The organism is Mucilaginibacter sp. NFR10 (assembly GCF_900100445.1).
Lineage (GTDB): Bacteria > Bacteroidota > Bacteroidia > Sphingobacteriales > Sphingobacteriaceae > Mucilaginibacter > Mucilaginibacter rubeus.
Genome location: NZ_FMTV01000003.1, coordinates 632,399 through 734,900, shown reverse-complemented (window position 1 = coordinate 734,900; position 102,502 = coordinate 632,399). Strand labels below are relative to the sequence as shown.

Below are 102,502 nucleotides of genomic sequence, written 5' to 3'. Positions count from 1 at the left end.
TAACCATAGCTGGTACCGTAGCCGGTTACCCGCTGAAAGGAGGGACTATTAACGGGTGGACCTATTACGAGCACCAGGTTACCGGGCAGACGACAGTTGCCGTATCAGGTACAGGTAATATTGATGAACTCAGGTTATATCCGAAGGGCGCTCAGATGACCACCTATACTTATTCGCCGCTGATCGGCGTGACCGGTTCGATAGATCCGAAGAACAATGCCTCGTACTACGAATATGACGGCCTCGGACGTTTGCAAAACATCAGGGATAAAGACGGCAACATCGTTAAACATACAGATTACCATTACCAGGGACAATAACAAATTAGAACCAATCACATGAAAAAATTAACCTTAATCACGATTTTGTTCGTTTTTATCTCGAACTATCTTTTTGCGCAATGGACAACCAGCGGCACCAATATATATACCAATAATGCGGGCAGTGTGGTTATCGGGGCGACAACCCCAACAGTAGTCAATGCTTCAGCGGCTTTATTTCCATCTGTTACGTCCAAATTCAATGTAGTAACAGGGACCGGACCGGCAACCTTTGCTGATCTGGTAGTTCTGAATCATCCAGGCGTGAACGTAGATGCTGTTCAGCGGCAGATCGGCCTTGTTTTTAAATTATCAAGCGAAAGCACCACAGGTGAATCTGACAAAATGGGTGGGATGCTATTGGAAAGCAGTAATGGATATGCCAATCTCCCTTCTTTTAGCCTGGTAACAGGCAACATCCGTAGGCTTACCATTGATGCCTCTGGAAATGTAGGTATTGGTAAAACGGACCCGCAAAACAAACTGGATGTCAATGGCACCATACATTCTAAATCCGTGCTGATCGACCTGAATGGCTGGAGTGATTATGTGTTCAAAAAAGATTATCGCTTGGCACCGTTATCGGAGGTCGAAGCATATATCGATCAAAACCAGCATTTACCGGAAATCCCTTCAGAACAGGAAATGACCAAAAAGGGGCTTAATGTCAGCGAGATGAACAAGTTACTGATGAAGAAAGTGGAGGAGTTGACCTTGTACGCGATAGAGAACGAGCAGAAGGATAAGGAAAAAGACAAGCTTTTGGTTTCGCTCCAGGAACAGATCAATCTGTTGAAGCAACAGCTCAAGCCTGCTTCAAGGCAAGCAAAGAAATAACCGGGCCTATATTACACCTAAATACTTAAAGCATGAAGAAAAATGCTGATCACAAAAGCCGCAAGACGGTTTATCTGCTTTTACTGTTGCTGCTTACGCTTTGTATACGGGCATCAGCGCAGATCTACCTGGCGCCGCCGGTGTCGCTGACAACGGCGCCAGCTCCAGGTTCATATTACAACAATACGGGCATTACGCTGAACCCGAACTTTAGTTTTACGGCAGCGGCGGGGAGCAGCCTGAAGTTTTATATAGTAGCTCCGGACTGCGTGCCACAAACGATATCGTTGAGCGCAAACCAGAACTATATCCTGACCTCGGTATCACTGACCAAAGGTTTGACAAACAATGCCATGCTTGCGGGCCGAATGACCTGCGAGCTGATGCAGTCAGTACAATATTTTGACGGCCTAGGCAGACCCCTGCAAACAGTACAGATCAAAGGCTCACCATTGAAAAAAGATATAGTGCAGCCATTCGCCTATGATCAATATGGCAGGGAAGCCATGAAATACCTGCCCTATGCGGCTACAAGCACCGACGGCAGCTACAAGAGCGATGCGCTGACAGGAGCGCTGACCAATTTCTATAACCCCGGCAACACCTCGGCAACACAGCAAACGAGCGGTGTGCCGAATACTTCGTTCCCTTTTGCGCAAACGGGCTTTGAGCCTTCACCGCTTAACCGGGTGATTGAGCAGGGTGCACCGGGAACGTCATGGCAACTGGGCACTAACCCCGATGCAGGCAGCAACAGCCATTCGGTAAGGGTGGTGTACACTACCAATGACCAGACCAGTACTTTTAGTATGGCTGTAACAGGGAATAACGGGAGCAGGATCGCAGCTTTGTATACGGCAGCTATCAGTGCGACCGGCAATCAAAGCCGTATCTTAAGCAGGGCAAACAACAATGTCACCTATGCGCCTAACCAGTTATCGGTGACGATCACCCGTAACGAAAACTGGAAGTCGCAGCCGTCCTCAGACGGCTGTTTCAATACCACGGAGGAGTATAAAGACAAGGAAGGGCATGTGGTGCTGAAACGCACCTACAACATCAAGGGAGCGGCAGCAGAGATGCTCTCGACCTATTATGTGTATGATGACCTGGGCAATCTGTGCTTTGTATTGCCGCCGGGTGCAAACCCGGATGCACAAGGCACAGCAATTTCCCAGGCAACACTTGATAACCGCTGTTACCAGTACCGCTATGATGCGAGGAACAGGCTGGTACAAAAGAAGGTCCCGGGGAAAGGCTGGGAATACATGATTTATAATAAACTCGACCAGCTGGTAGCCACGCAGGATTCTGTACAAAGGATGAAAGCTACCCAGGAGTGGATGATCACCAAGTATGACGCGATGGGCAGGGCGGTACTAACGGGTATTTATCAGCATACCGGAAGCACACCGGGAACAGACAATCACGTGGTGCTGCAGGCGGTAGCGGACACCACCAGCGCGCAATGGGAAACGCCGGTAACAACAGGTAATGGCTATACGGCATACACCTGGCCCAAAGCATGGACAACGACGTTAAGCGTAAACTATTATGACAGCTATACGGGTATCCCGAGCTTTCCGGCTGCTTATGACCAAACGGCCAACACCGCGTACAGCAAGCAGACAACCGGCCTACTGACAGCTTCGAAAACATTGGTACTGAATACTACAGGCGATTACCTGTGGAGCGTGCCGTACTATGATAATGAGGGAGAGGTGATCCGGACATTCAGCCAGCATTATGTTGGGGGGAACGCCTCGCTCAGTTTGTACAATTATGATGATATCCAGACCAAATACAATTTTACCAAACAGCCTACGGAAGTATACCGGTACCATTACCTGAAAAATGCGGCAGGCAGTGCCGGGGTACGTACGCTGACCGAACGGAACAGCTATGCCTATGACCACATGGGGCGTAAGCTAAGAACTGTTCACCAGTTACAGGATGGCGGCAGTACAACGCCGCAGGATTCGGTGATATTGACCCGAAGTGATTATAACGAGGTAGCGCAGTTAAAAACCAAAAGGCTGCATTCCAAAAACAGCGGGACGAACTACCTGCAGACCATCGATTACCGGTACAACCCGAGGGGCTGGCTGAGCAGCATCAACAATGCGAACCTGAACAGCGACGGCGGGCTGACCAACAATGATACCAACGACAAGTTTGGCGAAGAGCTGAGCTATGACGGTGCAACCACGGCAGCCAAACAATACGGCGGCAATATAGCCACCGTGGCATGGAAGTCGGCGCCTATTGTCATCGGCGGAACAACGGTAACGCCGGTAAAACAAACCTATGATTACGGGTATGATAACCTGAACAGGCTGCTTTCAGCAGTATCAACAACGAACACAAGTAATCCAAAGGACAACCTGTACGGAGAGAACGTGACCTATGACAATATGGGTAATATTAGCAGCTTGGGCAGGTATGATAACATTCCATCCCAGGGCAGAAAGCAGATCGACACGTTAACATATACCTATAACCATTACCAGGTAACCCAGGTAGACGATGCTTCAACCTATTCCGGGTTATTTGGTTTCCAGGATCCGGTAAAAGTAGCGAATGAGTATACCTATGACGGTAACGGCAATGAACTGAAAGATTTGAACAAGGGCATCAGCAGCATCAGCTACAATCTGCTGAACCTCCCGCAAACCATCGCCAAAACCGATGGAAGTACCGTAACCTACATCTACAGTGCATCGGGCAATAAGCTGAGGAAAATACTGGTTGCTGGTGGCATTACCACGACCACAGAATATGAAAACGGGATCGAATATGACAACAGTACCAACACCATCGCTTTCATCCAGACAGAAGAAGGACGTGCAAGGAAAAGCGGAAGCAATTATGTATATGAGTATGACCTGAAAGACCACCTGGGCAACACGAGAGTGACCCTGACACCTGATCCGAATGACAGCAGCCAGCAAACAGCAAAACTGTTCCAGGAGAATGATTACTATGCATTTGGGTATGGCATCCAGTCAACACAGCAAACCATATCTCCTAAAAATGAGTATCTTTATAACCATAAGGAGTTGCAGGAAGAGACGGGGTTATACGATTATGGCGCGAGGTTCTATGATCCTATCGCTGGGAGGTGGACGAGTGTAGATCCGTTGGCAGAGAAGTTCCAGGCAATATCACCATATGATTATGTTGCGGACAATCCACTTAAGTTTATTGACGAGGATGGACGTGATATAGTTGCACCAAATGTTAGCCAACGAAAGCAAATTCTGAGTTATATAAATTCACAAAGTTCAGGAAAATTTGATTTTAACTCAAAAGGGCAGCTGTATTTAAAAAGCAAAGGTAATGGTGACGAAAAAGGGAAATCAAAATATTATACTTCAAGGTTAGTTGCTGCAATAGGGGACCACAAGGACGTCATAACATTACAGATAGGCGACAGCTATAAGGACAATTCCGGTAATATTAAAGATACGCAGAAAGATGGAGGAGGTGGAGCTACTACTAAGGAAACGAAAATATTAAGAGAACCATTCCGGATAGAAAAGGAAGTAGATATTACTTTGTCAGGAAAAGAAAGCGTGGAAATACAGGATGTTGATGGGAATAAATATAAAAGTAGTGCGGCAGAAGTTTTGATGCACGAGTTATTGGGACATGGACTTCCTTATATTTTAGGGAAAGATACGGGAGATGCTATAAAGGATGAAAATAAGGGGAGAAAAGAACAAGGAAAGAAGCTTAGGAAGGAGGAAAAGAACCATGTTGAATAAAGATATTTCTAAATCATTAATTGGCATTTTGTCATTGTTATTATTTCATTGCACCCATAAAAAGGAACAACATGATGATTACAACGTCGGAACAGGAAAGATCAGAGTATGGGCAATATCAAATGATAGTTTGATATACGTCAGGCTACAAAATATTAGTCATAACAGCTATTATGTTCCGGCGAGGCTTACAATACAATTATCAGATTCTGAGGATACCGCTTACTTTAGTGGTATCAATAAATCAAAAATCAGTGTTAAGAGTTATTATTACTATAGCAAATTTTCGGACCCAATCGTTACTAATAAGAAGTTAACAAACTTGCCATATGACTCTGTTGAGACCACGAAAACTGAAGCAAATTATTTTCAGTTTCAACCACCTTCTCTCATTGAATTAAAGCCTGGAGATGTGAGGAAATATAAAATATCATTCCCGTTATCAAGAAATACCCAATTCGGTGCATTTAGAATATATAAAATAAAATATATCGAACCTTCTGATGGCAACTATGAGGAGTATCACTCATTCGAAAATTTTATCAGGTTCGAGGACACTAATACTTTTTTCGTTTTTTCGAAAATCTTACCAGCAATCGTCAATTCAAAGAGGCACTAAATGTGGTTTATTGAATCCTATATTTACAAAATGGCATTTGGTGAGTTCAAAGAAATAACATCTCCCAACTGGCGCGTATGCAGCGCGGGCAAAAGGGTAGCGTACTCGTGACATTTTAGCACTTTTGGTAGACAAAGCCAATAAATCAATCCTGGATGAACCTACATCCGGGATTTTTTGTAACGGGTAAAGAAAACGTACGATTACGGGTATGGCAACCTGAACAGGCTCCGTGCGGCCGTATCGACGAGCAGCGCAGCCAAATACAACCTGTACGGCGAGAATGTAACCTATGACGGTAATGGTAATGAGCTGAAAGATCTGAACAAAGGTGTCAGCAGCATCCCCCGGATATATTAACACATCAGGGGGTATACTATTAACGCAGGAGTAATGCTGCTGCGTTTCCATTGAGAAATGAACATTGAAGTATCAAAGAGTCATTGTCGTGTTTTATTATAAAAATAAAAAACACCCCTATTCGGGGTGTTGTGGTTGGCGATACAGCAATTCATTCCATGCAGAATGAATACGCCTTTTGTAGCCATCGTTTGCCCCCGCTGCCACAAGCCAGAGGCTTGTGGCCCGTTTGCAAAGTATTGCACATGCAAATCCCGGATGTTGATTTCATCCGGGATTTTGTTGTAAATAAGTAAGTCAATATTCTATTATGATTATGATAATCTGAACCGGCTACACCCGGCAGAATCGCATTCCCATTCAGGCGCGGGTATGTAGCGGTGGGATTGTGGGCTGGATACTCGTGGCTTTTAAGATTGCCTCATAATCCAGCCACTGAACTGACAACATCTTGTCAGTGTTCAATTTTTTAAAAAGCAGCTGTTCAACTTTTGGAAATGCTATTTTGTAATAGCTTGATTATCAATGATAATTTGTTCAAAGCACGGTTTGGTGTATTTTAACACAGATGTAAGTTGTTGATTATTAGCACTATTTTTTGGCGAAAAATACAAAGTGTTCACACTTTTAAAAATTGAACACCTGTGAAATGGGTAATCATCCTTATGTTTTCGAGCGCTCAATACAGGCCGTTAATACTTGTTCCAGCACCGGTCGTGAAACCGGTTTGCTAAAAAAGCCGGTGACATAGCTATAGCTAAGCGCCCGCTCACGGTCTGTCGGATCGATGGATGAGGAAAATACATAGAGTAGTGGTTTAACCGGCAATGCAGGGTACAAGTCCCTAAAGCCTTCAAGGAAATCCCAGCCATCAAACCTGGGCATTCTAATGTCCAGAAAAATAACATCCGGGCAATCCGCCGGGTTATCTATCAATGATTTTAACGCATCTTCACCATCGTAACTATGTGATACGGGGTTAAAATCTTCAATTCCTGCAATAAGCTTATCCAGTATAATATGGTCAAGTTTACTGTCATCTATAAAGAGTAATCGGAACATAATTGGTAATTATGATATTGTTGCATAAGTTAAGATATATTATCCGCTTTTAAAAAAAATGGATAGTATTACTACGCTCAATCTGCAATTAGGGAAAGTTATTGTAGTATTGATTAATTTATTTATAAATTATCTATGGGGCTATTTTTGAAAGTAATAGCTAAAAGGGCACGTATTTCGCTTTTGCGCATACATACCCTTTTTAGTTTTAATGAACCAGAAATATCACCGGTACCGGAGAAGCAAGCTTATAATTTGGTTAAAGCTATAACGTAGCGCTTTTTTCAACAATTACATTCCTTGCGCGCATATAAGTGGTTCCGGTAGGACCGGGTGATCCTGACGACCCTTCCATTTGGTAATCAATAATAATGTTCAGGTTTTTCCCGACAAAGTTAGCGCCCGTTTGGGTGCTTTTTAAAACACCATCTATCCAGTATTCGATGGACACGTCGGTCGCATTCGTCTTGGTCATATAAACCGAATAAGTGTGCCAGTTTCCGGGGCTGGAAATAGTTGTACCCACACTCGACCAGCCTCCGCTTGCATTTTTGTAGGTATTTGTCCAGCAGGTTGCACTTCCTTTAAATTCCATAAAATCGCTTTCTGGTGGCCATGAGTCAGCTCCTGTAACCCAAAAGGCAGGCCATGTGCCAGTTTGTGATTCGCACTGAAATTCACCTTTAAAATGCCACTTAGGCCAGGAGTCGGTTACTACAGGTACGGTCTTGGCATAAACTGTCCCTGAATAATAATGGATCGGTAAATATGGATCTTTATTGCTGTTGCCAACGCTGCCGCTGGGCGCACTGGTTAGTGTAAGCACACCTCCGGAAACTGAAATATTTTGAGAGCGCATACGGGCAGATCCATTATGATCAGATCCCCAGGGATACAGGTCATTCCAATAAGTGCTGTACGAGCTAAAGGAGATAGAAGGAATAACATTTACCCATGATACCGTATTGGTTGCAAGATGACTGGCTGAAGTATTTGCGGCGGAGTTGGCGGTAGCTGCATTATCTTTTCTACATGCAAAAAACGATGTAATCACAATAAATGCAATTAAAACAAAAGTTAAATTTTTCATAATAAAGATTTTTTAGGTTAATAGGTGTGCTTCTCTCGATAGTTAATGAGAGTACTGGTTAATTGGTGACACAAATTAACATACTTAAAATCCCATGGATAGGGGGCAAAACTGGAATTTATGGGGGTTATTATATATTAATATTATAATATAACGATACGATAAAGCGATTGGAGAGAGTGCCCCGAAATGCCCGGAAATGAAAAAGGTTGCTTTCGGGATGAAAACAACCTTTCAGAGCTTACTGTCGCCGGTTATTTCCAGATAGATTTCAACCCGGAAATGCTGATATTATTAATGGCTAATTTTCCGGTGGTTTTAACTGCAAGGTTGTTGAAATCTTCGGTTGGGAAATAGATTGCAGTCATGGTGGTTAAGCCTCCGTCGGCAAATAACTCTACTGATGATTTGTCGACTACTAAAATGAGATCTGAATTTTTAGCAGCGCTTTGCCGCGGTGCGGTAAAACGGCCGGAGAAATTCTTTTGGAAATCCATTTTTCCGGCTTTGGTACGATCTATATAGTATTCATCTTTGGCAGGGTCGTAACCAATAAGCAGTTCTTCACCTTTAGTGTTTGATAGCCTGATGCTATAATCTTTTAAGGTAGCAAAACTCAATTTTAAAACGTACCGGCTTTTGAGCTTATTAATTTTTGAACTAAGATCAAGAAGTGACCTGTTAAACACGGGCTGCTTTAACGAAATTGTTTTTTCTTCAATGTTTTTTAGTTCAGCCACAGGTTTGGATACCAGTAAAATTTGGCCTTTGCTTTGTTTCAGGCTAAGCTCACGTGGAATGGTTACGGCATTACGCCAGGCCTTTGTGGGCACCTGATTAGCATATTGCCAGTTACTCATCCACCCTAAAAATATTTTACGGCTGCCGGTATTGCTCCAGGTAATGCCTGCATATTCGTCGGGACCGTAGTCAAGCCACCTGGTATTTGAATCAAGCGGGCTATACTTATTCCCGTCAAAATTTCCTACAAAATATTGCGTTGCTGAACCGCCGTTAGGCCCGCCGGGGTTAAGGTTTACGATCAGGATCCAGTAGGTTTTTCCGTTCATTTTTAGTGGGAACAGATCAGGGCATTCCCATACGCCACCGTGTGCACCTGCCTTGATGCCGAACTCGCTTTCTTTTTTCCAGTTTTTCAGGTCAGGGGCCGAATAGAAGGAGATATGATCTTGCGTTGCAAGGGTCATTACCCATTTTTTCTCCGGGGCATACCACATCACTTTGGGGTCGCGGAAATCCCGGACTCCGGGGTTTTTCAAAACCGGGTTGCCGCTGTATTTAGTCCATGTGCTGCCGCCATCCAGGCTATAGGCAAGGCTTTGGTTTTGAAATTTATCGGTACCCTCTTTTTCTCCTTTAGGGTCATGATGGGTGAATATGGCCACCAGGGGTATTTTGCCATTTTTACCAAAACCGGTTGTATTATTGGAATCGACAACAGCACTACCAGAAAAGATATAACCAAGGCTATCCGGATACAATGCGATAGGTAACTGTTTCCAGTGGATTAGGTCTTTACTTTCCGCATGCCCCCAGTGCATTGGTCCCCATACAATGTCTTTAGGATAATACTGGAAAAATAAATGATAAGTATGGTTATAATAAACCATACCGTTTGGATCATTCATCCAATGTTGGGCTGGTGAAAAGTGTGCCTGGGGACGATGTTCATCCGCATAAGGTTTTGGGGAGGAATCCTGGGCCTTACAAATACAATTTAAGGCAATAAGGAGGGGCAATATAAATGCGCCGCATTTTGTTTTCATAATTTAAGCTTTTAATAGGTTATATATTTGGCAGGGTATGCAAAAACTTACGGTACTTCTGGTATAAAAAAGGGAATCCCGGCCTAATAATTCAGGCCAGGTTTCCGTTGGTTAATTATAGTTTAATAGCCAGGGTTTTGTTTATATAAACCGTTGGTGAACGTAATCTCCGATTGCGGAATCGGGAGGTATTCATCTCTTCCAGCGGTAAATTTAGCCGTTGCTAAAAATGGCCTCCTAACTTTTTCTACATTAATGTAGTCGTTTAAAGTTTTTTCTGCAATCCCCCATCTAACTAAATCAAAGAAACGTGCCCCTTCGGTAGCAAATTCCAATCGCCTTTCCCATTGTAAAGCCTTGCGGGCATAGTCCTGTGTCCAGTTTGCCGGGCCATAGGGTTTTATATTGTAGGATGAAGGGAAAGTTCCATCCAGCTTTTTAAGTCGCCCTGTACTGGCTGCTGCCCTGTTTCTTATTTGATTAATTAATGGCAGTGCACTTGCCTGTTGCCCTAACTCAATATAAGCTTCGGCCTGCATTAATAAAACGTCATCATACCTGATGATATCATAATTTTTTGCCGAGCCCATAAATGGTCCCAGTTTAAAATAAGATGCGCTTGTAGCTAACTGCTGGTTACGCATAGTATGAAAGTTGCCATAAACTCCCGGGTCGCGCACCCAGCTATTGCTGAATGGTTTGGTGTTATCATATTTGTACGGATGCCCGTCAATGCCAACAGTATGGTCTAACCTAGTGTCGACAGTAACTTTCGACAGATCGGCTATGCTGTTATTGAACGTATCAAAGTTAGGTAAACCATTGGCATCAGTTGTATAGGCATTAACTAAATTCTGACTTGCAGCATGGAACCCGCAACAGCCGTATTGAGGTGCCCCGTGCGGATAGTTTAAGCCGTCTTCAAAATTTAAACGCCCGGAGGTAGTACCATCATTGATAGTAAATTGTATGGCGAATACTGATTCGGGCCCGTTCTCTGTTTCGGGTAAAAAGTTATCGGCAATATCCGGGCTTAGCGAGTATTTGCCAGATGCTATCACCGCTTGTGTAAGCGTAACAACTTCCTGTAGCCTTGTTTTATTGATATTGATCACATGGTGTTTATCATCCTGCTCATAGGCCTGGTATAATCTTAATTTAGCTAAATAAGCCTGTGCATTTACTTTATTGGCCCTCGCTAATTCAGATTGTTTAGCCGGCAAATTATCAACTGCATATTGAAAATCATCGGCAATTTTATTCCATGAATCTTCGTTTGATAAAGTGTTTGAAACCTTCAGAATGTCGGCAGGAGTTGCGGTTTCATCAAAAATAGGGATGTTTTTGTATAGCAATTTCATGGTAAAATAGCTATGTGCCCGCAAAAACCTCAATTCGGCCAAACGGATCTTTTTGTTTGGGAATTCAGCATCCGAAAGGGAGTTAACTGCCCTAATTGCCACATTTGCCCTTGAGATAGATTTAAACAAATTTTTCCAGGTGCGTGACACAAACGAATCCATCGAGGGCGTTACCAGGTTGTAATGTTCCAAAGCGTCAACTTCGCCAACATCTCCTGTGCCGCCGCCACCTTTATAAGCATCATCTGAACGGACGCTGCCATAAGCCCAGTCACTATATATTGGCCCTATCATATCGCCATTCCCGATAGCTGCATAAGCTGCGGTTACCAAACCTTCAACGGCGGCCGGTGATTTTAAATCTGAAGGAGATAATACACCCTTTGGAGTATAATCTAATGCTTTTTTACAGGAACTAAAAATTATTAGCCCCGATAAAATAGTTGTTACTAATATTTTCGATTTCATATTGAATGATTTTTTTCGTTAAAATGATGCATTGACGCCAAAGCTGAAGATCCGTGGAATTGGGATAGGGTTGAGGTCAATCCGCTCAGGATCGGGGCTCAGGTACTTGCTGCTTTTTACAGTAAAGATGTTTTCGGCCATGGCAAACACCCTTAACCTGGTAAATACAGCTTTAGGTAAAATGGTATATCCAAGTTGAAGGTTCCTTAATTTGAAATAAGAGGTGTTTACAATGAAGTAATCGGAAGTACGGCCTTCGTTGTTATTGTCTTTTAACGTTAATGCCGGTACATTGGTGTTGGTATGCTGCGGTGTCCAGCCATCAAATACGCCGGGGCCAACGTTTTCGCGGCTGTGCATCAAATTGTTAAACAGAGTATATACGTCAAACCCCTTTCGGCCGGCAACACCTGATCCGAATATGGAGAGGTCGAATTTTTTATAGGTGAGATCAATTCTTGCGCCGTACTCTAAAGCCGGTAAAGTAGTACCTATCCATGTTTGATCGTTGGCATCAATTTTTCCATCGTGATTGATGTCTACATAGCGGATCCTGCCAGGACCGGCGCCGATTTGCGTTGGGGCAGCATCAACTTCGGCCTGTGATTGGAAAAGTCCATTGGTTTTATAACCAAATATATCAAACTGTGAATGCCCTATGATGGTATTGTCTATATTGCCCGGGTAAGCTGGTCTAACGTTCTCCGGTAAATCGGTGATCTTATCCCTGAAATGAGAGAAGTTTAAAGTCACATTGTAATTAAAATCTCCTGACCGTTGGCCGTGGTAGGTTACTAAAAACTCCCAGCCTCTATTGGTTTTTGATGCACCGTTAACGGTTTTAGATTGTCCTTCACCAAGTGCGGATGCAACCGGAGGAGTGATCAGGATACCAGTGGTTTTCCTGGTAAAATAATCAAATGAACCGGAGATTTTGCCGTTTAATATAGCGAAGTCCAGCCCGGTATTTAATTCGTCGGTTGTTTCCCATTTAAGAGCAGGGTTTTCTGCTTGGGTTTGAACAAAGCCCGATGGCAACGAACCTGTGTTAGCGCCGGATAATGAATATGCAGTGCCCACATTCATATATTGCTCCCAAAAGCCTGGCGTAAGTTGGTTTTGGGTAGTGCCATAGCGTGTATTGTAAAGCGCATAACGTGACAGGTCACCGATTTCCTGGTTACCTACGCGGCCTATGCCTGCCCTTAATTTCAGTTCAGAAAAAAGGGTGCCGTTTTTCATGAAATTTTCCTGGTCTATTTTCCAGCCGAGAGATGCAGATGGGAAGATACCATATTGGTTATTAGTACCAAACCTTGATGAACCGTCGCGCCGAACGGTAGCCGACACTAAATATTTGCCTGCATAATTGTAATCAAAACGACCGAATTGCGAAAATAAGCTATTACCTATTGATCTGCCGGTAACAATAGTATTTCCTGTGCCGGCATCTAAGGTAAAGTAGTCTTCCGTTTGGATAGCGTATCCTTGTTTCAGGGTAGTTTGAAAATCAGTAAAGGTTTTAATATACTCTGTACCAACTAATATTTTAAAATGATGCTTGCTATTTAAATCATAGCTGTACCTCAAAGTGTTAGAAAGCGTGGTGCTTAGGTAATGGTTCTGATCAAAAAATAAGCTGTTGGTAGTGCGGTTTAAAGCGCCCTCCGAAAAAGTTGGTGTAATTACCTTGCTCAGGTAGTCTGCATTATCTGCACCATAATTTGACCGGAAGTATAAATTCTTAATGGGCTGTACTTCTAAAAATACGTTGCCGAATGTGTTTAACCTGTTGGCGTTATTCCATTTGGCAAGGTCCTGCATGTGCAGTGGGTTGTTCCTGTCAGAATAACCAGCCCCTGATTCCCCGGCGTAGGTTACACCATCTTTTTGATAAACGGGGATAGTGGGCGCCAGCGTAACTGCCAGAAATGGGGTCGAGGCACCACCCAGATCGTTAGTGGTAAGGGTTTCGTTTGAGTTGGTGATTTTTATATTGACGCCGAAGGTAACTTTGCCATCAAAAGGCCGCGTTATGGCATTAATGCTACCGGTGGTACGTCCGTATTTGGTAAAGCGCACAAGGCCGGTGTTTTTGATGTTTCCAAAATTTATTTGGATAGAAGAGTTTTTGTTGCCTACCGAAGCCGTAAAATCATTATTGTAAACAAAGGCTGTTTTATATAATACGCTTTGCCAGTCGGTATCGCCGGCGGGCGTGTTGGGGTCGCCGCCTACAAACGGTTTAGGCGTAACGCTGTTTAAAACCGGGTTTCCAAAATTATTGTTCCAATCAAAGTTATAGATCTCGCCATAACCTGCAGCGGGGTCCTGACCGTCATTAACCGAGGCTTGCCACAATGCCCTGCCTCTGTCAACCGAGTTCAGCATTTTAAACCTTAACGATTTTTCGGACTGGATTGAAGTACTGTTATTAAACTGAAACTGTACCTTACCCTCTGTGTTGCCGCCATTTTTTGTGGTAACGATAACAACACCGTTAGACGCGCGTGAACCATAAATTGATTCGGACGAAGCATCTTTTAGCACCTGAACCGATGCAATATTTGAAGGCGAAAGGTTTTGAAATACTTCCGGCCGGGTAGTCGGGATTCCATCAATAATATACAGCGGGTTATTGTTGCCCAAAGTATTGGCCCCCCTGATTAGGATCCTGCTGGTTGCACCATTGGCCGAGCCATCTTTTTCAATATATAAACCCGCAACCCGGCCCTGTAATGCCTGCATGGTATTTCCCGAACTATTGTTTTTTACCGGCGCTAAATCAACAACCGCAACCGCGCCTGTTAAATCTTTCTTTCTTTCAGAAGTGTAACCGGTTACAACTACTTCATTCAGCTTGTTTTCCGCGTCTTTAAATACTACGTCAAGTGTTTTGGTATCCGCAGTGATAGTAACCAGTATTGGTTTGGCACCTACATAAGAAAACCGCACCGACTGACCGTTTTTTACGGCGATACTGAACTTTCCGTTTGCATCTGATAGTGTTGATTTTTGGGTTTCAACAACCACTATAGTAACTCCGTCTATAGGTTTCGAGGAGTTATCTAACACAGTCCCGGTAATGGTACGGGATTGCGCATATCCTTCACTTATGAGCAGTATAAGGAAAGAACAAATAAGTAATAATTTTCTCATTGATTTTTGTTTAAGAGTAATTGGTTTGATTAAAACATCTTGTTTATAAAGTCTTGGTATTCTTTGATTTTATAATCCGGACAACCTCCTTTCTTTGTTGCAATAAAACCGCCCATCGCTATTGCATTTTTTAATAAAATTTCTGGTGATTCGCCACGGTAATGGTTGGCTATGAATGCCGCTAAAAAGGAATCGCCGCTGCCTATGGTATCCCTTACTTTCACCTCACGCCCGGCAATGTGATAGGCTTTATCTTCTTTATAATAAGAAGCGCCGAATTCGCCTTTGGTAACTATGATCTCAGGGACGTTAAAATGATCCTGGATAAATTTGATCTGTTCCGATTCCTTCCAGAATGAACCTCTGAACAGGCCCTGCACCATCTCAAGCTCGGCCTGGTTAAATTTTACGATGTTGGCTTTGTGCAGCAGATCGGCCAGCAGGTCACGGCTTATAAAGGGCGGCCTCAAATTAATGTCGAATACTTTGATAGCATCGCTTTCCAGCAGCTCAAACAAGGTGTTGCGCGATACGTTGTTCCTTGACGCAAGGCTACCGAAAACGAAATAGGTTGAAGGCCTGATCTGTGTTTTGATGTGCTCGCTGTCATTAATAAAATCCCAGGCTACAGGAAAAATAATCTCGTAGGATACCTCGTTGCCATTATTCATTTTGGCTATCACCTGGCTGGTTGGGTGTTCGGTATCTGTTTGCAGCAGGTGTTTTTTTATGCCCCAGTTATCGAGCAGGTTTTCAAGTTTCTGGCCATCGGCATCATTACCTATTTTGCTTACCAGGCTGGCAGGCATGCCCAGTTTATTAAGATGGTATGATACATTGAGCAATGCTCCGCCGGGTTGAGGGCCATCCGGCAAAACATCCCAAAGTATTTCGCCATAGCAAACGGCCGGTGTCAAGGTATTTGTATGTAAGTTCATCATAGCTGATCCTGATTAATGCATTACCATGTTAGTTTCAATTTGCTCCAGCGATCTGCCTTTGGTTTCGGGCATCAACCTCCACACAAAAATTAACTGGCATATCATCATGGTGCCGAAAAAGGAAAATGTTATTGTGCCGCCAAGCTTTTCGGCGAAATACGGAAAGGAGAAAGCGATCAATGCAGCCATGATCCAGTGGGTTGAGCTGCCCAATGTTTGGCCCTTGGCACGTACCTGGTTTGGAAATATTTCCGAAATAAATACCCAGATAACGGCACCCTGCGAAAACGCAAAGAATGCAATGAACAGCATCATATAAGCGGGAACGGCAAAGCCACTCATGTGCCCCGAGTAAAAGGTATAGGCTACCAGGAACAGGGAAATGATAAGGCCAACCGAGCCAATAAGCATCAGGATCCGGCGGCCTACTTTATCAATAATATTAATAGCAGCAAGGGTGAACACAAAGTTGATTGCCCCAAGGCCCACTGTTGACAATAACGATGAATGGGCTCCAAGGCCTGCCATTTCAAATATGCGGGGTGCATAATAAATAATAGCATTGATACCCGAAACCTGGTTGAAAAAGGCGAACAGCACAGCTAATATTATAGGTGTTTTATATTGACCCGAGAAGAGGTTGCCGCCGGAAGCAATATCATTTAAAGTTGAGTGTTTGATAGATGCCAGCTCCTGTTCACAGTTAAGCGGATTAATGATCCGTAAGATCCCGAGGGCCTTTTCCATTTCGCCCTTTTTAAGAATAAGCCAGCGCGGGCTTTCAGGTATAAAGTAGATCAGTATTAAAAACAGAGCCGAAGGGAAAGCCTGTACGCCAAGCATCCATCGCCATGAAGTTTCGCCAACCTGGCTGATAAGGTAGTTGGACAGATATGATATCAGAATGCCCAGCACCACGTTAAACTGAAACAGGCCCACCAGCCTGCCCCGGCGGTCAGCAGGTGAAACTTCTGAAATATAGATAGGTGCTGTAACTGATGAGATACCAACACCAAGACCGCCCAGTAACCTGAAAACCAGAAATACATACCAGCTATCGGCCAGTGCAGTGCCCAATGATGATAGTAAATACGCCGCAGCTACAAAGTAAAGCGTGTTTTTACGGCCAAACAGATCTGAAGGCCGGGCTCCTAACAATGACCCGATGACTGTTCCTATTAGTGCGATAGAAATCGTGAACCCATGCTCCACTACGGATAGGTGCCAGAATTGCTGGATAGATTTTTCAGCGCCCGATATTACAGCGGTATCAAACCCGAAAAGGAAGCCACCAAGGGCCACGACCATGGACCAGGCCAGGACGGAGTGTTTTCTCATAATAATTATAAAAGGTGTTATATTGGATTTATTGAGGCCAAAGTAGGGTAATGGGCCATGTGAGGGTTATTGATTTTGTATCAATAAAGTATAAAAATCAATCTTGTTTTATCTTGTTGGTTTTCAGTTAGATAAAATAAAAAATTCGAAATTTGAAATTGAAATATTCGTTTATGTTACCTGTTACTTTCAATTTGGTTACATCACTCCGGTTGTGAGGTAGGTTGCCCGGCCCTATAAATTTGTTTTTCAGGAACGTTTATAGATATCTTTACTTTGTTTAATCCTAAAAGGGAAAAAATAAACCAATAATTAACCCTGTTTTATTACCTTTTTCTTCCAAATAATCTGAGCTTATGACCTTGCTTAATAAGTGGCATGCAAAAAACATACGGACCGGTATCCTACTGATCGGTTTTATGATGCTTATTGCTGCCGGTTGCAAGCGGGCCGATAAAACATCACAGTATACTATAGGGTTTTCGCAATGTATTGGTTCTGATCTCTGGCGTCGCACGATGCTTGATGAAATGAGGATGGAGCTTTCATTACACCCCGACGCCCGGTTTATTTATGCCGATGCGGACGGTAACAGCAGCAAGCAGGTTGAACAGGTGAAAAAAATGCTGGATGATGGTGTCGATCTGCTGATTATATCACCCAATGAAGCGCAACCCCTCACCGGAATAGTGGAACAAACGTACAATAAAGGTATCCCGGTAATTGTGATCGACCGTAAAACATCATCAGCTTTATATACAGCTTATGTTGGTGCGGATAATTACCAGATAGGTAAAATGGCGGGTGAATATACAGGTGCTCTTTTAAAGGGAAGGGGGAACGTTGTAGAAGTTATGGGGCTGCCCGGCTCGTCTCCGGCTATTGAAAGAGACCGCGGCTTTTCTGACGGTTTAAGGAGATACGCTGATATTAATATAACCGACAGGATATATGGCGATTGGTTAAAGGATAGCGCTAAAAAGCAATTGACCAGGATTGCGCCTGTTATAAAAAATGCAGATGTAATATTTGCACATAACGACGTAATGGCCCTCGGGACGAGAGAGGTGCTTGACAAATTTAAAATTCATGGCACCAAAGTATTGGGAGTTGATGCCTTGCCCGGACATGGAGGTGGCCTGCAAATGGTTGCTTCAAAAACTATCAATGCCAGTATGCTATATCCTACCGGGGGTAAAGAAGCAATTATGACCGCTTTCAGTATCCTGAATAAAGAGTCGTTCGCAAGGGAAAACCTGTTACAGTCGGTTGTTATTGACTCTGCCAATGTACAGCTAATGAAAATGCAATGGAGCAAGATCAGCAGTCAGCAGAAAGATATTGAACGGCAACGATCATTACTGACGGAGCAGCGTGAGGTGTACAACAGCCAGCAATTGGTTTTAAACGTAATTGTAATGTCGCTGGTGTTAGCTATCGTTTTTGGCGGTCTTGCATTTTACTGGCTCATGGAAAACCGGAAGATCAACAAAAGCCTGGAGGTTAAAAATAATGAAATTCTGCAGCAGCGTAACCAGTTGATCGAGATGTCGGCAAAGGCTGAAGTAGCTACGGAGGCTAAATTGCAATTTTTCACTAATATTTCTCACGAATTCCGTACGCCGCTCACACTTATCCTCTCGCCAGTAGAAGATATGATGAGTAATGAAAAGCTAAACCTGGTTGCAGGGAAAAGTCTGAAACTGATCCATAAAAACGTATACCGTTTGCTGCGCCTGGTTAACCAATTAATCGAGTACCGTAAAATAGAATATGATAAACAACAGATCAATGTATCACCCAATAATATTGTTGAATTTGCCAGGGAGATCATCACCAGCTTTCAGGAAAATGCCCAGAAGCGTAACATCAGTCTGAGCCTGGTAAGCGATGAGCAACAGATAATTGTTTGGTATGATGTTAACCTGTTAGATAAGGTGTTTTTTAACATCATAGCTAACGCGCTGAAATTTACCAACGACAATGGCCGTATCCAGGTTAGTTTCAAAAATAGAGATGACAATTCTGTTGATATTGCCATCCAGGATAACGGGATCGGTATGGAGCCGCAGGACACTACCCATGTATTTGAGCAGTTTTACCAGGCGGAAAACAGCTCTTCAGGAGGATCTGGATTAGGGCTCGCGCTGTCAAAAGAAATTGTGTCCCTGCATCATGGCAGTATAGAAGTAAGGAGTAAAAAATGGGAAGGAACTACTTTTACCATTAACCTGCTGTTAGGAAATAGTCATTTTGACCAAACTGCACAGGAGCACGCTAATGCAAAACAAACAGGTATTGAAGAGCGGGCAAAAATTTATGTTACAGACCTGGCAGCACCTGTTACATTAACGGATGAAGGGCAAATATTCGGCACGCCCAGGGAGCAATCCATATTAATCATCGAAGATAATAAAGACCTGCTGAGCTACCTGAGTGAAAAACTGGGAGCTACTTATGAGATATTTACAGCCGATAATGGCACAGGCGGATTAAATGAAACCTTTGAGCGTGTCCCGGACCTGATCATATCTGATGTGGTATTACCGGGGATGTCTGGCAAAACTTTAACAGTAAAACTGAAAACTGATGTCCGTACTTCGCACATTCCTATTATTCTTTTAACGGCACAAGGCAGTGTTGAACAACAGATAGATGGGATTACCTGCATGGCCGATGCCTACATTGTTAAGCCGTTTAACTTTGATTATTTACTCGCTACCGTGAAGAATTTGATCAAAAGCCGGGCAACACTTAAAGAACATTTTACCAGTGATGTAAGTAAATCAACTGTGCCTGTATCAAAAGCCCTTGACAAAAAATTCCTGAATGATTTTGCGGGTATTGTAGAACAGAATTTAGCGAATGAGAACTTTAGCGTTGATGAGATCTGTAAACTGATAGGAGTTTCAAGGATCCAGCTTTACCGAAAGGTTAAAGCGTTGCTTGGCTGCAGCATCTCTGATTACATATTAAACCGCCGGTTAAAAAAAGCGAAATATTTGTTAATGAATGAAGGGTATCCGATATCTGAAATAACTTATATGGTGGGTTTCTCTACACCAAACTATTTCTCCACGGTTTTTAAAACAAAATATGGCTGCACGCCAAGTGAATACAAACGCAAGCAACAGCATTCATAGGTTTTATTTTCTGATCATTAACGAAGGAATAAACGTTAGCTATTGTATAACAAAGTAACATAGCATGCACGGTGCTTAAAACTTTTTTTGCCAATCCCTGTTACTCCTGCATCGAAACAGCCTGTTGAGTTTTCAATGATTGGATAAGATGTATAAACCACACATCTTAATAAAACCGGATATTTACTAACAGGGCAAAAGAAGATAGCTTTTCATGAAAAATAACTTATTACCTGACCTCTTCACCTTAACCGCCATTTTTGAAGGAATGGAAGATGCGGTATTGAGCCATGATCTTGACTATATTATTTTAAACTGCAATCCGGCTGCTGAAAAAATGTTTGGCTGCCCGGCCCCGGTGTTATTAGGGCAGAACATCCTTACCCTGATCCCCGAAAGCGTCCGTCAGGAACAACTGGCTATTCTTGAACGTGTATGGTCTGGTGAAAGAATAAATCACTTATATACTGTCCGCAGCAGTAAGCTACAGATTGATTTTCCGGTGTCACTTACTATTTCGCCAATAAGGGATGAACAGGGGGAGGTAATTGGAGCATCTCACATTATGCGCGATGTGACCCACGAAAGAGAGACAGAAGAGAAACGAGGCATGCTGGCTGCAATTGTTGAAAATTCTGATGATGCCATTATTAGCAAAACCCTTAACGGGATCATCACTACCTGGAACGGTGGTGCCGAAAAGATTTTTGGTTACCAGGAAAGAGAGACTATCGGTAAACATATATCTATTCTTATTCCTCGCGACAGGCTGTCCGAAGAAGATGTTATCATTGAAAACATCAGGAACGGTAACAAAGTTGATCATTTCCAAACCGTTAGGCTGCACAAAAATGGAAGCGCCATTGATATATCCCTTACTGTTTCACCGGTAAAGGACCGGCATGGGACCATTATTGGTGCATCAAAGATTGCCAGGGATATTACAGCCGCAAAGAAAGCCGAAACGGCCATCCGACACCAGGCGGCAAAACTGAAGATCCTGAATACTATAGGGAAAGCCATTTCAGAGAAACTTGATACCGAATCTATCCTGCAAAAAGTAACGGATGCCACTACACAGATTACCGGTGCCGCTTTTGGCGCATTTTTTTATAATACCATCAATCAGGACGGCGAAGCCTATATGTTGTACTCTTTGTCGGGCGCGCCAAAAGAGGCATTTGAAAATTTCGGAATGCCCCGGAATACGGCAGTTTTCCATCGCACATTTAGCGGGGAAGGCGTACTAAGGGTAGATGATATAACGAAAGACCCCAGGTATGGACAAAATGCACCGCATTTTGGAATGCCCGAGGGGCATCTGCCGGTAGTAAGCTACCTGGCAGTGCCAGTTATAAGCAGTTCAGGCAATGTTATTGGCGGCTTATTCTTTGGTCACCCGAAAGCCGGTGTTTTCCTGCAAGAGCATGAAGACTTTGTGGTTAGCTTGGCCTCCCAGGCGGCAGTGGCGCTCGATAATTCCAGGCTGTTTACAGAAGTAAAGGAGTTGAGTCAAAAAAAAGATGAATTTATCGCTTTGGCCTCCCATGAATTGAAAACGCCCCTCACTTCTATGAGCGGTTTTTTACAACTTCTGGAACGAAAGGTAATTGATGTAAACCGGCCTTTTGTTGCAAAAGCAATAACTCAGTTAAAAAAGCTGAATGCGCTGATCAACGACTTGTTTGATATCTCAAAAATACAATCCGGAAAATTGCAGTTTTATTTTGAAGAATTTGATTTTACAGCGCTTATCAAAGAAAACCTTGAAGCTATTCGGGAAGCCTATACATCACATGAAATTTATTTTGACGAAAACGTAGAAATGATTTTAGAAGGGGATAAAATGAGGCTGGAGCAGGTATTGACCAACCTGGTCACCAACGCGATCAAATATTCGCCGGAATCTGATAGAATTGAAGTATCAGCAAAAAGGTCAGAAACGGAAATTCAGGTATCTGTTAAAGATTATGGTATGGGCATCAATGAGGAAAATATCAGCCACATATTCAGCCAGTTTTATCGTGCAAAAGATGTAAACAGGAGCATTACTGGCCTGGGCCTGGGGTTATACATTACCAAAGAGATCATTGAACGGCATGGGGGCCGCATCTGGGTAGAAAGTGAGCCCCGGATGGGATCGACTTTTTCCTTCGTGTTACCGCTAAAAAAACTAAGCAGTATTAATGCCCGCCTCCATAAAAACGGAGAAGAAAGATACTGAAGTTAAAGTTTTTCCGTTCCGGCATCAGACTTTGCGCACAATATACACCAGCCGGCTACACCAGCGATTTCTTAAGCCATTTGTATATGCCAGTAGATGCCCGAGCTTTATAAGCGTTCTATAATAGATAATTCGAATTTGTATTTTTTCACATCATTACGCTATAGTTAAATTACAGCCGGAGGGCTTGCCTGTTCGCGGAAATTCCGGGTGAGCCTGGTGAGTTGTCTTTTAAGCACGGTGGCCTGTTTCTTTAGTCCTTTGAGTGTCTCTTTGCTGTTCGGGGTATCCGCAGTGGTTAAAAGAAGTGCGATGGCCAGTTCATTGTCATGCCAGTCGCCGATGGCTGCTTGTACCTGGTCAAGATAAGGTTCATTAAAAGGGAGGTCCAGTTCCGGGCGGGCCAGAGGGTAATTATAAAGCAGTACCTTCAGTTGTTTACGGCAGGTATGCAATTCCTCATTAAAACGGGGAGGGTTTTATGGTTGTAGCAATGATTTCCAGTTGTTGCCTGTAATACAAGGAGAGATGATGTTTACTGATCGGCCTGATCCGCTTCAGCAGGCTGCGGCGTGTTTTTCGGAGCCAGGCGCTGTGCTGATCCTTATCGGCGTTAAATCTCCGGGTGGTGATTTTCATAATCTGCTGTTGCTCCCGGATAAAATCGGTGTTTTCACCAACTGCCTTGCCCAGTTCCTGGTTTATATAAGCATTCCTGATTTCGCCGGCCTGTTTAAATATCTTACGAACAGGTTTGAAGCGTTTCTCCAGCGTAACGTCCTCTGCCGCGCTGTCTCCCAAGATCAAAAGCGCCCGTAGTTTTTTTACCCCGGTGCGAAAACGATGCAAATCTTCCTGTTCGTCGTTTTTGACAAAAGAGCGGAGATGGCGTTTCATGGTTCGCCATGTTTTAATTATATACTTCTTTTCCGTTTTCTTTTTCATACCGGTTGGCATATTGTTGTTGAAGCCTTGCGATATCCTCAAAAAAGGGTGCCGCATATTCAAAAATACGGCTAAAGCGACAAATCTGGTCCAAAAAAAGGATCTAATTACCCCAATATTATTACATACAAATCGCCGGCTACACAACACCCATGGAGAGGCAATGAGAAAATAGCATATCCTTGCTCACCTGCTATGTTTTGCATTGCCCACGCCTGATGTCTGGATAGTTTTACCCGGAGCTTTATCATACTGAGCCAGGCAACTGTCCAGTGGTTTGCCCAGATTGTGTACACAGTCGCAAAAAACTTTACAAGCCTCCGGCTTGGCATTTCCAGCACACCCATTATTGCATTCCATTAATGAATTGCCCGGTCGGATATCATATACGAACTGGTTAATTACTATTACTGCGGCTATTGTTGCAAAAACGCCTCCAAAAAACACGAACGGAAACTTGTTATTTCGTATTTCAGGTTGCGTTGTATGGCTGTTTTTTTGCTTGAATGGCAAAATGAATTTTAAACGGTCATAATCCCACCCCAGCAAATATAAGTTGGCAAGTACCATTAAGGTGGTGATGCGGGTGCCTTCAAACCTGACGGCGTAGGCCAGTATGCAGATGTTCAGTATAATCGGAAAATAGATTAACGCCCCGAGGAGCCGGGTACGGGGAATCAATAACAGGATAGCTGCTGCAACCTGCAGAACACCAATAAAAGTGTAATAATAACCTGTATGGTGCAACGCTTCTAAATAATGGCCCATCGGTTGATTGGTCGACAAACCGCTGGCGAACCGCTCCCCCATAATTTTAACACTACCGGCAATAAAAAAACCAGCCGCCAGCATTATCCTGTTAAAAGTAGCAAAAAGCTGCATCCATTTATTTCCTTTTGCCTGGTAATGCAATTGGTCGAGTGTGGTAGAAATCGGCATGTTTACCTGTAATTTATGTTCATAAAAGCACTTTGAAATACAAAGTTATTGAAAATAGATTGATATTTGCAAGAAGCAAAAAATCCTCTTAGCGTTAACTTAGAGGATTTCTTTTTCTGTGGTACCAACAGGGAGTGAGCCAGCGCCACAAGGTTAAATAAAGAATTTTTATTTGACTCGCTTGTAGATTTCTATAGATTGGCCATTTGTGGCACTATTAATCACCTGGGTATATTCGTCATGGCCATTCATCGTAACTTTAACGGTAAATTTATTACCCTGAAGAAGCCGGTAGTTTGATATTTGCTCTTCTTCCCTAAGCGTATCATTACTAAAAGTAAATACCCCGGTGCCAAACCCATTTTTAAAGATGGTTTTTTCCTTATTTTGAGCAAGCCTGTGGACGAAAATAAAATGCCCTTCCCAGAATATTTTATACTGCGTTACGTCAGTTGAGATTGTGTCTTTGCCTTTTATTGTATAGGTTCTTTCCATTTTCCACAAGCCGTCAAGCACTGAGCTATCCGCTGACGGGAATTTTTTATATTCTTCCTTCAATGCATATTTTACACCTTTTACCGTGGCAAAGTCGGGGATGACTTGGGTATAACCATCCGGTTTTTTTGTAACCTCAAGATTATACGTTAGGGATGAGTCGAGCGCTCTGCTGGTGTAAATACTATGTTCCTTAAGTCGGTTAGCAGAGTCGAGTGTATAAGTGCCCACACCAAACCCAACAGATGAATCAGGAACGATACTGGCGTATAAATAGTTATGATCTGTGTAGATTTTAATTTGCGTTCGTTTAATAACAGAGTCTTTGCCTCCTCGATCAAGCACTTGTTTTTCAAGTTCATATACACCCGAAAGGCCTGCCTCGGACGACTTCTCTTTTTTCTTGCATCCAAAGATCAAGAAGCTAAATAAAGCTGCGAAAACTAAAATCTTATTCATAATGCTTAAGGTTTAATATGATATAAGGCTTTATTTCGTCTGGCAGTGGTTTTTATTTGGCGGGCGACAACTTCTTGGTAAAAGAGCCAGGTAAAGACAAAATAATGCCTAAAATTTTATCACCATAAATAATGCAATTGGTTACATAAACTTACAAATAATATATATCATAAACAATTTGTCAGTGAATTATTAAAAGCTTGTTAATGAATTTTTTAAAAAGAAGTATGGCCGTTTAATTAAATACGGAACAATGAGAATGTGAATCAATATTTAGCCGGAGAGAAAAAGATGCCTTTAAATGCAAAAAAAGGTCATTTCCTTATCTCAAGTTGTGGCTATTACAGTATATTTGATAGTAATGCTCTTTCAAATACTTGCTTTAAAAGGTAGATTTCTCAAATCATTTGCAAATGATTTACATTCTGTACCTTTTAAGACAAGTAGTCGAACCTCAAATCTGCAAAAGGCACTTTCTAATATTAAGCATTAGCCCATTGCTTCAGAGTCACTAAATCCGATTTTCTGTCTGTCTTCCACAAATGGACTTCATAAAAGTCTTCTCCCTCTAAGCCGTTTTTACTTAAGTTGTCAAGGTTTCCATAGTAGATCCTTGCTCTATAAATTCCATTTGAAAGCTCAATCCTTTTGGCTTCTTCGAAATATTCCGTACACCCTGCAATAACAATCTTCCCAGAAGTAACTTCTAAATCACATTCATTTATTTGATCAATGATATTCGACTCATTTAATAACACTTCAGGCTCTGCTTCGAATATCTTAATGTTGACAGGCACTGTCATGTTTCTAACGGTGCCTACTACAAATGCACCCTCAGTAATAGCAAGTAGCATTTTAAAAGCTTGTTCTGTCCATGCGTTACTCAAATCACCTGGCATCTCTTCGTCTTGAAGATAAAACTGGAAGTAATCTGCAAAGAGATTCAAGTTATATTCTGTCATTTCCTTTTTAAGGGCAAAGCTAACAAACTGTTTGGAGTGTATCGGCAAAGATTAGCCCATACTCAAATAATACCGTCCCCCTATAACCCATTTCTTGGCATACAATATTTTGACTTTGTGTTGCGCGGATTCCTGTCGGTTGAAATTAGCCCCTCTCCAGTGGCCGAGTGGAAAGTCATTTGTTTTCACTCTTGAGCGCAAGGACAGCGCTTCCAAATCAAGAAAATCCGGGTCCTGCAAACGGCTGCTTTCAGCATCCTGCTTTAGTCCATATATCCTGCCTTGGGATTTGCTGTCAACCTTACTCTCAAGCGAAAACAACTCAATTACTCACCTCAAATCAATCCGCAGAACATGAAACGAACAACAACAAACACCTACACACCAAAACCAAGATGGGAAAAAGCACTATCCCTCAATTACGTTGATCCTCAAACACTGGAATCAAACAAGGAAACACTTGAACTTTATAACAGTGCACTTCTATTAGTTAATACAGAACTTATGCTGGCATTTCCTGAATTATCTTACGAAAGGGATTATCGGCAATACCCTGTTCAAGATATTCCTGGTGCCGTACATTGCTTTATGACCAAAACCTTTTATTGGTATCTCGCCTGCGATGAGTGCGATTTTTTTATCATCCATTACAACTTTTCGGATTGCCCCTTTGAAGCAGAAATCCGAAAATTGCTTCAACCATTCTCAAACAGCCCATTTACAACCCAATTCAAATTACAACCTAATCTTGTTACAGCCTTCAAACGGATTTCGAGGCTTGAAGACAGCAAATTCTTTAAGGCTTGGTGATTAATCACCAAGCCTATCCTTTATCACTTATCTCATGGAAAAGTATAACAAACCCCCAGAACCACCTAAACCGCCTATTAAACTGCCCTATCGCTTAAGCAAGCGTTGGAAAAAGGTAAGCGACTTATCACATCCGAACAAACTTAAAACAATGAACGGAACCATCATGATCCAGTATTATGACGCGCTTAAATTCATTAAGGCTGAATGTCTGGCGGTCGGCACCCGCTATTTTGAGCGGGACTATAAGGATGATCCTAATGATCCGTTTATGCTGCACAGCTTTGTTTCGCCTCGGCTTTCGTTTCATCTCGAATGTGGCTTTGACTATTTCATGAAGATCGAATATGACTTTGCAGATTTCCCACGCATCGATGATCTGCTTTGGCGGGTTGGATATGTCAGGGAACAAGGCATGCTCATTTACAAAGCATGTTTACCCAACCTTCCAACTTTCTTTAATAACGTGGTTGCCTATCAGGATCCACAATACATTCACACCTTTCAATCACAATAACTCATGAGCAACAACCCTTATCAATTTAGTGCTGCCACATCCGTAGATGAACTTTACGTTTTGGTCAAATGGCCATTCGTTCAGGATTTAATGGAAGCAGATTGGTTCCGTTCTGAATGCGTTCTCTATTAAGCTTTCGATGACCAGGAGCATTTAGATTCAGCTTACTTCGTTCCTTTAAATCGCCTTTACGAATTCCGATCTGCGGAATAGCGCTGTACTTAAAAGGCACACGTGGCAAATTCCCACTTAAATAACATCTTCAAAACAATCTCAAAGCCTTGGTTTAGTTTTAATTGAGTTCACTTTATAAACCCTTTTAACCAATTCTTATGAAACAGAAACGACCAGCCATTGAGATTCTGTCACCTTATAATAACAGTGTCCGACAGGCTTATAATGCTATCTACAGACACGCTAAACAGCTTTTATCTCTTGAAAATGAGGAACTCCGATTTGGTTTGGAGCGTGAAGAGCGAGGCCAGCCGATAGTCGGCACCATAATTCACGAATTCGTTAACCCATTGCTTTATCTCCGGCTTGAATATCACCCAACGAATAGCTTCGCTATTCATTATGGATTCGAGGAGTCGAAATCATTCAACCAGTTCGCGAAGATTACGGCCTCATTTGTTCGGAATATCTATAAGATAACCGCTAAGGAAAGCACAGAAATCAACATTGAGGACAGTGTCCGTACTGATTATTGCATTTATTTATGTTCGGAACTTTATGAATATGCTGAGGAGCGGAATAAACATCATCAGTTTAAACAGATTAAATACCGGCCAACGGCAGCTAAACGAAAACAAATGCAAGCAGTTGCTTAAAGAATGGAGGCTTAACCGCCTCTATTTAAAAGGCTTCTCAGGTATAAAATCCTTTATAGAACAGTCGAATATTATTGCCAGTTGGTTAAGATGGTTCAGATTGTATTTAGTTGGCGATCTCGAACTTTCCGCTTGACCAATGAAACCATTTGACACATCTAAGCGTACCGCAAGTTCTGATTGCGAGAGGTTGTGTTGTTCTCTCATCTCCTTTACCTTACTGATAACGTAAGCTTCAATATCTGACTTTAGGTTGGCTGCCATCAGATACGAAAGAATAAAAACAACACGCAAGCTTTGCTTAGTTATTGCTAAGTAAATTTGTATTTTTGTGTTGCAGCATGTCGACTGTGACGTTAACAAACCTGCCGATTAAGGACTGCTCGGCCCTTATCTAAAAAGAAATGCCAACAATTAAATTTAACTGCCCTTCTTGTGGTAAGCAATGGACAGCCTATGTAGATAAATCAAAGATTCGCACATTTTTATTTTAGGCCTTACTCTATATACTACGCGCAACAAAAATGTGCAGATCTTAATGGCCTTTAATGATGCTGCCTGTCATGCTATTTGAGGGCGCAAAGTCGTTCATCACATGAGCTTTCTCTGTCTTCATCAACCTTTCACTTATGCTGCGCTTTCACTTGGTCTGTCGACCAGGTGAGCTTGCAACGCTTAAGATTAATTCAGCCAGTCGCTCATATTGTTTGGCTCGCCCGCGCCATCGCAAAAGGCTTCAGCTTTGTCACAGCTTTTGATAGGCCAATACACAACCCAGGTAGTCAAAATCAGCGCTAAGGCTTTGTGAAGCATTCTGTAAAGTCGCTGCTTTGCATCTTTCTCTTCACAGACCTTTTGCTCAACTCGCAGCGGCTCGAAGATCAGCTACAAAGCATCAGTAGCCGATAATACATTTACGAAAATCCCGGATGCTGATTTCATCCAGCATTTCCTATACCTCGCAAGCAGGATGCTTGCTTTGTTTTTGGTCGAAGTTACGCTTTCGCTAAACTTCGACCAGTGAGGGGGTATATAAACATTACCGCCTCAATACATTTTATATTTTATCATCTGCAGCCAGCTTTTGCCTAAATGCATCCGCGGCTAATCGTTTCACTGTATTAGCATTTAATATACTTTTCTCGTCAATAATAACTTTTTCTGCTGCTTTAAACCAATCGGCTGGAATATCATCGATTGGCTTCGATGGACAAAATCTTAAAGTATAATAACCATCATCATTTACTTTGATTCGATTAATCACCTTTTTAGATAAATTGAATAGTTCCTGGATATCTCGACTAGATTCTATTTTTTCAAAAAGATTTTCTTGCGATAAAAATCTAATTTCTGTTATTTTCAAAGTATTTAAAAAATCTACTATACCATTTTCATCTGCTTTCCACCATCCATCCACAATCCCGGGTAAGCAAAATCTATCATCTAGTAGCCGTCTTCTTTCTTCTATATTTAAAAACTTGCTAATTCGCTCATAAGATTCGCATGGAATGTCCCCCCATAAAGCCCCCCAAATGGTTATTTTCGACAAATAGAAGGAAGCTGTGAACATTTCTGGATAGTTTTTAGAGATAGTCAGCCCTAACATTACAAAATATTTATCATTAACCTGTTTTAGAAACAATCCTTGAGCTCCCGTTAGTGAGTCTTTTATAAATTTATAACCCAGTGTTCTCAATTGTTCTTTGGTCAATCGAATTAATTTATCTTTTGTCATCTTTATTTCGGTCCTATATACGTTGGCGATCCCGGTTTATATGCTGGATTGGTAGGATCATAAAAAATAGATTGGTTCTTTACCCCATTTTTATTTAAAAGGTTCTCCCTTCTTTTTGCAGATTGTCGCCCTGTTGGTGTATCCGGTTTAATTATAATTGCAGTTCCATCTGGCATAATCGCATCTTTACGAACAACAGTTCCGTCTTGTAATGCAATTGTTTGCTCGGTCAAAGCTCCCTGTAATTCTAATTTCCTGCCTTCTTGCCGATGTGCTTCTTGACCTATAACACGAGCATTATTTGAAGTTTTATTGTTTACGCCTTTTTGCGTTTTGCTAGAATTTTGACTTCCATTGGCATTGATTATATTAGGCGTAATTTTCGGTACGCTATTAGTAATTCTTGTATTGTCATTTGTAAATATTGGCCTATCAAAAGTTGATGTATTGGATGAATGATCAATGATCTTACTAGTGACATAAGTCCCTCCTGCGGTAAATATCAACCCACCTACAACCTGCTCAGTTGTTAACGCTTCCAAAACCTCAACTGCAACAATCAAGCAAATTGGACAGTTTCCATCCGGATCATTTTTTAAAATTGGATTATTACCAACATATGCATAAGGCGACAAATGAATCTGCTCTGGATGTTCAGCAAGTTTGTCTACACTTCCCCATCTGCCAATCACAGGATCGTAAAACCGCGCGCCATAATCATACTGCCCTAATTCTTCCTGCAGCTCCTTCTTATTGTAAAGATACTCATTCTTAGGGCTTGCTGTAGTGCCCCGGGATAATTCCATCCCAAACGGATAATAATCATCCTGCTGCCTGATCACCGTAGCGGAGTTCTGATCAAAACTTAAGCGATTGTTACCCAGGTGATCTGTCAGGCTGTATTCATAGATATAGTTGCCCCCGTTATTGATGGCCCGGCCTTCTTCGGTCTGGATAAAAATGATGTTCCCGTTTTCATATTGGATCCCGTCAATATAATCGGTTATGGTCGCCCCGTTGTTTTTGCGTAACTTTTTACCTGCTGCATCATAGGTATAGCTCAGGTTAAACCCAGTTGCGGTTACACTCTGCGGTAAGTTCAGCAGATTATACGCGATGGTCTTCTGATTACGGGCATCAAATTTGACGTTGCCATTCGGGTCGTATTGATATGTACCCGTCGTCAGCCCGCTTACCGACTGCAACTGGTTGCCTGTATAATTATAAGTATAGGCTGAGCTTTGACGGGTAAGGTGCTGGATATTCCCTGCCAAATCATAATCAATGCCCTGTTCATTATAGTTCTCGGTAGTGGGACTGTAGATCCCTGCAGTCAGCCTGTTCAGCGCGTCATAGGTATAATTATAACTTTTGCTTGCGCCACCCTGTACCTGCCAGCTCTGTTTACTGATGTTGCCGTTGAAGGGGGCGGTATTACCATTATTATAGGTTAATTGCATGGCAAACAAGGGTGAAGTACTGCTTTTTAACCATCCACGTTCATTGTAGGCATACGCGATATTCTGCAGGAACGGTGCTGCTCCTGTAGCCCCGTGCAGGTGTTTGGTTTGCACCTGGCCAATCTCGTTATAATCCGTCTGGCTCAACAATATGTTCGCACCACTATTGATCTGCTCCTTGGTCTGCACCTTGCGCCCCATGTGATCATAGGCATAGCTGTTCAGTATCGTTACCGATTTAACCTTATCCGTATTGGCTGTGTTTTTGACATAATGTTCACGCTTACTGGTGGTCAGTTCGCTGGTAATGTTATTATACGTATTGGTGATCTGGTCATAATTATACTGGCTTACCGTGCCGCCTAAATAGTGCTGTTTAAACAGCTGTGTTTCCCTGCCCTTATCGTCATAGTAATGTACTGTCCATAAATAATCTGAGGGGTTGTTCAGCACCGCTGTCTTACTGGCTGTTATTAATCCTGTGGTCATTTGGCTGTTCCCCGATACGGTAAAATTGGTCGGGTAACCCGGGTAGCCCGCCAGGTTATTATAACTATCATAATAGTTTACCATCAATGCTACTGCCCCTGGGCCGCTCGGGAATGAAGTATTGGTATAACCATGAGTACCGGCAGCACTGGGGATTTCCCATCCCGTAACTCCTGACGATGCGTTCTTTAGTGTTGTGGTTATATAATCCTGCAGGCCTTGCCTGGTTTCGGTATGCCCGCCTTCTGTACCGGTCATAATTACCCTGCCCAAAGCATCATATTTGATAAAGCTCCATTCCTGGGGCGATTTTGCATGCTGACTGGCATCCTGAGTAAAGATTACCTGGTCCAACAGGTTATACACCATATATTCCCAATCTTTGCCCGGCACTCTTTTTTGAACCAGCCGGTTCCGCTCATCATACTGGTACTGGTAGCACAGGTTATCCAGTGTAGCTTGATTGGCAGCGCTGGTGATACCTGCATCGGCATTGCTGTTCGGAGGCAGTACAAAGGCCAGGTTCCCCAGATCGTCATACACATAATAGGTTGATAATACCTGTACGGTTGTGCCCACCTGGTTAAATGTCCGTTTCAGTATCACATGTCCCTCTTTGTCTTTATACTCTTCCGTAGTGCCAGGCTTTCCGCTTACCCAGTTCTCATCTTTACTTATTGTTACGTATAGCTGACCGGCAGCATAGTTGGCACCGTTTGCGTGGTTGAGTGTCCGGCTTTGGTTGCTGTTGATCGTAACGGTATACAGCACAGCGAGGTAACTGTTCGGATCGCCCAATGCCGTGGTATTATTGGTGGTATAATCCGTTTTATTGGTATGTCCGGCAGCACTATTGGCTACCGGCTGCCAAACCGCTCCGGGAGCTCCTTGTTCCAGTACCCGGTTCAGCGGTGAAGGTTCAAAATTAGTAACCGAAAAAGGGCTCGCTACTGCTGAAACGCCCGATCCGGACGGCGGAGAGCTATAGAATGCTGTTTGGTCGCTGACTGCCGTACTTTTATAGCTCCCGTCTGCTGCACCCTGTGCTGCGTAAGGCAGGTACTTTTGTACTTCCCGTCCGAACTGGTCATACGCAAATGGCTGGACCACATCTTTACCCGCTGTCGACCCTTTTACCTGTACCGTTTGCAAGGGCCTGCCCAACCCGTCAAAGTATTGTACTGTTTGCATCAGGTCACAGGCCGTTTTACCGCTCGTGCTGAACGAGCTCATCGCCGTACGCGGCGTACTGGTAACAATATAGTTCTGGTTCTGGCTAAAACTGTTTGTTAGCAGCTGGCAGTCAGGATTGGCGATATACAACCTTACACTCTGGCCCGCCGCGGGTGTAATTGAGGTAACGGGCCCAAGTACTATGCTGCTGTAATTATAGTATTGCCCGGGCGCTATCGCTGTGCCGCTGAGCTGATTCGTTGTTACATATTGGGCTACTGAACTGATAGCCGAAAGCATCAGGCCCAGGGCTGTTAGCAGGCTTTTGATATTTTTCATCGTGATAATGGCGCTATAGTTTGTTCTTCAGTTTATTGCCCCTGGTAATGATAGTCCATGTGTTTTACAATATTCCCGTCTTTATCCTTCACATTCATCAGGCGCTGCAATCCATCATATTCGTATGTCGTCGTCATCCGTTTACCATCCGTCATGCTTGTTATACCTATTAAAGGTGTGTAGGTATAGATAGTCAGTTCAGTTTTTGGAAGAGCGGAACGCAGTGGAGCTAATACACTTCTCACGTTACTATCCGAGCCTGGATTTGTATTCAGTAAATCTAACTGAGGTTGTCCTAATGCATTCACGACATCCTGGTAAGTCGCATTCTTCACTGCAGCTATTGGATACTGCCTGTTGTATCCCCACAAATAGGTGACATGGGGACCATTTAACGAAGATTGCTCCAATAAGTTTCCATAATTATCGTACGCGTAATTACGGATACGGGTTTCAGCATTGTTGCTTAATACCTTCGTTTCAATAGTTCTGGGAACTATCATACTTGCTGTATTGTCGCCCCAAGAACCGTTTTTCCAGTAATCGTAGGTATTTGTTATCGACTGTAAAAAAACGTCATTCTCATAGGCTGATTGTTCTATTAAGGGGTTGTGCATATTACGATTAGACATCGTGTTATATACATTGGGTGTACCTGCTGATTTTAAATCATCAGCGTATTTCATTTGCGTCGTTAAAAGTTTTCCGGAAGACGACTGTTCTTCTTTTTTAGTCAGTTGTCTATGAACAGCATTTTGATAATAAAAATTCCTTACAGTAACTACTGAGTCAACACCGATATAGTCAGCTACCGATTCTTTTTTTTGAGTAATCCAGTAGGAGGCATTGGTATATGTATTGGTATAAAAGCCTGTGGAAGTGAATGGAACAGTCAGGAGCTTGATAGCCGGTAGTAGGGGATTGGCGCTTCCCCAATCCAAAGCATATTGATTTTCGACTTTCTTTAATAGCTTATTAGTATTATCATAATATTTTACCGCCAGCATCCTACCATTTAGCGGATCTGCATCTACCGGCACAGATGGTGTCACCAGGCCCTGAATTGCTTTGTTGGAAAAATAGTATTCTGTTTTACCATTCTCACCTTGCTCTCCTGACAGTTCAGTTACTTTACTGTAACCTATCAGGCCACCTTTTGTGAAGCCCAAACTGTTGATGGTATTGGAGTATCTTACAAAATACACGGAACTCATATTTTCGCCGCAGGCATCTGTACCACCAACTATTGTAATGAAATCATATTTAACTGGAAGGAGCAACAGCCCACTGGAGAAACCATCCCTATCATATAAATATTTCTTTACAATCTGGTTTCCGAGGCCATCCATGTTAACAATCCTTTGCACTCTTAAACCACCGCCTTTCCTTTTCGTCAGTGGCGTACGTGCAGTCCATGTAGCACTAAAAGCCGAGTTATAATTTGGCAACGAACTGAGTCGCATTGTGTAATGGCCAGGAGACAGTAACAGTGTTTCATCTGTAACATCAGTGCCGTTCGGAGCATTATGAAATGTATGGTAAGGCTGATTATCTTTACTTAAATAAGCGTAATCAGCAACAAATTCATCTCTGTGACTTAAGTCATTGGGATCGTAATAATTGAAAAAGAACTTCACTTCAGTTACGTTTTCAGTCAAGGTGAAATTGCCTGTTTTGTCCGGTGAATTGGGAGTTATTGTTCCCAAAGACAAGGTAGTGTCTTTAGAGTTGTACTGGTCTTCATCATATAAGTTGGTATATTCATTTAGCTCATATGTAAAGTCGGTCCGTCCTCCCGTCGGGTAAACGATTGAGGATAGCACCCCATTTTGTACTGAAGCAAGATTCGTGTCCGATTGGCGGTTGGCCCCGGTAAATGATTTATAATAAGGGGTTAATGTAACGGTACTTGGCAGTAAGCTTGCATTTCCTGTTTGATTATTGAAATACCCCCAATGGTCTATGGCCTTTGTATATTTTGGTGGCAGAGTATTCGGATTGAAGTAGGAAAACTTATATGGCGGCATTGGTTGCGTGGGAGACGTTACATCTTTAATCGAATCCAGCTTTAGCCGCTTGTTTACTACGTCCGGATCATTGGCATTATAGTAAGAATGATAGAGATCTATTCTCTTTATAACGACGCCGGCCTTGTCCTTTTCTACAATATAAGCCAGTCGAGACGAGGTGTACGCGCCATTGGCATCTTTTACGTCAGATCTACTGCTTTTATGAAACTCAATTGAGCCATTAGTAAATAAAATCTGATCGGGCTGCTTACTTTCCAGTAATTGTCTTGAGGCACTATAGGTATCTAGTTCTGCCGGAGAGCATGTACTAGGATTACTAAGCCGGGTAAATCGCTGCTCTGATTTACTAAGCAGGCTGACATTTTGTTCATTTGTATAACTAAAGATTATCTTCTGAGAAGTAGCAGTTACAATCGAATCAAGATACCAGGCTGTTACAATTCCGTGTCGGTTTAGGTTTTCATCTGTCAAATCATTAATTCCAGCATCATAGGTGATTTCATGATCAGTTGACAATGAATAATCTGTGGCTGTCTCCTGCGCGTTGAAATAGTAATTATTACCGTCACCATCTATAATTTTCCAGCCTGGATTTAAGTAAGTTATTTTTGCGTTCGTGCTTTCCAATTGCAAGACACCGGACCCGCTTACCGTTTTGTCAAAAACAAACTTGCCATTGTTGTCACCAAAACTGTAGGTGAAAATATCCGGCTCGGTATCCATCAGCCCGTTACGCACGCTCATGAGATAGGCTCTGAGAGAGCCATCCGTATCAGAGAAGCCGTTTGAGTTATAAAAATTTTGAAGTTGAGTATCCGTAGGCAACGCCTGGGTAAAATGATAACCACCCGAATAAAGATCATCTAATCCTCTTACAGTCCTCGTGATAACACCTCCGCCAAAAGCTAACGACCAGCCAAGCCCTACCCAGCTTGCATCCTGCGCAGCCCTTGTTCCTGATGCATCGTAGCTCAACGCAATATTTATTTTTTGACCACCTGCTCGTGTGTTTAAAATCGGGATCGTAATTTCAGGTACGCCATTATACGTTCCTTTTGAATTATTTCCAAAATTACCAAGTGATGCTGATGTAGGCGAAGGCGGAATGACCTTCGATAAATCTGCAGTATATTGGGCACGGCTACTACTACTCCAAATGAGTAAGCAGAATATTAAAAAGATAGGGTTATAGGGTTTCATATGCGACAAGGTTCTAAATGAACTTTTACGATTTAAGATGGAGAATTCAGGCTCGTTTGTTTTTCTTTAATATTTTGATCTCTTTTTGTACTGTTTCTAATTGCTTTTCCTGTTTAATAAGATACAAAGTCAGCTCTTCCACTTTCTTTAGCAGCAGTTTATTCATTTCTCCCACATTCAAGCCGTTTTTTGCGATTTCCTGCTCGGAGGGTATTTCTGGCAGGTGCTGGTTTTGATCGATGTATTCCTTGACGTCTGTTAAAGATAGCAGCTGATAAGCTGGCTTGAAAACATAGTCAGGCCAGTTGGCAGTCTCTACTTTTATCTGTTTGGAGCGGATATTACCGTTAACCGAGAGCGCCTCCCTTGGTGTATTGGTTCCAATACCTACATTCCCACTGATATATAGTTTATCCGCAGATGACCAGGCAGGCGGATCGTACCCGATTCCTACACCTGTTCCGTTAACCTGCAGTACCTTTCCGTTTTCCGTACTGCTCAGATCGATGAATCGAAAATTACTGGCATAGGCCGGGGTGCCCCAAGTTCCCTGATAAAACATTTTCAGTGCGGTCGTCTGATTTACGTCGTACTGGTTGAAAATATGCAATCTGGCACCGGGCGAAGTAACGCCGACACCGATGGCCCCCGCAAAATACCCCTGACCGTCGGCCCTGACGCTAAAGTTTGTGATCCCGTTGGCAATGCCATCGAAATAGTAATTGGCTGCATTATTGTTATTGTCAGTTATGGCACGGAATATGCCTCCTGAATAATAATACCCCGTTCCCAACTAATGGCCAACAAAAAATGACTGCCCGATTGAGGTCTGGGCGACGATCTTGGTATTATTGTTCAATGCGTCATTCGCATCTACCGTAACAGTTTTCGTTTGTGCAAATCCGGTATGGATTCCCGCCAAACCAGTTATGGCCAGTAATAAAATTCTTTTCATCGTTTATTCAATTTGTTTTTTAGCTGTTTAACCTCTTTTTTCAATGCTGTTATTTCTTCTGTTGCTTTAATCATGTACAGCGTCATTTCTTCCATCTTTTTTAGCAAAAGCTTGTTAGCCTCGCTGACATCAAGACCGGTTTTGATCATCTCGGCTTCCGATGGAACTCCGGGGAGATGCTTATTTTCCCGGATATAGCTTTTAACCTCTTTCAGGGCCGGTAGTCTGTAATCCTTTTTGAAAACATAGTCAGACCATCCATTCAGATCGATCACTACAGACTTGGCATGAACGGTGCCATTGACAGACAGCTTCTGGTCGGGGGTTAGGGTGCCAACGCCAATATTCCCGGTTCCGTCAATAATAAGGTCATTCCCATAATACCATTGGGCACCAGTCCCCAGTTTATCAAAACTTCGTCTGGTCCCTAAGATCATTTTCCCCGTGGCGTTACTGTTGCTTGTATTTCCTGCTACGGTTATTATTCTTGCCTGCCCCCAGGCGTTAGTACCATCCGTATTAGCGGGAATGATGAATTCCAACTGAGCTCCTAAAGTTGTTGACCTGCCACCCGTGTTGGCCTGGATAGCCAAATCATTATTATTGATGCTAATGCTGTTACCGCCGTCTATGGAAACACCGCTTCCAATTAAATGTAAACGTGCAATAGGACCTGTCGTGCCAACACCCACATTACCATTGTAAGTCCAAGTCATGGCATGCTGATCGGGGATGTCATTTTGATTATTGCCACTATTGATAAATAAATCTAACTGTGATCCCCAAAAACTGGGACCGCCGTGCCCAATTCTGAATTCCGCACTTTCGTTATAGGAATAACCGGACGTACCTGATCTGGAAAGTTTAAAAACCGATTTGGTTGGTGCTAAGACGCCTCCCGGTTTACTTGTTGTTGGCTCTACAACCTGTAGGTTACTTACAGGTGTTGCTGTGCCGATGCCTATAGCATTTGAAGTTGATGTAACAGTATTTGCTCCATTAGTTATCCATTGAGCAAAAAGATAGTTCGATATGCAAACGAACAGACTGGTGATTAAGGTTAGTTTTTTCATGAGTTAGTTAGAATTATTGTATTATCCGTGGTAATTGAAAATCAGTTATAGGTGACAAGCCTAAACTTTGGCTTGCCCGAGTGGGGCTAAAAGTTGTTTCTCGTGGTGTTTAAAGGGTGCCGCTGTAGCTTATTTATGAGATTCAGCGACCGTTATAACTGGTAGTTTGTAAATGCTGTTGCGCAACTGTACTGGATGCTCTTTTTTTAAGAAAAGACACCCTTAAATCATTGAACCGGATTGGACGGAAATTAGGATTGCGAAGAAAGATTGATATGGATTTCATGTGATAAGTAATAAGGTTGTTTCTGAATTTTACACAATGATATTTAATAATATTTATCAATCAAAGTTCTTATTGAAAAACTTTACTGTTTTCAGGCTCGCTTTTATATTGGCCTGATAGGTTTTGTTTCGATTGCCAAGGCAGTCATTCGAATGATCATTAGTCAAGTTATCGGATTCAGTGACCTTTTAAGTCGAGTGATGGAAAAGGCAACCCAAAATAATCAAGCCAAACTCAACATTGAGCGTCTATCTGCTCATTCTACTTTTCTAATTTATTTACCAATCTTACTTTATAAAGGCGATTACAAAATCATAGAAAAAATTAGAAAACCCCAATAAGTATAGACCATCAATAACTATGAATCTAAACCTCATTATCGAAAACCTGGCCTTTTTTACGGTTACCGCTATGAATGTTGCTGTTGTAAATTATGTTGCCAACAATAGCAAAAACAGCGTTATGATAGATTTTATTACCCTAATTCTTTCAGGAGCACTGACAATCATATTTAAAGATATTGTTTGCTTAATATATTCCTCACCTTTTCTGCTAATCAAAGAAAGCTCGATCGATTGACAAATTCGTTTTCAGACGAGCATATAGAGCAAACTAAACAGGTCTTATACTCCATTTTAATTTTCAATCTGATGCTATATGTTTATTTGAAATATTCAGAGTATTTGAAAAAAAGAACACAAAGATTGATAGAGCAAGGAAAGAAAAAAAGACTTGAACGTACAAATCCTTAAAGCATTCAAAAGATAGCCATAAATGCCACTGCAAGGCTTACCTTTTAAGTGAAACTGGTTGAATAGCGAACTTTAACGCTATACTCAATTCTAACTTTTCTTATTTTTATTGAAATGTTACTTTTATAAGGGTAATTACAAGATTCTATAAAAAATTAGAAATGGAAAGGAGAGCAGGAAATGAATTATTAGGCAAAGTTACGCTTATAGCTGCTGGAGCGTTGCAAGGAACTACGGCATAAACACAACCCGATTCACAGCCCCTCATTTATTCCGTTCCTCCTTGCACTTGATTGCTATAAGAGTGCATGGGCATCACAATTCATTTATTCACTTAAAAAGTGCGCCAAAAGTGCGCCAAATAACCTTAAAAAGCATAGCAAAATACGAAACAGACAGAAAAGACACAGAACCGCTAAACCAACGAGTAATTAACAAGATTTTATTAAAAACCGCATTTATAGCTTCCAATAGCAGTTTTAAGGCATCAAAAAGCCCCTTAGAATTAACTAAGAAGCTTTAACCTGTGGTACCAACTGGGATCGAACCAGTGACACAAGGATTTTCAGTCCTTTGCTCTACCATCTGAGCTATGGTACCAAACCGTTCCCGTGTTTGGGGAGTGCAAATGTAGCCTTTTTTTTATGTTTGAAAACTTTTTTTTGAAAAAAGTTTCTGCTCGCCTGCTGGTTTTAAATAATTGTGCAGGTAATCAGCTAATTAATTTTCAAATATTTTTTCAATCCCAAAACATTTCGCCCTTTAAACAATTCATTTAACTTTGAGAAAAATACTATGCACGCATAATGATTGCTCAGCTTATATTTATTATCATCCTGGCGGTTGCCGTTTACTTCTTCGGCAAGAACGTGTCTAAAATCAGGCGCAATATTTTGCTGGGTAAAGACACGGATCGTAACGACCAGCCGGCCCTGCGCTGGAAAGTGATGGCCAAAATTGCCCTTGGCCAAACCAAAATGGTTAAACGCCCTGTAGCAGCGGTAATGCACTTTTTTATTTATATTGGGTTTATTATCATCAATCTTGAAGTGCTGGAGATCATGATTGATGGGGTCTTTGGCTCGCACCGTATCTTTGCGCATCCGCTTGGTGGCTTGTATAGTTTTTTAATAGGCGGTTTCGAGATGCTTGCAGTATTGGTACTTACGGCATGTATCGTTTTCCTGTGCAGGCGCAATGTTGTACATCTAAAACGCTTTACAGGTACAGAAATGACTCAATGGCCAAAATCTGATGCGAATTACATCCTTATTACTGAGATCTTGCTCATGACAGCTTTCCTGACCATGAACGCTGCGGATTATAAATTACAGTTATTGCATTTTGGTCACTATGTTACTGCGGGGAGTTTTCCGGTAAGCTCATTACTGGCGCCGCTATTGCCCGATAGCGCTTCGGCATTGGTAATTACCGAGCGTGTTTGCTGGTGGTTTCATATTGTTGGAATCTTGTGTTTCTTAAATTACCTGCCATATTCAAAGCATTTTCATATCCTGTTGGCTTTCCCCAATACGTACTATTCAAACTTGAACCCTAAAGGGAAATTTACCAATATGGCATCGGTTACTAATGAGGTCAAAGCCATGCTCGATCCATCATTCGTTCCCGAAAATAATGGCGATCCCGCCCGTTTTGGTGCAAAGGATGTAACCGACCTTACCTGGAAAAACCTGATGGAGGCATATACCTGCACCGAATGCGGCAGGTGCACCTCGGTTTGCCCGGCTAACATTACCGGCAAACTGCTGTCGCCGCGCAAGATCATGATGGATACCCGCGACCGGATTACGGAAGTCGGCAATAACATTGATAAGCACGGTAAAGACCATCAGGATGATAAATCATTGCTTGACAATTACATTACCCGCGAAGAGCTCTGGGCTTGTACCAGTTGCAATGCCTGTGTGGAAGCTTGCCCGGTGAACATCAATCCGCTGGAGATCATAACAGAAATGCGCCGTTATATTGTAATGGAAGAATCGCAGGCCCCGGCAAGTTTAAATAATATGTTCGGTAACGTAGAAAACAACGGCGCCCCATGGAAGTACAGCCAGGCCGACAGATTTAACTGGGCGGAGGAATAGTTTTACAGATCATAGTTAATGGTTTATAGATCATGGCTGTGAAGGGAAATAAAAATAATTAACAATGGTCCATGGACTATCGACCATAAATAAAACCATGAGCTATGAACAATGAACCATTGGCCATCCCAACCATGGCCGAAATGGCTGCACAGGGTAAGGAGCCTGAAATTTTGTTTTGGGTAGGATGTGCCGGTAGCTTTGATGAGCGTGCCCGGAAAATTACCCGCGATATCTGTAAGATATTGCAGCATGTGGGTATTAGCTATGCAGTGTTAGGTACAGAAGAAAATTGCACCGGCGACCCTGCCAAACGTGCGGGAAATGAATTCCTGTTTCAGATGCAGGCCATAATGAATATCCAGGTGCTTGACGGTTATAATATCAAAAAAATAGTCACCGGTTGCCCGCATTGTTTTAATACCATAAAAAATGAGTATCCCGGCCTGGGCGGCAATTATGAGGTGATCCATCACACGCAACTTATTCAACAGTTGATTGATGCCGGTAAGCTGAAAGCCGAAGGTGGCGAAAGTTTTAAGGGGAAAAGGATCACTTATCATGACCCCTGTTATTTGGGACGGGGAAATGATGTTTACGAGGCTCCGCGCGCGGCGTTAGAGATCCTGGATACCGAATTGGTGGAAATGAAACGCTGCAAATCAAACGGGCTGTGCTGTGGTGCGGGCGGCGCGCAAATGTTTAAGGAACCTGAACCAGGCAAAAAGGATATCAATATAGAGCGGATTGCCGATGTTATAGAAGTCAAAGCACAGGTGGTAGCCGCCGCCTGTCCGTTTTGTATGACAATGCTTACTGATGGCGTAAAAAATCAGGATAAGGAACAGGAGATAAAGGTGCTGGATATTGCCGAGATCACGGTTAGGGCTAATGGTTTATAAACCTTTTGTCCTGAAATAATGCAACGCGCTCTTCAGACTGTCAAATTTGGTGGAGCTCATGTTATGTACCGGTAAATCAAATGTAGTGGCCATTGAGTCGATATTGCCATTGGGATCCTCATAGGTTTGCACAATGATATCATCGGTTTGGGTATTGAATTTTACTGTGCCTGTAGTGTCGCTGCCCACGTAATCAACATTGGTTAAACGGTGCAAGTTGAAAGAAAAATATTCCTGCTTGCCCTGTTGATAAGTTTTCCTTAAACGTAAAAAATAGTCGTTGGTAAGGGCAATCTCCCACTTTTTAAGGTTGATATCAGGCGCGGGGTTAAACGAGGTGCTAAGGCACTTATTACTCCAGTTTAACCATTCCTGTTCGCTCATTCCGGCTTTAAAACCGTAATTTAGCGCACTAAGGGCTAAAATTGATGTAATGAGCGCGGTTTTTCCAATTGATGGCAGAATTGATATTTTCATGACAACAAAATGTAACCCGAAGTTAATAAATTGATATTTTTGGAAATGAAATTTTCTCCACAGTCAAGAGTTTGGATCTATCAGTCGGACAGGAAATTAACCGATCTGGAAGTGCAGCAGATACAGCCCGAGCTGAACAAGTTTACCACCAACTGGACAGCCCACAACAACCAGCTGAAAGCCAAAGGTGAGGTTAGGTACAACCGTTTTTTTATTTTGATAGTTGATGAAAGCCAGGCAGGCGCCAGCGGCTGTTCTATTGATAAATCGGTTCATTTTATGCAGCAGGTGCAGCAACATTTAGGCATCAATCTTTTCGACAGGTTCAATTTGGCTTATCGCGAAGGAGAGGAAGTGCTCTCACTGCCACGCCATGATTTTGAGGCTAAGCTGAAAGATGGTAGCATCAATAAGGAAACGGTTGTTTACAACAACCTGGTGCAAAATTTAACCGAGCTTGAAACTAAATGGGAGGTGCCGTTTAAAGATAGCTGGCATATTCAGCTGTTTCGTGACCTCGTAGCTAATTGATTGCCACGCAATTCAATTTTTTTAAATTTACTGTGCTTAAGCCGTGCAAATGTTTACCTTTGGCACAAAATTTAGATATAAATCATTTTACTGATACTTTATAAATAAGCTAAAAATGAAAGGCTTCATCTCAACAAAAACTTACGGATTTTTAAACTACGTTGTAGCCCTGTTAATGATTTCATCATTATGGACGTTTGATACACTTCATGTTGGCGGTGCTGCTTTGTTCCTGCCTTTGATCATTGGTTGGTTACAGTTGATCATGGCTATCTTCGCTAAAAACGAAATGGGCTTTATTAAGCAATTTCCGATGGTTATGCATAATGTTGGTGATGTAATTATGGGATCATTTTTATTTTGTTCACCATGGGTTTATGCTTTTTCTGATAAATTGGTAGCTCCGCAATTGATTTTTGGTGCTTACCTTTTAATTGTAGGTTGCTTTACCAAAGGTTCACCATTCATTAACCCACAGGTAGAAGAAGATCACGGTGTAAGCTATAATGCTTAATCCTTTTTCCTGAAAAGATATAATACAAAAGAGGTGCTCAAATGAGCACCTCTTTTGTATTATATGCCAAGCTCTTTTGATCGCTGTTCTTCCCGTTGATTACGCATGATTTTAGTGAAACCACGATGATTGTGCTGTTCATCAAACAGCGGGAAAACCAGCCCGCTGCCCCAAAAGCGTGTGCCGTCCTTGCGTACATGATAACGCTCATCGATAGCTCTGCCCCGGCTCAGCGCTTTTTTTAATTCGGCTTCGGGTTTACCTTCGGCAATATCTTCGGGAGTAAAAAAAATCCGGGCGCTTAGGCCTAATACTTCCTGTTCGGTGTAGCCAAGCACTTTTTGGGCACCGGTATTCCAGCTGTTAACGTCACCATTTTTATCTGTAGTGATCACCGCGTAATCTTCCAGGCTGTCCAACACCTGCCTGAAAAATTCCTCGCTCATCCTAAAATAAGTGTCGTCGAAAAGGTCCTGGCTGGTTATAGTGTCACCAAAGGTTTGATATTCGATGAAAATACTGGTATTGTCGACACCACAAACCAGTTGCATGGGCTCGCGGGTGATGCGGTAAAAAGTTTCAAAGCCTGTTGGTAATTTATTTAATTCCGGTTTTTCTTTTATTGGTACAAGTGTTATGTCGACAGCCTCATCTTGCTGTTGGTTCAGGTTGATCTTTACCAATACATATTCGTAGCCTTTTTCAATCAGGTCGCCGAGTAGTTGTGAGGTTAACGGAGTGCGCATTTATGGTAGATTGCTTGTTCAGGCAATTTCAGCACAAAAATGACACCAATTATAACGGTATAACCATCATCGTAGCCTGCTTATAGTTAAAATACCTCGTTAAGTCCCAAAAAGAACCCACTTGAACCATAAGTTCCCCTGGCATAATCAATACATAGATTAGAGCGCGTGTATTTATTAAACAACAGTCGCAAGCCCACTCCGCCACCGGGCTCCCAATACCTGAATAGTTTTATGCGTTGCTGGTTGTTAGCCGTTTCGGCATTGACAAAGGCAACACCGCTGAGCAACTTATTGCTTGTTAGCGGAAAGCGGTATTCGGCCTCATTGTATACAAACGACATGCCTTTAAACCTACCTATAATAAATGCTCTGCCAATGCGGCCATAAGCATCGCTGCCGGTGCCGGGCAGTTCAAGGTAGGGCAGTGCCCCGCTTAATAAATAGTTTGACCAGTGCCACAACGCAAAAACATGTTCGGGGTGAGTTGATGACAGGCTCCAGTACTTCCTGAACTCAAACTTTACCTGCATGGCATTGCGGTTGCTTCCCAGCCAGGTTTGGTTGCTCCGAAAAACTATATCGGCATAAATACCCCTGAACGGGCGGTTAGGCTGGTCGCGGTTATTGAACTGGAAATTGAACAACAAGCCATTAGCCTGGTACGAGTTAACAGGAAAGCCGTTACGGATACTATAGCGGTAGTTATGAGTTTTTGATATGGGGATATCCTTGCGGTCATCATCTATATGGCTGTAATAATTAAAGCTTAGCCCGGCACCTACATATATATGATGTGCCAGTTTACGGTAGATGCGCTCATTGGCTTTGATGTATACATAACGGATAGGGAAGGCATCCGGATTGTTTTCAAAGTGGGTATTGTTCATGAAAAAGCTGCCTTCGCCAAAGCTGCGCCTGCCGGTGCCGAGGCCGTTGTCCATGGCAACGGTTTTCCCTATTTGTACAGTGCCCTGCAGGTTCCACTTGTTTTGAGCCGAAAAAGCGTTTTGTTTAAACTCAAAAGTAGAGAGCCCGCTTGTTGACAGGTAAAAGCCGGCATTAATTACCGAAAGTGTTGTAGTTGAAGGATCACCAAAGTATTTTCCTCCTGATGAGATAACCCCAACGGCAAAACCCACGCTTGGGTTGTAAGCTGCCGATGGTAATACAGACCAATAGGTGCGATTTCGTAGCTGTTCGGTAGCTGCGGCAGGTTTGCTGCTTTTGCCGCTGAATATGGAAGCTAAGATTCCATTGGCGTCTACCTGTGTTTGTAACGAATCAACCGGATCGGCCAGGGTTTGGGCAAACAACTTGCAGGTACTTAAAAGTACAATCAAGGTTAAGGTGAGCCGGTAAGCAGCGGGAGCCAATTATTCAGGAATTAATTAGTGTTCCTGCTAATATATTTATATCATCTGAATGTAAAAAACTTATTACAAAATAAAAATTCCATAAGTGCCGGCCGTCTGACGAATGACTAATTACAAGCAATTAAGAAGCTGCTTGCAACCAATTTGCTATTTTGTGCATCATGTTTGATATGAAGCTGCCTTTACTCTTATTACTAATAATGGTGTTGCCTGTTGTTGGCTTATCTGCAAAAAAACAGGATACTCTTGCTACAGAAAAACACTACTCAAAACATCAGTTAGCCGAAGATGTAAAATACCTGGTTGCCACGGTTGCCGACGTGCATCCTGATATGTATCACAGCATAAGTAAGGCTTCCTATTCGCGGCTCACTGATAGGGTGCTTGCCAGCCTGCACGATGGTATGACAGCGAAAGAGGCGTGGCCAATTATGGCAGGGCTGATAGGCGCATTGAATGAAGGGCATAGTGTGTTTAACTATCCCGAATCGTTAGTTGACGAATTGAAGGCTGGGGGAAATCTTTTATTTCCTGTACTGATAAGAGAGTTTAACGGTACAGGGTTTATTGTGAGGCTTGATGCTTCCTTGGAAGATAAACTAAAGCCGGGCGATGCCATCATCAGCATCAATGGAATTGCTACAGAGAAATTGATGGGTAAGCTGGGTGGTTATGCGGGCGGTCTGCCGCAATATAAAGCTCTTGATATCTGTCGTAACCTCATCGTGTATTTGCATCTGTATGGAGTAAACGGGCCATGGCATATCCGTTACCTGCGCAACAACCAGGTAGATAGTGCAGTAGTAAACCCGGTTTCATGGGCAGATTTCAGAAGCAATATTGCTGCAAGAGCGAAAGACCTGCCTAAGATTAAACCAATTGCAGATCATCAATTTGATTTTTTGAATACGGATAAAGCCTATTTGGCATTGAATACACTTACAGCTGAACCGGCTGTATTTAAACGGTTTTTAGATTCGTGCTTTACTTCCATTAAAAACAAACAAGCCAAGGTGCTGATCATCGATTTGCGAAAAAATGGGGGAGGTAATTCGGCATTAGCCGAAATGTTATTAGGCTATATTACCGATAAGCCTTTCCGGATGGCAGGAGGTGTAAAGTGGAAAGTAAGCCAGGAGTACAAAGATCAGCTTAATGAAAAGTTAAAAGGAGAAGGGCCACAAACGATGGCTTATTATTTTAATGCCATTAATGGTACTACTATATCAAATAGCGGTGATAAACCTGCCCGGTCAACATTTAATGATTTGTTATTCAAAGGGAACGTTTTGGTGCTGATTGGCCCGCATACTTTTTCAAGTGCCAACATGCTGGCCAATACCATTCAGGATTATAAGCTGGCTACATTGGTCGGTGAACCATCAGGCGAACCGGCCAATGATTATGGTGAACTGATTTTTTTGAAACTGCCTAACACCGGGTTTACGTTTACTACTTCAACCAAGCAATTTATCAGGGCCAATGGTAATACTAATGATCAACACCCGGTAATGCCAGACTTTATGGTAAAGGATAACCCGCTAACACATGCTGATGAGGTATTGGATTTTGCTTTAGCTAAGTAATTGGAGAACTGATTTAGTAGATTTAAGAAGGTAAAGCATCATACTCATATAGCATTCCGGATGTGTTTTCTGTGTTAGGGATAGAAGTGGATACCGGCCATGCGCGTAATGCCTGCAGGCGTATGAACGTATAGCCCGGGCCGCAGGCAACACCATTATTTTGATTTGAGATTTCGGATGTTGGATGTCGGATTTTTTTATTGGGATTACACCGATTGATTTTTGATTACACAGATTTTTTCTGAACCGGGTTTATCGGATTCTGGTAGTTGTCTGAACTCGAATTAAACGAATTATTGAATTTTTTCGAATTCCTAAAATTTTGACTATTCCGAAAATTCAACAAGTTCGGGTTCAGACAAAATAAAATCCTGACAATCTTCGCCCCCCCCCTTAAATTCCGGTTCAGACACTCCATCAGTCCAGTCGCAATCTTTTCCTTAAAATCTATTTGCTAATAAGATAATTAACCCTATCTTTGCAGTCCCGAAAATACGGGGTATAATAAACGTTTAAACAATTTAATTTAAAGCAAGTGAATACGTTAAGTTACAAAACTGTCTCAGCCAACAAAAAAACCGTTAACAAACAATGGGTTGTTGTTGACGCCGAAGGCGAGATTTTGGGGCGCTTGTCTACGAAGATCGCAATGATCATCCGTGGTAAAACCAAGCCTGATTTCACCCCAAACGTAGACTGTGGTGATAATGTGATCGTTATCAACGCAGACAAGGTAAAACTGACCGGCAACAAACTAAGCGACAAAGTTTATGTTCGTTACACTGGATATCCAGGTGGTCAGCGTTTTATTTCTCCTAAGGAGTTATTGGCGAAACATCCAACCCGCATCATCGAGAAAGCGGTACGTGGTATGTTACCTAAAAATCGTTTGGGTAAAGCATTATTCGGCAATTTGCATGTATATGCAGGTGCTGAGCATCCTCATGCAGCGCAAAACCCAACAGCCATTTAATTTTTAATTTTTAAGGAGAAAAAAAATGCCAACAACTAACACTTCAGGCAGAAGAAAAACAGCCGTTGCCCGCATCTACCTTACAGAAGGAAATGGTGCGATCATCGTTAACGGTAAAGATTACAAAGAGTATTTCCCTACTTTGCCATTGCAATATATCGTAACTCAGAGCACTGAGGTTTCTGGTAGCACCGGAAAATACGATGTTAAAGCAAACGTTGCAGGTGGTGGTGTAAAAGGACAGGCAGAAGCCGTTCGTTTAGCTATCGCTAAAGCTATTGTTGAACTTGATGCTGAAAAGAAACCGGCATTACGTGCTAAAGGCTTAATGACCCGCGATGACCGTATGGTTGAGCGTAAAAAACCAGGTCGCAGGAAAGCACGTAAGAGATTCCAATTCAGTAAACGTTAATCAAAGGAGGACAACAAAATGGCAAGAACAACTTATCAGGATTTACTGGACGCTGGTGTACACTTTGGTCACCTTACCCGCAAATGGGATCCGAAAATGTCACAGTACATTTTCATGGAGCGTAACGGTATCCACATTATCGATTTAAATAAAACCTTAACTAAGGTTGAAGAAGCTGCTGCAGCTATAAAACAAATTGTAAAATCAGGCCGTAAGGTATTATTCGTAGCTACAAAGAAACAAGCGAAAGATATCGTTGCTGATTATGCAAAAAGTGTAAACATGCCATACATCACCGAGCGTTGGTTAGGTGGTATGTTAACTAACTTTGCTACTGTACGTAAGTCAATCAAAAAGATGTCAAACATCGATAAATTGACTAAAGACGGTACTTACAGCAACCTTTCTAAAAAAGAGCGTCTGATGATTCAGCGTGAGCGTATCAAATTAGAAACCCTTTTAGGTGGTATCTCTGATCTGAACCGTTTACCGGCTGCTTTATTCCTGATCGACGTTAAGAAAGAGCATATCGCGGTTTCAGAAGCATTAAAGTTGAACATCCCTACATTTGCTATGGTTGATACCAACTCTGACCCTTCAAACATCGACTTCCCGATCCCTGCGAATGACGACGCTACAAAATCAATCTCTTTGATCACCAGCATCATCATCAAAGCTATCGAAGAAGGTTTAGATGAGCGCAAACGCGAGAAAGAAGACGAAGCTGAAAAAGAAGCAGTAGCTGCAAAAGCTAAAGCTGATGCTCCTGAAGTTAACGAAGGCGGTAAAAGAACCCGTAAAGTTGCTGAAGTAGCTGCTGAAGGCGAAGCTGAAGCTCCGGCTGCTGAAACAGAAGAATAATCTTCCTTGTTAACCCTTTAAGGGAACAACAAAAAATATATTAATTCTCTCACCTCAGCAAGGGGTGGGAGATTTTTAATATTAAAAATAGTTGCAGGTTACAATGGCATAATACCATTACGGTAACTTGTAACCCGATATAAAAAATCTTAAAACTCAAAAAAACATGTCTACAGTACAAATTTCTGCAGCCGACGTAAACAAACTGCGCCAGCAAACCGGTGCCGGTATGATGGATTGCAAAAAAGCATTAACCGAAACTAACGGTGATTTTGAAGCAGCTATCGATTTTTTAAGGAAAAAAGGTGCTAAAGTTGCAGCAAGCCGTCAGGACAGGGAATCAAACGAAGGTGTTGTTATTGCACGTACTTCTGAAGATTTTAAAACCGGTGTTATCATCGAGCTTAACTGCGAAACTGACTTCGTAGCTAAAAACGCTGAGTTCATCGCTTTTGCAAATGAAATTGCTAACAAAGCTGTTGAAGCAAAACCAGCTTCAATTGAAGAGCTTTACGCCCTTGAAATCGACGTTGAAACTGCCCGCGTTAAAATCGGTGACGCGATCATCGAAAAAACCGGCAAAATCGGCGAAAAAATCGGTGTATCTAAATATGAAGTTGTTAACGGCGAAAAGGTTGTTGCTTACATCCACGGTAACTTCCGTTTAGGTGTATTGGTAGCTTTAAGCGCTGATGGTGCAGGTGCAGAAGATGCAGGTAAAGACGTAGCTATGCAAATTGCTGCTATGAACCCTATCGCTTTGGATAAAGATGGCGTTGACGCTTCAGTAATTGAGCGTGAGCTTGAAATTGCTAAAGAGCAGATCCGTGCAGAAGGTAAACCAGAAGCAATGGTTGAAAAAATTGCTGCAGGTAAATTGAATAAATTCTACAAAGACTCAACCCTGTTAAACCAGGAGTTTGTGAAAGATTCGTCTAAGAGCATTTCACAATTCCTTGACTCGGTTGAAAAAGGCCTTACAGTAACCGCCTTCAAGCGGGTAGCTTTGGGAGCTTAATCATATTATCCCCCGATGAAAATCGGGGGATTTTTTTTGCCCTGTTGTTTTTAATCAACCCCGTCATTGCGAGGTACGAAGCAATCCCCGATATGCAGAGCCGCTCTGTGGAGTTCGCGATTGCTTCGTACCTCGCAATGACGTAAAACGAAGAAACATGCCTATCGTCCTCCACAACCTTAAACTCATCTCTGCCGGCACCATCGCCGAAGGCAAAGCCGTTTTGATCTCAAACGGAACTATCATTGATGTTATTGACGAAAGCGCTATCCCAACGGAGAGTGAAAAGAAAGACCTGAACGGCGCATTCCTTGCCCCGGGATTTATCGATCTGCAGATCTACGGCAGCGGCGGTAAGCTTTTTGCCGGTACACCTACCGTTGAGGCGCTTGAACAATTGGAGAATGACCTGCTGAACCAGGGAACTATAGGCGTGTTTGCCACTATCGGCACCAATACCAATGAAATTGTGGAAACCGGTATTGAAGCGGCTAAGATCTATCGCGAAAAAAGCAGGGGGGCTTTCTGGGGATTGCACCTGGAAGGGCCGTATTTAAATCCTGCCAAAAAAGGCGCTCACCCCGAAAAGTTTATCAAAAAGGCTACTTTGATTGAGGTTAAAGGCTGGCTTGAAAAAGCTGATGGTGTTATCAAGATGATCACCATTGCGCCCGAACTGCAGGATCAGGAGGTAATTGATTATTTATATGAGCAGGGTGTTATCATATCATCCGGCCATAGCAACGCTACCTATGCCGAAGGCAAATCATTTTTAAAGAAACCGGTGCAGGCAGTAACCCACCTGTTTAATGCTATGCCATCCATGCACCATCGTGAGCCTGGTTATATTCCCGCTATTTTTGAAGAGCGGCCATATACCAGCATCGTAGCTGATGGTATCCATGTTGATTTTGCTATGATCCGCCTCGCCAAACGTGAGCTTGGCGACAAGCTTTTCCTGATCACTGATGCCGTTACTTCAACCAAAGAAGGAGCTTATCAACATGAACTAAGGGGCGACAGGTATACCATGCCCGATGGTACTTTATCAGGTTCAAACCTTACCATGCTTAAAGCAGTTGAAAATTGCGTTAAATTGGCCGGTATTGACCTGGCTGAGGCCGTAAATATGGCTTCATTATATCCCGCCGAGTTAGCATCGCAAACAAAAAAGGGTAAAATAGAGAAAGGCTTTGATGCCGACCTTGTTATTTTTAACGCTGATTTTGAAGTGCTTGGGACTATACTAAAAGGTGATTTTTTAACAAAGACAACATAAAATTTTAACACTGAAATTTATTCGCTATTTTTGGCGAACTACTCCCGTATGAACAGAGCTTTATCAATTCTTGATATAAACAAAAGCAGGTTTCATCTTTTTCTATTATTAGCAAATCACACCAAATGAAATACAAAAGAATATTACTGAAACTTTCGGGCGAATCGCTGATGGGCGCAAGGCAATATGGTATTGATAACAACCAGGTTTTGCAGTATGCTCATGACATTAAAAACGTTTATGATGCCGGTATCGAGATTGCGGTAGTTGTTGGAGGCGGTAATATTTTCAGGGGATTAAGTGCTGAAAAATCGGGTATGGAACGTGCGCAGGCCGATTATATGGGTATGCTTGCAACAGTGATTAACTGTATGGCGCTGCAAAATGCTTTAGAAAGCATTGGTGTGGAAACCCGTCTGCAATCGGCCATTAAAATGGAACAGATCTGTGAGCCTTATATCCGTCGCCGCGCTATGCACCACCTGGAAATGGGCAAGATCGTGATCTTTGGTGCCGGTACTGGTAACCCTTACTTTACTACTGATACTGCCGCTTCATTACGCGCCATTGAAATTAAAGCTGATGTGGTATTAAAAGGTACCCGTGTTGACGGCATCTACACTGCCGACCCGGAGAAAGACCCAAGTGCAACCCGTTACGACGAGATTACCTTCCAGGAAGTATATGATAAAGGCCTGAATGTAATGGATATGACCGCCATAACCCTTTGCCAGGAAAACAAGCTACCTATCATTGTATTTGATATGAACAAGGAAGGTAACTTTATGAAAATTGCCAAAGGCGAAGATATTGGTACGCTGGTAAAGTAATTTAAGCTAAAAGCAGAAGGCTTAAAGCCGAACTCAAAAAGCTCAAAGCTAATAACGCTAACACTCAAAACGCTTTTAGCTTTAGGCCTTAAGCTCAACCACATCGCTTTACGCTAAATACAAAAGGCCGCTCTTAACAAAGGCGGCCTTTTGTATTCAGGGTGAATGCACAAAGCTATAAAGCTTTTAGCTTTAAGCCTTTAGCTTTCTGCTTATTTGGCATCATTCACAGCCTTGATAGCATCGTCAGCAGCTTTTGCCGATGCATCGTCTTTCATAGTAGCACGCGAGGTTTTGATACCTTCCAGTTGGGTTACTATAAATGGTGCTGCTCCGTAAACCTTAAATTTAATGCCGGCATTTTTAAGCTCTTCAATACCTTGTTGAGCGTACTCGGGCTTATTCACTTTGGCCGTCATGTCAGCAAAGTTTTTAAGGGAATTGAACTTTTCCTGAATCCCAGCCTCGGTAAACGCATGGTAAACAAATGGCCATTCAGCATCATTACCATTAGTTGTATATAAAGTCATGATAGCGGCAGTTAACGCGCCTTTGTTGTCTTTTTCAAGACCTTTGGCTAAGCTTAATGCCTTGGCCGGGTCAAGTTGTGCTATGGCGTTTAAGGCAGCGCCCTGTACAGCGTATGATTCGCTCGATATGGATTGGGTAAACAAAGTCATATTACCGCTTGCTTTCAATTTGCCTAATGCTGTAATAGCAGCTGCTTTTACAAGCGTGTTATTATCGGCTTGAGCTAATGCGATCAATATTGGCTGGGCTGCATTGCGCACATCATCTTTAGTGAGGTTTAATGCCCTGATGGTTTTAATGCGCAGTCCATAATACTTATCCTTTAAAGCAGCAATCAAAATCTTTTGTGCTTGCGGACGGGTTTGATCTGATGCAGCAGCTTCTATCGCTTCGTAACGATCAAGGTAATTAGGGGCGTTGAAATACTGGAATGAAAACTCGTCAATTGTTTTATTGTCAGTTTTCTTGGTTAACAGGATTTTATCGGCATCAACATTCACCAAATCAGGTTTGCCGGTCAGTTGGTAGCTGATAGAATCTACCTTGTCATTCATCCACTCTTTACGGCGCACTTTTTTACCGCCCTGGTAAATATCAATAGCCATTGGCAGTTTAAAGGTTTGGCCATCCTGTGTTTGTTTCAGGTAAACGGTTTCGGTTTTAGTTGCCTCGTCCCATTTGTAGCTGATATTCAGTATCGGGTGACCGGCGCCATAATACCATTGGTTAAAATACCAGTTAAGGTCCTGGCCGCTGGCCTCCTCAAATGCTAAACGTAACTGTTGTGCTTCGCCGTTTTTGAAGGCGTTAGTTTTAAGGTAGATATTAAGGCCTTTATAAAATGCGGCATCGCCTAAATAATTGCGGAGCATGTTCAGGATGCGGCCGCCTTTTTGGTAGGTTACGGCGTCAAAAACGTCCTCTTTATCTGCGTAATAAAAGCGTACCAGGTTTTTGGTACTGGCTCCCTGCGATCTTAAATATGATTGCATATCCGCATAGTTATGCGCATCGGCTTCGTCTTTGCCGTATTTATGTTCGGCCCAAATGGTTTCGCTAAAGTTGGCAAATGATTCGTTTACGGTAAGGTTGCTCCAGCTTTCGGCAGTAACATAATCGCCAAACCATTGATGAAACAGTTCGTGAACAATGGTGCTGCGGCCGTTGTTGAAATTAGCATCTATCAACTCACGGTGGGTAGCCTGTACGTAATCGCCATGAAGGGTAGCCGATGTATTTTCCATAGCACCGCTTACGTAGTCGCGTACTACAATTTGTGAGTATTTAACCCATGGAAAATCAACACCTAAAGTTTTCGAATAAAAGTCGATAGCTTCGGGCGTGAAACCAAAGATCTCTTTGGCATAAGGCGCATATTTAGGCTCCAGGTAGTAGCTTACTTCTTTATCTTTCCACTTGTCTTTATAGATCTTGAAATCGCCAACGGCCATCATAAACAGATATGGCGAGTGCGGCAACTCCTGTTTCCAGGTATCGGTACGGGTTCCATCGGCATTAGTTTTTTGAGCAGTCAGTTTACCGTTTGATAGGGTTACATATTTTGCCGGAACGGTCATCGTGATCTCTTCGGTAGTTTTTTGGCTTGGCTTATCAATGGTAGGAAACCACGCCGATGAGCTCTCGGTTTCGCCCTGGGTCCAGATCTGGGTTGGCTTATCTTTTTCCGTACCGTCGGGATTGATGAAATATAAGCCTTTAGCGTCATTGATAGCTGCACTGCCTTTTGCTTTCAGCTCATTGGGCTTGGCGGTATAATCAATGTAAATGGTATAACTTTCGTTGTTGTGATATACTTTATCCAGTTTAATAGCTACTGAAAGGCTGTCCTGGTAAGTAAATTTAAGCGGGACGTTTTTTCCATTTTTTACCACCGAGATGTTTTTAAGGTCCATGCCTTTAGCGTCGAGCCTTAAGCTGTCAGTTGGATAAAAGTGAGGTTTCAAAGTAACCCATTCCTTACCGTACAGGTAACGTTTTTTGTAATCGAAACGAACATCAAGTTTGGTGTGGATAAGATCGTTGATTTTGGTTGGTACGGCCCGGTAGATTTTTAATGCCGGGTTTTCTGGCGGAGGGGTTTGCTGCCCGTAAGCGGTTGCCATAGCTGTGGTAAGCACACACGACAGCATGAGTTTTGTAATTAATTTGCGATCAGTCATATGTAGTACAAAAAGTTTGCTTTTTACAAGCTGTTAAGGATAGTTAATTTTCAAATATACACCCTGCCAGCCAAAATGTTTTGTGCGTAAATCACCTATGACGCACGGGATAGGATTATGTTACGGGAGAGTAGAGAAATTGTGAGTTTAAACCGGATGGCTTGGGAGTTAACAGGGTTAACACAATTCGTATTTTTATTGAATAAATAATTGAAAATAAGCTTTTTAATTAAAGAGGGGGTAACACCAAAGATTGGTTAAAGCTGTTCAGTTGTGGCTGGTGTTATCATGCCTGCTCAGGCTAAGGAATGACTCTGCTTAAAACCGGACACCAGATGTACGCTATCGTACAGTAATAACGGGTGTTTTTGTATAAATATTTGATATACAGATTTTTGTATAAATGGCACATGTTTTATTCGAAAATAACAGTTGTGCACTGCCTTTGATAAACTAACGCCCGTTTGAGAGATGAACTTGGATGACCACATTTGGAGCCTTGCTTCAAAGAAATTGGCTAATGAAGCTTCGGAAAAGGAGTTGCAGGAGCTAAACGCTTTGCTGGCCGAAAACCCGGAGCTGCATAGCCAGCTAAGGTTAATGTCGAAATGGTGGGATGATGGAGAGGAAAAGCCAAAGAGTGACGGTTCGGTTTTGTTTGGTAAGATCCAGGCAAAGATCAAAGATATGGAGGGTACAGGACAACCAGCGGTTGCAGTTGAAACACCCTCTCGGGTTAAACCTGAGAAAACCATGCAGGCTAATTATAACAGTACTGAAAAATTAAAACAACATAGTCCGTTTTTAAATAGCACCGCCATGATCAAAAATTATTTAAAGGTCGCTTTAAGACAGTTACGCAAGCAAAAAATGTATGCCGTTATTAAAATTGGCGGCTTTGCGTTTAGTATTGCGGCCTGCCTGCTAATTGCTCTGTACATTCGCGATGAGTTGAGTTTTGATAGAAGCTACCCTAATGCAGCTAATGTTTACCGTTTGCTTGGGCATTACCACGATGGCTCGGTAGATGAAAAAGGTGTTGATTGGCCTTCGGTGATGGCCAAAGTGATTAAACAGGACTATCCGGAAGTAGAGAAATCAGGTCGTTTAATGCCAAATTCACTTTTTTGGGGTGCCGGCGCCAATGAGTTAAAGCGTGCAGACCAGGCTGATAATACCCACGAAGAAGGTTTTGCCTATGCAGATCAGGGCCTGATAGATATTTTGAACCTGCCCATGGTTTACGGCGATTCAAAACATGCCTTGAGCGAGCCATTGAGTATGGTGATTTCAAAAAGCAAGGCAGATAAATACTTCCCCGGTCAAAACCCGGTAGGTAAGGTAATGTACCTAAACAATAACAAAACTAAACCTTTTAAAATAGCCGCGGTAATGCAGGATATCCCCGGTAATTCGCATCTGCACGATTTTAAGTTCTTTATCACCCTTGCCGGTGTTGAGTTCTGGAATGGCGAACAGGCAACCTGGGATGCCAATAATTATCATATATACATGGCGCTGAAACCCGGCACCAACATAGCACAGTTTAATAAAAAGGTAAATGATGGCATCCTGAAAAATTATTACATCCCCAGCATGACACATAATGGCGATAAACGCGCCAGCAGGGTAATGAGCATTTTTAATTTAGTGGTTCAAAATGTACAGGATATCAATTTACGCTCGTACGATATTCATGATGGCATGTCGCACGGGGATATCCGTTTCGTGTGGTTGTTTGGCGCGGTGGCCGGTTTTATTTTGGTGATTGCCTGTATCAATTTTATTAACCTTTCTACAGCCAAATCGGCTAACAGGGCCAAAGAGGTTGGGTTACGTAAAGTAGTTGGCTCGCAGCGAAGTGGTTTGATAAGGCAGTTTTTGGCCGAATCATTATTGTATAGCTTTTTCTCGTTTGTATTAGGCCTGATCCTGGCCTGGGTACTACTGCCATATTTTAATACGCTGGCGTCCAAATCGCTTACTATGCCGTGGGCGGTTTGGTGGTTAGTGCCGGTAGTGCTGGCGGCGGCATTCTTAATTGGCATTTTGGCGGGCATTTATCCTGCGTTTTACCTCTCGGGCTTTAAACCAGCCGAAGTGCTTAAAGGCAATTTAAGTACCGGAAGTAAAAGTTCGGTATTGCGTAATGTGCTGGTGGTTTTCCAGTTTGCTACATCTATTATCCTCATCATCAGTACGGTGGTTATTTATAACCAGATGCAATACCTGCTTAACAAAAAAGTAGGTTTTGAGAAAGATCAGGTGGTGATGATACAAGGTACCAATACGCTTGATAATCAGGTGAAACCATTTAAAAGCGAATTGCTGAAACTATCCACAGTTAAAAGTGCATCAATCAGCGATTTTTTACCGGTTTCGGGCACTAAGCGTAATGGCAACCAATTTTTTATTGAGGGAAGAGAAAAAATAGATCCTACTGTAGGTGGTCAGTTTTGGGATGTGGATCATGATTATCTCAAAACACTGGGCATTAAACTGGTGGCTGGCCGCGACTTTATTCCCGATATGAAAGCCGACTCGCAGGCGGTGATCATTAACCAAATGATGGCCAACAAACTCGGACTTAAAAATCCGATAGGGAAAAAGATAGTTAACTATGGCCCGGGTAAAACAATTATCGGCGTGGTGCAGGATTTTAATTTTAACTCGATGCGCGACGGTATCGAGCCATTGGTGATGCATTTAAGCTCAAGCGAATCGATAGTATCGGTAAAAATAAAAGCCGGTGATGTAAAAAAAGCGCTCGACCAAATCACTGCAACCTGGAAACAGTTTGCACCAAACCAGCCCATTAGATACACTTTTATGGACGAGCGTTTTGCCAGCATGTATGCCGATGTACAGCGTATGGGGCGTATTTTCACAAGTTTTGCGGTACTGGCTATCATGATTGCTTGTCTCGGTCTGTTTGCCCTGGCTGCTTTCATGGCCGAGCAGCGCAGCAAGGAAATAGGGATCCGCAAGGTATTAGGCGCTACTATTGGCAATATCACTGCAATGTTATCCATGAATTTTGTAAAACTGGTATTTATTGCCATTGTGATAGCAACGCCTATAGCCTATTATGCAATGACCCAATGGCTGCAGGATTTTACCTATCGCGTACAGCTTAGCTGGTGGATGTTTGCGCTGGCGGGGGTGGCCGCAATTATGATAGCCCTTGCTACGGTAAGCTATCAAAGCATTAAAGCCGCGTTAATGAACCCGGTAAAGAGCTTGAAAGCGGAGTAGAGCGGTTAGAGGTTGGAGATTAGAGGTTAGGTTGATTTTGGAATATAAAATATGTCATTGCGAGGAGGGACGACGAAGCAATCGCACGTTATACAGAGCGGCGATGCTTCCGTGCGATTGCCACGCTACGCTCGCAATGACATGTTTGAAAGCACTATAATGAACCATTGAACAAATGAACTAATAAAATGATTAAAAGTTATTTAAAAACGGCATGGCGGTTTTTGTTGAAAAACAAAACCTTTAGTTTAATTAATATAGTGGGATTGGCTACAGGTACACTGTGTTGCCTTTATATTTTGCTTTATGTGCAGGATCAGTACAGTTATGATAAGCAACACAAAGATGTTAAAGACCTGTACCGTATTACCACAACGCTTGAGCTCACGGGTGATAAGCATGATGGCGCGGCAAGCTCGCCGCCAATAGCGCCGGCCATGAAAAATGATTTTGGCGAGGTTTTGCAGTTTACCCGGTTAGTTACTACCGAAGGTTTTGGGGCAAAGCAGCACCTTTTGCGCTACAAAGAAAAATCATTTTATCAGCAGGATGCGGCTTATGTCGATTCTACTTTTTTTGATGTGTTCAACTTTCATTTTGTTAGCGGTAATGCTAATAAGGTACTCTCCGAACCTTATAGTATTGTATTGTTGAAACCGGTTGCTGATAAGCTTTTCGGGGGAGAAAATGCTATAGGCAAAATGATCTCTATCGACAATTCATTCGGTAAGCATGATTTTAAGGTTATGGGGGTTGTTGACGAAAGTGCCGGCCGGTCGCACCTTCATGCCAGTATGTTTATGGCCATGAACAGCGGCGGTTTGGGCGAGTATGTAAGGAGGAATACCGCCTGGGCCGGGAATAACTTTTTATACGCTTATGTAAAACTACGTCCCAATGCCAGCGCTGCCGCGCTGGAAAAAAAGCTTCCGGACTTTTTAAATAAATACGGTGCCGACCAACTGAAGGCCATCGGCATGAAAAAGGCGCTGCACCTGCAGCCTGTAACTACCATTCATACAACGCCAGGACATGAGCATGAGCTAACCAAAACACTTGATCCTGCATTCCTGTACATTATGATACTGGTAGCTGTACTGATACAAGTAGTGGCTTGTATCAACTTCATGAACCTATCAACAGCGCGGGCATCCAAACGTGCCAAAGAGGTTGGCGTACGCAAGGTAATAGGAGCGGGCCAGGGCGATTTGATGAAGCAGTTTTTAGGCGAATCGTTTATGCTGACCCTCATGGGCGTAGCCATAGCGTTACCATTACTCGTATTGCTGCTACCATATTTAAATCAGGTAACCCATACAGATATTCATTTATCGTTTTTTAGCAATTATAGGCTTTGGCTAATGCTGATGGGCATAGTTGTGGTTACTGGTTTTGTGGCCGGAAGCTATCCTGCATTTTACCTGTCGGCGTTTAAGGCTATCAAGGTGATCAAAGGGAATTTTACCAGTCATATTTCGGCGGCAGGGATCCGTAAATCATTGGTAGTATTTCAGTTTGTGCTGTCGATTGTGCTTATAACAGGCATTATTGTGATCTACAGCCAGCTCAATTTCGTAAAGAATAAAGATCTTGGCTTCGACCAAAATCAAAAGCTCATCTTTAATTTTTATACCAATACCACGCAGGGCAAAATGAAAAATTTTGCAAATGATTTAAGGCAACTGGCCGAAGTTAAGACCGTTAGCAATGCTGATAATTACCTGAGCCAGTTTGTACCGCATGATCACGGAGTTTACACGGCAGGGGGCAATATGACCACCGCCATCGATGCACAAAATATTAATACCGATGAGTTTTTTGCCAAAGCCAATGGTATTAAAATAATTGCCGGCCGGGACTTCCGGATAGGGGATACTACCCGGGTACTCATTAATGAAACCTTATGTAAGCGCCTGGGACTAAACCCGCAGACTGCTCCGGGTACACGATTGTATACCCAATATGATCCGGACCCGGTAACCTTTGTTGAAGTGGCCGGGGTAATGAAGGACTTTAATTACAACTCCCTGCATATGGAAGTAAAGCCGTTTATGCTGGTTTACCGTAATGATCCGAGGCAGTTTAATGTGATGGTGGTATCAACAGATAGCAAAAACTATAAATCGCTGCTGGGCAAAATGGAAGCGCTGTGGCGTAAAGACATAGCCGACGCACCATTTGAATATTCTTTCTTAGATACCGAGGTGCAAAAGCAGTATGAAACTGAAGTTACCTTGTCGCAAATTATTAATGCCTTTACGCTGATGGCGATAGTGATATCCTGCCTTGGCCTGTTTGGCCTGGCAGCTTTCAGTGCCGAACAGCGCAGTAAGGAAATAGGTGTACGTAAGGTGCTCGGCGCCAGTGTAACGGGTATTGTGCAGTTATTGTCGAAAGATTTTGTACAACTGGTGCTGATAGCCCTTGTAATATCCACGCCGATAGCATGGTGGGGCATGAGCAAATGGCTGCAGGCATTTGAATACCGGGTAACTATAAGCTGGTGGATGTTTGCCCTGGCCGGTGTGCTGGCTATGGTAATAGCCCTGCTAACGGTAAGCACACAAGCCATAAAAGCTGCAAGAATGAACCCTGTGAAGAGCTTGAAGGCGGAGTGACGAAAGTCATTCCGTCATTTGCTTCGCGTCATCAGGTCATTGAGTTAAAAATGACTTAATGGCTGATGACCCAATGATATAAAGTAAATGAACTAAGCATATGATAAAAAACTATTTAAAAGTAGCCTGGCGTAACTTGCTGCGTAATAAAACGCATGCATTTATTAATGCTGCGGGGCTTTCGGTAGGTTTGGTGTGCAGCCTGCTGATCATGCTTTGGGTGCAGAATGAACTGGATATGGATTCGTGGTTTAAAAATGGGTCGCGGATCTATGCAGTTTATGAGTTACAAAAATACGATCATAAGCTGCATGGTAGTTACAATACTCCGGGCCGTACTACCGAAGAGATGAAAAAAGTATTCCCGGAAGTACAGTACGGTGCAAATATGGGTTTCGACCAATGGAATACCTTCCAGGTAGGCGATAAAATATTAAAGATTGGCGGTACCTCCGCCGGCGAAGATTATTTTAACATCTTTAGTTATAAACTGCTTCAGGGTTCGGCCAAAACTGCATTAAATACCCCAAAGAGCTTGTCCATCTCACGTAAAATGGCTAACCGGTTTTTTGGCAGCGCAGAGGCAGCCATTGGTAAAACAATCCGCTATGAAAACGCTAAAGATTTTACAGTTACTGCTGTATATGAGGACATGCCGAATAACAGCTCGCAAAAGTTTGATTTTGTGATGAACTGGTATAACTTTTTGGATGAAAACACCTGGGCGCGCGACTGGGGTAACCAGGGGCCAGCCGCTGTTATTATGCTTCGCCCTGATGCCGACCCGGTGAAGTTTGCCAAAAAGATCCCTCATTTTTTAGATTCTTATAATGGTACAAACCGTAAAACATCAACTTTTATCATCGACCTTGGGATGATGCGTTATAGCGATACTTACCTGCGGGGCAATTTTGAAGATGGAAAAATTGTAGGAGGGCGTATTGAATATGTACGTATTTTCAGCATAGTGGCGGTGTTTATTTTGTTGATAGCCTGTATCAACTTCATGAACTTAACTACAGCTCGCTCGGTTAAGCGGGCTAAAGAGATTGGGGTACGCAAGGTAGTAGGTGCCGTGCGTTCGGCTTTAATAGGCCAGTTTATTGCCGAGTCGATGCTCATTACCGCACTTTCGGTTTTGGTTTCCCTGATATTGCTTGTACTGTTGTTGCCGTTGTTTAACGAGGTAACCCAAAAGCAAATTGAATTGCCCTTTTATGATGCTGCTTTTTGGTTTAAACTTGGGGTAGTTACGTTTGTAACCGGTTTAGTATCGGGGAGTTATCCGGCTTTATTCCTGTCGTCGTTCAATCCGGTTAAAGTGCTCAAAGGAGCACTGAAGCTTGATACCGGTACCACTTTGTTCCGTAAAGGGTTGGTGGTGTTTCAGTTTGTACTATCAATTGTGCTGATTACCGGTACTATAGTTATATCGGGACAGATGAATTTTATCCAGTCGAAAAATTTAGGGTATGACCGCGAAAATCTGGTTTATATTCCGCTTGAAGGTGATTTGACAGCCAAATACAGCACTGTTAAGCAAGAGGCTTTGAGAATGCCCGGCGTGCAATCAATTACCCGGATCACCACTACGCCAACCAATATCCAGAATGGAACTGGCGGTGTTGACTGGATAGGTAAGGATCCCAATGTTAATATCCAGTTCACCCAGGCATCGGTAGGATACGATTTTGTGAAAACTATGAAGATCAAAGTATTGCAGGGTCGCGATTTTTCGAAAGACTTCCCGACGGATTCTGTTGGCTATATTCTTAACGAAGCCGCGCTGAAAAGGATAGGGTATAAAAACCCAATAGGCCAGCCGCTGACTTTTTGGGGCAAACATGGCAAAATTGTAGGTGTAATCAAAGATTTTCATTTTAACTCCATGCATGAAGAAATTAAACCATTGGTGTTAAGATGTGCCGAAAACGAAAACTATGGCAGTATCCTGTTACGTACGCAGCCCGGCAAAACCCGCGAAGCACTGGCCAGCATGGAAAAGTTGTGCAAACAGCTAAATCCGGCCTTCCCGTTCAATTATAATTTTTCGGATGAGGAATACCAGAAGTTGTACCAGAACGAGCAGGTAATTGGTAAGCTATCAGATGCATTTGCCTTTTTAGCCATCTTTATATCATGTCTTGGCTTGCTTGGTTTAGCCATGTTCACAGCCGAGCAGCGCGTAAAGGAGATAGGCATCCGCAAGGTACTGGGCGCGAGTGTAGGCTCGTTGTTCAGGCTTTTATCATCGGAGTTTATGTTACTGGTAGTAATCGCCTTACTTATTGCTTCACCAATAGCCTGGTATGCTGCTTCAAAATGGCTGCAGGGTTATGCTTACCGTACACAGGTACAATGGTGGATGTTTGGACTATCGGGCACGTTAATTATTTTGATAGCGCTGGCAACTGTAAGTTTCCAAAGTATTAAAGCAGCGCTGATCAACCCGATAAAAAGTTTGAGGTCGGAATAATTTGATATCGGATTTCGGATGTTCGATTTCGGAGTTAAGAAATAATATTTTATCTCATTGTGAAGAGCGATGAAGCAACCGCATACTATACAGAGCCTATTTGCTTAGCATGCGGTTATCCTCCGGCAATGACTAAATGATAGGCCACCAATGAACAAGTGAACCAATGAACTATAATCATGTTAAAGAATTACATCAAAATCGCGTTCCGTAATATTGTTAAAAACAAGGTGCATGCCTTTATTAACATTGCGGGTTTATCGGTGGGGATGGCAGTGGCCATGCTTATCGGTCTTTGGATCTGGGACGAGCTATCGTTTGATAAGTACCATAGCACCTACAATCGCATGGGGCAGATTATGGTTACACAAACGGCAAATGGCGAAACGCCTACTTTTCGATCGACCGTGGTGCCGCTGAGTGCCGAATTGCGCACTAAGTATGCCAGCGATTTTAAACATACTTCGCTTTTTTGGGGTGGGGCGCATATTCTTTCGGTAGGTGATAAAAAGATATCACAAATTGGGGCCTGGGCCGAGGGTGATTTGCCGGCCATGCTTGCGTTGAAAATGGTAAAAGGCAGTTATACCGAGTTTAGGGATCCTTCATCAATAGTTATATCTCAATCAATTGCCAAAGCGCTGTTTGGCAATGCCGACCCGGTCAATAAAACTATCAAAGCTGATAATAAAACAAACTTAAAAGTTATCGGCGTATATGAAGACCTGCCACGCAATACTTCATTTTATGAAACAAAGTTCCTGATGCCCTTTTTTAATAAAAACAACTGGTGGGGCACGCAAACGGGAGCATGGGACAATCATGGCTGTTCATTGTTTGTTCAGCTGGCCGATAACGTGGATTTTGATAAAGTATCGGCTAAGATCAGAAACATTACCAAGCCACATTTCAAGATGAATGATGAAAGTATACAGGTGCACCCCATGAGCAAATGGCACCTGTACAGCGATTTTAAAAACAGCAAACCTGTTGGCGGACTTATTGAAATGGTTTGGCTGTTTGGTATTATCGGGGTATTTGTATTGTTACTGGCCTGTATCAATTTCATGAACCTGAGTACCGCCCGAAGTGAGAAACGTGCTAAGGAAGTGGGGATCAGAAAGTCTATCGGCTCCATGCGCTCACAGCTCATCAATCAGTTTTTGAGCGAATCGGTAATATTTGCCTGTTTGGCGCTGGTAGTTACACTGGGTATAGTTTTGGTTGCGCTGCCATCATTTAATCATATTGCTGATAAACAAATAAATATGCCATTTGGCAATGTTTGGTTTTGGCTCCTGGCTTTGGGTTTTACCTTGTTTACAGGCGTCATAGCAGGCAGTTATCCGGCATTTTACCTTTCATCATTTGAGCCGGTGAAGGTTTTAAAGGGCACTTTCAAGGTCGGCCGTTTTGCGTCTCTGCCGCGTAAGGTTTTGGTTGTTGTGCAGTTTACGGTATCCATAGCGCTGATTATAGGTACTATCGTTGTGTTCAGGCAAATCCAGTATGCTAAAGACAGGCCGGTTGGTTATTCACGCGCGGGCTTGCTTTCTATCGAAATGAAGACCCCTGAGATTTACGGCCATTATGAAACCATGCGTAACGACCTGATCCAAACTGGCGCGGTTGAGGATATGGCCGAATCAAACAGTACTACTACAGAGATTTGGGCAAATAATGGTGGGTTCGATTGGGAGGGCAAGCCCGCAGGCTTCGACCCCACTTTTGGTACCGTTGCTATAACTTATGATTTTGGGCATACTGTAGGCTGGAAAATTATCCAGGGCCGCGATTTTTCAAGAAACTTCCCAACAGATACCGGTGCCTTTATCCTCAACGAATCGGCAGTGAAAATGAGTGGTATTAAAAACCCGGTGGGCAAAGTGATCAGGTGGAATAAACAGGATCATGTTATTACGGGCGTGGTGAAGGATATGGTGATGGAATCGCCTTACAAAAAAACTGTAGCTACGGTATTTATGATGTTACCGGGCTGGGTTAATTTCATAACGCTGAGGGTTAAACCAACCATGCCAATGCAGGAGGCACTTAAAAAAATTGAACCGGTATTTAAAAAGTATAACCCAGGTAGCCCCTTCGATTTTAAGTTTAATGACGATGAATATGCGCACAAGTTTTCGGATGAGCAGCGCATAGGTAACCTTGCCACCATCTTTGCAGTATTGGCTATATTTATATCATGCCTTGGCTTATTTGGTCTGGCTTCGTTTGTAGCCGAGCAGCGTATCAAAGAAATTGGCGTGCGCAAGGTGCTCGGTGCATCGGTAGCTAACCTGTGGCGGTTACTTTCTACAGAGTTTGTTGTGCTTGTTACCATTTCACTGTTTATCGCTATACCAACAACGTATTATTATATGAACAACTGGCTGCACAGGTATGAGTACCGATCAACCATAACCTGGTGGATCTTCGCGGCATCAGGAGTTGGCGCCGTGGTAATCACTTTATTAACGGTTAGCTACCACGCCATAAAAGCGGCGCTGGCCAACCCGGTGAAGAATTTGAGGAGTGAGTAAGACCTCACCCAACCCTCTCCAAAGGAGAGGGCTAATAAATTAATAATCAAATCAAAGATCCCTCCCCTTTGGGGAGGTTAGGAGGGGTAAATGTTTAAAAACTATTTAACCGTTGCGTGGCGAAATCTTGTTAAGAACAAGGCACATACGCTTATCAATATTACAGGCCTGTCGGTAGGTATGGCAGTAGCTATGCTTATTGGCCTGTGGATATGGGACGAGTTATCGTACAATAAAAACTTCGATAATTACGACCGAATAGTTCAGGTTTGGCAAAATCAAACATTCAATGGAGTAACGGGCTCGCAAACGGCTATGCCTATACCTCTGGGTTATAAGTTGCGGAACGACTATAAGCACGATTTTAAATACGTGGTGCTCTCCTCCTGGAACTATGGGCACATCATGGCCTATGGAGAAAAAAAGCTGACTAAGGAGGGAAGCTACATGCAGGCCGAAGCGCCTGATCTGCTTACTTTAAAAATGCTGAAGGGCACACGTGATGGTTTGAAAGATCCATCATCTGTTTTACTTTCGGCAACATTGGCCAAGGCCTTGTTTGGTGATACCGATCCGATGCTTAAAACCATCAAAATAGATAATGTATGGAATGTTAAAGTGACCGGCGTTTATGAAGACATGCCGCATAATTCCGAGTTTCGCGAGCTGGGTTTCATAGCGCCATGGGATTTATATATGACTACCGCCGCCTGGTTAAAACGGGCCGAAACACGTTGGGGCAATAACTCCTGGCAAATTTTTGCTCAGCTGAAGCCTGGTATCAACGCCAAAAAAGTATCGGCCGAGATCAAAGATCTTAAACTGCGTGCGATTAAAGCGCAGGGAGACGACGTTGGCGCCAGCTTTAAACCGGTAGTATTTCTGCATCCAATGAGTAAATGGCACCTTTACTCGAGCTTTAAAGATGGCTTTAATGTTGGCGGCGATATCAAATTTGTATGGATGTTTGGTATTATCGGCGTGTTTGTGCTGATGCTGGCCTGTATCAATTTCATGAACCTGAGTACCGCCCGTAGTGAGAAACGTGCCAAGGAAGTGGGGATTCGTAAAACGGTGGGCTCGTTAAGGAGCCAGCTGATCAGCCAGTTCTTTATCGAGTCGGTAATATTAGCGTTGTTCGCATTTTTAATTTCGGTTTTACTGGCGCAGCTCACGCTATCGTGGTTCAATGGCGTGGCCGATAAAACCATGCACATCCTTTGGGGCAACGCGGTTTTCTGGCTGCTGGGTTTAAGTTTCAGCATTATCACAGGGCTAATTGCCGGTAGTTACCCGGCATTTTATCTGTCGTCCTTTCAACCGGTTAAGGTTTTGAAGGGTACATTCAAGGCCGGCCGCTATGCAGCAGTGCCGCGTAAAATACTGGTGGTACTGCAGTTTGCTGTGTCGGTTACGCTAATCATCGGCACTATCATCGTGTTCAGGCAGGTGCAGTTCACCAAAAACAGGCCTATCGGTTATGAACGTACGGGGTTGGTACAGATAGATATGCGTACCGATGAAATTCATAAACATTTTGAAGCCGTAAGGAACGATCTGCTTAAATCGGGGGCTATTATTGAAATTGCCGAGTCTGGTAGCCCGCTTACTGCTGTGTACTCCAATAACAGCGGCTTAAACTGGCGGGGAAAACCTGCCGGTTTACAGGATGACTTCGCCACGATAACCCTTAGTCCGGAGTTTGGCAAGGTTGCCCAGTGGAAGTTAATTGAAGGGCGCGATTTTGAACGCAACAATGCAGGCGATTCGTCAAGCATGATTGTAAACGAAACTGCCGCCCGTTTCATGAATTTTAAGCACGCTGTAGGCGAAACAATCGACTGGGGCAAAAAATTCAAGATCATAGGCGTGGTAAAGGATATGGTGATGTCGTCGCCATATGAGCCGGTTAAGTCATCGATATTTGTGCTGGATAATGATCCGGGCGGGCTTGTGGATATCCGTTTAAACCCCAAAATGAGCGCCCACGACGCTATTGCCAAAATTGAGTCAGTTTTTAAACAATATGCGCCCGGCAGCCCGTTCGAATATAAGTTTACCGACGAAGAGTATGCCCGTAAATTCACCAACGAAGAGCGCATTGGCAAGCTGGCCGGCTTCTTTACGCTGCTTGCCATTTTTATCAGCTGCATGGGCTTGTTTGGTATGGCATCATTCATGGCCGAACAGCGTACTAAGGAGATTGGTGTACGCAAAGTGCTGGGTGCTTCAATATTCAGCCTATGGCAATTAATGTCGAAGGAATTTGTGCTTCTGGTATCGGTATCATTATTGATAGCCATACCAACAGCTTATTACTTTATGCAGGGCTGGCTGCAGGATTATAAATACCGGGCCGATTTATCATGGTGGATATTTGGCCTCACCGCAATAGGAGCTATCGTCATAACGCTGCTCACCGTAAGTTATCAAAGTATAAAAGCAGCTTCAATGAACCCGGTAAAAAGTTTGAAAACGGAATAGAGTAGTTAGTGATTAAAAATTAAGGATCAGTTTTACCCCGTTGTCGTGCCCCCTCGACAACGGGGTGGGAGTTTTCTGGACCTAAATTTATAGAATTTAATGAATTAACCGGATGCCAGGCAAATTCCAAAAATCTTTAATTCGTTTAATTCGAGTTCAGACATTCTGAGTCAGGCAATAACAAATACAAACACCGTAATGTCAATCTTACATCCACGCATAACGGTTTAAAGCATTATCCTTTCGGCATTCGGCACAAAATCTTACATTTGCCTGTCAATTTGGCTCTAACGGCTGCTATGGCGCAATTGTTGAACCGGGTTGTATCATAATAAAATAATATGTTAAATTTTATCAGTAAGCTTTTCGGAAGCAAATCAGAACGGGATGTAAAAAGTATACAGCCTATAGTTGAGAAAATTAAGGCTGAATATGCTAAGCTTGGCTCCCTGAGTAATGATGAGCTTAGGGCTAAGACCATATATTTTAAAGAAACCATTGCCGAAGGCCTTTCTGGTATCGACAGTGAGATACAAGCCATCAAAGATCGTACAGAAAACGAGCTTGATATGGATGTAGCCGAAAAAGTTGAGCTTTATACTCAGCTTGATAAGCTTGAAAAAGATCGTAATAAAGAGCTTGAAGATATATTGATGAATATATTGCCCGAGGCATTTGCTGTAGTTAAAGAAACAGCAAGCCGCCTGGCTGCCAATAGTTCATTAGAAGTTACTGCCACCGAGTTTGACCGCACGCTGGCTGCCCGCAAACCAAACGTTACTATTAAAGGCGATAAAGCTTTTCATAGCAGCACCTGGATAGCAGCCGGCAACGAGGTTACCTGGAACATGGTTCATTATGATGTACAGCTGATTGGCGGTACTGTACTGCACCAGGGTAAAATATCGGAAATGGCCACAGGTGAAGGTAAAACGCTGGTAGCCACGCTGCCTGCGTACTTAAACGCCCTTGCCGGACAAGGTGTTCACATTGTAACGGTGAACGATTACCTGGCCCGACGAGATAGTGAGTGGATGGGCCCATTATATGAGTTCCATGGGTTATCTGTTGATTGTATCGATAAGCATGAACCAAACTCTGAGCAGCGCCGTGCTGCTTATTTGGCTGATATTACTTTTGGTACCAATAACGAATTTGGTTTTGATTACCTGCGTGACAATATGACACGCAGCCCTGAAGAACTGGTACAACGCAAACTGCATTATGCCATGGTGGATGAGGTTGACTCCGTTTTAATTGATGATGCCCGTACACCTTTAATTATATCAGGCCCTATACCACGTGGCGATGAGCATGAGTTTTATGAGCTTAAACCACGCATCGAGCGTTTGGTTAATGCGCAAAAAAACTACGTTAACGGCGTATTGAACGAAGCTAAGAAAGCTATTAACGACGGTAATACCGATGTTGATGGTGGTGGCTTAGCTTTGTTACGTGCTTTCCGTGGTTTGCCAAAAAGCAAAGCATTAATCAAATTTTTGAGCGAAGGTGGTAACCGTACCATCCTGCAAAAAGTAGAAAATCACTACATGCAGGATCAGGGAAAAGAAATGCCAAAGGTTGACTCTGAATTATTCTTCGTTATTGATGAAAAGAACAATCAGGTTGAACTTTCTGAAAAAGGTATTGAGCTGATCACCGCATCCGGCGAAGATCCTCACTTTTTTGTGATGCCTGATGTAGGTACCGAAATTGCTGAAATTGAAAAATCATCCTTAAGCGCTGAAGAAAAGATCGCCCGTAAAGACGAATTGATGCGTGACTTCTCCATTAAATCTGAACGTATCCATTCAGTTAACCAGTTACTGAAAGCTTATACCCTGTTTGAAAAAGATACCGAATACATTCTTGACGAAGGCAAGGTAAAGATAGTTGACGAACAAACCGGTCGTGTATTGGACGGCCGCCGTTACTCTGATGGCTTACACCAGGCTATTGAGGCTAAAGAAAACGTAAAAGTTGAGGATGCTACCCAAACTTTTGCAACCATTACCCTGCAAAACTACTTCAGGATGTACCATAAGCTTTGCGGCATGACTGGTACCGCTGTTACCGAAGCAGGCGAGTTTTGGGAGATCTACAAACTGGATGTGGTTGAAATACCAACCAACACCCCAATTACCCGTGATGACAAGCAAGACCTTGTTTACCGTACTGTACGTGAAAAATACAATGCGGTGGCCGAGGAAATTGTTAGTCTTACTCAGGCTGGCCGCCCGGTACTGGTTGGTACAACATCGGTTGAAATTTCTGAATTATTAAGCCGGATGCTTAAACTGCGCGGTATCAAACATAACGTACTGAATGCCAAAATGCACCAGAAAGAGGCCGATATTGTGGCCGAAGCTGGTAAAGCCGGCACTGTTACCATTGCTACCAACATGGCTGGTCGTGGTACGGATATTAAACTGGGCCCTGGTGTTAAAGAAGCCGGTGGTTTAGCCATTGTGGGTACCGAGCGTCACGAATCGCGCCGTGTTGACAGGCAGTTGCGCGGTCGTTCTGGTCGCCAGGGTGACCCGGGTTCTTCACAATTCTTTGTATCGTTAGAGGATAACCTGATGCGTTTATTCGGATCAGAGCGGATCTCAAGCCTGATGGTACGTATGGGTATTGAAGAAGGCGAAGTGATCCAGCACTCCATGATCTCCAAATCAATTGAGCGTGCACAGAAAAAAGTGGAAGAAAACAACTTCGGTATCCGTAAGCGCTTACTGGAATATGACGACGTGATGAACTCACAGCGTACAGTAATCTACACTAAACGTAAAAATGCATTGTTTGGCGAGCGTTTGGATGTTGACCTGAGCAACACCATTTTTGATGTGGTTGAGGACATTGTTACCGAATATAAAGAAAGTGCCAACTACGAAGGCTTTACCTTAGAAGTGATCCGCTTGTTCTCAGTTGATATTGAGCTTAGCGCTGATCAATTTGCATCAACAACAATTCCGGCATTAACCGATTTGACTTTCCAAACGGTAATGGATTTCTATAAACGTAAACAGGAAGCAGTGGCACAACAGGCTTACCCGGTTATTAAAGATGTTTATGAAACCCGCGGCCAGTATGTTGAAAATATCGTTGTTCCGTTCAGTGATGGTATCCACGGTATCCAGGTAGCTGTTCCGCTTAAAAAGGCGGTTGAAAACCATGGCCATGAGGTATTTAAATCGTTTGAGAAAAACGTTACCCTGTACCTGATCGACGATGCCTGGAAAGAGCACCTGCGCGAAATGGACGAGTTAAAACAATCGGTACAAAACGCGGTTTACGAACAAAAAGACCCATTGTTGGTTTACAAGTTTGAAGCGTTTGAATTGTTCAGGGGGATGTTGGCTAACGTGAACAAGGAAATCGTAAGCTTCTTGTTCCGCGGGGGGATCCCGGTTCAGCAACAGGCCGAAGAGGTAAGGGAAGCAAAGCCCGAGCCAAAGCTTGATCTGCGTAAAATGAAAACCACCAAGGCCGAAGTGGTGAGCGAAAGTAACGGCGTGCCTATGGATGATTTTCCACAGGAGCCGCAAAAGATCACCCCGGTAAGGGTTGAAAACAAAATTGGCCGTAATGACCCCTGCCCTTGCGGTAGCGGTAAAAAATACAAAAATTGCCACGGCGTAGGGCAGAATTAAGCCTTTGAAAATGTCATCCCGAACTTGTTTCGGGATCCCATAGGATAAGTTGCCAGCATGATGCCAACCATGCTCGTGGGGTGCCGAAACAAGTTCGGCATGACAACATTTATTAAAAAATAAAAAGAATGAAAAAAGCAGTATTTGATCATCAAGCTAAACCAGCCGTTATCAGATACTGCTTTTTTGTTTTATTACTGCTTGCATCAACCCAAGGCTTTGCACAAACCCGCGGCAAGGTTGAAGTGATCAAAGACCCGCTGGTTGACAGCCTGATAGCTAAAAGATTTACGCTGAACAGTACAGCAGGTACCGATGCTGCCGGTTATTCATCCTACGGCTACCGCGTACAATTCTTCAGCGGCTCAAACCGAAAGGATGCCTATAACGCGCAAAATCGGTTGCAACAGCAATATCCCGAACTGCGTACTTACATCAGCTATCGCGAGCCCAACTTTAAAGTGAAAGCAGGCGATTTTCGTACACGTCTCGAAGCTGAAAAACTGGTACAGGAACTGCGCTCGTCGTTTTCGAGCATATTCATCATTTCCGAAAAAATAAATCTTCCTAAAACGGATCCTAATAATGATTAAAGAGCAAATACAGGAATTATCCGCAAAAATATTCAATGAGGTAGTGGCCAATCGCCGCCACCTGCATGCTAACCCGGAGCTTTCATTTCATGAATTGCAAACCTCGGTTTTTGTAGCCAACAAGCTTGAAGAGCTTGGCCTGGAATACCATAAGATGGCCGATACAGGTTTGGTAGCCCTCATTAAAGGCGAAAAACCGTCTGACGCCGGCAATGTGGTTGCCTTGCGTGCCGATATGGATGCGCTTCCGATATTGGAAGCTAATGATGTTCCGTATAAATCGCAAAACCCGGGCGTAATGCATGCCTGTGGCCACGATGCGCACACGTCATCATTATTAGGTACAGCTAAAATATTAACCGAATTGAAAAGTCAGTTTGCAGGCACCGTTAAACTGATCTTTCAACCTGCCGAAGAAAAACTGCCCGGCGGTGCCAGCCTCATGATTAAAGAGGGCGTCTTGGAAAACCCAAAACCCGCAGCCGTTTTAGGCCAGCATGTGATGCCTTTGATCGATGCCGGTAAAGTAGGCTTTCGTGCAGGTAAATATATGGCCTCAACTGATGAACTTTATGTTACTGTTAAAGGTAAAGGCGGTCACGGTGCCCAGCCGCAGCAAAATATCGATCCGGTTATCATTACTGCACATATATTAACCGCGCTACAGCAGGTGGTGAGCCGCTTTGCCGATCCTAAAAGTCCGTCGGTATTATCATTTGGTAAGGTAATAGCCAATGGGGCTACCAACGTGATCCCTAACGAGGTTTACCTGGAAGGTACTTTCCGCACCATGGATGAGAAATGGCGCGAGGAAGCTCACAAACGCATGAAAAAAATGGCTGAAGGCATTGCCGAAAGCATGGGCGGAAGCTGCGATTTCAATATCATGCGTGGTTATCCGTTCCTGATCAACGAAGAAAAATTAACCCATGCCACCCGCGGCCATGCCGAAGCTTACCTGGGGAAAGAAAACGTGCTCGACCTGGATATCTGGATGGCTGCCGAAGATTTTGCTTATTACTCGCAGGCTGCCAGCAGCTGTTTTTATCGCCTCGGCACCCGTAACGAAGCCCGGGGAATAACTTCATCTGTGCACACACCTACTTTTGATGTGGAAGAAGATGCATTTAAAATAAGTACCGGTTTGATGGCTTATTTGGCGGTTAAACAGTTAGGTAACTAATTTCAAGAGATTAGAGGTTGGTGATTAGAGATTAGTTTTAGTCACGGAAATCAATTTTTATAACTATAAAAAGGGTATCATGCTGAGCAAGTCGAAGCATGGTGGGTTGGCCTCTCCGCGCGAGTCTTCGACAGGCTCAGACTGACAGGCCTTCCCATTTACCGCCGATGTCTCCATGATTCGCCATCCGACGCGTATCTACACAATAAGTTGATTGTTTAATGAAGAAACTATTCCTGATCCTTATCCTTATAGGCGCAAGCCTTTTCACCAAAGCTCAGCAAATCAATCGCTTTAACCCTGATACTATCCGTACTATTGTTATCGATTCATTGGTTGATATCCGCTCACATAAACTCAATGCGCAGGATTTCATAGATGCCGTATTGGCCGATACAGGCTTTTATAAAGCCTTCCAGAATATGAAAGGCTTTGGCTTCACTGCCGAAAACCGAATTTTTACTTACGACAGCAAGAACCGGGTAAACGGGCGCATCTACCGTAAAATACTCCACAGCAACGCAGCCGGTAAACATAAAATAGAATACGTTGCTAAAAAGGACAGTGGTGATGTTTACAAAAAGAACGGCAAGTACCAGTTGTATACGGTTGAGATGTTCGATTTTATTTTCATGAACGCCTATAACTCTGATTTTACTAAAGGTGATGCCCTGCCGGGATCGGGAGGTAAAAATGAATCATACAAAAGCAAACTCAAAACGCTGATCTTTACGCCGGGCCGTAAGGTAAGCGGGATCCCTTTCATCAGCAGCAAAACGGAAATTTTCTCTAATGATATGCGCCAGTATTATTATTACGAATTTGCGCGTGGTAAATACCTCGACACCATTCCTGTTTACCGCTTTAAGGTGAGGTGCAAGCCGAGCACATCCGACAGCGATACCATGATCAAGGAAATGACCACCATTTTTGATGAGCGTACCTTTCAGATCCTTGGCCGCTATATCGATATGAAATTCAGCAACATGTTCTTTGATTTTAATGTGCAGATGGACATCGAGCTTAATAATTTCCAGGGCGAACCGCTACCTACAAAAATTACCTACCAGGGTAATTGGAATATTCCTTTTCATAAGGAAGAGCGTGCGAGTTTCTTGATTGTACATAAGGAATATAAGAACGAGTAAGCATTTTTATTTTAGCCCAACACCCGGCGGGAGCAGGGCATAGCAAGAGGTAAATCATGTAGTTTATAGGATAAAAAACTGATCTCTGACTGCCACCCTGGATCTTGGACTAAACTAAGCCATCAATCGGTGAAATCAAACAGGTTAAAACTTAATGATCTTTTCAATCTGCTCATTGACAAATTTTATGGTATCGGGCTTAAATAGGTGCCCTTCTTCATCAAACTCTTTGTGTATGGCCGCTATATGTAATTTAAGCGCCATAATGTTGAGGTGCAGGTAATGGCAAACGCCGGTAAAATGGTCAACCCCGCGGATATTACCATATTTGCCCGATGATAAGCCTACTAACGCCGCTTTTTTATCATAAAAACTTTCGGGGAAACTACAGGCATCAATGAAAACCTTAAGTACACCCGGAAAGCTGCCGTTATATTCGGGGATAAGGAATATGAATTTATCCGTATTGGTAACTATTTGCTGGATAGGCTCAAATGCGGCGCTGCGTTTGTTGTAGAGGTCGGTTTCAATAACATTTGGAGGCAGTTGAGCAAGTGATAAGATGCCTGCTTCAACACCCTTTTCCTGCAGTTTTTGCTGGTAAACGTTAGCAAGTTTGAGCGTTGAGCTTCCTGGCCTGTTGGTTGACGATATTATGGTTATCATTTATTATTAGTAAATTGCTGACTGATCAAATTAGTAATATCGTTGTTGAATAATTGTAATATTTTGTTAATGAATACTTTAGTAATAAATATGATTAAGTAATAATATTTATTAGTTGCCGCATTGATAGTTAACTAATTGATCAATATTGTTTGTAAATAGGCAAAAGCTGTGGAATTCTACATTATTTAATTCCGTATCTTTATCACCGGATAAAAACTTTACGAAAGTAGAAATTTCTGTTTCTATTTAACGTTGTTATAAATCACAGAACTATAAATTTTTTTAAACTATAGAATGAGTAAAATTATTGCTTTAGCCAACCAGAAAGGCGGCGTAGGGAAAACTACATCATCTATAAATCTGGCTGCAAGTTTAGCTGTATTAGATTATAAAACCTTGTTGGTTGACGCCGACCCGCAGGCTAATTCAACTTCGGGTATTGGTTTCGATCCCCGCAATATAAAAAACAGTATCTATGAATGTATCATCAATGAGGTTGATCCTCATGAGGCCATTCAGAAAACTGAAACTCCTAATCTTGATTTATTACCCGCACATATTGACCTGGTAGGTGCTGAAATTGAAATGATCAATTTAACCGGCCGCGAGTTTAAAATGAAACAGGTATTTGAAAAAGTGAGGGATGAATATGATTTTATTATTATCGATTGTTCGCCGTCATTAGGTTTGATCACCATTAACGCTTTAACCGCTGCCGATTCGGTAATTGTACCGGTACAGTGCGAGTATTTCGCATTGGAAGGTTTGGGCAAATTGTTAAATACCATTAAAATAGTTCAATCGCGCCTTAACCCGCAACTGGAGATTGAAGGGATCCTGTTAACCATGTACGATGTGCGTTTACGCCTGAGCAACCAGGTGGTTGACGAAGTTAGGACCCATTTTGAAGATATGGTTTTTGATACCATTATACAGCGTAATACCCGTTTAAGCGAGGCCCCGAGCTTTGGCGTATCGGTAATTATGCATGATGCTACCTGTAAGGGTGCAATAAATTATTTAAACCTTGCCCGCGAAATTCTGGAAAAAAACGGGTTGGTTAAGGGTGAACAGGCAACAGCTACAGCAACAGTATAGTAAATGAGTGGTGAAAAGAGAAATGCCCTGGGCAAGGGACTGAGTGCGCTATTAAACGACACGCCTAACGTACAACCATACCAAAACAGAAACAGGGAAACAGCAAGCCCGGCCGAGGTAAATGACCTTGGCTCGGTTAATGAAATAAAACTGGCCGAAATTGAGGTTAACCCGTTTCAGCCACGTACCGATTTTGATGAGCAGGCACTGGCCGAGCTTTCAGAGTCGATCAAACTGCAGGGTTTAATTCAGCCGATAACGCTCAGGAAAATAGGGGCACATAAATATCAGCTGATATCAGGCGAGCGTCGTTTTCGGGCGTCAAAGCTGGCTGGCCTAACCCAGATCCCGGCTTATGTGCGTACTGCCAATGATCAGCAAATGCTGGAAATGGCACTTATTGAAAACATTCAGCGCGAAAACCTGAATGCTATTGAGGTTGCCCTGAGTTTTCAGCGCATGATTGAGGAATGTAACCTGAAGCAGGAAGAACTGGGCGATAGAGTAAGCAAAAACCGCTCAACAGTGACCAACTACCTTCGTTTGTTAAGGTTGCCGCCGGTTATCCAGGCCTCCATTCGTGATGGCGAGCTTTCAATGGGGCATGCCAAAGCTATTTTAACGCTAACCGATCCTGCCAAACAATTATTTATACATCAGCATATTATAAAGGAAGGTTTATCCGTTCGTAAGGTTGAAGAACTGGTAAGAGAGATGCAAAAGTCGCCGGTAAAAAAGGAAGGCAAACAGCCGGAGCCGGTATCATATCAGTTGCAAAAGATCCAGGATGACCTGGCTTCAAAATTTAGTACAAGGGTAAAACTAAAAGTTGGCAGCCGCGGAAGCGGTGTTATCGAGATCCCTTTCCTTTCGGAAGATGATCTTGGCCGCATCCTTGAAATGCTTGATTGGTAATTGTTAATTTAAAAAATGTATAAATTCCTGTTTTTTTTAGCCGTATCAGCTTTTTTTATTTCTGCCGCACAAGCTCAGGTAGTTGATAGTACGGGGAGTAAAAAAAGTGATACGCTGAAAGTAAAGCATCCTGTTAAAACCCCGTCGGGCTCATTTGCTCCAAAGATTGATCCTGCCAAAGAAAAGATCTATCATCCCGATAGTACCCACATCCCGCATAAAGCAGTAATGCATTCATTGATGATACCTGGTTGGGGCCAGGTTTACAACCACAGATGGTGGAAAGTGCCGTTAATTTACGGAGGTTTAGGTTTGCTAACCTCGGCCATTATATATAACCAGCATTATTACAAAGAATATTTAACATTATCAAGATACCGCCAGGGTACTCCTCCTAATCCCGGCGACCCTTATTATACAGAATATAACCTTTATAAAGACGTGCCCGATGCCAACTTGAGCGATGCCCGTGAAAATTCAAGGCGTAACCGTGATTTGAGCATACTGGGCTTTTTAGCTGTATGGGGTATCCAGGCTATTGATGCTTATATCGATGCCAAGTTCATCCACTCATACACGGTGGATAATAATTTGTCGTTCAAAGTAGCCCCGGGTATAATTAATCAGCCGGTTTATGCGCAGGGTGCTAATAATGCTTATATTCCGGGTATAAAAGTTACCTTTACGTTTTAATAAGGAAAACCATAATACCTGAAATGAAGATAGCGTTACTTGGCTACGGAAAAATGGGCAAAATCATCGAAAAGATAGCCCTTAGCCGCAAGCATGAAATTGTACTTACCATTGATCATGAAACCCTCCATGACCTTACACCCGAAAACCTGCAAAAAGCAGATGTGGTAATTGAATTTACTACCCCGGCGTCCGTATTATCAAATATTGAGCATTGCTTTAATGCCAATGTACCTGTTGTTATTGGTACTACAGGCTGGTACGAGAAATTACCGGAAGTAAAACAGCAATGTATTGAGGGGAATAAATCATTATTGTGGGCTTCAAACTTCAGCGTTGGCGTTAACGTATTTTTTTACGTGAATAAGCTGCTGGCTAAAGTCATGAACAAGTACCCTTATTACGAAGTACAGGTTGAAGAGATCCACCATACCCAAAAAATGGATTCGCCAAGCGGTACGGCAATAACCATCGCCGAAGGCATCATTAACAACACCGATACCAAAAATGAGTGGATTAATGTATTAACTACCGACGACAGCGATGACGATGCGAATGTTGCACCTAACCAATTGCTTATAGAATCATTAAGGATTGACAGTGTGCCGGGTACACATACTGTTATTTATGATTCGGAAGTGGATAGCATCGAATTTAAGCATACTGCCCATAACCGTAATGGGTTTGCGTTAGGCGCCGTACTGGCTGCCGAGTGGCTGCACGATAAAAAGGGTTTTTACTCTGTTGAAGCCATGTTTGATTTTAACAGCTAATAGCTTTTTAATATAAATGGCAATAGCGGGCTATATAGGGTTTTATATCATTACAGGCCCGCTATTGATTTTAATACTGGCCGGATACTGGAAACTTTTTGAAAAAGCCGGTCGCCCGGGCTGGGAAGCGCTGATCCCGGTGTATCACCTGTATGTTATGCTCAAGCTAAGCCAGCGGCCGCTCTGGTTGCTATTGTTGCTTTTAATACCGGGCATAAACTTTATTATAAGTATCGGTATCCTCATTGACTTCATTAAATCGTTTGGCAAGGTGGGCATCGGGCAAATTACCGTGTCGGTGCTGTTGCCATTTATTTTTATCCCCAAATGGGGCTTTGATAAAAATACCCGGTACGTTGGTCCATCGGCAAGTGACGATTTCAGGGAAAAATACCATGATCTTGATAAATCACCTGTGCTGGAATGGACGGAAGCTATCCTTTTCGCTGTAATAGCGGCGACGGTTATCCGCGGGCTTTTCCTCGAGGCTTTCACCATTCCTTCGTCATCTATGGAGAGCTCACTAATGGTAGGCGACTTTTTATTTGTAAGCAAGATCAATTACGGTGCACGCCTGCCTATGACCCCCATAGCATTTCCATTTGCACACCACACTATGCCGCTCACCGGTACTAAAGCCTATTGGGATGGTATTAAGCTGCCCTACTATCGGCTGCCGGGTTTCAGCGAAGTAAAAAAGGGTGATGCAGTAGTATTTAACTATCCAATGGATGCCGATTCGCCGTTTTACCGTCCTGTAGATAAGCAGGAAAATTATATTAAACGGTGCCAGGGCACGCCCGGCGACATTATAAAGCTGGAGTACGGCCAGGTATACGTAAATAACCGTTTAATAGCCGCCCCGCCTAACGGAGAAATGGAATACCGGGTACGTACCAATGGTTCGGGAGGAGGGTTTGGCCCCCATATGCGATATAACCTTCATCTGTCGGATATTCAACAGTTTACCTCGGTTGATTTTACAACGAATATGACTGCACAATCGGCCGAAAAGCTAAAAACATATCCCTATATCGAGGCGGTGAAGCCCGATGTTAAGTTAAGAGGGGTGTACGATCATGAGGTTTTTCCGCATGATCCGCGCTTTAGGTGGAACGAGGATAACCTGGGGCCAATTATTATTCCGCGAAGAGGCTGGACGGTAAAGCTGGATAGCATGACCATGCCTTTTTATCGCCGGGCCATTGAGGTGTATGAAAATAATAAAGTGCAGGTTAAAGGGAACGGAGTTCTTATTAATGGGAGCAAGGCCGATAGTTATACCTTTAAAATGGATTACTATTGGATGATGGGCGATAACCGGCATAACTCTGAAGATTCGCGTTTTTGGGGCTTTGTGCCCGAAGACCATATTGTAGGCAAAGCCGTATTGGTATGGATGAGCTGGGATGCCAATTCGCCTTCATTTTGTAAAATAAGATGGGACAGGGTATTTAGGAGGATTAATTAGAGAGATATGCAGATGTGCAGATTTTAGATGTGCAGATGAATGGGAAGATATGCAGATGAGAGATTAAATAGTTATCAATTTGTGCCTGATCATAGGAATCTATAATTAATATTGGAAAGCGTAACATATAACGTGTAACATATATCTTATACATAAAATATAAACATTAAAAAATCTGCACATTTGCACATCTGAAATTTGCACATTCGATACATCATATGAACTGGAAATTCTGGAAAAAGAAAGATTCAACTAAAGTAAAAAAGAAAAAAAGTGCGCTTCGTGAATGGGGCGATGCTATCATATTTGCAGTAATAGCCGCTACCCTTATCCGTACGCTGTTTATCGAAGCTTACGTTATCCCCAGCGGTTCGATGGAAAACTCGCTTTTAATTGGCGACTACTTGTTTGTAAGTAAGGTTAACTACGGTGCAAGGATGCCAATAACGCCTGTTTCATTTCCGTTTATGCACCATACCACTCCCTGGGGGACTCAGGCCTATTGGGGAGGGGTAAAATTGCCTTATTATCGCTTGCCGGGTTTAAGTGATATAAAAAAGCAGGACATCGTGGTTTTTAACGCGCCGATAGAGGCCGATTCTCCTTATTTCAGGCCGGTGGATAAACGCGAAAACATTATCAAACGCTGCCAGGGTACCCCCGGAGACACCTTAAGTGTTGTTAATGCACAGGTGTATATTAATGGTAAGGCAGCGCCAAATCCCGAAAGAGGAAAGGAAGGTTATTTTGTTGAAACCAATGGGCAGGAATTTAACCCGGCTATTTTGAACGAACTTAAGATAGATATCAGGGGCAATACCGGCAACCGTTATGAAATGATGATGGGGAAAGAATCGGCAGCTACTTTGAAAACTTATTCAAATGTAAAATCAATTGTGCCTGCGGTAACGCTTAAGGGTACCAGTGACCCGCTGAATCCGGTTTACCCTGCCAAGTACCCGCGTTATAAGATCACACCTAATTTTCCTGACTTTAAATGGAATGTAGATAATTATGGCCCCATCATTATCCCTAAAAAAGGCTGGACAGTTAAATTGGATAGCCTGACTTTCCCGGTTTATGGCCGCGCTATTGAGATTTATGAAAATAATAAAGTAAATGTTGTGGGTAAGGATATCATGATTAACGGAAAAAAAGCCGATACTTATACCTTTAAGCTTAACTACTATTTTATGATGGGGGATAATCGTCATAATTCGGAAGACTCGCGCTTTTGGGGTTTTGTTCCGGAAGATCACGTAGTAGGCAAAGCTTTATTTACCTGGATGAGTATTGACAGTACAGCCAGCTTCTTTAATAAAATAAGGTGGAACCGGTTGTTCAGGGGCATACATTAATTGAAAATATAAAAATACCAAAGTGAACGTTTTAGGATTTGTAATAACATTTATTGTTTTAATCATATTGCCCTATATAGGCTTATGGAAATTATTCGAAAAAGCCGGCCGGCCGGGTTGGGAAGCTATAGTGCCCTTGTACAATTTATACGTCATGATCAAACTGAGCGGCAGGCCGGGCTGGTGGTTTATATTATTGCTGATACCCGGTTTGGGCTTTCTTGTTGCCTTGGGTATAACTATCGATTTTATTAAATCATACGGTAAGTTCACGTTTGCAGAGCATTGCGCCGGCATTGTGCTGCAGTTCATCTATTTCCCAAAATGGGGTTTTGATAAGGATACCAAATATTTGGGCCAATCTGCAAGCCCGGAATTCAGGGAGAAGTACAAGCGGGCACTTAAGAAAACCCAGGCACGTGAGTGGGCTGATGCCATCATTTTTGCGGTAATTGCTGCCACACTGATCCGCACGCTGTTTATCGAGGCTTATGTGATCCCCAGTGCTTCCATGGAGAGTTCATTGCTTATTGGCGATTACCTGTTTGTAAGCAAAGTGAACTATGGAGCGCGTTTACCCATGACGCCTGTTGCATTCCCTTTCGCACACCATACCATGCCGCTTATCAATACCAAAGCCTATTGGGATGGTATCGAACTGCCGTACTATCGTCTGCCGGGTTTAAGTGATATTAAAAAAGGTGATGTGGTAGTGTTCAATTATCCTATGGATGCCGATTCGCCTTATTTCAGGCCGGTTGATAAACGCGAAAACTATATCAAACGCTGCCAGGGTACCCCGGGCGATACGCTGAGTGTAGTTAAGGCCCAGGTATTTATAAATGGGAAAGCTGCTGTTACACCACCAAAAGGCGAGATCACCTATGATGTTAAAACAGATGGAAACGAGCTTAACCCGCAGATAGCAACAGATTTGCATTTGTCGGATATTTCATCAGTAAATAATACTGAGTTTATTACCAATACCACCGAAGAATCGGCAAAGGCACTGAGGGGATATTCAAACATCAAGTCAGTTACACCACGGTTAACCCCGCCGGGGGCGTCTGATCCGATGAACCCGGTTTACCCTGCCATTTTCTCCAACTACAAAATAGGAGCTAACACTCCCGACTATAAATGGAATGTAGACAACTTCGGGCCTGTCATTGTACCTAAAAAGGGCTGGACAGTAAAGCTGGATAGTTTAACCTTCCCGATCTACGGTCGTGCGATTGCCGTATATGAAGGCAACAAGGTTGAAGTGAACGGTAAAGACATTCTCATCAATGGAAAAAAAGCTGATAGCTATACCTTTAAACTCAACTACTATTTTATGATGGGCGATAACCGTCATAACTCGGAAGATTCACGTTTCTGGGGCTTTGTTCCTGAAGATCATATTGTGGGTAAAGCACTGTTCATTTGGATGAGTGTTGACGACAATGCATCGTTCATCCACAAGATCCGCTGGAGCAGGCTGTTTAATCTGATCCATTAGCCCCCTAACCCCCTGTAGGGGGAATTAAAGTGAAAAGCCTGTTTTGAGGAGCAAAACAGGCTTTTCACTTTAATAAAATCACTGCCGCGGGCTTTCAACCTGTGGTTTACCATAGTTTCAGTTTTCAGCTGAATTTCCGTAAGCTGGAAGCTTACATTATGCTGACCACGGGTTACGCTGCGCTAAACCCGCGGCAGCGGGCTAATATTGAACCTCTCCGCCAGTTTATTCAAATCTTCTACAACCGCATCAACCAAAGGAATGCCGTTTGCCATCCTGTCGGCTTCTGCTTCAAGTTCCGGCTCACCAGGGATAATGACCTTTTGTGACGGATCAACTGTGCTTGAAGATTTAAACCGCTCCACCCAGTTATCTAAATGATCTTTAAACTCATCAACAGGACGGAAGCCATCCACGCGCATAGCACCTAAAAAATGCCCTATACCCGCGCCAACGGGATCATTCGGCGGATCAAGAAAGGCCACGAACGGCGGTACCCATGGACCGTAATTGGCTCCCGATAGTACCGCGGATAATATATCAACTGTTGCACTTAAACCAAAGCCTTTATTACTGCCATGGTCGCGGTCGCTGCCGAGGGGCAGGAGGGAACCGCCGGTCTTTAGCGCATGCGGATCGGTAGTATAGTTGCCTTCTTTATCCTGGATCCAGCCTTCGGGAACCTGCTTGCCTAAGCGCTGAGCTATTTCCAGTTTTCCATTGGCTGCTGCTGAAGTTGCCATATCAACAATTACCGGGGGATATTTTCCTGCCGGAAAAGCATAACACATTGGGTTGGTACCTAAAAGCCGTTCATTAGAAAAGGTAGGAGCAACCAGTGGACTGGCATTGGTCATGGCAAAGCCGATCATATTTTTCTCCACAGCCATTAACGCATGATAACCAGCAATACCAAAATGGTTGGAGTTACGTACTGATACCCAACCCGATCCGTATAGCTCAGCTTTTTTAATGGCTACCTCCATGGCAAACGGAGCTACTACTAAACCAAGGCCTGCATCGCCATCTACCGTGGCTGTTGTTGGCGTTTCATGCACTATCCGGATGTTGGGCGTAGGATTAATGCGTTTCTTCTCCCACAGGCGTACATAACCGCTCAGGCGGGCTACGCCATGCGAGTCGATACCACGGAGATCTGATTTAAGCAACACGTCGGCTGCTAAAACCGCATGTTCATGGCTGCAGCCAATAGCTTTGAATATATTTTCGGTAAATGCGCGTAGAGTGGATGGCGATATCAGCATACGGCAAAGATAACCGTTGATTTTTAAAATGATTACGTTGATTTCGCTGATAAGGTACCTTGATATACTTGATTTGAGGATTGCCTGATATCAATTAACGCCGGCATATTTCTGACGTTAAATTTGCATTAGATAGCAGCGGGTAGCCTGGACTAATCTCCAATCACCAGCCTCTAATCTCTACCCTCAAGCCATAGCAAACTCGGGCTTTACTTCGTTCAGGTGTTTGTTGTACCAGTTGGTGCTGTTATAGCGGGCGTTTATTTCGTAGATCTCGGGTTTTAGTTTCAGCAGGTTAAGGATATCCTGGCATGAAAAACGGTTACAAACCGGGTACAGCTCTTTAAATACACGCTCGATGAAATAAAAATCCTCGGGGTGATCAAGCGCAAAACGATGCGACATAGAATAATCCAGGCCGGTTTCCCAGGTTACGTTGCCGATGTTAAAAATAAGCGGATTTTCATAGATGTAGGGCGAGGTATGCTCCAGATCATGAGGGCGACCGGCATTTTCCCAGGCTTGTTTGAGGCAGGCCAGGGTCATCACTTCTACGTCGTTGCCATCGGGATAGGTGGCCGGGTACAGGTTGCTTACATAGTCAAACTTTTGCCTGTTGCTGAAAAAATATTCAAGCACGTTATCAATGATCCGCGGATCGATCAGCGGGCAGTCGGAAGGGATTTTTACCACTACATCGGCGTTGAAAAATTTGGCCGCCTGGTAATGCCTGTCCAACAAGTTGCCAAGGCTGCCGCGATAGCAGGGAATGTTAAGGTTTTCAGCCTCTCTTGCTATAACATCGTCTTCAATACCTTCCGAGGTGGCAATGACAATGCTGGCCTGGTGCTGGATCATATCCAACCGCTCAACCATGCGGGCCAATAAACTTTTACCCAATATAGGCAGCATTACTTTGCCATATAAACGACTTGATGCCATGCGGGCCGGCACAATGATCACTACACGCTCATCCATCTTTTCCGGAAATTTGAGGTTTATCAAAAAAACATTAACCGGGTTAAATGTATAATGGTAAGGTTTAAATATGGCGAAGTTTATATTATGAAATTGTTAACCTGTAGGTTGATCTACAAAAAATAAAACCCGGCACAATGGCCGGGCCTTACAACACAGGTATAGGTTATTTAATAATAGTAAACGTTGGTTTGAATATCTGCACTTAGTTTTTTATCGTCGGTTGCTACTTTAATACCCTGCAGCCACACGGTATATACAGAACCCGCCCGAAGGTTAACGTTAGTAAGGCTGGCTAATACCGTAGTAGTGCCTTTTTGACGAATGTTAAGCGTGTAGGTAACATTGCCTTTAATAGTCACAAAATCAGATACCTGCTTGTATGCTTTGTTTGATGCCAGAACCGAATCTTTTGAAGTAACCAGGTCAACCGTACCGGCATCGGCACTGAGGTTTGCCAAACGGATACTGGCCATCCCGGCGGCCGGCTGAATAATAGAATCGGCAACAAAAATTACATCGCGTTTACCTGCTGTGTTGGCAAGGTATACCGAGTAAAGTTTTTTAGCTACGAGGGTGATGGTATCGTCTGCAACTTTTTGCTTTGTGCCCGAAACATAAAAGGTTGCTGTTCTTTTACCTGGGTAGGCATTAATATAATCTATACCATGACCGTAACGAATTGGGAAATTATTGGCCCTGTTGGGCTCAAGATAAAAATCAACCGGATCAGAATCGGGTGAGGCATTGATGACCGAAACAAGTGCCACCGGCGGCTGAACGTAGTTGTTGTGATCTTTTAAACACGAGCTGAGTGTTGTTGCCAGCAAACACACCATCCCGATAATGCCTGCCCGCCTTGTTAATTTTTGCTGAACTGTTTTCATAAAATAAAATATTGGTAGTAAACTGATATTTTAACTTTACGTAACCAGCAGGCATTACGCTACTTTGGATTAAAAATTTTAACCCCGGTGTGATTAGCATAAATACGTTTGAGCTTAGGTTTTAGTATGCAAGGGATAGGGGTTTCAATTGTAAAAAAATAGCGGATAAAAATTATCCGCTATTGTAAATAAGTTAATGGATTATACAACAGGGATAGTGCCTCCATCTATAGTAAATTCGCTTCCGTTTAAATAAGCAGCACGGTCTGATACCAGGAAGGCTACCAGTTCGGCAACTTCTTCAGGCTCTGCCGGGCGGCCCATGGGGATGCCCCCTAACGAATCCATAATGGTTTTTAGTGCTGCTTCTTTGTCACCGCCGTTTTGTGAGGCCAGGTTGTCAATCATACCCTGTGCCCCGCCGGTATTGATAAAACCTGGCGCTACCGAATTAACCCGCACACCTCTTGGTGCAAGCTCCTTTGAAATGCCTTTGCTATAATTACTCAGGGCTGCTTTTGCTGCTGCGTATGGTAATGTTGCCTCGAAAAGCGGCATTTTACGTTGTATGGACGAAATGTGCACTATCACCCCTTGTTTTTGATTAAGCATGGTTGGCAGCAATCCTCTGTCTAACCTAACAGCCGCTAATAAATTGGTTTGCAGGGCTGCTTCCCAGTCTTCATCACTTAGCACCATAACTCCGCCTGCCGGCGATTCAGAGCCTCCAAGGTTGTTGATCAGGATGTCGATACCGCCTAAACGCTTAAGGGTTTCGCTGATCACTTTATCAGTACCGGTTTTTGTGCTCAGGTCGGCCTGGATAAAGTGTTGGGAGGTAATATCCGTTGGCTGCACACGGGCCGTAGTTACGATATTGGCGCCACCTTTAAGCAAGCGCTCAAAAATGGCTTTGCCTGCACCTTTTGTTCCGGCTGTAACCAGGATCTTTTTACCATTAAATTCATTTGGATCGATATTGAAATTTACCTTTGCAATCATTTTACTCTCTTTTTTGTTTATTTGACCGCACAAAGTTCAGGATGTATCGTAGCCGGGTCAAGTACGGAAAAATGATTCAATACGGATAAATTTATCCCTGTAGCCGCCGAAATTGGCAGTTTAAATAATACCAAAACGGAATTATTATGTATGAAAGGAAATTACCTATACAGGAAGAATGCGGGCTTGACCTGATACGTGAGGTGGTATTTGGCAAATGGAAGATCCATTTGTTGTATTACATATCGCAGGGAATCAGCAGGCCGGGGCAATTACAAAAAAATATCCCGGAAGCATCCCGCCGGGTGTTGAATATCCAGCTAAATCAATTAGAGGATGACGAACTGGTGGCCAAAACAGTATATAATCAGCAGCCGCCTAAAGTAGAATATTATTTAACAGATTTAGGGAAATCAATAATGCCCATCATTAATGAGCTCGGCCAGTGGGGCGATACTCACAGCGAACACCTGAGGCGGGTGATCAAAAAGCGATTGATATTGCCTGAGGCATAGCAGGTGAGAAGCGGACTCTTATCGTTCATGCCTGCTTTTGAGATTTTGCTATATCGCGGGTTTTGAAGTATAGTTTTTATCTATAGGTTTTACTTTTCCAGTTGTTCATCTATCATGTGTTGCAATTCATCTTTAAATTTGTCATCAAGCTTGATGTTTCCGGCAACAGACTGATGGAACATGTTTTTGATCATGCGATTAATGGCGGTACTTTGTTGCTGAAATATCCTGCAAACGCGGCACCCTGCCAGGTGGATCTTTAATTCCAGTTTTTCGCGCAGGGTGATCTCTCCTATATGCTGCTTCTCGATCAGGTAAGTAGCCTTTTTGCAGTTGTAGGCTATTTTGGTTAATTCGTCCATATTCTATTAGTTTAAATCCAATTTTTTTGAAGGCACTCTCTCAGGCTTAATTTAGCGCGGTGAATAATTACCCAAAAGTTGGAAGGTGATATTCTAAGGTGGTTGCAGATGGTATCGGCGGGCTCATCATCGAGGTGTTTCATCGTAAAAACCGAGAACCAGAGCGATGGCATTTTTTTTAAACATCGTTGCAGTATCAGCTCAAATTCTTTGCTTTCAAGGTGGTCGGTTTGCTCCATACCAAATTCTGCGGGGCGGTGATCTGGTTTCCAGTTATGGGCATCAGGTTCAAAAAAATCGTCTGTTTCATATTCGGCGAATGTTACCGCAGGTTCTTTAACAAAAGAGGATGCTTTTTTGCGGTAAACATCAATAATCTTGTTTTTGAGTATGGCGGTAAGCCATGTACGTTCGGTGCTTTTACCCTCAAATTTTTTTAAACGTTCGAGCGCAGCTAAAAAGGTTTCCTGTACAAGATCGCGGGCTAACTCGCCATCGTTAACGCGGGCAAGGGCATAGCTGTAAAGATAGTCGGCATGTCGCGCTACCCAGACACGGGGCCCGGTGCTTTTATCAAGGTTAAGATGGGTGCTGTTTTGGCTTTGCATAACTCAATGTGGTGGTAATGGTTTGTGTAAAAGTTTATAGCCCGTGTTAAATTGATGTTTTGATTTGTGCATTAGTCGGGCAGGAGAGGGAATCCTTACGAGGTTTTTTATTTTTTCGGACCGGAAATTTGGCGGCTATTGGAGGTTGAAAGGTAACAACGGACTATGCGCGTTCTCCCGGGTTGCAAATAAGGATAGCCGATCTACAATAAAAAGAGTTATATGACGTGTTTTTACGTAGGGTATTTAATACGCAGTTTAGGGCAACGCTATCTATAATAAATTCAGACAATTAAATGACTGAATAACTTTCACCTGCCTGTAAGGTTCTTCGTATATCTACGACAAAGAGGGTATGAAAAAGATAAATTTGTTTATTATACCATTGATATTATTGGCCCTTAACGCGTGCAGTCAAAGCACTCCACATGCCGATAAAACTGTTGACACCAAAACATATCCGCAGGCTAAGCCGGCGAGCTATTGGAAACAGGTATTAACGCCCGAGGCGTATGAGATATTGGTAAATAGAGGGACTGAGCAGCCCTTTCATAACCCTTACTGGAACAATCATGAAAAAGGGATATATGTGAGCGCGGCTACCGGCAAACCGTTATTTAGTTCGGATGCCAAGTTTGAATCGGGTACAGGCTGGCCAAGTTTCTTTAAACCTATAGATCCAAATGCGATCAAAATTGTTAAGGATACATCATATGGGATGGTGCGCGAAGAGGTAGTTGAAGCCAGCACCGGTTTGCATCTCGGCCATGTTTTTAATGATGGGCCTGCACCTACGGGCAAGCGCTATTGCATGGACTCATATGCTTTTAAGTTTATTCCGGCTAAATAATTAAACTATTTAAATTAAAAATATCATGTTAACAAAAAAGTTAAATGTATGCCTGCTTGGCCTGCTGATATTGTTTGGCTGTGCCGATGCGCAGACCGGCGGAAACGGTTTTGCAAGCCTGCCTGCCCCAAAGGCGGGCGAAAAGGTTGCCACTTTTGCCGGTGGTTGTTTCTGGAGCCTTTCGGAAGGTTTGTATGAATTGAAGGGTGTTAATAAAGTAGTAGCCGGGTATGCCGGCGGCACAACTAAAAATCCATCGTACGAGGATGTTTGCGGTAAAAATACCGGTCATGCCGAATCAGTACAGGTATACTACAACCCTGCTGAAATAAGCTATGCTGCTTTAGCCGAAGCTTTTTTTTATGCACACGATCCTACCACTGTAGACAGGCAGGGCCCGGATGTGGGCGACGACTACCGCTCAGTAGCTTTTTACCGTACACCGGAAGAAAAGAAAACTTTAGAAAGTGTAATAGCTAAAGTTAACGCTACACATCATTACAGCAGTCCTATCGTTACACAGGTTGTTCCGTTTAAAGTATTATATCCTGCCGAAAACTATCACCAGGGATATTACCGGTTGCATATGAATAGCCCGTATATCAGCCATGTTTCAGTACCTAAGGTAATGAAGTTGCGTAAGGCCATGAATAGCTTGTTGAAACCCGAGTTTCAGCATAAAGATCTCAATTAAGTGTGAATGTTGTATTTGACTGTTCTGTTGTCTCTACACCACGTTATTGCGGGTAACCATCAGGGAAGTCTTTTCATCCGCCGGTTGTTTAAGAATAAAGCATTGGTCTCCAGCAAAAAAAGGCGAAAAGTAACAAAACCTTTCGCCTTTTCCCTTTAACCTTTCCCTATCTATTGATTACAGATCGTTTTTAATTTTTGATTATAATCAGGATTTAGCGGTTCATTGGTTTGAGCCAGGCGCTGCGAACCCACATTGGCCGGACAGGCAATGCCATTAGGCCCGTCGTAAACCAAACCGGGTTTTGTGCTGAGGAGTTCTTTCGGCACGTAGATCTGTACAGTGGTTTTTGAATAGCTATGCGGATAAAACCGGATGTAATATCCATCAGGGTGCAATGACCATATGCCTGACGGTACCGCCGGATCAGGCGCCGGAGCCAAACCGGCTAACATGGCATACTTTTCCATCTCTTCGTAAGATGAATTACCAGAGGCAGCTAATCGGCGGATATTGTTTTCGGCCTCAAAAACACTTTGAACCGCAGGCGGCAATTGGCTTTTGGCTTTATCCATTACACTGGCGGGCAATACACCCAGCGCACCGCCTTCCAGCATTAACAGTTCATTAGCTGATAGCAGCCTGGTCGCGGTAAGCTTAATATCGGATCCCATATCAACAAACCTGGTGCGTGCAATAATCGACCATAATAATATCTGGATGCTATGCTGGTCAACCTCGGGATGAGTTTCAGCATGTTTTAATATCAGTATCACCACATCGCGCTTGGGCCCAAGCACCGGGGCAAGCATATACCCATCGCCTGTACTGGGGCCACGAGTACCAGCATGCAGACAATAGCTTTTGCTGGTCATTTCATAAAAACCGGCGCAAAGCTTAAAACCGCCCCCGGGTGCTTTTGGCAAAAGGTATAAAGGCTCGGCTACCTGCCCTTCCATAAACGATGGTGGCTTGGAGCCTGTCTTGTTAACGTCATTAAAGCTGGTGGTAATGGCCTGCGGCTGTTTCAGCAATTTATTAAGGCTGCCGCCCGATACCATATCGGCTCCTTTATCCAATATGGCTTTCCCAAAACCGCCAAACTGGGCTTGTACAGCAGTGCTGCAAAATAGGCAGATACCCAGACAAATGATAAGATGTTTTTTGAAGTTTTTCAAAGATAATATTAGTGTAGGGAGCAGGAGTTTTTTATGTTTCATATAGATATAGTGTTTAAGTTTCAATTGCAAGAAACAAAAAATACTATAAACTGTTTGTTGAATTTATTCACAATTGTTATACAATAGTTAAAATATTTATTAATGGAGGCAAAACGGAACGTCTTTAATTAAAGGTGTTTGTTCGGCTATTTATTTCAGTTCAAGCTCCATTTGGATATTGGCACGTTCATATGGCGAAGGTCTGCCTGCAACTTTTACAAAACCCAGCTTATGATACAGGCTGATGGCCGGTTTTAAAATGGTATTGCTCTCCAGGTATAGTTTATGGGCACCAAGCGATTTTGCCTTTTCAACAATGGCCTGCCCAAGTAAAAAGCCTATGTTTTTACCCCTTGCTTTTGGAGAAACCGCCATTTTAGCAAGCTCATAGTCATAATCAGGATCATCCATTTTTAAAAGGGCACATACACCAACGGGTTCATCATTATAAAGGGCCACCAATATATGGCCTCCGTTGTTGATGATATAACCGTCGGCGTTATCAAGGGCCTTGTAATCGGCTTCTTCCATTTTGAAATATTGGGAGATCCATTCTTCATTCAATGCTTTAAAAGCCCGAGCATATTTAGGTTCATAAGGCACGATGTGTACCTTATTGCTCTCCCTTATTTTTTGATGTGCCTGTACCCGGCGCAACAATGATTTTTGTTCCAGCAGGTATTCCCATTCTTCAATAGCCTTCCATAGGTCATGGTTTGCCTGGGATAAAAGTTCTTCAACGGCATTGGTTACATCTGCATACTGGTCCTGGATTTTTTTTCCAACCTCAATCCCTTTAGCCGACAGGCTTACCATGTTGCGCCTGCCATCAGCCTTATCCTTTTTCTCAATAACAAAACCGTTCTTCACCATTTCGGCAATGATCTTACTTACAGAAGGGTGCGAGTGGCCGATCTCTTTGGCAATAGCTGTAATGGTAAATTCGGCACCATCCTGCAATACATAAAAAACCGGGAACCATTTAGGCTGAAAGTCGATATCATATAACTTGTAAATGCGTGCCGCGTCTTCGCTGATAGTTTCGGTAAGCATCCTCAACCTGCTACCTATGGCCATCTTACCCACTTTATTAAAAAACTCCATATTAATAAGTAACTAATTATGTAACTGATTACGCAAATGTATACTGTTGTTTTAAAAAGTGCAATAATGGGTTACAAAATCAATGTCATCGGCAATTCATAAAACCGGAGCTACTGGCGACTAAAAGAAGTTTTATCTGAACCGTTTCTGAAAGATTGTTTAAATTTTTTTCGAATGTAGAGCCGCATAATTGCGTCTCCCGCTTGCAATTTACGGCGATTGGAGCACTTTTAAATCGACTTGTCCTCCGGGGAGACACAATTATGCGCCTCTACATTTTTTTATTTTTAACAGCTTTCAAGATCCAAAAAGAAATGGAAGGCTTAAAATGCAAAAAGCCAGACTGAGCAGTCTGGCTTTTTTACTTTTTAGTAAGTTTAAATATTATGCTAATGCTTTTCCCATTAACGGATCGCTGAAGCTTGATTTACCTGTTTCAACCCGACCTGCAAAGCGTTTACCGAATTTATCAAAGCCGTCAACTTTTGTACTGAAATCATACCAGTTATGGCTTTTGCTTAAGTTTAATGCAATGGTTGCGCCTGAGCCTGCCTTTACAGCAACTTTATGATCGGGAGTTTTGTAGCCATGATCTGTTACCGTAATAGTTTGGGCCTTACTTGTATGATTTGTTATTTTCAGGGAGATGTTACCTGTTAACTTACCGGCAACCTGTTCGTATTCGCAAACAACATCAACCAGCGGATCGGTAGTATTACCCCGGTACTCGCGGAAAAAGCCGTTAGGGCCATAGGTGCGTAAATGATATTCGCCGTTTTCAAATTCATGCAGCGGCCATACATCTGCCAGGGTATCGCCGGCTTTAACGGTATAGGCCCAGGTACGCAGGTCTTCCATTTTCTGCGGATCATTCATCGTAGCATATTTGCCGGGGACATACACGTTAAATGGTGAGCCCAACGCTTTTGCACCAAAGGCTTTGTTACTCGCAGTAAATTTGATCTCAAACGATTTTTTATCAGCGCTTAATTTACCATCGGCATAAAGCTGGTAGGGCAGTGCCGATGAAGGTTTAATGCCTTTTTCCTGTTGGGGCATATATGGGGATGAATGCGGATCTTTATTGATCTGCGCAATTTCATCGGCGGTAAGCAACTTATAATCTGATGGCAGTTTCTTAAACTGGGCTTTGTGAATGCTCTCCAAAAATGCTTCCCTTGCAACAAACTCAGGGTTCTCGATCTTCTCGCCGTTATATGGGCGGAAAACGCTCGAAAGATCACCGCAAACTGTACGGCGCCATTGGCTGATATTAGGCTCGGTTACTTTTTTACCGGTTTTGTGGCTTAAAAAGTTCTCTAAAAATTGCAGGGTTGAAGTATGGTCAAACACTTCTGAATTTACCCAGCCGCCGCGGCTCCATGGTGAAGCAATTACCAACGGCACACGGAAGCCTAAACCGATCGGGCTTTCACGATCAAATACTTCCGGGAAGTTATTGCGCGCTTTTTCCTGTTCTAAAGTAACGAATTCAACGCTTGGGTCGATACCTGCTGATACCTTGCCGGTCCCCGGTTTATGCGGATTAGGCGCGGTGAAAGGAGGGATGTGGTCAAAGTAGCCATCATTTTCATCATAAGCTAAAATGAAAACAGTCTTTTTCCAAACTTCGGGATTTTGGGTAAGGATGTCCAGTACTTCAGATACGTACCATGCACCGTACCAGGCCGAGCTTGGATGGTCAGAAAAATGCTCGGGCGCCGATAGCCAGCTTACGGTAGGTAATTGACCTCCTTTTACATCGGCACGGAACTGGTGTAATACATCTCCTTTAGGTACTAAAACTTCGCGTTCGGTGCCTTCGTCATTATATTTCAGCGGACTTAAAGTACGATAGTGCGGATCATTGGTATTGGTTACGAAACCTTTCTGGTGAAGGTTTTTTTCGCGCTGCGACAGGCTTGCAAATTTCCCCGGATCAAGGTTTGCCATATCCTTTTTGATGTTGTCCAGGTCGCGTTGTTTTTGTTTAAGCTGCTTTTGTAAATGATCTATATGTGCATCGCCGGTAGGCAAAGCAGCAATTTGTTTTTCAAGGGCTGCTATTTCATCAGGCAAAACAGTTGATTTTTTTTGCAAATGGGCGATGTGTTTATCGTAAAGTTTGATGTTGTACTGGCCAAAAAATTCCAGCGGGTTATCCTGGAAATTTGATAACCATGGATCTTCTTCACCCTGTAAACCGGTATCAATGGCAATCTCGTTCTGGTAATGTTTCCATGATATATTATGATCTTCCAAACGCTCGGGGAAGGTAGCCCAGTTGAGGGTACCATAATCCATGTCATCGTTCCAAACGTGTGCAAGGGAGTTTTCATGCTGCTCAGCACGGATAGTGCCGCTCCAGAAATATAGCCTGTTTGGATTTGTACCTGTCAGGGATGAGCAAAAGTTCTGATCGCAAACGGTAAAGGCATCGGCCAGGGCATAGTAAAACGGGATATCCTCGCGATTGTGGAAACCCATAGTTAAAGGCATGTTGGAATATTCCTTAATACCGTTACGCTTAACGTTAAGCCATTGGTCAAATTTGCCGTCGTTACGAGCATTAACCTGGTTGCTCCATGAATGCGGCAACGAGCTCATCCAGGTTGCTTTGGTATTCTTGATATCAAGGTGGAAAGGGGCATACGTTTCGCCTTTTTTGTTCGATTGCAGCCAAACCTTGTTTTTATTGGGCAAATCAATAGCGCGTGGGTCATTATAACCACGTACCCCCTTCAGCATCCCGTAGGTATGATCAAACGAGCGGTTTTCCTGCATCAGGATCACAATGTGCTCGGCATCCAGGTAAGTGCTCCCTGGTGCCGGGTTAATGGCCATTGCTTTTTGAATAGATTGGGGTAAAATACTGGCGAGGCCGGCTGCACTGGTTAATAAGGCTGCTTTTTTAAGAAAATCTCTTCTTGAATCAGACATAGTTTTATTTTTAGTCCATGGTCGATAGTCCATAGACCATGGTTTTCTTGTTTTTAGTCTATGGTCGAAAGTTCATAGACCTGGTTATTGTTTTTGTCAATAGTTATAGCCAATAAGCCATGGTTGGCTTATTGAAAAACCAAGATATGCAGTTTTTTCAATCCATGGACTATCGACCATGGACTATGGTCTAAAAAACTAACCGTCCTTCCGCCTGGCGATCTCCTGCTCGCACAAGCCAAATGACAGGGTCATGCCGTTACCGCCGAGGCCATTGATGAGGGTTACCCCGGGCTCAATATCAACAATAAGCTCATACGCGCCGTTGGTCATTTTAGGATAGATGCCGTGCCATGACTGCAGCATTTTCCAATCTTTAAAATTGGCGAATGTATGTAAGTATTCAATTATCAAATTATTAATAAATTCCTTATCAAACGGGTCATGAACCAAACCATATTCGTGCGAATCGCCTATAGTAAGCTCGCCGCTGCCGTTTTGTGATACCATAACATGGATGCCCCATTTCAGATGGGTAGCATACTGTTCTTCATAGCGTTTACGCAAAGCAGGCAATGAAGCTGCGGCCTGGAAACCCGGGTAATGGATCATAGACAAGCCACCACATAGCGATGGGCCGATGCGCCATTCATCGGGTTGGGTAACCAGGCGCATCATTTGGAGTTTGCATTTGGTGATCTGTGTTTGCGCGAATAGTTCAGGATATAAAGTTTCAAAATCGGCGCCGCTGCAAACATAGATCTCGTCGGCTTCCCAACTTTGGACGCCCGAACTAACTTTGGGATGTTGGATACGGCTGATAGCTGTATTCCAGTGAAACTCCACGCCAAATTTTTCGGCAAGATATGCTGCTACCTGCCCGATTGCTACCCGCGATTCAACAATCATTTCCTCGCCGCTCCACAAAGCGCCTTTTAAGCCATCAGTATTAATGGCAGGTGATTTTGAAACAGCTTCACCAGGAGTTAGCACAGCGCAATCGCGGTATTGCTTGTTTACATCTACATATTCTTCAATCACCTGCAGCTCATCATCATGGTAAGCAAGGTGTAATGATCCAACCTCATTATGCCAGATCTTGGCCTCGGTGCAAACCGTTTTCCAGATGCTTTTTGATAGCATGGCGCGTTCAAACATTGGACCGGTAGCCTGGCCTATAGGCCACACCATACCAAAATTGCGGATAGACGCGCCTACCGCGCGTTCGTTACGCTCAAACACGGTTACCTTATAACCACGAATGGCCAAAGCGCGGGCAGTAGCTAAACCTACTATGCCTGCGCCTATGATTATAGCAGTGCCCCCCTGCCCCCTAAAGGGGGAGTTTTTTGAGTTATTGTTTTCGCTCATTATATTATTTATTAGGTCATTGGGCCATTGGTCATTTTTTAATTTAGACTCATGACTGCGGACTTATGGCTTGAAAATTTATTTGCTCATTGGTTTCACCCGCAATTATCTTTTTTTTATCACGGGCAGCGCTTTGCAAAAAGTAAATGAGCGATAAAATGCCGCAAATTCCGCCAACAATGGCTACAGTCATTGCGCCTTCCCGAAAAAAGGTTCCCCAGCTTATTGAGGGACGCCCCAGTTCTTTCACTAATAAGACGCTCACACTGCCAAGGTAACCCATCGAATCGGCAATGTACATGATAAAGCCCACATTGCTTTTATAGTGGAACGATGCTATCATCCGCTCAAAAAATATAGCATTGTAAGGAACGTAGCCCATGTATAAGCCAAGGCCTACCAGGGTCATCCATAAGGTTGGACTTACCATTTGAATGGTAAACATGATGGTTGATATACCCACCAGCACACAGCCGGCAATGATCATTAAATGGATAATGCTAAAAGCACGTAGGTTTTTGCGCACCAGGATAAGTAAACTCATAGCTACTAATACCACCAGCGAAATTTTAATATCGGTAGTAGTAAAAATGCTGTTATCCTTAATGCCCAGGCTGGCCCAGATCTCTACTTCAAAATTATCGCGCACATCGCGCATAATGGTGAGTAATACATAAACAATGAGCGTGAGGATAATACCCGGCAAGAAACGGATGACGAATTGTTTACGCTCTGCTGCATTCATCGGTGTACGTTCCGAACGCAGACGTTTATCTTCAGCGGTAGGGGCAGGGATAAGCTCCATACAGCCTACAAAAAATAACAGCGGCAACGCAAATACCGCCCCTGTTAAAAAAGGCATATAGTATTCGTTTACATGGAAACAGGTTATTAAAGTTCGCCCGGTTGTTTTTACAAAACCCGAGGCAAAAATGAGGCTGATGGACAATACCGAGGCCATGAACTCTGTTGAGCGGCGGCCTTCCAAATAACCAAAAACCAGTCCCCAGATAAGGCCCAGCGGAAAACCGTTGATAAAAAGAAACACGATATTCCATGGGGCCGGTACAAAAGCAAAGGCCAGCAGCGCCGCCCAGGCAATCCCGATCAGGATTAAAATATAACGGGCGCGGGTTTTGTTGTTAACTTCGGCTATAAACTTTATGCCGTAAAATTTGCTGCTCATATAGCCTATAACCTGAGCTATAACCAGCCAAACTTTATAATCAACATGAAAATACTCATGACCTGTGAAAGTTGCCGCTGCAAATGCCTTACGGAAAGCATACATGGAAGTATACGTTCCGAAGGCCGAAACCGCTGCTAAAACTGAGATCAGCGCATAAGGCCATCGGGCTACTTTTGCACGTAAACTTTCAATCAGCATCATATACTTATTGGTTTATGATATCAATTACCAATGCAATATCATCAATAATATGGGTAGGATTATAAGTTTCGAGCTCGGCGCGGGTAAAAATGCCGGTAGTTACGCCTATGGAATATTTGCAGCCCGCGTTTTGACCTTCGCGTACGTCAACCTCGGTGTCGCCTACTTTAGCCACTTCAAGTGCATCTGTTATGCCGGCCTCAAGCATCATTTTTCGGATCATAAAAGGATGCGGGCGACCAAGTTCAACTTCGTCTGATCCAACAACGTAATCTATCAGCCCTTTTTCCTGCCATTGCAGGCGGTTTACAATGGTATCTGCAATATCGCGCGAGAAGCCGGTATTGATACCAACTTTAACGCCCTGCTCATGCAGTTTTGCAAACGTTTCCTCTACGTTTGGCAACGGCTCAATACCCGGCTCAAACTGGTAAAAGTTAATCATTTGCTGCACAAATTCTTTGTGGATAGTGGTTACCAGCTCGTCCGTAATAACTGATTGATCAGTCTCGTGTTCAGTAAGCATTTTGCGGATAGCGAGGGTTTTTTCATACCCCATCAGCGGATCTATTTTTTCCAGTCCAACTTCATAACCGGACTTTTGCATGGCAGCCCTGAAAGCTTTGCTAACTTCATGATCGTCTTTAACCGTGGTGCCGGCTATGTCAAATACCACTAATTTTATACTCATAACAACATTTATAATGTTTAGCAATACTAAACTTATTTTATTAAAATTAAACTAAGTTAGTGTTAAGGTTTGGTTAAGGTGGTAAATGGTCGATTTTGTTCCCATAGTTTGTGTGCGAGTTTTACAAAGAGTTATGTAAAAATTTGAGCCATACAGACAAGTAAATTGAGCCGTGCAAGAAATTTACCCATGAACAAGATACCTGATCTTTGTTTTAAATTAAATATCAACTATGGAGAACATAACGAAAATAAACTTGGGCAAAAACGGTCCGCTGGTTTCAAAACTGGGCCTGGGTTGTATGCGCATGTCATCAGTTTGGGGTAGCAAGGCCAATGATGAAAACGAAAGTATCGCTACCATACAGGCAGCTTTAGATAGTGGCATTAACTTTTTAAACACCGGCGATTTTTATGGCGCCGGTCATAATGAGTTATTGGTAGGCAAGGCCATTAAAGGCCGCAGGGATGACGCGTTTATCAGCGTAAAATTTGGCGCTATCTTTTATAATGGGCAATGGCTTGGCTTAGACCTTCGCCCTATAGCTATTAAAAACTTCATCAATTATTCGTTAGTGCGATTAGGTATCGATACTATCGACCTGTATCAGCCATGCCGCCTGGATAACAGCGTACCGGTGGAGGATGTGATAGGTACCGTTGCAGATCTGATTAAGGAAGGTAAAGTACGCCACCTTGGTGTTTCTGAAATTACAGCCGATCAGTTACGCAAAGCCAACAGCATACACCCGGTAGCCGCGCTGGAAATAGGCTACTCATTAGCTGACAGGCAAATTGAAAACGATCTGCTGCCTACTGCTAAAGAACTGGGCATTGGCGTAGTAGCATTTGCCAATACCGCCGAAGGTTTACTTACGGGCGATATGAAAGCGCCGCTTCCGGCAGATAGCTATCATAATCACTTTTCACGTTTCCAGGGAGAAAACCTGGTGAAGAACCTTGAAAAAGTTGAAGTACTAAAACAAATGGCCGGCGACAAAGGCTACACGCCTACCCAACTTGCCATTGCATGGGTAAACGCTCAGGGCGATAACATTATGCCGCTGGTAAGCATGAGCCGCAGATCGCGCCTGCCCGAAAATATACAGGCTATGCAAATTGAATTTAGTGCTGACGAGATGAGCACACTTAACACAGCTTTTGCCCAGGGAGCGATATTAGGTGGTACATACCTGCAACGATAAATGGACGGGGCTGCATAAGCCCCTCCTATTTTATATATTTACATAGTGACCAATCCAACCGAAATAATTCCAGGCGTAATCTTTTATTCTTTTTTCTCGAGGATGAGAAAGGAAAAGGTAGGTTTTTTTGAGCATAGCACCCTGGTATTACAGGTTTCAGGGCAATTCAGCATCGAAACCGCAAATCAAAAAATTTCGATGAAGGGCGGCGAAATGATGCTGATCCGTAAAAATCAATTGGGCGAACTCGTCAAAATGCCCGTTGATGGCGGTGACTATCAAACTATCATCATTTGCCTGAAAGAAGATATGCTGCGGCAGCTTGCCCTGGAAGAACAGATAGAGCCGGGACGGAAATACACCGGTCAGCCCAATATCAAAATCCCCGAAAGTGAATTTCTGCAGGGCTTTTTTCAATCTGTGATTCCTTATGTGCACCATCCCAACGAAAAAATAACCAAACAACTGGGCATGCTGAAAGTAAGGGAAGCCGTACACTTATTACTACATACTATGCCCGAGCTTAAAGATTTCCTGTTCGATTTTTCGGAGCCTCATAAAATCGACCTGGAAAAATTTATGCTCAGCAATTTTCATTTTAACGTACCTGTCGAGAAATTCGCGCAACTTACCGGCCGGAGCCTTGCGGGATTTAAACGCGATTTCCAAAAAACTTTTGATACTTCGCCCCGGCACTGGCTGCAAACCAGGCGACTTGCGGAGGCGCGCCACCTCATCGAAAACAAA

General features: G+C 43.1%; 78 protein-coding genes and 1 tRNA gene (1 of these 79 only partly in view). 41 read left to right on the top strand and 38 right to left on the bottom strand.

From position 1 onward, the window contains the following. The 4 genes from BLP33_RS14370 to BLP33_RS14355 form a co-directional block, all read left to right on the top strand. A partial coding sequence (locus tag BLP33_RS14370; protein WP_139159994.1) for a hypothetical protein occupies positions 1 to 320 on the top strand: 320 nt, incomplete at its 5' end. An 18-nt stretch (positions 321 to 338) separates the two neighbouring features. Beyond that, positions 339 to 1,157 (top strand): hypothetical protein, encoded by an 819-nt coding sequence (locus tag BLP33_RS14365; protein ID WP_090529605.1) that lies wholly within the window; start codon positions 339 to 341, stop codon positions 1,155 to 1,157. Positions 1,158 to 1,189: 32 nt separating this feature from the next. Beyond that, positions 1,190 to 4,924: a DUF6443 domain-containing protein gene (locus BLP33_RS14360; protein WP_090529602.1), complete on the top strand. Its 3,735-nt coding sequence runs from the start codon at positions 1,190 to 1,192 to the stop codon at positions 4,922 to 4,924. Next, positions 4,857 to 5,543: a hypothetical protein gene (locus tag BLP33_RS14355; protein ID WP_139159993.1), complete on the top strand. Its 687-nt coding sequence runs from the start codon at positions 4,857 to 4,859 to the stop codon at positions 5,541 to 5,543. Before BLP33_RS14360 ends, BLP33_RS14355 begins: the two co-directional genes overlap by 68 nt. Positions 5,544 to 6,566: 1,023 nt before the next feature. Here BLP33_RS14355 and BLP33_RS14345 read toward each other — a convergent pair. From BLP33_RS14345 to BLP33_RS14315, 7 genes are all read right to left on the bottom strand, one after another. Beyond that, on the bottom strand, positions 6,567 to 6,965 hold the full coding sequence (locus tag BLP33_RS14345) for a response regulator (RefSeq protein WP_090529593.1): 399 nt from the start codon (positions 6,963 to 6,965) through the stop codon (positions 6,567 to 6,569). Positions 6,966 to 7,230: 265 nt separating this feature from the next. Then, positions 7,231 to 8,055, bottom strand: coding sequence for a family 16 glycosylhydrolase (locus tag BLP33_RS14340; protein ID WP_090529590.1), 825 nt, complete (start codon positions 8,053 to 8,055; stop codon positions 7,231 to 7,233). A 254-nt stretch (positions 8,056 to 8,309) separates the two neighbouring features. Beyond that, positions 8,310 to 9,842, bottom strand: coding sequence for a glycoside hydrolase family 32 protein (locus tag BLP33_RS14335; RefSeq protein WP_090529587.1), 1,533 nt, complete (start codon positions 9,840 to 9,842; stop codon positions 8,310 to 8,312). Positions 9,843 to 9,964: 122 nt separating this feature from the next. Next, positions 9,965 to 11,671 carry a RagB/SusD family nutrient uptake outer membrane protein gene (locus BLP33_RS14330; RefSeq protein ID WP_090529584.1) on the bottom strand — a complete coding sequence of 569 codons (1,707 nt, stop codon included), beginning with the start codon at positions 11,669 to 11,671 and terminating at the stop codon, positions 9,965 to 9,967. 18 nt (positions 11,672 to 11,689) lie between these two features. Then, positions 11,690 to 14,830 carry a SusC/RagA family TonB-linked outer membrane protein gene (locus tag BLP33_RS14325; protein ID WP_090529581.1) on the bottom strand — a complete coding sequence of 1,047 codons (3,141 nt, stop codon included), beginning with the start codon at positions 14,828 to 14,830 and terminating at the stop codon, positions 11,690 to 11,692. A gap of 29 nt (positions 14,831 to 14,859) precedes the next feature. Beyond that, positions 14,860 to 15,771 (bottom strand): carbohydrate kinase family protein, encoded by a 912-nt coding sequence (locus BLP33_RS14320; protein ID WP_090529578.1) that lies wholly within the window; start codon positions 15,769 to 15,771, stop codon positions 14,860 to 14,862. A gap of 12 nt (positions 15,772 to 15,783) precedes the next feature. After that, a complete protein-coding gene (locus BLP33_RS14315) occupies positions 15,784 to 17,109 on the bottom strand; it encodes a sugar porter family MFS transporter (RefSeq protein ID WP_090529575.1) in 1,326 nt (441 codons plus the stop codon). A gap of 356 nt (positions 17,110 to 17,465) precedes the next feature. Here BLP33_RS14315 and BLP33_RS14310 point away from each other — a divergent pair, with 356 nt between their 5' ends. After that, positions 17,466 to 20,252, top strand: coding sequence for a hybrid sensor histidine kinase/response regulator transcription factor (locus BLP33_RS14310; protein ID WP_254780139.1), 2,787 nt, complete (start codon positions 17,466 to 17,468; stop codon positions 20,250 to 20,252). A gap of 214 nt (positions 20,253 to 20,466) precedes the next feature. Continuing rightward, positions 20,467 to 22,476, top strand: a complete 2,010-nt coding sequence (locus BLP33_RS14305; RefSeq protein WP_090529571.1) for a PAS domain S-box protein — start codon at positions 20,467 to 20,469, stop codon at positions 22,474 to 22,476. Positions 22,477 to 22,643: 167 nt separating this feature from the next. Here the strand turns inward: BLP33_RS14305 and BLP33_RS14300 are convergent, their stop codons facing one another. The 5 genes from BLP33_RS14300 to BLP33_RS14275 form a co-directional block, all read right to left on the bottom strand. Beyond that, complete coding sequence (locus BLP33_RS14300; protein WP_090529568.1) at positions 22,644 to 22,931, bottom strand: hypothetical protein; 288 nt, start codon at positions 22,929 to 22,931, stop codon at positions 22,644 to 22,646. A 7-nt stretch (positions 22,932 to 22,938) separates the two neighbouring features. Then, on the bottom strand, positions 22,939 to 23,421 hold the full coding sequence (locus BLP33_RS14295) for a CHAD domain-containing protein (protein WP_175490014.1): 483 nt from the start codon (positions 23,419 to 23,421) through the stop codon (positions 22,939 to 22,941). Positions 23,422 to 23,607: 186 nt separating this feature from the next. Beyond that, complete coding sequence (locus BLP33_RS14290; protein WP_090529562.1) at positions 23,608 to 24,360, bottom strand: DoxX family protein; 753 nt, start codon at positions 24,358 to 24,360, stop codon at positions 23,608 to 23,610. A 168-nt stretch (positions 24,361 to 24,528) separates the two neighbouring features. Continuing rightward, on the bottom strand, positions 24,529 to 25,314 hold the full coding sequence (locus tag BLP33_RS14285) for a hypothetical protein (RefSeq protein ID WP_090529557.1): 786 nt from the start codon (positions 25,312 to 25,314) through the stop codon (positions 24,529 to 24,531). A 482-nt stretch (positions 25,315 to 25,796) separates the two neighbouring features. Further along, positions 25,797 to 26,276 (bottom strand): hypothetical protein, encoded by a 480-nt coding sequence (locus tag BLP33_RS14275; protein WP_090529551.1) that lies wholly within the window; start codon positions 26,274 to 26,276, stop codon positions 25,797 to 25,799. A gap of 354 nt (positions 26,277 to 26,630) precedes the next feature. Here BLP33_RS14275 and BLP33_RS14265 point away from each other — a divergent pair, with 354 nt between their 5' ends. The 3 genes from BLP33_RS14265 to BLP33_RS14255 all read left to right on the top strand — a co-directional run bounded on the left by BLP33_RS14265 (position 26,631) and on the right by BLP33_RS14255 (position 28,433). Continuing rightward, positions 26,631 to 27,086, top strand: coding sequence for a hypothetical protein (locus BLP33_RS14265; RefSeq protein ID WP_139159992.1), 456 nt, complete (start codon positions 26,631 to 26,633; stop codon positions 27,084 to 27,086). Positions 27,087 to 27,237: 151 nt separating this feature from the next. Next, the gene (locus tag BLP33_RS14260) at positions 27,238 to 27,603 is read left to right on the top strand and encodes a hypothetical protein (protein WP_139159991.1); all 366 of its coding nucleotides are present in this window, start codon (positions 27,238 to 27,240) and stop codon (positions 27,601 to 27,603) included. Between the two features lie 332 nt (positions 27,604 to 27,935). After that, on the top strand, positions 27,936 to 28,433 hold the full coding sequence (locus tag BLP33_RS14255) for a hypothetical protein (RefSeq protein ID WP_090529539.1): 498 nt from the start codon (positions 27,936 to 27,938) through the stop codon (positions 28,431 to 28,433). Between the two features lie 21 nt (positions 28,434 to 28,454). Here the strand turns inward: BLP33_RS14255 and BLP33_RS14250 are convergent, their stop codons facing one another. The 9 genes from BLP33_RS14250 to BLP33_RS14210 form a co-directional block, all read right to left on the bottom strand. Continuing rightward, entirely contained in the window at positions 28,455 to 28,640 is a 186-nt protein-coding gene (locus BLP33_RS14250) for a helix-turn-helix domain-containing protein (RefSeq protein WP_254780143.1), read from the bottom strand. 474 nt (positions 28,641 to 29,114) lie between these two features. Then, positions 29,115 to 29,246 (bottom strand): hypothetical protein, encoded by a 132-nt coding sequence (locus BLP33_RS27790; protein WP_256382333.1) that lies wholly within the window; start codon positions 29,244 to 29,246, stop codon positions 29,115 to 29,117. A 244-nt stretch (positions 29,247 to 29,490) separates the two neighbouring features. Further along, positions 29,491 to 30,168 carry a hypothetical protein gene (locus tag BLP33_RS14245; protein ID WP_090529533.1) on the bottom strand — a complete coding sequence of 226 codons (678 nt, stop codon included), beginning with the start codon at positions 30,166 to 30,168 and terminating at the stop codon, positions 29,491 to 29,493. 2 nt (positions 30,169 to 30,170) lie between these two features. Beyond that, positions 30,171 to 33,629: a DUF6443 domain-containing protein gene (locus tag BLP33_RS14240; protein WP_090529529.1), complete on the bottom strand. Its 3,459-nt coding sequence runs from the start codon at positions 33,627 to 33,629 to the stop codon at positions 30,171 to 30,173. 32 nt (positions 33,630 to 33,661) lie between these two features. Beyond that, positions 33,662 to 36,859: a hypothetical protein gene (locus tag BLP33_RS14235; RefSeq protein ID WP_090529526.1), complete on the bottom strand. Its 3,198-nt coding sequence runs from the start codon at positions 36,857 to 36,859 to the stop codon at positions 33,662 to 33,664. A 46-nt stretch (positions 36,860 to 36,905) separates the two neighbouring features. Beyond that, positions 36,906 to 37,652: a hypothetical protein gene (locus tag BLP33_RS14230; protein ID WP_090529523.1), complete on the bottom strand. Its 747-nt coding sequence runs from the start codon at positions 37,650 to 37,652 to the stop codon at positions 36,906 to 36,908. Continuing rightward, entirely contained in the window at positions 37,653 to 37,814 is a 162-nt protein-coding gene (locus tag BLP33_RS27460) for a hypothetical protein (protein WP_175490013.1), read from the bottom strand. It abuts the gene before it with no gap. Next, positions 37,811 to 38,887 (bottom strand): hypothetical protein, encoded by a 1,077-nt coding sequence (locus BLP33_RS14225; RefSeq protein ID WP_090529520.1) that lies wholly within the window; start codon positions 38,885 to 38,887, stop codon positions 37,811 to 37,813. Before BLP33_RS14225 ends, BLP33_RS27460 begins: the two co-directional genes overlap by 4 nt. Positions 38,888 to 40,452: 1,565 nt before the next feature. Then, a tRNA-Phe gene (locus tag BLP33_RS14210) sits at positions 40,453 to 40,525 on the bottom strand. A 206-nt stretch (positions 40,526 to 40,731) separates the two neighbouring features. Here BLP33_RS14210 and BLP33_RS14205 point away from each other — a divergent pair. Then, on the top strand, positions 40,732 to 42,030 hold the full coding sequence (locus BLP33_RS14205; protein ID WP_090529512.1) for a 4Fe-4S dicluster domain-containing protein: 1,299 nt from the start codon (positions 40,732 to 40,734) through the stop codon (positions 42,028 to 42,030). A gap of 104 nt (positions 42,031 to 42,134) precedes the next feature. Further along, the gene (locus BLP33_RS14200; RefSeq protein WP_090529509.1) at positions 42,135 to 42,932 is read left to right on the top strand and encodes a (Fe-S)-binding protein; all 798 of its coding nucleotides are present in this window, start codon (positions 42,135 to 42,137) and stop codon (positions 42,930 to 42,932) included. Here BLP33_RS14200 and BLP33_RS14195 read toward each other — a convergent pair. Further along, a complete protein-coding gene (locus BLP33_RS14195; protein ID WP_090529506.1) occupies positions 42,927 to 43,409 on the bottom strand; it encodes a hypothetical protein in 483 nt (160 codons plus the stop codon). The genes BLP33_RS14200 and BLP33_RS14195 overlap by 6 nt on opposite strands. 45 nt (positions 43,410 to 43,454) lie before the next feature. Here BLP33_RS14195 and BLP33_RS14190 point away from each other — a divergent pair, with 45 nt between their 5' ends. Both BLP33_RS14190 and BLP33_RS14185 read left to right on the top strand, forming a co-directional pair. Beyond that, on the top strand, positions 43,455 to 43,940 hold the full coding sequence (locus BLP33_RS14190; RefSeq protein WP_090529503.1) for an ABC transporter ATPase: 486 nt from the start codon (positions 43,455 to 43,457) through the stop codon (positions 43,938 to 43,940). 115 nt (positions 43,941 to 44,055) lie between these two features. Beyond that, positions 44,056 to 44,454, top strand: a complete 399-nt coding sequence (locus tag BLP33_RS14185; protein WP_090529500.1) for an SPW repeat domain-containing protein — start codon at positions 44,056 to 44,058, stop codon at positions 44,452 to 44,454. 59 nt (positions 44,455 to 44,513) lie between these two features. Here BLP33_RS14185 and BLP33_RS14180 read toward each other — a convergent pair whose 3' ends face one another. Further along, positions 44,514 to 45,200 carry a PAS domain-containing protein gene (locus tag BLP33_RS14180; RefSeq protein ID WP_090529497.1) on the bottom strand — a complete coding sequence of 229 codons (687 nt, stop codon included), beginning with the start codon at positions 45,198 to 45,200 and terminating at the stop codon, positions 44,514 to 44,516. 86 nt (positions 45,201 to 45,286) lie between these two features. Continuing rightward, positions 45,287 to 46,543 (bottom strand): BamA/TamA family outer membrane protein, encoded by a 1,257-nt coding sequence (locus BLP33_RS14175; protein ID WP_139159990.1) that lies wholly within the window; start codon positions 46,541 to 46,543, stop codon positions 45,287 to 45,289. A gap of 194 nt (positions 46,544 to 46,737) precedes the next feature. On the opposite strand from BLP33_RS14175, the gene BLP33_RS14170 reads away from it, so the two are divergent. The 7 genes from BLP33_RS14170 (at position 46,738) to pyrH (ending at position 53,535) form a co-directional block, all read left to right on the top strand. Continuing rightward, on the top strand, positions 46,738 to 48,162 hold the full coding sequence (locus BLP33_RS14170; protein ID WP_090529491.1) for a S41 family peptidase: 1,425 nt from the start codon (positions 46,738 to 46,740) through the stop codon (positions 48,160 to 48,162). Positions 48,163 to 48,697: 535 nt separating this feature from the next. Next, positions 48,698 to 49,135: a 50S ribosomal protein L13 gene (gene rplM / locus BLP33_RS14165; protein WP_090529488.1), complete on the top strand. Its 438-nt coding sequence runs from the start codon at positions 48,698 to 48,700 to the stop codon at positions 49,133 to 49,135. 25 nt (positions 49,136 to 49,160) lie between these two features. Next, positions 49,161 to 49,547 (top strand): 30S ribosomal protein S9, encoded by a 387-nt coding sequence (gene rpsI, locus BLP33_RS14160; protein ID WP_090529485.1) that lies wholly within the window; start codon positions 49,161 to 49,163, stop codon positions 49,545 to 49,547. A gap of 18 nt (positions 49,548 to 49,565) precedes the next feature. Next, on the top strand, positions 49,566 to 50,408 hold the full coding sequence (rpsB, locus tag BLP33_RS14155; protein ID WP_090529482.1) for a 30S ribosomal protein S2: 843 nt from the start codon (positions 49,566 to 49,568) through the stop codon (positions 50,406 to 50,408). Between the two features lie 166 nt (positions 50,409 to 50,574). Then, a complete protein-coding gene (tsf, locus tag BLP33_RS14150; protein ID WP_090529479.1) occupies positions 50,575 to 51,426 on the top strand; it encodes a translation elongation factor Ts in 852 nt (283 codons plus the stop codon). Between the two features lie 157 nt (positions 51,427 to 51,583). Then, entirely contained in the window at positions 51,584 to 52,705 is a 1,122-nt protein-coding gene (nagA, locus tag BLP33_RS14145) for an N-acetylglucosamine-6-phosphate deacetylase (protein ID WP_090529476.1), read from the top strand. Between the two features lie 125 nt (positions 52,706 to 52,830). Then, positions 52,831 to 53,535 carry a UMP kinase gene (pyrH, locus tag BLP33_RS14140; protein ID WP_090529473.1) on the top strand — a complete coding sequence of 235 codons (705 nt, stop codon included), beginning with the start codon at positions 52,831 to 52,833 and terminating at the stop codon, positions 53,533 to 53,535. A gap of 212 nt (positions 53,536 to 53,747) precedes the next feature. Here pyrH and BLP33_RS14135 read toward each other — a convergent pair whose 3' ends face one another. Next, positions 53,748 to 56,246, bottom strand: a complete 2,499-nt coding sequence (locus tag BLP33_RS14135) for a M1 family metallopeptidase (RefSeq protein WP_254780137.1) — start codon at positions 56,244 to 56,246, stop codon at positions 53,748 to 53,750. A gap of 471 nt (positions 56,247 to 56,717) precedes the next feature. On the opposite strand from BLP33_RS14135, the gene BLP33_RS14130 reads away from it, so the two are divergent. The 9 genes from BLP33_RS14130 to BLP33_RS14090 all read left to right on the top strand — a co-directional run bounded on the left by BLP33_RS14130 (position 56,718) and on the right by BLP33_RS14090 (position 76,196). After that, complete coding sequence (locus BLP33_RS14130; protein WP_254780135.1) at positions 56,718 to 59,501, top strand: ABC transporter permease; 2,784 nt, start codon at positions 56,718 to 56,720, stop codon at positions 59,499 to 59,501. Positions 59,502 to 59,689: 188 nt separating this feature from the next. Then, positions 59,690 to 62,119: an ABC transporter permease gene (locus tag BLP33_RS14125; RefSeq protein ID WP_090529471.1), complete on the top strand. Its 2,430-nt coding sequence runs from the start codon at positions 59,690 to 59,692 to the stop codon at positions 62,117 to 62,119. A gap of 100 nt (positions 62,120 to 62,219) precedes the next feature. Next, positions 62,220 to 64,595 carry an ABC transporter permease gene (locus tag BLP33_RS14120; RefSeq protein ID WP_090529468.1) on the top strand — a complete coding sequence of 792 codons (2,376 nt, stop codon included), beginning with the start codon at positions 62,220 to 62,222 and terminating at the stop codon, positions 64,593 to 64,595. Positions 64,596 to 64,774: 179 nt separating this feature from the next. After that, complete coding sequence (locus BLP33_RS14115; RefSeq protein ID WP_090529465.1) at positions 64,775 to 67,135, top strand: ABC transporter permease; 2,361 nt, start codon at positions 64,775 to 64,777, stop codon at positions 67,133 to 67,135. 90 nt (positions 67,136 to 67,225) lie between these two features. Next, complete coding sequence (locus BLP33_RS14110; protein ID WP_090529462.1) at positions 67,226 to 69,619, top strand: ABC transporter permease; 2,394 nt, start codon at positions 67,226 to 67,228, stop codon at positions 69,617 to 69,619. Positions 69,620 to 69,960: 341 nt separating this feature from the next. Then, the gene (gene secA, locus BLP33_RS14105; protein ID WP_090529459.1) at positions 69,961 to 73,272 is read left to right on the top strand and encodes a preprotein translocase subunit SecA; all 3,312 of its coding nucleotides are present in this window, start codon (positions 69,961 to 69,963) and stop codon (positions 73,270 to 73,272) included. Positions 73,273 to 73,400: 128 nt separating this feature from the next. Beyond that, entirely contained in the window at positions 73,401 to 73,865 is a 465-nt protein-coding gene (locus BLP33_RS14100; protein WP_090529456.1) for an SPOR domain-containing protein, read from the top strand. Continuing rightward, positions 73,858 to 75,048, top strand: a complete 1,191-nt coding sequence (locus BLP33_RS14095; RefSeq protein ID WP_090529452.1) for a M20 metallopeptidase family protein — start codon at positions 73,858 to 73,860, stop codon at positions 75,046 to 75,048. Before BLP33_RS14100 ends, BLP33_RS14095 begins: the two co-directional genes overlap by 8 nt. A 221-nt stretch (positions 75,049 to 75,269) precedes the next feature. Then, entirely contained in the window at positions 75,270 to 76,196 is a 927-nt protein-coding gene (locus BLP33_RS14090) for a hypothetical protein (protein WP_090529449.1), read from the top strand. Between the two features lie 144 nt (positions 76,197 to 76,340). Here BLP33_RS14090 and BLP33_RS14085 read toward each other — a convergent pair whose 3' ends face one another. Beyond that, a complete protein-coding gene (locus BLP33_RS14085; RefSeq protein ID WP_090529446.1) occupies positions 76,341 to 76,862 on the bottom strand; it encodes an NADPH-dependent FMN reductase in 522 nt (173 codons plus the stop codon). 297 nt (positions 76,863 to 77,159) lie between these two features. Here BLP33_RS14085 and BLP33_RS14080 point away from each other — a divergent pair, with 297 nt between their 5' ends. The 7 genes from BLP33_RS14080 to lepB (BLP33_RS14050) all read left to right on the top strand — a co-directional run bounded on the left by BLP33_RS14080 (position 77,160) and on the right by lepB (BLP33_RS14050) (position 84,674). Further along, positions 77,160 to 77,963, top strand: a complete 804-nt coding sequence (locus tag BLP33_RS14080; RefSeq protein WP_090529444.1) for a ParA family protein — start codon at positions 77,160 to 77,162, stop codon at positions 77,961 to 77,963. 3 nt (positions 77,964 to 77,966) lie between these two features. Continuing rightward, positions 77,967 to 78,878 (top strand): ParB/RepB/Spo0J family partition protein, encoded by a 912-nt coding sequence (locus BLP33_RS14075; protein WP_090529441.1) that lies wholly within the window; start codon positions 77,967 to 77,969, stop codon positions 78,876 to 78,878. Between the two features lie 15 nt (positions 78,879 to 78,893). Further along, positions 78,894 to 79,571, top strand: coding sequence for a DUF5683 domain-containing protein (locus tag BLP33_RS14070; protein ID WP_090529438.1), 678 nt, complete (start codon positions 78,894 to 78,896; stop codon positions 79,569 to 79,571). Positions 79,572 to 79,594: 23 nt separating this feature from the next. Then, entirely contained in the window at positions 79,595 to 80,344 is a 750-nt protein-coding gene (dapB, locus tag BLP33_RS14065; RefSeq protein WP_090529435.1) for a 4-hydroxy-tetrahydrodipicolinate reductase, read from the top strand. 16 nt (positions 80,345 to 80,360) lie between these two features. Next, entirely contained in the window at positions 80,361 to 81,815 is a 1,455-nt protein-coding gene (gene lepB, locus BLP33_RS14060; RefSeq protein ID WP_090529432.1) for a signal peptidase I, read from the top strand. A gap of 218 nt (positions 81,816 to 82,033) precedes the next feature. Further along, positions 82,034 to 83,173 carry a signal peptidase I gene (lepB, locus tag BLP33_RS14055; protein WP_090529429.1) on the top strand — a complete coding sequence of 380 codons (1,140 nt, stop codon included), beginning with the start codon at positions 82,034 to 82,036 and terminating at the stop codon, positions 83,171 to 83,173. Positions 83,174 to 83,195: 22 nt separating this feature from the next. Next, complete coding sequence (gene lepB / locus BLP33_RS14050) at positions 83,196 to 84,674, top strand: signal peptidase I (protein WP_256382332.1); 1,479 nt, start codon at positions 83,196 to 83,198, stop codon at positions 84,672 to 84,674. A gap of 182 nt (positions 84,675 to 84,856) precedes the next feature. Here the strand turns inward: lepB (BLP33_RS14050) and BLP33_RS14045 are convergent, their stop codons facing one another. The 4 genes from BLP33_RS14045 to BLP33_RS14030 all read right to left on the bottom strand — a co-directional run bounded on the left by BLP33_RS14045 (position 84,857) and on the right by BLP33_RS14030 (position 88,806). After that, positions 84,857 to 85,939: an Ldh family oxidoreductase gene (locus BLP33_RS14045; protein ID WP_090529425.1), complete on the bottom strand. Its 1,083-nt coding sequence runs from the start codon at positions 85,937 to 85,939 to the stop codon at positions 84,857 to 84,859. A 186-nt stretch (positions 85,940 to 86,125) separates the two neighbouring features. Then, positions 86,126 to 86,944 (bottom strand): glycosyltransferase family protein, encoded by an 819-nt coding sequence (locus BLP33_RS14040; RefSeq protein WP_254780133.1) that lies wholly within the window; start codon positions 86,942 to 86,944, stop codon positions 86,126 to 86,128. A gap of 143 nt (positions 86,945 to 87,087) precedes the next feature. Next, positions 87,088 to 87,804 carry a DUF4397 domain-containing protein gene (locus BLP33_RS14035; RefSeq protein WP_090529419.1) on the bottom strand — a complete coding sequence of 239 codons (717 nt, stop codon included), beginning with the start codon at positions 87,802 to 87,804 and terminating at the stop codon, positions 87,088 to 87,090. A gap of 201 nt (positions 87,805 to 88,005) precedes the next feature. Next, a complete protein-coding gene (locus BLP33_RS14030) occupies positions 88,006 to 88,806 on the bottom strand; it encodes an SDR family oxidoreductase (protein WP_090529415.1) in 801 nt (266 codons plus the stop codon). 146 nt (positions 88,807 to 88,952) lie between these two features. Between BLP33_RS14030 and BLP33_RS14025 the strand changes: the two genes are divergently transcribed. Beyond that, positions 88,953 to 89,321 (top strand): winged helix-turn-helix transcriptional regulator, encoded by a 369-nt coding sequence (locus tag BLP33_RS14025; protein WP_090529412.1) that lies wholly within the window; start codon positions 88,953 to 88,955, stop codon positions 89,319 to 89,321. 89 nt (positions 89,322 to 89,410) lie between these two features. Here BLP33_RS14025 and BLP33_RS14020 read toward each other — a convergent pair whose 3' ends face one another. Together BLP33_RS14020 and BLP33_RS14015 are read right to left on the bottom strand one after the other, a co-directional pair. Beyond that, positions 89,411 to 89,683, bottom strand: a complete 273-nt coding sequence (locus BLP33_RS14020; protein ID WP_090529409.1) for a hypothetical protein — start codon at positions 89,681 to 89,683, stop codon at positions 89,411 to 89,413. Between the two features lie 11 nt (positions 89,684 to 89,694). Then, complete coding sequence (locus BLP33_RS14015) at positions 89,695 to 90,291, bottom strand: sigma-70 family RNA polymerase sigma factor (protein WP_090529406.1); 597 nt, start codon at positions 90,289 to 90,291, stop codon at positions 89,695 to 89,697. A 355-nt stretch (positions 90,292 to 90,646) separates the two neighbouring features. Here BLP33_RS14015 and msrB point away from each other — a divergent pair, with 355 nt between their 5' ends. Both msrB and msrA read left to right on the top strand, forming a co-directional pair. Further along, complete coding sequence (gene msrB, locus BLP33_RS14010; protein WP_090529403.1) at positions 90,647 to 91,141, top strand: peptide-methionine (R)-S-oxide reductase MsrB; 495 nt, start codon at positions 90,647 to 90,649, stop codon at positions 91,139 to 91,141. A 25-nt stretch (positions 91,142 to 91,166) separates the two neighbouring features. Then, positions 91,167 to 91,835, top strand: coding sequence for a peptide-methionine (S)-S-oxide reductase MsrA (gene msrA, locus BLP33_RS14005; RefSeq protein WP_090529400.1), 669 nt, complete (start codon positions 91,167 to 91,169; stop codon positions 91,833 to 91,835). 170 nt (positions 91,836 to 92,005) lie between these two features. On the opposite strand, the gene BLP33_RS14000 is transcribed toward msrA, so the two are convergent. The 6 genes from BLP33_RS14000 to BLP33_RS13975 all read right to left on the bottom strand — a co-directional run bounded on the left by BLP33_RS14000 (position 92,006) and on the right by BLP33_RS13975 (position 100,551). Then, complete coding sequence (locus BLP33_RS14000) at positions 92,006 to 93,055, bottom strand: hypothetical protein (protein ID WP_090529397.1); 1,050 nt, start codon at positions 93,053 to 93,055, stop codon at positions 92,006 to 92,008. Between the two features lie 150 nt (positions 93,056 to 93,205). Further along, the gene (locus BLP33_RS13995) at positions 93,206 to 94,159 is read right to left on the bottom strand and encodes a bifunctional helix-turn-helix transcriptional regulator/GNAT family N-acetyltransferase (RefSeq protein WP_090529393.1); all 954 of its coding nucleotides are present in this window, start codon (positions 94,157 to 94,159) and stop codon (positions 93,206 to 93,208) included. A 384-nt stretch (positions 94,160 to 94,543) separates the two neighbouring features. After that, on the bottom strand, positions 94,544 to 97,099 hold the full coding sequence (locus tag BLP33_RS13990; RefSeq protein ID WP_090529390.1) for a phosphocholine-specific phospholipase C: 2,556 nt from the start codon (positions 97,097 to 97,099) through the stop codon (positions 94,544 to 94,546). A 198-nt stretch (positions 97,100 to 97,297) separates the two neighbouring features. Beyond that, positions 97,298 to 98,470, bottom strand: a complete 1,173-nt coding sequence (locus BLP33_RS13985; protein ID WP_090529387.1) for a TIGR03364 family FAD-dependent oxidoreductase — start codon at positions 98,468 to 98,470, stop codon at positions 97,298 to 97,300. A 49-nt stretch (positions 98,471 to 98,519) separates the two neighbouring features. Next, positions 98,520 to 99,860 carry a DUF5690 family protein gene (locus BLP33_RS13980; RefSeq protein ID WP_090529384.1) on the bottom strand — a complete coding sequence of 447 codons (1,341 nt, stop codon included), beginning with the start codon at positions 99,858 to 99,860 and terminating at the stop codon, positions 98,520 to 98,522. 4 nt (positions 99,861 to 99,864) lie between these two features. Next, positions 99,865 to 100,551: an HAD hydrolase-like protein gene (locus tag BLP33_RS13975; protein WP_090529380.1), complete on the bottom strand. Its 687-nt coding sequence runs from the start codon at positions 100,549 to 100,551 to the stop codon at positions 99,865 to 99,867. Positions 100,552 to 100,783: 232 nt separating this feature from the next. On the opposite strand from BLP33_RS13975, the gene BLP33_RS13970 reads away from it, so the two are divergent. Together BLP33_RS13970 and BLP33_RS13965 are read left to right on the top strand one after the other, a co-directional pair. Further along, positions 100,784 to 101,755 carry an aldo/keto reductase gene (locus tag BLP33_RS13970; protein WP_090529377.1) on the top strand — a complete coding sequence of 324 codons (972 nt, stop codon included), beginning with the start codon at positions 100,784 to 100,786 and terminating at the stop codon, positions 101,753 to 101,755. A gap of 102 nt (positions 101,756 to 101,857) precedes the next feature. Beyond that, positions 101,858 to 102,502, top strand: partial view of a helix-turn-helix domain-containing protein gene (locus BLP33_RS13965; protein WP_254780131.1) — the 5' portion only. It continues 111 nt past the right edge of the window; the window shows 645 of its 756 coding nt (coding positions 1-645); the start codon lies at positions 101,858 to 101,860; its stop codon lies off the right edge, out of view.

Coding starts and splice junctions, on each gene's coding strand:
- BLP33_RS14365 (WP_090529605.1), top strand. CDS start 339: ATGAAAAAATTAACCTTAATCACGATTTTGTTCGTTTTTATCTCGAAC.
- BLP33_RS14360 (WP_090529602.1), top strand. CDS start 1,190: ATGAAGAAAAATGCTGATCACAAAAGCCGCAAGACGGTTTATCTGCTT.
- BLP33_RS14355 (WP_139159993.1), top strand. CDS start 4,857: ATGAAAATAAGGGGAGAAAAGAACAAGGAAAGAAGCTTAGGAAGGAGG.
- BLP33_RS14345 (WP_090529593.1), bottom strand. CDS start 6,965: ATGTTCCGATTACTCTTTATAGATGACAGTAAACTTGACCATATTATA.
- BLP33_RS14340 (WP_090529590.1), bottom strand. CDS start 8,055: ATGAAAAATTTAACTTTTGTTTTAATTGCATTTATTGTGATTACATCG.
- BLP33_RS14335 (WP_090529587.1), bottom strand. CDS start 9,842: ATGAAAACAAAATGCGGCGCATTTATATTGCCCCTCCTTATTGCCTTA.
- BLP33_RS14330 (WP_090529584.1), bottom strand. CDS start 11,671: ATGAAATCGAAAATATTAGTAACAACTATTTTATCGGGGCTAATAATT.
- BLP33_RS14325 (WP_090529581.1), bottom strand. CDS start 14,830: ATGAGAAAATTATTACTTATTTGTTCTTTCCTTATACTGCTCATAAGT.
- BLP33_RS14320 (WP_090529578.1), bottom strand. CDS start 15,771: ATGATGAACTTACATACAAATACCTTGACACCGGCCGTTTGCTATGGC.
- BLP33_RS14315 (WP_090529575.1), bottom strand. CDS start 17,109: ATGAGAAAACACTCCGTCCTGGCCTGGTCCATGGTCGTGGCCCTTGGT.
- BLP33_RS14310 (WP_254780139.1), top strand. CDS start 17,466: ATGACCTTGCTTAATAAGTGGCATGCAAAAAACATACGGACCGGTATC.
- BLP33_RS14305 (WP_090529571.1), top strand. CDS start 20,467: ATGAAAAATAACTTATTACCTGACCTCTTCACCTTAACCGCCATTTTT.
- BLP33_RS14295 (WP_175490014.1), bottom strand. CDS start 23,421: ATGAAAAAGAAAACGGAAAAGAAGTATATAATTAAAACATGGCGAACC.
- BLP33_RS14290 (WP_090529562.1), bottom strand. CDS start 24,360: ATGCCGATTTCTACCACACTCGACCAATTGCATTACCAGGCAAAAGGA.
- BLP33_RS14285 (WP_090529557.1), bottom strand. CDS start 25,314: ATGAATAAGATTTTAGTTTTCGCAGCTTTATTTAGCTTCTTGATCTTT.
- BLP33_RS14275 (WP_090529551.1), bottom strand. CDS start 26,276: ATGACAGAATATAACTTGAATCTCTTTGCAGATTACTTCCAGTTTTAT.
- BLP33_RS14265 (WP_139159992.1), top strand. CDS start 26,631: ATGAAACGAACAACAACAAACACCTACACACCAAAACCAAGATGGGAA.
- BLP33_RS14260 (WP_139159991.1), top strand. CDS start 27,238: ATGAACGGAACCATCATGATCCAGTATTATGACGCGCTTAAATTCATT.
- BLP33_RS14255 (WP_090529539.1), top strand. CDS start 27,936: ATGAAACAGAAACGACCAGCCATTGAGATTCTGTCACCTTATAATAAC.
- BLP33_RS14250 (WP_254780143.1), bottom strand. CDS start 28,640: ATGAGAGAACAACACAACCTCTCGCAATCAGAACTTGCGGTACGCTTA.
- BLP33_RS27790 (WP_256382333.1), bottom strand. CDS start 29,246: ATGCTTCACAAAGCCTTAGCGCTGATTTTGACTACCTGGGTTGTGTAT.
- BLP33_RS14245 (WP_090529533.1), bottom strand. CDS start 30,168: ATGACAAAAGATAAATTAATTCGATTGACCAAAGAACAATTGAGAACA.
- BLP33_RS14240 (WP_090529529.1), bottom strand. CDS start 33,629: ATGAAAAATATCAAAAGCCTGCTAACAGCCCTGGGCCTGATGCTTTCG.
- BLP33_RS14235 (WP_090529526.1), bottom strand. CDS start 36,859: ATGAAACCCTATAACCCTATCTTTTTAATATTCTGCTTACTCATTTGG.
- BLP33_RS27460 (WP_175490013.1), bottom strand. CDS start 37,814: ATGAAAAGAATTTTATTACTGGCCATAACTGGTTTGGCGGGAATCCAT.
- BLP33_RS14225 (WP_090529520.1), bottom strand. CDS start 38,887: ATGAAAAAACTAACCTTAATCACCAGTCTGTTCGTTTGCATATCGAAC.
- BLP33_RS14205 (WP_090529512.1), top strand. CDS start 40,732: ATGATTGCTCAGCTTATATTTATTATCATCCTGGCGGTTGCCGTTTAC.
- BLP33_RS14200 (WP_090529509.1), top strand. CDS start 42,135: ATGAACAATGAACCATTGGCCATCCCAACCATGGCCGAAATGGCTGCA.
- BLP33_RS14195 (WP_090529506.1), bottom strand. CDS start 43,409: ATGAAAATATCAATTCTGCCATCAATTGGAAAAACCGCGCTCATTACA.
- BLP33_RS14190 (WP_090529503.1), top strand. CDS start 43,455: ATGAAATTTTCTCCACAGTCAAGAGTTTGGATCTATCAGTCGGACAGG.
- BLP33_RS14185 (WP_090529500.1), top strand. CDS start 44,056: ATGAAAGGCTTCATCTCAACAAAAACTTACGGATTTTTAAACTACGTT.
- BLP33_RS14180 (WP_090529497.1), bottom strand. CDS start 45,200: ATGCGCACTCCGTTAACCTCACAACTACTCGGCGACCTGATTGAAAAA.
- BLP33_RS14170 (WP_090529491.1), top strand. CDS start 46,738: ATGTTTGATATGAAGCTGCCTTTACTCTTATTACTAATAATGGTGTTG.
- rpsI (WP_090529485.1), top strand. CDS start 49,161: ATGCCAACAACTAACACTTCAGGCAGAAGAAAAACAGCCGTTGCCCGC.
- rpsB (WP_090529482.1), top strand. CDS start 49,566: ATGGCAAGAACAACTTATCAGGATTTACTGGACGCTGGTGTACACTTT.
- tsf (WP_090529479.1), top strand. CDS start 50,575: ATGTCTACAGTACAAATTTCTGCAGCCGACGTAAACAAACTGCGCCAG.
- nagA (WP_090529476.1), top strand. CDS start 51,584: ATGCCTATCGTCCTCCACAACCTTAAACTCATCTCTGCCGGCACCATC.
- pyrH (WP_090529473.1), top strand. CDS start 52,831: ATGAAATACAAAAGAATATTACTGAAACTTTCGGGCGAATCGCTGATG.
- BLP33_RS14135 (WP_254780137.1), bottom strand. CDS start 56,246: ATGACTGATCGCAAATTAATTACAAAACTCATGCTGTCGTGTGTGCTT.
- BLP33_RS14130 (WP_254780135.1), top strand. CDS start 56,718: ATGAACTTGGATGACCACATTTGGAGCCTTGCTTCAAAGAAATTGGCT.
- BLP33_RS14125 (WP_090529471.1), top strand. CDS start 59,690: ATGATTAAAAGTTATTTAAAAACGGCATGGCGGTTTTTGTTGAAAAAC.
- BLP33_RS14120 (WP_090529468.1), top strand. CDS start 62,220: ATGATAAAAAACTATTTAAAAGTAGCCTGGCGTAACTTGCTGCGTAAT.
- BLP33_RS14115 (WP_090529465.1), top strand. CDS start 64,775: ATGTTAAAGAATTACATCAAAATCGCGTTCCGTAATATTGTTAAAAAC.
- BLP33_RS14110 (WP_090529462.1), top strand. CDS start 67,226: ATGTTTAAAAACTATTTAACCGTTGCGTGGCGAAATCTTGTTAAGAAC.
- secA (WP_090529459.1), top strand. CDS start 69,961: ATGTTAAATTTTATCAGTAAGCTTTTCGGAAGCAAATCAGAACGGGAT.
- BLP33_RS14100 (WP_090529456.1), top strand. CDS start 73,401: ATGAAAAAAGCAGTATTTGATCATCAAGCTAAACCAGCCGTTATCAGA.
- BLP33_RS14095 (WP_090529452.1), top strand. CDS start 73,858: ATGATTAAAGAGCAAATACAGGAATTATCCGCAAAAATATTCAATGAG.
- BLP33_RS14090 (WP_090529449.1), top strand. CDS start 75,270: ATGAAGAAACTATTCCTGATCCTTATCCTTATAGGCGCAAGCCTTTTC.
- BLP33_RS14085 (WP_090529446.1), bottom strand. CDS start 76,862: ATGATAACCATAATATCGTCAACCAACAGGCCAGGAAGCTCAACGCTC.
- BLP33_RS14080 (WP_090529444.1), top strand. CDS start 77,160: ATGAGTAAAATTATTGCTTTAGCCAACCAGAAAGGCGGCGTAGGGAAA.
- BLP33_RS14075 (WP_090529441.1), top strand. CDS start 77,967: ATGAGTGGTGAAAAGAGAAATGCCCTGGGCAAGGGACTGAGTGCGCTA.
- BLP33_RS14070 (WP_090529438.1), top strand. CDS start 78,894: ATGTATAAATTCCTGTTTTTTTTAGCCGTATCAGCTTTTTTTATTTCT.
- dapB (WP_090529435.1), top strand. CDS start 79,595: ATGAAGATAGCGTTACTTGGCTACGGAAAAATGGGCAAAATCATCGAA.
- lepB (WP_090529432.1), top strand. CDS start 80,361: ATGGCAATAGCGGGCTATATAGGGTTTTATATCATTACAGGCCCGCTA.
- lepB (WP_090529429.1), top strand. CDS start 82,034: ATGAACTGGAAATTCTGGAAAAAGAAAGATTCAACTAAAGTAAAAAAG.
- BLP33_RS14045 (WP_090529425.1), bottom strand. CDS start 85,939: ATGCTGATATCGCCATCCACTCTACGCGCATTTACCGAAAATATATTC.
- BLP33_RS14035 (WP_090529419.1), bottom strand. CDS start 87,804: ATGAAAACAGTTCAGCAAAAATTAACAAGGCGGGCAGGCATTATCGGG.
- BLP33_RS14030 (WP_090529415.1), bottom strand. CDS start 88,806: ATGATTGCAAAGGTAAATTTCAATATCGATCCAAATGAATTTAATGGT.
- BLP33_RS14025 (WP_090529412.1), top strand. CDS start 88,953: ATGTATGAAAGGAAATTACCTATACAGGAAGAATGCGGGCTTGACCTG.
- BLP33_RS14020 (WP_090529409.1), bottom strand. CDS start 89,683: ATGGACGAATTAACCAAAATAGCCTACAACTGCAAAAAGGCTACTTAC.
- BLP33_RS14015 (WP_090529406.1), bottom strand. CDS start 90,291: ATGCAAAGCCAAAACAGCACCCATCTTAACCTTGATAAAAGCACCGGG.
- msrB (WP_090529403.1), top strand. CDS start 90,647: ATGAAAAAGATAAATTTGTTTATTATACCATTGATATTATTGGCCCTT.
- msrA (WP_090529400.1), top strand. CDS start 91,167: ATGTTAACAAAAAAGTTAAATGTATGCCTGCTTGGCCTGCTGATATTG.
- BLP33_RS14000 (WP_090529397.1), bottom strand. CDS start 93,055: ATGAAACATAAAAAACTCCTGCTCCCTACACTAATATTATCTTTGAAA.
- BLP33_RS13995 (WP_090529393.1), bottom strand. CDS start 94,159: ATGGAGTTTTTTAATAAAGTGGGTAAGATGGCCATAGGTAGCAGGTTG.
- BLP33_RS13990 (WP_090529390.1), bottom strand. CDS start 97,099: ATGTCTGATTCAAGAAGAGATTTTCTTAAAAAAGCAGCCTTATTAACC.
- BLP33_RS13985 (WP_090529387.1), bottom strand. CDS start 98,470: ATGAGCGAAAACAATAACTCAAAAAACTCCCCCTTTAGGGGGCAGGGG.
- BLP33_RS13980 (WP_090529384.1), bottom strand. CDS start 99,860: ATGATGCTGATTGAAAGTTTACGTGCAAAAGTAGCCCGATGGCCTTAT.
- BLP33_RS13975 (WP_090529380.1), bottom strand. CDS start 100,551: ATGAGTATAAAATTAGTGGTATTTGACATAGCCGGCACCACGGTTAAA.
- BLP33_RS13970 (WP_090529377.1), top strand. CDS start 100,784: ATGGAGAACATAACGAAAATAAACTTGGGCAAAAACGGTCCGCTGGTT.